A 115343-nucleotide genomic window follows, 5' to 3' on the forward strand; every position below is an offset into this window, starting at 1 on the left:
TCGCCTCCGAGGAGTGGGCCGCTGAGCGCGGGCTTCCCGTGCTGGCCTACCTCACCGCCTACGAGACCGCCGCGGTCGACTACGTCAACGGCAACGAAGGCCTCCTGATGGCGCCGGCGTACGCCGTGCCGCGGATGCTGGAGCGCGAGGGCCTGAAGCTCCAGGACTTCGACTACTACGAGATCCACGAGGCCTTCGCCTCGCAGGTCCTGTCGACGCTGAAGGCGTGGGAGTCGCCCGTCTTCTGCTCCGAGCGACTCGGCCTGGACGCCCCCCTGGGCGAGATCGACCGCGACAAGCTCAACGTCAACGGCTCGTCGTTGGCCGCCGCGCACCCGTTCGCGGCCACTGGTGGACGCATCGTGCCGGTGCTCGCCAAGCTGCTGGACGCCAAGGGTTCCGGCCGTGGCCTGATCTCGATCTGCGCCGCTGGAGGCCAGGGCGTGGTCGCCATCCTGGAGAAGTGACCACGACCGTCCCGGCCACCGTGGAGTGACGCTGGTTGAGGTGGCTCGTTCGTGGGCAGGCTGCCGCCGTGAACATGGACTCCGTCGCCCACACGGTCAAGGGGCAGGCTGAACAGGCCCACCGCAGTCGTTGGATGGACCACCTCGCGCGCGCCGGACTCGTCGCGTACGGGGTGGTCCACCTGCTCGTGGCGTGGCTCGCGGTGCAGCTGGCCTTCGGCAACGGTGGCCGCGAGGCCTCCAGCGGTGGCGCCTTCCACGAGCTCGCGTCCCACCCCTTCGGCCGGTTCGCCCTCTGGGTCCTGGCCGTCGGCCTGGTCCTGCTCGTGGCGTGGCGCCTCCTGGACGCCGTGCTCGGCGACGACGACTCGAACGACGGTTCTGACGACGCCAAGGGGTGGGGCAAGCGCGCCGCAGCTGCGGGCAAGGCCGCCCTCTATGCGGCGCTGGCCTTCTCGGCGTTCAAGACCGCCATCGGGGCGGGTGGCGGCAAGGGCAAGTCCATGACGGCGACCGTCATGAACTGGCCCGGCGGGCAGTGGCTCGTGGTCCTGGCCGGGATGGCGGTGATCGGCTACGGCGCCTACCTCGTCCACCGGGGATGGAGCGACAAGTTCCTGGAGCACCTCGACCAGGAAGGTCGGGTGGGAGACACCGGCAAGGTGTACCGGTGGTTCGGCAAGGTGGGCCACATCGCCAAGGGGGTGTCCACCGGCATCGTCGGCATCCTGGTTGCGCACGCCGGGTGGACCCACCAGGGCAAGAAGGACCAGGGGTTGGGCGACGCCCTGAGCACCGTCCTGGAGCAGCCCTTCGGCCCGTGGCTGCTCTGCGTCATCGCGGCAGGGATCGCCTGCTACGGACTCTTCTGCTTCGCCCGCGCCCGGCACCTCGACCGCTGAGGTCGAGCTCTTGGCGCCCGCGTCCCGGTCGGAGGTGAGCCGGGGCGCGGACCCGCGTGTGGTGCGCTGGTAGTCTCCGGCGAGATCGACATCCTTTAACTAGCCGTCCCGTGAGGCGGAGAAGGAGGTCCGGCAACAGCCATGACTGATGCCCCCACCGCCGGAAGTCCCGAGGCAGCGCCTCGCACCGTGCTCGACGCCCGCGACGTCTCCCGGGCCCTCACCCGCATCTCCCACGAGATCCTCGAGCGCAACCGCGTCACGAGCGACCTCGTCCTGCTGGGGCTGCAGACCCGCGGCGTGCCGTTGGCCCGTCGCATCGCTGAGCGCATCGCCGCCGTCGAAGGCGTGGAGGTGGCCGTCGGAGAGCTCGACGTCACCCTCTACCGCGACGACCTGCGCTCGCAGCCCACGCGGCCCTCGCACCGTACCGAGATCCCGGCCACCGGGATCGACGGCAAGGTCGTGGTGCTCGTCGATGACGTGCTCTTCTCGGGCCGCACGATCCGTGCCGCCCTCGACGCCCTCGCCGACCTCGGACGGCCGGCTGCCGTGCGCCTCGCCGTCCTGGTCGACCGCGGCCACCGCGAGCTCCCCATCCGCGCCGACCACGTCGGCAAGAACCTGCCCAGCGCCCGCAGCGAACGCGTCAGCGTCCGGGTCGAGGAGATCGACGGAGACGACGAGGTGACCATCTCGTGAAGCACCTGCTCTCGATCGACGACCTCTCGGTCGACCAGATCCAGGAGATCTTCGCGACCGCCGGTGACATGCACGACGTCCAGCACCGTTCGGTCAAGAAGCTGCCGGCCCTGCGTGGCCGGACCGTGGTCAACATGTTCTTCGAGGACTCCACCCGCACACGCTCCAGCTTCGAGATCGCCGGGAAGTGGCTCTCCGCCGACGTCATCAACATCTCCGCGAAGGGTTCCTCCACCTCCAAGGGTGAGAGCCTGCGCGACACGGTGCTGACGGTCTGCGCCATGGGTGTCGACGGCCTCGTCGTCCGCCACCCCGCCAGCGGGGCTGCCCAGCAGGTCGCGGGCTGGGTCGACGCGAGCGTCGTCAATGCGGGTGACGGCATGCACGAGCACCCCACCCAAGCACTGCTCGACGCCTACACGCTCCAGCGCCGGCTCGGCTCGCTCGAGGGCAAGCACGTTGCGATCATCGGCGACCTGACGCACAGCCGGGTCTTCCGCTCCAACGTCCAGTGCCTCACCAAGCTCGGGGCCGAGGTCACGGTCGTCGCTCCGCCGACCCTGATGCCGAGTGGGGTCGGGCCGTGGTCCGAGAGCGCGGGCTTCGCGACCTCGTACGACGTCGACGAGGTGCTGCCGCACGCCGACGCGGTGATGATGCTGCGGGTGCAGCGCGAGCGCATGTCGGGCGGCTACTTCCCGACGGCGCGCGAGTACACGGTCGGCTACGGCCTGACGCGTGACCGTCTGGCGACGCTCCACCCTGACGTGCCGATCTGCCACCCCGGCCCCATGAACCGGGGCCTCGAGATCGCCGCCGACGCCGCCGACGCGGCCCAGTCGGCCATCCTCGACCAGGTCTCCGCCGGACTCGCCGTGCGGATGGCCGTGCTCTACCACCTGCTTGCCGGAGAGGAGTCCAGCGCGTGAGCCTGCTGATCAAGGGGGCCGCGCTGTTCGGCACCGAGACCTCTGACCTGCTCGTGGTCGACGGTCGCATCGCTGCCGTCGGCAGCGACGCCGCGTCGCAGGCGCCTGCGGGCGTGGAGACCTTGGACGCTGACGGACTCGTCGCGCTGCCGGGCCTCGTCGACCTGCACACGCACCTGCGCCAGCCCGGTCGGGAGGACGCCGAGACGGTGCTCACCGGGTCGCAGGCCGCTGCCGTGGGTGGCTACACCGCCGTGCTCGCCATGGCGAACACCACCCCGGTCACCGACACCGCCGAGGCGGCCTTGCGGGTCTGGGAGCTCGGCCGCGAGGCCGGGCTGGTCGACGTGCAGCCGGTGGGCGCCGTGACCAAGGGACTGGCCGGCGAGGAGCTCGCCGAGCTCGGTCTGATGGCTCGCTCCGCCGCTCGGGTCCGGGTCTTCTCCGACGACGGCAAGTGCGTGCACGACGCCCGCGTGATGCGCCGGGCACTGGAGTACGTGAAGGCCTTCGGTGGCGTGGTCTCGCAGCACTCGCAGGACCCTGCCCTGGCCGGCCCGGGCGCGTGCTGCCACGAGGGCGAGGTCTCCGGTCGTCTCGGACTGGCCGGCTGGCCGGGCATCGCGGAGGAGGTCATCGTGGCCCGCGACGTGATGCTGGCCAAGCACACCGGCTCGCGCGTCCACGTCGCCCACGTCTCCTCGGCAGGCTCCATCGACGTGATCCGCTGGGCCAAGGCGCAGGGCATCGACGTCACCTGCGAGGTGACGCCGCACCACCTGGTCCTCACCACCGACCTGCTCGTCGGCTACGACCCGGTCTACAAGGTCAACCCGCCGCTGCGCCCCACCGAGGACGTGCTCGCCCTGCGCGAGGCCCTGGCCGACGGCACCATCGACGCGGTCGCCACCGACCACGCGCCGCACGCCCGCCATGACAAGGAGCACGCCTTCGTCGACGCCGCCTTCGGCATGCTCGGCCTGGAGACCGCGCTCGGGGTCGTACGCACCGCGATGGACGACGACTTCGACTGGAACGACATTGCCCGCGTCATGTCGCGCACCCCGGCACGGATCGCCGGCCTCGACGACCATGGCGGTCAGCTGGCTCCCGGTGAGGCCGCCCACGTCACGTTGGTCGACCCGACGGCGCGCGTCACCGTCGACCGGGCCGCCTCGGTCTCGCTGTCGCGCAACAACCCGTGGCACGGCCACGAGCTGACCTCGCGCGTGGTGCACACCGTCTTCGGTGGCAAGGTGACCGTGCGCGACGGCGCCCTGGCCTGAATCCGGCTCGAACCCGGCCTGAACCCCCGGCGTACGCCCGTTCCCGCTGGGGTGGTCCGTGCGCCGCGGGGTGGGCAGGATGGGCCCATGCGCATCGGACAGCAGGTCGCCCGTTTCACCTGGCCGGGGTCGCCGGGCTCCATCGGCCCCACCTTCGCCTCGATGGCACGGTGGTCGGAGGCCGCCGGCGTCGAGAGCCTCTGGGTGATGGACCACTTCTGGCAGATCGCCCAGATCGGTCCGCCGGAGGAGGAGATGCTGGAGGCCTACACGACCCTGGGCTTCGCCGCCGGCGTCACCTCTCGCATCGAGCTCGGCGCCATGGTCACCGCGGCGACGGTGCGCAACCCCGCGCTGTTGGTGAAGACCGTCACGACACTGGACGTCCTCTCCGGCGGGCGCGCCTGGCTGGGCATCGGCGCTGCGTGGTTCGAGGAGGAGAACCGCGGCTACGGCCTCGACTTCCCGCCCACCGCCGAACGCTTCGTCCGGCTCGAGGACACACTGCGCCTGTCGCGTCAGATGTGGTCCGGCGACGACTCTCCCTTCGTGGGTGAGGGGTTCACCGCGCCGCGCCCGCTCAACGTGCCGCAGCCCGTGCGTACGCCGCCGATCCTGATCGGCGGGGTGGGGGAGCGCAAGACGCTCCGCTACGTGGCCAAGTACGCCGACGCGACCAACATCTTCGACGGCGGCCCCGACTTCGTGGCCCAGAAGCTGGGGGTGCTCCGCCAGCACTGCGAGGCGGAGGGACGCGACTACGACGAGATCCGCAAGACCGTGCTCACCCGGATCAGCCTCAGCGAGCGCAGTGGCGAGAAGGTCGCCTCGGGCGAGGAGACGATGTCGCTCGAGCAGGCCGTCGACAAGCTCGGCTCGCTGGCCGAGGTCGGGGTGGACACCGCGATCATCGGGATGGGCAACGACACCGACCAGGGCACGTACGACCTCCTCGCGCAGCTGGTGGAACACGTCGCGTCGCTCTGAGGCCCCGTCGCTCTGCGGGGGAGTCAGGCGAGGCCGAGGTTGCCCGCCTCCTCCCACAGCTCGTCGCGGACGTCGGGGTGCGCGGCCTGGGTGATCAGGTTGGCGGCCTGCTCCTTCTCGCTGCGCCCGGAGAGCTGGGCCAGCCCTTGCTCGGTCACCACCGCGCTGTGCTGGAAGGACGTGACCGGCTCGTCGACGAGCGGCACGATGGTGGAGACGTCGGCGCGCGGGTGCCAGCTGCGCAGCGCCATGAAGGCCTGTCCGCCGGAGGAGTGCGTCGCCCCGACCGTGAAGTCGGTCTGACCACCGAACCCGCTGTAGATCCGGGCCTTGATCCGTGAGGCGTTGGCCTGGTCGAAGAGGTCGACCTGCAGCGCCGTGTTGATCGACGTCATCGCCGGCTGCTGGGCGATCAGCGCCGGAGCGTTGGTCACCTCCGTACGCCGCATCCGCACTCGAGGGTTGCGGTCGAGCCAGGCGTACAGCTCCTCGCTGCCGAAGATGAACGAGGAGACGATCTCCACGTCACGGTCGAGGACGCCGCGGCGTTCGAGCGCGAGCACCCCGTCGGAGAACATCTCGGTCCAGATGCGCAGGTCCTGTCGATCGGTCAACCGGGCCATCGTCGCGTCGGGCACCTCGCCGATCCCGGCCTGAAGGGTCGAGCCGTCCCGCACCTCGCGAGCGACCCGGGCGCCGATCTGGATCGCGTCGTCGCCGGGCGGTGCGGTGGTGTGGGAGGCGAGCGGCTCGTCGACCTCGACACCCAGGTCGACGGCCGCGAGGTCGATCTCGGCGTCCCCGAAGGTCCACGGCATGCGCGGGTTCATCTGCGCCACCACCAGGGCGCCACGAGCGCGGGCCGCCTCGATCGCCGCGGGGAGGATGTTGACCTCCAGGCCCAGGGAGACCTTCCCCTCGCGGGGGAGCGTCGTGTGGACGACCACCACGTCGGGAGGAAGGGCTCGGGAGAAGAGCGTCGGCACGGTCGACAGGCGTGCCGGCACGTAGGAGAGGCGAGGGTGGCGGCGTACGCCCGGCCCCACGAAGCAGGTCTCGGGCACGACACCTTCGTGCAGCTCGAGGCCCGGTTGCTGGTTGAGCGCGTGGAGCCTGACCCGTTCCAGCGCTCCCAGCAGTGGGGCGAGGACGGTGCTGGGCGTGGCGAAGTTGCCACTGGCCACCACCCGTTGTTCCCCGGGCCCGAGAGCCTGGGCGCGATGGACGAGTTCCTCCGTGGTGACGATCTGCACATGTCCACCTTGGCACGTCCTGGCCGGTTGCGCGCCCCGGCACGGTCCAAGGGCGGTGTCGACGTCGGGGGAGCGGCTCCTCGCTGGTAAGGTTCGAGACGCTCACACATCCTTTAACGATCCGTCCTGTGAGGCGGAGAAGGAGGTCAGGCGTGCCTCTGCATGCCCCCAAGTCCGCGCTCCTCGTCCTCGAGGACGGACGCGTCTTCCACGGTGAGTCCTTCGGTGCCGAGGGTGAGACCTTCGGCGAGGCCGTCTTCTCGACCGGCATGACCGGTTACCAGGAGACGTTGACCGACCCGTCGTACCACCGTCAGGTCGTCGTCATGACGGCCCCGCACGTCGGCAACACCGGGATGAACGACGAGGACCCGGAGTCCTCGCGCATCTGGGTCGCCGGCTACGTCGTGCGCGACCCCGCCCGCGTGCCCTCGAACTGGCGCTCGCAGCGCACGCTCGACGACTCGTTGCGCGAGCAGGGCGTCGTCGGCATCTCCGGCATCGACACCCGAGCGCTCACCCGTCACCTGCGCGAGCGGGGGGCGATGCGCGTCGGCATCTCGACCCTCGACACCGACCCGGACGTGCTGCTGGAGAAGGTCAAGGCATCCGCCGAGATGACCGGAGCCAACCTCTCCGAGGCCGTCACCACTGCTCAGGCGTACGTCGTGCCCGCGGTGGGCGAGAAGCGCTTCACCGTCGCCGCCGTGGACCTCGGCCTCAAGGCGAACACGCCGCGGATGATGGCCGAGCGCGGCATCGAGGTGCACGTGCTGCCCGCCGACGCCTCGATCGACGACGTCCTCGCGGTCAGCCCCGACGGCCTCTTCTTCTCCAACGGCCCGGGCGACCCGGCTGCGACGACCGCCCAGGTCGCGCTCCTGCAGGACGCGCTCGCCCGGGAGCTGCCCTACTTCGGCATCTGCTTCGGCAACCAGCTCTTCGGCCGGGCCCTGGGCTTCGGCACCTACAAGCTGAAGTACGGCCACCGCGGCATCAACCAGCCGGTGATGGACCGCACCACCGGCAAGGTCGAGGTCACCGCGCACAACCACGGTTTCGCCGTCGACGCCCCGCTGGACGCCGCCACCGAGACCCCGTACGGCACCGCGACGGTCTCGCACGTCTGCCTCAACGACGACGTGGTCGAGGGGCTGGAGCTCCGCGACGCCGCGGGCCAGCTCAGGTCGTTCTCGGTGCAGTACCACCCCGAGGCGGCGGCCGGTCCGCACGACGCCTCGTACCTGTTCGACCGTTTCTGCGACCTGATGGCCGCCAGCACCACCCAGGAGGCCTGATCCATGCCGAAGCGTGAAGACATCAAGTCCGTCCTCGTCATCGGCTCGGGCCCGATCGTCATCGGTCAGGCCTGCGAGTTCGACTACTCGGGCACCCAGGCTTGCCGCATCCTCAAGGAGGAGGGCCTGCGGGTCATCCTCGTCAACTCCAACCCGGCCACGATCATGACCGACCCGGAGTTCGCCGACGCCACCTACGTCGAGCCGATCACCCCGGAGTTCGTCGAGAAGGTCATCGCCAAGGAGCGGCCCGACGCGATCCTGCCGACCCTCGGTGGGCAGACCGCCCTCAACACGGCCACCGCGCTGCACGAGAACGGCGTCCTGGCCAAGTACGACGTCGAGATGATCGGGGCCTCGTTCGAGGCCATCCACCGCGGCGAGAACCGCGAGCTCTTCAACGACATCGTGCGCAAGGTCGGTGGCGAGGTCTGCCGCTCCTTCGTCTGCCACTCGATGGAAGAGGTCGAGAAGGCCACCGAGGAGCTCGGCTTCCCCGTCGTCATCCGTCCGTCCTTCACCATGGGTGGACTCGGCTCGGGCATCGCCTTCGACGCCGACGACCTGCACCGGATCGCCGGCGCCGGCCTCTCGGCCTCCCCGACGACCGAGGTCCTCATCGAGGAGTCGATCCTCGGGTGGAAGGAGTACGAGCTGGAGGTGATGCGCGACAAGAACGACAACGTCGTCATCATCTGCTCGATCGAGAACTTCGACCCGGTCGGCGTCCACACCGGTGACTCGATCACCGTCGCCCCAGCGATGACGCTCACCGACCGCGAGTACCAGCACCTGCGCGACCTGGCGATCGCCGTCATCCGCGAGGTCGGCGTCGACACCGGTGGCTGCAACATCCAGTACGCGGTCAACCCGGAGAACGGGCGCGTCATCGTCATCGAGATGAACCCGCGCGTCTCGCGCTCCTCGGCCCTGGCGTCGAAGGCGACCGGCTACCCGATCGCGAAGATCGCCGCCAAGGTCGCGATCGGCTACACCCTCGACGAGATCGAGAACGACATCACCTCGGGGCCGCAGGGCTCGACCGCAGCCTCCTTCGAGCCGACGCTCGACTACGTCGTGGTGAAGGTCCCGCGCTTCGCCTTCGAGAAGTTCCCCACCGCCGACTCCACGCTGACCACCCACATGAAGTCGGTCGGTGAGGCGATGGCGATCGGGCGCAACTTCTCCGAGGCCCTCAACAAGGCCCTGCGCTCGATGGAGTCGAAGGGCTCGCAGTTCTCGTGGAGCGGCGAGCCCGGCGACAAGGACGCCATCCTGGAGGACGTCAAGCGTCCCCACGACGGCCGCATCCAGAAGCTGATGCTGGCCATCCGCGCCGGCGCCACGCCCGAGGAGATCTTCGACGCCACCAAGATCGACCCCTGGTACGTCGACCAGCTCTTCCTGGTCAACGAGGTGGCCCAGGCGGTCGCCGGCGCCGAGGAGCTCGACGCAGCCACCTTGCGCCTGGCCAAGCGCCACGGTCTGTCCGACGCCCAGGTCGCCCAGATCCGAGGACTGGGCGAGGCCGAGGTGCGCGCGCTGCGCCACTCGCTCGGCGTACGCCCGGTCTACAAGACGGTCGACACCTGCGCGGCCGAGTTCGAGGCCCGGACGCCGTACTACTACTCCTCGTACGACGAGGAGAGCGAGGTCGCTCCCCGCGAGCGCGAGGCAGTGATCATCCTCGGGTCGGGACCCAACCGGATCGGCCAGGGCATCGAGTTCGACTACTCCTGCGTGCACGCCGCTCAGGAGCTGTCGAAGGCCGGCTACGAGACCATCATGGTCAACTGCAACCCCGAGACCGTCTCGACCGACTACGACACCGCCGACCGGCTCTACTTCGAGCCGCTCACCCTGGAGGACGTGCTCGAGATCGTCGAGGCCGAGCGCGCCGCAGGCCCGATCGCGGGCGTCGTGGCGACGCTGGGCGGACAGACCCCACTGGGTCTGGCCCAGGGCCTGCAGGACGCCGGGGTCACGATCGTGGGCACCAGCCCCGAGGCGATCGACCTGGCCGAGGAGCGCGGCGCCTTCGGCCGCATCCTGGCCGATGCGGGGCTCACCGCACCGAAGCACGGCACGGCGGTCTCGTTCGAGGACGCTCGCGCCATCGCCCACGAGATCGGCTACCCGGTCCTGGTCCGCCCGTCGTACGTCCTGGGCGGTCGCGGCATGCAGATCGTCTACTCCGACGACACGCTGGAGACCTACCTCGAGGCCGCCACCGAGCTGATCAGCGAGGAGCGGCCAGTCCTGATCGACCGGTTCATCGACGACGCCGTGGAGATCGACGTCGACGCCCTGTACGACGGCGAGGAGCTCTTCCTCGGCGGCGTGATGGAGCACATCGAGGAAGCCGGCATCCACTCCGGTGACTCCTCCTGCGCGCTGCCGCCGATCACCCTGGGACGCAGCGAGATCGAGCGCATCCGCACGGCCACCGAGGCGATCGCCTCCGGGGTCGGGGTGCGCGGCCTGATCAACATCCAGTTCGCCATCGGCGCCGACGTCCTCTACGTCATCGAGGCCAACCCGCGCGCCTCGCGCACGGTCCCGTTCGTCTCGAAGGCCACCGGCACCTCGCTGGCCAAGGCGGCCTCCCGGGTCATGCTCGGTGCTTCGATCGCCGAGCTGCGGGCCGAGGGCCTGCTCCCGGCGACCGGCGACGGTGGCCTGCTGCCTGCCGACTCCCCGGTCGCGGTCAAGGAGGCGGTCCTCCCGTTCAACCGCTTCCGCACCCATGACGGCCAGTTCGTCGACACGGTGCTGGGCCCGGAGATGAAGTCGACCGGTGAGGTCATGGGCTTCGACGCCGACTTCGGCACCGCGTTCGCCAAGGCGCAGGCCGGCTCGTTCGGTCCGCTGCCGGTCGAGGGCAAGGTGTTCATCTCGATCGCCAACCGCGACAAGCGCACGATGATCTTCCCGGCCCGCGTCCTGGCCGACTACGGCTTCGAGCTGCTGGCCACCGAAGGCACGGCCGAGGTGCTGCGTCGCAACGGCATCACCTCCACCGTGGTGCGCAAGCACTCCTCGGGCATCGGCCCGGACGGTGAGAAGACCATCGTGGGCATGATCCAGGACGGTGAGATCGACCTGATCGTCAACACCCCGAACGGCTCCGCCACCGGCGCGCGCCACGACGGGTACGAGATCCGCGCTGCCGCCGTACTCACCGGCACCCCCTGCATCACCACGGTCCAGGGCGCCGCAGCCGCGGTCCAGGGCATCGCTGCCCTGCGCAGCGGTGACATCGGGGTCCGCTCCCTCCAGGAGTGGGCCGCGATCACCCGTCCCACGGCCGGATGACCGGCGTGGGGGGCCTCGCAGGCAAGGCGTACGACCAGCTCTTCACCCAGGTCTTCACGCGCACGGATCCCGAGTGGATCCACCACAAGGCGTTCGCCGCTGTCCGCGCCGCCCGCCCGCTCACGCAGCGGATGGTCGGCGCGGGCACCGCGCAGCTGGGCGAGCCGGTCGAGGCCATGGGCATCCGGTTCCCGCACGTCCTGGGCCTGGCCGCCGGTTTCGACAAGAACGCCGTCGGTGTCGACGCACTGGCGGCCCTCGGGTTCGGCCACGTGGAGATCGGCACGGTGACCGGGGAGCCGCAGCCCGGCAACCCGACCCCGCGGCTCTTCCGCCTGCCGGAGGACCGCGCGATCATCAACCGGATGGGCTTCAACAACGACGGCGCCGAGGCGGTCGCCCGTCGGCTCGCCGCGCGTACTGCCTCCGGCAAGGTGTCCGACGTCGTGCTGGGCGTCAACATCGGCAAGACCAAGGTCGTCCCGGAGTCCGACGCCATCGCCGACTACGAGAAGTCGACGGGCCTGCTCGCCCCCCACGCCGACTACCTGGTGGTCAACGTCTCCTCGCCCAACACGCCCGGACTGCGTGACCTCCAGGCCGTCGAGAAGCTCGAGCCGCTGCTGCGGGCCGTACGCCGGCGCGCCGACGAGGTGACGGGGGAGCGCCGCGTCCCGCTGCTGGTCAAGATCGCCCCCGACCTCAGCGACGAGGACGTCGTGGCGGTCGCCGACATGGCCGGCGCAGTCGGCCTCGACGGGATCATCGCGACCAACACCACGATCAGTCGTGACGCCCTGCGCTCCGACCCGGCGAAGGTCGCCGAGGTCGGCGCCGGTGGCCTGTCGGGTCGTCCCCTGACCCAGCGTTCGCTCGCGGTCATGCGTCTGCTGCGCGAACGGGTGGGGCCGGACATGACGCTGGTCGGCGTCGGCGGCATCACCACGGTCGAGGACGCCCGTGCTCGACTCGAGGCCGGTGCCACCCTGCTCCAGGGCTACACCGCCTTCGTCTACGAGGGACCGCTGTGGCCCCGCCGGATCGTGAGCGGTCTGGCGCGCGGGTGACGGGGGCCGCCACCTCCGCCCCGGGACCCCTGCGTGTCCGGGGGGAAGTGCTGGCCGTCGGTCGCGCCGGGGCGTTCCGCGTCCTGAGCCTGGCGGCGCCGGGCGTGCCAGCGGCCTTCCGGCCCGGCACCTTCGTGGTCGCCTCCCCAGGTGACGACCGCCTGGCTGCGCGAGCCTGGTGGATCCACCGGGTCGACCCCGCGAGTGCCTTCGGCCCCACCATCGAGGTCGTCGTCGACCCCGGCAGCCCTTCCGGCGCGTGGTTCGCCGACCTGGCCGTGGGCACCCGGATCGCCCTCACCGGGCCGCTGGGGCGCCCCTTCACCCTGCCCCGGCAGCCCGTCGCGGCGTTGCTGGTGGGGGAGGGGCACGCCGTCGCGCCGCTGCTGGCGCTCGCCGAGCGCCTCCGGGCCCGCGAGTGCCCGGTGACCCTCCTGGTGGGGGCACGCGACGAGAAGCACCTCCTGGCCGTGCGTGAGGCGAGGCGCCTGGTCCGTCAGGTCGTCGTCGTCACCGAGGACGGGTCGGTGGGCCACCGTGGCGTCGTCGCCGACCACGTGGGCTCGTTGCTCGCCTCCTCGTCGGCAGGCGTGCTCTACACCGCAGGGCGCCCGGACGCCGTACGTGCCGTGGCCTCGATCGCCGCCTCGTCCGACGTCCCCAGCCAGGTCGCGCTCGAGGTGCCCATGCCCTGCGGCACCGGCCTGTGCCACGGGTGCGTCGTCGCCGTCGTGGGGGACGACGCCGTCCCGCGCCAGGTACGGGCCTGCACCGAGGGGCCGGTCCTGCCCGGCCACCGGATCGACTGGGAGGCCCTGCCGTGAGCGCGCCCGGCCTCGGCGCGCTCCGCCTCGACCACCCGGTCATGGTCGCGTCGGGGTGCGGCGGCACGGGGCGCGAGCTGGCGCCCTTCGTCGACCTGGACGGCCTCGGGTTCGTCACCCGCACCCTGACCCGCCACCCGCACCCGGGAGGGGCGATGCCGAGGGTGGTGGAGTCGCCCAGCGGGCTGCTGCACGCCGTGGGGCTCCACAACCCGGGCCTGGAGGTCTTCCTCGCCGAGGAGCTGCCCTGGCTGGTGCGCGCCGGGGCCCGCGTCGTCGTCTCCTTCTGCGCGTCGACGCTCGGTGAGTACGCCGAGCTCACCCACCTGCTGGCAAGTGCGCCGGGACTGGTCGGCGTCGAGGTCAACCTGTCCTCACCCGACGCCGACGGCGTCGGTGCCTTCGACGCGCGCGAGCCGTTCCACGCCGCCTCCGCCGTGGCAGCCGTACGCCGCGAGCTCCCCGCCGACCTGGCGCTGCTGGTGAAGGTGCGTCCTGACCCCGTGCGGGTCGTCGAGACCGCCCGCGCCGTGCGCGACGCCGGGGCCGGTGCCGTGGTGGTCGGGGGAGCGCTGGCCGCCGCGATGCCGGACGGCCGCCCGGCCGGGCTGAGCGGTCCCGCCGTGCGCCCCGTGGCGACGGCAGCCGTCCGCACGCTCGTACGCACCGCTCCGGAGATCCCGGTCGTCGCCTGCGGGGGCATCACGACGTCCGAGCACGTGCGGGACTACCTGGCGGCCGGTGCGGTGGCCGTCCAGGTCGGCACCGGCCTGCTGCACGACCCCACCCTGATCACCCGGCTCGTCCACGACCTCGAGGAGACCTCATGACCACCGCCGCGACGCCCCAGCCCCTCGCGCCCTTCGGCGCGCGCCTGCACCGCTCCATCGGTGAACGTGGTCGGCTCTGCGTGGGCATCGACCCCCACCCCTCGCTGCTCCAGGCGTGGGGGCTCGACGACGACGTGGCCGGACTCGAGCGGTTCGCCCTGACGGTGGCCGAGGCGCTGGCACCGGAGGTCTCCGTGCTCAAGCCGCAGAGCGCGTTCTACGAGCGCTTCGGCAGCCGCGGCGTCGCCGTGCTGGAGCGGGTCGTCGAGGTGGCTCGTCAGGGTGGCGCCCTGGTCTGCATGGACGTGAAGCGCGGTGACATCGGATCGACCACCCAGGCCTACGCCGACGCCTACCTCGACCCCCGTTCGCCGCTCTTCTCCGACGCGGTCACCGCCAGCCCCTTCCTGGGCTTCGGCTCGCTGACCCCGATGGTCGAGACCGCCCGGCGCCACGGCGCCGGCCTCTTCGTGCTGGCGCTGACGTCCAACCCGGAGGGGCACGAGGTGCAGCGCGCCACGGCCGCCGACGGGCGTACGGTCGCGGCGACGGTGCTCGACTCCCTGCGTGAGCTCAACGCGGGCGCGGAGCCGCTCGGCAGCTTCGGCCCCGTGGTGGGCGCCACCATCGACGACGCGGGCACCGACCTCGACGTCAACGGACCGATCCTGGTGCCGGGCTACGGCGCCCAGGGCGGGACGGTGGAGGACATGCGGCGCATCTTCGGTGCGACCGCCCGCGCGGTGATCCCCAGCACCAGCCGCGGGGTCCTCGCGGCCGGTCCCGAGGCCGCAGCACTGGTCGCGGCTGCGCGCCGGGCCAACGACGACGTGGCCGCCCTCGACCGCTGATCCGGCGTGGCCCACAATGGGAGCTGACCCCCACGGCCAGCCGCCCCGGACCCGGGCACCTGGTTGCGGCACCCGGATCACGGGTGACTAGATTGACCCAGCCGCTCGGCGCGGCCCCCCACCGACGACGACGAGGAACACCGACGTGGCACTGCCCCAGCTCACCCCCGAACAGCGTCAGGCGGCGCTCGACAAGGCGGCGGCATCTCGCCGGGAGCGGGCCGAGGTGAAGAACCGACTCAAGAATTCCGGAGCCTCGATCATCGACGTGATCCGCGAGGGTCAGGTGAACGAGGTCGTCGGCAAGATGCGCGTGATCGACCTGCTCCAGGCGATGCCGGGTCTGGGCAAGGTGCGGGCCACCGCCCTGATGGAGCGCCTCGCGATCGCCGAGAGCCGTCGGGTGCGCGGGCTGGGCGTCAAGCAGATCGCCGCGCTCGAGCGCGAGTTCTCCGACGGCGCGTGAACGCCGTGAACGCTGCTGACGACACAGCGACCACCGCCCGGGCGAGCGAGACCCCGGCAGCGCCCGAGGCGAAGGCCCCGTCGCGACTCGTCGTGCTGGCCGGCCCGACTGCCGTCGGCAAGGGGACCGTCGCCGCGCGGATGCGCGACGCCAACCCCGACGTCTGGATCTCCGTCAGCGCCACCACGCGCGCCCCGCGCCCCGGCGAGGTGGACGGCGTGCACTACCTGTTCGTCTCCGACGAGGAGTTCGACCGGATGATCGAGCAGGGCGAGCTGCTCGAGTGGGCCGTGGTCCACAAGGCCGCCCGCTACGGCACGCCGCGCCGCCCGGTCGAGGAGGCGCTGAAGGCCGGTCGCCCCGCGATGCTGGAGATTGACCTCCAGGGCGCGCGCCAGGTCCGCCAGACCATGCCCGAGGCTCTCTTCGTCTTCCTGGCGCCTCCGTCGTTCGAGGAGCTGGAGCGCCGCCTGGTCGGCCGCGGCACCGAGACCGAGGCGGAACGGACCCGCCGGCTCGAGACCGCGCGCGAGGAACTGGCCGCCGAGAGTGAGTTCGACGTCACCATCGTCAACCACGAAGTTCCCGCTGCCGTGGATGAATTGGTAGCCTTGATCCGGTCTGGGTCGTGAGACCCGCCAACGAACGTGCACGACTGCCGTACGCCGCACCGCGTACGGCCCACTACGAACATCTGCGAGGCCACGCGTGTCTGCTCCCCTGATCGATGCCGAGGGCGTCACCAACCCCTCGATCGACGACCTGCTCACCAAGACCGACAGCAAGTACAAGCTGGTCCTCTACAGCGCCAAGCGCGCCCGCCAGATCAACGCCTACTACTCGCAGCTCGGCGAAGGCCTGCTCGAGTACGTCGGCCCCCTCGTGGACACCCACGTCCAGGAGAAGCCGCTCAGCATCGCGCTGCGCGAGATCAACGAGGACCTGCTCACCTGCGAGGACGTCGACCCGGCTGAGCTGGCCGCCGAGGCTGCAGCCCAGTCTGCTGCCCAGTCTGAGGCTGCTCACTCCGAGTGACCTCACCGGTGACCACGACCGCGCCGGCCGCACCCCCCACCGGGATGCGGCCGCGTGTCGTCCTCGGGGTCAGTGGCGGCATCGCCGCGTACAAGGCCTGCGAGCTCCTCCGTCGCTTCACGGAGTCGGGCCACGACGTCACCGTCGTCCCGACGGCCGCCGCCCTCGAGTTCGTGGGAGCCCCGACGTGGGCCGCGCTGTCGGGCAAGCCCGTCTCGACCGACGTGTGGGCCAGCGTCCACGAGGTGCCGCACGTACGCATCGGCCAGCAGGCCGACCTCGTCGTCGTCGCCCCCGCCACCGCTGACGTGATGGCCAAGGCGGCCCACGGCCTGGCCGACGACCTGCTGACCAACACGCTGCTCACAGCTCGCTGCCCGGTGGTCTTCGCCCCCGCGATGCACACCGAGATGTGGGAGCACCCGGCCACGCAGGCCAACGTCGCGACCCTGCGCGAGCGTGGCGCGGTCGTCATCGAGCCGGCCGAGGGTCGCCTCACCGGCAAGGACACCGGCAAGGGCCGGTTGCCCGAGCCCGCCGAGATCTTCGAGACGAGCGTCCAGGTGCTCGCCCGCGGCGTCGGTTCCGCCGACCTGGCGGGGCGTCACGTCCTCGTCTCGGCCGGAGGCACCCGCGAGTACCTCGACCCGGTCCGTTTCCTGGGCAACCGCTCCTCGGGCCTTCAGGGGTACGCCCTGGCCCGCGCCGCCGCCGCCCGGGGCGCCCGGGTGACGTTGGTGGCCGCCAACGTGACGCTCCCGGACCCCGCCGGCGTACGGGTCGTGCGCGTCGAGACGACCAACGAGCTGCGCGAGGCCGTGCTCGCCGCCGCACCCGAGGCCGACGCCGTGGTCATGGCCGCGGCCCCGGCCGACTTCCGGCCCACCACGACGAGCGAGGCCAAGATCAAGAAGGCCTCCGACGGCTCCGCCCCCGCGGTGCACCTCGAGCAGAACCCCGACATCCTCGCCGAGATCTCGCACGAGCGTCACCGCGACGACCAGGTCGTCGTCGGGTTCGCCGCCGAGACAGGCGACGACACCGGCAGCGTCCTCGAGCTCGGGCGGGCCAAGCTCGCCCGCAAGGGCTGCGACCTGCTCGTGGTCAACGACGTCAGCGGGGGAGCGGTCTTCGGAGCCGAGGACAACGCGGCGGTGATCCTCAGCGCGTCGGGCGACGCCGTCGAGGTCGAGCGGGCGTCGAAGACCACCGTGGCCCACGCCATCTGGGACCAGGTCGTGCGTCGATTCGTGATGTGAGACGCCTTTCTTGCATGCTGGAACTTCTTTAGGCTTGCAGGTCCACCAATCACCCTGGGGAGAGAGTCAGCTGTGGCAGGACGCCTTTTCACCTCCGAGTCCGTGACCGAAGGTCATCCGGACAAGATCGCCGACCAGATCAGCGACACCATCCTCGACTACCTGCTCGAGCACGACCCGGCCAGCCGCGTGGCGGTCGAGACGTTGCTGACGACGGGTCTGGTCGTCGTCGCGGGCGAGGTGACGACGAAGGCGTACGCGCCCATCGCCCAGCTCGTGCGCGAGAAGATCCTCGAGATCGGCTACGACTCCTCCGAGAAGGGCTTCGACGGCAGCTCGTGCGGCGTCAGCGTCGCCATCGGGGCCCAGTCGCCCGACATCGCCCAGGGCGTCGACGACGCCTACGAGGACCGCGTCGAGACCTCCGAGGACGAGCTCGACAAGCAGGGTGCCGGCGACCAGGGCCTGATGTTCGGCTACGCCTGCGACGACACCCCCGAGCTCATGCCGCTGCCGATCACCATCGCGCAGCGCCTCTCGGAGCGGCTCTCGACGGTCCGTAAGGACGGCACGATGCCGAACCTGCGTCCCGACGGCAAGACCCAGGTCACCATCGAGTACGACGCGGAGAACCGTCCCGTGCGCGTCGACACCGTGGTCCTCTCCACGCAGCACTCCGAGGAGACCGACCTGGAGAAGCTCGAGGTCGAGATCAAGCAGCACGTGGTCGAGCCCGTGCTCGCCAGCTTCGACATCCCCAGCGAGGGCTACCGCCTGCTGGTCAACCCGACCGGTCGCTTCGTCGTCGGCGGCCCGATGGGTGACGCCGGCCTGACCGGTCGCAAGATCATCATCGACACCTACGGCGGCATGGCCCGCCACGGTGGTGGTGCCTTTTCGGGCAAGGACCCCTCGAAGGTCGACCGTTCCGCTGCGTACGCCATGCGCTGGGTCGCGAAGAACGTGGTCGCCGCCGGCCTCGCCCGTCGTTGCGAGGCGCAGGTCGCCTACGCCATCGGCAAGGCCGCCCCGGTGGGCATCTTCATCGAGACCTTCGGCACGGGCGTCGTCCCGGACGAGAAGATCCAGGAGGCGGTGCTGGAGGTCTTCGACCTGCGTCCCGCCGCGATCATCCGTGACCTCGACCTGCTCAAGCCCAAGTACGCGCAGACCGCGGCGTACGGGCACTTCGGTCGTGAGCTCCCCGGCTTCACCTGGGAGGTCACCGACCGTGCCGAGGCCCTGCGGGCCGCTGCCGGCGTGTGAGTCCGGCCCCTCCGGGGGCAGGACCCGTCGACGGCTCGGCTGTCGGCGCGGGCTGGTATCAATGCGCACATGAGTGAGACGCACGAGGCCGGGCAGCTGGACATGCTGCCCGGCCTTCGTGCGTCCGTGGCCGGGGGACGCGCGCGCCGCGGGGAGGCCGAGATGCGCCGCCGCAGCGAGGAGGCGCCGGCCGAGGTCGACCCGGTGGCCCGGGTGCTGGTCGACGTGCCGCTGGCCCACCTGGACCGCCCGTTCGACTACCTCGTGCCTGCCAGCATGGACGCCTCCGCCCGCCCCGGCGTACGGGTCAAGGTCCGCTTCGCCGGGCAGGACGTCGACGGCTTCGTCGTCGAGCGGGCCGCCGGCAGTGACCACGACGGACGACTGAGCCCTCTGCGCCGGGTCGTGAGCCCCGAGCAGGTGCTCACGCCTGAGGTCGAGCGACTCACCGCACTCGTGGCCGCTCGCTACGCGGGGGCCCGTGCCGACGTCCTGCGCCTCGCCGTGCCGCCGCGCCACGCGACGACGGAGAAGGCCGAGCGTGTGCCGCGAACCCCGCCACTGGACTCCACCTCGGTGGCTGCCGCGAGTGCCTGGGCCGGCCACGAGGCGGCCGGCCCGTTCCTGGAGCACCTGGCCGAGGGGGGCGCACCACGCGCGGTGTGGCAGTGCCTGCCGGGCGCCGACTGGGCCCTGCTCGTCGCCCAGGCCGTCGCCCGGGCCCGTGTCTCCGGCCGCGGCGCGCTGGTCTGCGTGCCCGACCACCGCGACGTCGCCCGACTGGGCGCGGCGCTCGACGACGTCGTCGGTCCCGAGCAGTACGCCGTCCTGACCGCCGACCAGGGGCCCGCGAAGCGGTACGCCGCCTTCCTCGCCGCCCTGCGGGGCGACGTGCAGGTGGTCATCGGCACGAGGTCGGCTGCCTTCGCCCCGGTCCGCGACCTGGGGCTGGTGGTGATGTGGGACGACGGTGACGACCTGCACTGCGAGCCCCGCGCTCCCTACCCGCACGCCCGGGAGGTGCTGCTGACCCGCGCGGAGGTGCAGGGGTGCGCCGTCCTGCTGGGCGGGGCCACCCGCACCGTGGAGGCCGAGTACCTCGTCCGCACCGGTTGGGCCCACCCGATCGCGCCGTCGCGCGCCGTCGTGCGCGAACAGGTCCGGGTCGACGTGGTCGCCAACGACGAGCGCAACCGGGGGGCGCGCGTGCCCGGTCCCGCCATGGGCATGGTGCGCCGCGCCCTTGACGAGGGGCCGGTGCTGGTCCAGACGCCGCGCTCGGGCTACGTACCCCACCTGGCCTGCGAGCGGTGCCGGACGCCGGCCCGGTGCGGCGCCTGCCGCGGACCTCTCCAGCTGACCGATCCGGCGTCCCCTCCCTCGTGCGGCTGGTGCGGTGTGGTCGACCACCAGTGGCGGTGCTCCACCTGCGGGGCGCAGGGCCTGCGGGCTCCGGTCCTTGGGCGCGACCGCACGGCCGAGGAGATGGGGCGCATGTTTCCCGGGCACACGGTGCGCAGCTCGGGTGGCGACCGGATCATCGCCGCGGTGGGGGAGGACGCCGACATCGTCGTCGCGACCCCCGGGGCCGAGCCGCCCGCCTCGCGGGGCTACGCCGCCGTGCTGCTCCTCGACACCTGGCTGGGCCTGGGGCGACCCGAGCTGCGCAGCGACGAGGAAGTCGTACGCCGCTGGTTCAACGCCGCGTCCCTGGTACGCCCCCACGGACGCGTCGTGGCGGTGGGAGACCCGGGGTCTGCGATGTTGCAGTCGCTCGTGCGCTGGGACCCGGCGGGGTTCGCCGCGCGCGAGCTCGAGGAGCGGGTCAGCGCCCACCTGCCACCCGCCGTCCGGATGGCGACGGTGACCGGGGAGGCCGACGCTGTCGAGGAGGCCCTCGCCCTGGTGACCCTGCCCGACGTCGCGGAGGTGCTCGGCCCCGTGCCGGTGGAACGGCGGGCCCAGGACCGCGCCGGCGCCCCCGAGGAGCCCGACGAGGTGCGGGTGGTGCTGCGGGTGCCCCGGCACCAGGGCAGCGTCCTCAGCGAGTCGCTGCTCGCCATGCAGCGGCTGCGCTCGGCCCGCAGGCTCGCCGCGGTGCGGGTCCAGGTCGACCCGCACGTGCTCTGAGGCAGCGGGCGGTCCCGGCTCGCGGTCGACGGCTCCGTAGACTGAGCGGTTGCACCGACCTGACGAGGAGCCCCCGCGTGGCAGTCCAGCCCATCCGCCTGTTCGGCGACCCGATCCTGCGCAAGCCAGCGCTCGAGGTCGTCACGTTCGACAAGGAGCTGCGCACCCTCGTGCAGGACCTCACCGACACGATGCTGGAGGCGTCGGGAGCCGGACTCGCTGCGCCGCAGCTCGGCGTGGGCATGCGGGTCTTCACCTGGAACATCGACGGTGAGCTCGGTCATCTCGTCAACCCGGTGCTCGACCTCTCCGACGAGGTCCAGGACGGCCCCGAGGGCTGCCTCTCGCTGCCCCACCTGACCTACGACTGCCAGCGCGCGCTGCGGGTCGTCGCCAAGGGCTTCACCATGCACGGCGAGCCCATCACGGTGGAGGGCTCCGACCTGCTCGCCCGCTGCATCCAGCACGAGACCGACCACCTCGACGGCGTCCTGTTCATCGACCGCCTCGACGCCGAGGCCCGCCGGGCCGCGATGCGCGAGATCCGGGAGTCGGAGTGGTTCGGGCTGGAGCAGCCCGTCGTCAAGGTCTCACCCCACGCCACGAACGGATTCGGATTCTGATGCGCATCGTCTTCGCCGGCACCCCCGAGGTCGCCGTTCCCTCCCTCAACGCCTTCGTCGAGTCCGATCACGAGGTCGTCGCGGTCGTCACCCGACCCGACGCTCCCTCGGGCCGCGGCCGCAAGCTGGTCGCCAGTCCCGTGGCGCAGCGCGCCGAGGAGCTCGGCATCCCGGTGCTGAAGCCCGAGCACCCGCGTGACGAGGAGTTCCAGGCGCAGCTCCGCGAGCTGGCCCCCGACGCCTGCCCGGTGGTCGCCTACGGCGCGCTCCTGCCGCAGTCAGCCCTCGACATCCCCACCCACGGCTGGATCAACCTGCACTTCTCGCTGCTGCCGGCCTGGCGCGGGGCCGCTCCCGTCCAGCACGCCGTGTGGGCCGGCGACGAGTACACCGGGGCAACCACGTTCCGCATCGTCAAGGCGCTGGACGCCGGTCCCACGTTCGGCGTGATGACCGAGCGGATCCGCCCCGACGACACCTCCGGCACCCTGCTCGGACGTCTCGCGGAGGCGGGCGCCCCCCTGCTGGTCCAGACCATCTCGGGCATCGAGTCCGGCGAGATCGAGGCCCGCGAGCAGCCCGAGGACGGGGTCACGATCGCCCCCAAGATCCTCGTCGAGCACGCCCGGGTCGACTGGACCGCCCCGGCGGTCGCCATCGACCGCCAGATCCGTGCCTGCACGCCTGCGCCGGGCGCCTGGAGCACGCACGAGGGCGAGCGGATCAAGATCGGTCCGGTCACCCTCACCGACCACGAGCCGCTCGAGCCGGGCGTCCTGGAGGTCACCAAGAAGGCTGTCCTGGTCGGCACCGGCACCGTCCCGGTGCAGCTCGGGGAGGTCAAGGCGTTCGGCAAGAAGCAGATGGCCGCCGCCGACTGGGCACGGGGCGTACGTCTCGAGTCCGGCGTGCGGTTCGGCGACGAGGGCTGACGCAGGCCGTCGGGGGTGCGTACGCTCGCAGGCATGAGTCGAGCCGCGCGCCCCGAGGACGTGGACGCCATCTGCGCGGCGCTGCCCGCCACCGAGTTCGGCACCACGTGGGGCGACGTCCCCACCTGGAAGGTGCCGGCTGGCGAGAAGGGGCGCGGCTTCGTGCTCTACCGCCACCCGCACTCCAGCGCGATCGACCCGGCGACGGGGGAGATGTACGACGACCTGCTCGTCATCGTGACCGCCGGACCGGGGGAGAAGGCCGCACTGGTGGACGAGGTGGCCACGCCCTTCTTCACGATCGACCACTTCCGACGCACCAACGCCGTCCTGGTGCAGCAGTCCAGGCTGGGCGAGCTCACGCTCGACGAGCTGCGCGAGATCATCACCGATGCCTGGGCCGCCCGGGCCCCCAAGAGACTGGTCAAGGAGTTCTTCGCCGATGGGTGATCACGACCGCCGCCGAGCGGGTCGAGGCCGTCAGAGCCGCCCCGGACCCGCGGGGAGCGCCCCGCCGTCGCGCCCGAAGGTCGACCCGGCGCGCCGCGCTGCGTGGGAGGTGCTCAAGGCGGTGCGCGTCGACGACGCCTACGCCAACCTCGTTCTGCCGCAGATGCTGGAGAAGTACGACCTCTCCGGACGCGACGCCGGCTTCGTCACCGAGCTGGCCTCCGGTGCTCTGCGCGGGCAGGGAACGTACGACGCGATCATCGACGCCTGCCTGACCAAGCCCAAGCTGGAGGGAAAGGTGCGTGACGTGCTCCGGCTCGGCGTCCACCAGCTGCTGGCCATGCGCGTCCCGGACCACGCCGCGATCGCGACCAGCGTCGAGCTCACGCGCGACCGCGTCGGCCAGGGGCCCACAGGTCTGGTCAACGCGGTGCTGCGCAAGGTGGCGTCCCAGGACCTCGACGCCTGGATCGATCAGGTGGCGCCCGGAGAGCCCGGCAGCGCGGCGCAGCTGGCGGTCGCCACGTCACACCCGGCGTGGGTGGTCGACGCGCTCGCCGAGGCACTGGAGGGTCACGGTCGCGACCGTGCCGAGCTGCCGGCGCTGCTGGAGGCCGACAACGCCGCGCCGCAGGTCACCCTCGTCGCCCGGCCCGGCCTCGTGGACGAGGACGAGATGCGCGCGGCAGGTGCGGAACCGACCGGTCGCTCGCCCTACGCCTGGACGTGGGGCGGCGGTGACCTGACCAGCCTCCCGGCCCTGGTGCAGGGCCGCGCCGGGGTGCAGGACGAGGGGTCCCAGCGGGTGGCGCTGGCCCTGGCGGACGCCTCGGTCGAGGGGCGCGACGAGAGGTGGCTGGACCTCTGCGCCGGCCCCGGCGGCAAGAGCGCCCTGCTGGCCGCGCTGGCTGCGCAGCGCGGTGCCAAGGTGCTGGCCAACGAGTCGCAGCACCACCGGGCGCAGCTGGTCCAGCGCGGGGTGCGCTCGGTGCGCGACGGCATCCTCGGAGTCGTCACCGGCGACGGGACCCGTCCGGCGTGGCGCCCTGACACCTTCGACCGCGCGTTGGTCGACGCTCCCTGCTCGGGTCTCGGTGCGCTGCGACGCCGTCCGGAGTCGCGATGGCGCCGTCAGCCCCGCGACGTCGAGGTGCTGGTCAGGCTCCAGCGAGCCCTGCTGGTCTCCGCGCTGGACGCCGTGCGGCCCGGCGGGGTCGTCGTCTACGCCACCTGCTCCCCGGTGGTCGCCGAGACCATCGGCGTGGTCTCAGCGGTGCTGCGGGCCCGCGACGACGCCCACCTGGAGTCGTCGTGGCAGCTGTGGCCCCACACCGACGGCTGCGACGCGATGTACGCCGCCACCCTGCGTCGTACCTGAGCCCTGTGGTCCCGCTCCTGCCTCAGTCGGCGAGGTGGCGCAGGTAGTTCTGCGGGGAGGCGAAGAACGTCTTCCAGTGCCGGACCAGGTCGAGGTCGTCCCAGCTGGCTTCGCGCAGGCCCCAGTCGCCGACCTCGAGCAGCGTCGCTCCGGGGAGCGCGGCGAGGATCGGGGAGTGGGTGGCGCAGAGCACCTGTCCTCCAGCGGCGACGACGTCGGTGAGCGTCACCATGAGTCCCATCGTCCCTTCGAAGGACAACGCCGCCTCCGGTTCGTCCAGGACGTAGAAACCGGGACCGGTGAGGTAGTGGCGCACCACGGCCAGGAACGACTCCCCGTGGCTGAGCTCGTGGAATCGCGGTCCGCCGAGCTGCTCGCTGAAGGTGTACCAGGAGTGCATGGTCTCCGCGCGGAGGAAGAAGCCCCAACGTCTGGTGCCGACGCCGCGCTGGGCGTGCACCAAGGACCCGAGAGGTGACTCGGTGGCCCGGGTCGAGTGCTGGCCGTGGATCGTGCCGCCTTCCGGGGAGAGCCCGTACGCGGCTGCGGCCGCCTCGACGAGGGTCGACTTGCCCGACCCGTTGTCGCCGACGAGGAACGTGACGCCCGGAGCCAGGGGTAGGCCCTTGGCCACGAACTGCGCCACCGCTGGCACCGTCAGCGGCCAGCGGTCCGGGGGGAGTGAGCCCGGCTCCGTGACGTCGAGACGCACCACGGAGGGCTGGTCGAGTCGCATGGCGCGAAGCCTAGGTGCTGGGCGCGGAGCCGTTCCATGTCCTAGCGTGACGGCCATGGCCGCCTCTCCCCACGTCGAGATCGAGGTCGAGGACCGCGTGGTCAAGGTGACCAACCCCGAGCGCGTCTACTTCCCGGAGATCGGGGCGACCAAGCTCGACCTCCTGGAGTACTACCTCAGCGTGGGTGACGGGATCGTCAACGCGTTGTGGGAGCGCCCCTGCATGCTGCACCGCTTCCCGAAGGGGTTGGCGGGGGAGAAGGTGCACCAGAAGCGCATCCCCCAGGGGACGCCCGGCTGGGTGGAGACCGTCGAGCTCTTCTTCCCGCGCTACGGGCGTACGGCGGACGAGCTGTGCGTGACCTCCTTGGCGGCCGTGGCGTGGGCGGTGCAGATGTCGACCGTGGAGTTCCATCCGTGGAACAGTCGCCGCGCCGACACCGAGAAGCCCGACGAGTGGCGCATCGACCTGGACCCCGGGCCCGAGTGCGACTGGGCGCGGGTGCAGCAGGTCGCGGGCGTCGTCCACGAGGTGCTCGACGAGCTGGGAGCGGTGGGGTTCCCCAAGACCAGCGGGGGCAGCGGGCTGCACGTCTACGTGCGCGTGCCTCCCGACCACGGTTTCGCCGACGTACGCCGGGCCGCGCACGCCTTCGCCCGTGAGGTGGAGCGCCGCGCGCCTGATCTCGTGACGACCGCGTGGTGGCGCAAGGACCGTGACCCCGCCCAGCTCTTCGTCGACTACAACCAGAACACTCGCGACCACACGATCGCCTCGGCCTACTCCGTGCGCGGGGTGCCCAACGCCCAGGTCAGCACGCCGGTCGCGTGGGAGGAGGTGGACGACTGCGAGCCGGCCGACTTCACCATCCGCACCGTGCCGCAGCGCTACGCCCGACTGGGCGACCTGCACGCCTCGATCGACGAGCACCCGTTCGACCTGGCGCCCCTGCTGGAGTGGGCCGAGCGGGACGAGGCAGAGGGCGCCTCCGAGGAGCCCGCACCGGGCGAGGTGGAGGGCGACGGCACCACCTAGACTCGCCGCGTGGGTATCCAGATCACGCCGTCCATCCTCAACGCCGACTTCTCCCGCCTGGGCGAGGAGGTCGCCCGGATCTCCAGTGCCGACATGGTGCACGTGGACGTCATGGACAACCACTTCGTGCCCAACCTGACCTTCGGGCCGTCGATGGTCGAGGCCCTGAGCCGGGCCACCGACCTCCCGCTCGACGCGCACCTGATGATTGAGGACGCCGACCGCAACGCCCCGGCGTACGCCGAGGCCGGCGCGAGCAGTGTCACCTTCCACGTCGAGGCCACGAAGGCGCCGATCAGGCTCGCCCGGGAGATCCGCTCCCAGGGCGCGCGGGCGTCGATGGCGCTGAAGCCGGCCACCCCGATCGAGCCCTACGAGGACCTGCTGCCCGAGCTCGACATGCTCCTGATCATGACCGTGGAGCCCGGGTTCGGCGGCCAGAAGTTCCTTGACCTGTGCCTCCCGAAGATCCGCCGCGCCCGCGCCCTGATGGAGAAGCACGGCGTGGAGACCTGGCTGCAGGTCGACGGCGGCGTCAGCCTTGAGACCATCGAGCGCTGCGCGGAGGCCGGCGCCGACGTCTTCGTCGCCGGTTCGGCCGTCTACTCGGCCGCCGACCCCGACGCGATGGTCCAACAGCTGAAGGCGACGGCCGAAGCCGTCAGCCCCCTCACCTGAGGCTGCGGCTCGCCGGGGAGTCTCGCCACCCGGGTCGTCCTTCGGTTGGTCGCCCCGCTGGGTTATCCTGAGCGGACGAGTTGACAAACTCGCGTGCTCTGGGGGCGGTGAAATTCCGCACCGGCGGTGAAAGTCCGCGACCCGGCCACCTCCAGTGGTCGGTTGAGCAGGTGAAATTCCTGCACCGACGGTTAAAGTCCGGATGAGAAGCGCACGCAGGTGAGTCGGTGCATCGCGTCGTCGTGCACCCGACCCATCCAGCCACCCTCCAGGTCCCGCGCGAGCGGACAGGAGAGTGGCCATGACGCACAGCACTGCGACGCGCACGACGGTGGAGCGTGCAGCGATGCAGCGCGCTCTCGCGTTGGCTGCGACGCCGGGCGTGCCCCTCGGTCCCAACCCCCGCGTCGGGTGCGTCCTGCTGAGCCCTGCCGGCGACGTCGTCGCTGAAGGCTTCCACCGCGGCGCCGGTGCCCCGCACGCCGAGGCCGACGCCCTGGCGCGCGCCGGGGCCCACGCCCGGGGGGCGACGGCCGTGGTCACCCTCGAGCCCTGCCACCACACCGGGCGTACCGGGCCCTGCTCCGAGGCCCTGCTCGCTGCGGGCGTGGCCCGCGTCGTCTTCGCCCAGTCCGACCCCAACCCGGTCGCCGCCGGAGGGGCCGAGGCACTGCGTACGGCGGGGGTCGACGTGGAGTCCGGCCTCCTGGCCGACGAGTCCGCTCGCCTCAACCGGGCGTGGACCTTCGGCCTCGTCCACCAGCGGCCCTTCGTCACCTGGAAGTTCGCGGCCACCCTCGACGGACGCAGCGCCGCCGCCGACGGCACGAGTCGCTGGGTCAGCAGCCGACCGTCCCGACTGGACACCCACCGCCTGCGCGGCGAGTGCGACACCGTGCTCGTCGGCACCAGCACCGTGGTCATCGACGACCCCCGGCTGACGGTGCGTGACGAGCACGACCTGCCGGTGGCCCACCAGCCCCTGCGCGCGGTGATGGGGCTGCGCGAACTGCCGGCTGGGCGCCGCGTCCTCGACGACAGCGCCGAGTCGCTCCACCTGGTCACCCGCGACCCCGCGGCAGCGTTGGCCGACCTCTTCTCGCTGGGGCGTCGACACGTCTTCCTCGAGGGCGGTCCGCGGCTGGCTGCGGCCTTCCTGCGCGCCCGCCTGGTCGACGAGGTCGTCACCTACGTCGCGCCGATGCTCCTGGGGGCCGGCCGCTCGGCCGTGGCCGACCTGGGCATCGACACCATCGCCGCCGCCATGCGTCTGGAGCCCACCGACGTCACGGTGCTGGGCAGCGGCGTCGAGACCAACGTACGCCTGACCATGACCCCGCGCCACGACACCGTCGTCGCCGCGCACCCGTCCGGCAGTGCCTCGCGCGCTGCCCTGCGAGAGGACCACTGAGATGTTCACCGGCATCGTCGAGGAGCTGGGCACCGTCCACGCCGTGGAGGACCAGTCCGACGCCATCCGCCTCACCGTCCGGGCCGAGACCGTGCTCGACGACGTCCACCTGGGCGACTCGATCGCGGTCAACGGCTGTTGCCTCACCGTCAGCGCCGTCGACACCACGCACGAGGGGGGAGCGGTGGACCTGTGGACCGCCGACCTCATGCAGGAGACGCTGGACCGGACCAGCCTGGCGGGCGTGAGTCCGGGCGACCGGGTCAACCTGGAGCGCGCCGTGACCGCCGACAAGCGGCTGGGCGGCCACATCGTCCAGGGGCACGTCGACGGCGTCGGTGAGGTCGTCCGGCGTACCCCCAGCGAGCACTGGGAGGTCGTCGAGATCACCCTCCCGCCGGAGCTCGCCCCCTTCCTGGTGGAGAAGGGCTCCATCACCGTCGACGGCGTGAGCCTGACCGTCGTCGACGTCACCGACACGACCTTCACCGTCAGCCTGATCCCCGAGACGCTCGCCCGCACCACGCTGGGATTCCGAGCGGTGGGCGACCGGGTCAACCTGGAGACCGACGTCATCGCCAAGCACGTCGCCAAGCTGGTCAGGGCCTACCTGCCCGCCGGCACGCAGCACGAGGAGAACAACGCATGAATGTCCTGGCCTGGCTCTTCGACGGCACCATCCCCGTCGGCAACAGCTTCCTCAGCGTGCCGGAGGTGCTGGGCAACGTCTTCGGGCTCACCAGCGCCATCCTCGGCATGAAGCGCTGGATGCTCGCCTGGCCGATCGGGCTGGTCGGCAACATCCTGCTCTTCTTCGTCTTCACCACCGGTTCGATCGCCCAGGTCGGTCAGGAGCCCCTGTGGGGCCAGGCCGGACGGCAGATCTTCTTCGCCGCGGTGAGCCTCTACGGCTGGTGGCGCTGGACCCAGGAGAAGCGCAGGGGTGCCGGCAGCGGCTCGGCTGCCATCACTCCGCGGTGGGCCACCTGGTCGGAACGCGCACAGCTGCTCGCGGTCGGTGTCGTGGCGTGGGTGGTGACGTGGGGCGTCTTCACCCAGATCGGTTCCTGGAACCCGCCCACCGAGGCGTGGATCGTGGCCGGCTCGATGCTCGCCACCTGGGGCATGGCGCGCGGGTGGGTGGAGTTCTGGCTGGTCTGGATCCTCGTCGACGTCGTCGGCGTGTGGAGCCTGGCCACCTCCGACTACCCCGCGCACGCCACGATCGGCATGTACCTCTTCTACGCCTTCTTCGTCCTGCTCGGCTTCTTCACCTGGTGGAAGGTCGCGCGCAACGAGGCCGACGGCACTGCCCCGCAGGACCTGGGCACCGGCGAGGCCGCCGAGACCGGACAGGTGACGGCATGAGCATTCGACTCGACTCCGTGGAGCAGGCCATCGCCGACATCGCCGCGGGCAAGGCCGTGGTGGTCGTCGACGACGAGGACCGGGAGAACGAGGGCGACATCATCTTCGCTGCCTCCAAGGCGACCACCGAGCTGATGGCCTTCACCATCCGCCACTCCAGTGGCGTGATCTGCGTGCCGATGCCGGCCGCCGAGCTCGCGGCCCTGGACATCGGCCTGATGACGCCGCACAACCAGGACCCGCTGAAGACCGCCTACACGGTCTCCGTGGACGCCCGCGACGGCGTCTCCACGGGCATCTCCGCGGCCGACCGAGCCCGCACCGCCCGCCTGCTGGCCGACCCGGAGACGCAGCCCTTCGAGCTCACCCGGCCCGGGCACGTGTTCCCGCTGCGCTACCGCGAGGGCGGCGTCCTGGTGCGTCGCGGCCACACCGAGGCGGCCGTCGACCTCGCCCGCCTCGCCGGGCTGGCGCCGGTCGGCGTGCTGGTCGAGGTCGTCAACGACGACGGCACCATGAAGCGGGCGGCGCAGCTGCGCGAGTTCGCCGACGAGCACGGCCTGTCGATGATCTCCATCGAGGAACTGGTGCGCTTCCGCCGACGCCACGAGATCAACGTGGAGCGGGCTGCCGTGACGGCACTGCCCACCCGGTTCGGCGAGTTCACTGCCTACGGCTACCGCAACCCGGTCGAGGACTCCGAGCACGTGGCCCTGGTGATGGGCGACGTCACCAGCGACGAGCCGGTGCTCGCGCGCGTGCACTCCGAGTGCCTCACCGGCGACGTGTTCGGCTCCCTGCGCTGCGACTGCGGTCCGCAGCTGGAGGAGGCGCTGGAGCGGATCGCTGCCGAGGGACGCGGGGTCGTCGTCTACCTCCGTGGTCACGAGGGGCGCGGCATCGGCCTGGTCGCCAAGCTCCAGGCGTACGCGCTGCAGGACCAGGGACGCGACACCGTCGACGCCAACCTCGACCTCGGGCTGCCCGCCGACGCGCGCAACTACGGCGCCGCGACCCAGGTGCTGCGCGACCTGGGCGTGCAGTCGGTGCGGCTGCTCACCAACAACCCGGTGAAGTCGCAGGACCTGGGTGACTTCGGGGTGCCGGTGGCCGAGACGGTCGCCCTGACCACCCGCCCCACCGAGCACAACGTGCACTACCTGCGCACCAAGCGCGACCGCATGGGTCACACGATCGACAACCTGGAGGAGCAGCAGTGAGTGGAGCAGGAGCACCCCGGAGCAGGCTGGTCGACTGCAGCGACCTGCGGGTCGCGGTCGTCGCCGCGAGCTGGCACACCGAGGTGATGGACGGTCTGCTGGCCGGTGCCCGTCGCGCCCTGCGGGCGTACGGGGCACAGGCCCAGGAACTGCGCGTGCCGGGCACCTTCGAGCTGCCGGTCGTCGCGCAGGCGCTGGCCGCCGAGGGCTACGACGCGGTCGTCGCGCTCGGCGTCGTGATCCGCGGCGGCACCCCGCACTTCGAGTACGTCTGCTCCGCGGCGACCGACGGCCTGACCCGGGTCGCGCTCGACCACCGCGTCGCGATCGGCTTCGGCGTGCTCACCTGCGACACCGACGCACAGGCCCTCGACCGCGCCGGGCTGCCCGGCTCGGGGGAGGACAAGGGGTGGGAGGCGACGTCGGCCGCGCTCGAGACCGCCCGCCTCCTGCGCGACATCCGCTCCGACAGGTGAGCGGACCGAGGTCGGGCCGCCAGCGGCGACCGCTTAGGCTGGGCACGTGAAGACGTTCGAAGGTCTGTGGGACGAGCTCAACGAGATCGCCCGGACCCGCCCCGAGGGATCCGGCACGGTGCGCGCACTGGACGCCGGCGTCCATACGATCGGCAAGAAGCTGGTCGAGGAGGCCGCGGAGTCCTGGATGGCCGCTCGCTTCGAGGGCAAGGACGCCGCAGCCGAGGAGATCAGCCAGCTGCTGTACCACGCCCAGGTGCTGATGATCGCCAGCGGCCTGACCCTTGACGACGTCTACGCACACCTCTGAGGACCACTCCATGACGCAGACCACCCACGGCACGCTCCTGCGCGTCGCCGTTCCCAACAAGGGCGCCCTGTCGGTGGCGGCCTCGGAGATCCTCAAGGAGTCCGGCTACCGCCAGCGGCGCGACTCCAAGGAGCTCGCGCTGACCGACGCCGAGAACGGCGTCGAGTTCTTCTACCTCCGCCCGCGTGACATCGCGCTGTACGTCGGCTCAGGCACCCTGGACATCGGCATCACCGGACGCGACCTCCTGCTCGACTCCGGCGCCAGCGCCAAGGAGATCCGCGACCTGGGCTTCGGCCAGTCCCGCTTCCACTTCGCAGGTCCGGCGGGGCGCTACTCGTCCCTCGACGACCTGGCCGGCAAGCGCATCGCCACCTCGTACACCGGCGTGGTGGAGGCCTTCCTCGCGGAGCGCGGGATCGAGGCCGAGGTGATCCGCCTGGACGGTGCGGTCGAGACCAGTATCCAGCTCGGCGTGGCCGACGTGATCGCCGATGTCGTCGAGACCGGCTCCACCCTGCGCGCCGCGGGCCTGGCCACCTTCGGCGAGGAGATCCTTCGCTCCTCCGCCGTGATGGTCACGCGTGACGGCGCCGAGTCGCACCCCGGCTTCGAGGTCTTCCGCCGTCGCGTCGAGGGCGTGCTGGTGGCCCGCAGCTACGTGATGATGGACTACGACATCCGCTCCGAGCAGGTGCAGGCCGCGGTGGCCCTCACGCCCGGCATCGAGAGCCCGACCGTCTCGCCGCTGCACCGCGAGGGGTGGGTGGCGGTGCGGGCGATGGTCCCGCGTGACGGCTCCCAGCGCCTCATGGACGAGCTCTACGACCTGGGTGCTCGCGGCATCCTGCTGACCGAGATCAATGCCTGCCGACTCTGAGGAGCACGACGTGACCGTGGCACTCCCGCACACCTGGCGCCCGCTGGGCGTGCGGCTGGCGGTCATCTTCTTCGGCGTCATGCTGGCCGTGGTCTTCCTGGCTGCCTGGTTCCTCTTCGACCAGGAGGTCCGCGACACCTACACGCCCTTCCAGCTCGGCACCCTGGCCGTCATGGTCCTGGGTGGCGCGGCCGTGGGCTACGGGGTCGCACGCGCCAGGATCGACGCCACGGAGCAGGGACTGGTCGTCGTCAACGGCTTCCGCCGCCACGAGGTCGCGTGGGAGCAGGCCCAGACGATCCGCCTGCCCTCCGGCGCCCCGTGGGCCCGCCTGCGTCTCGTCGACGGCACGGTCTACTCCGTGACTGCCCTGCAGGGATCCGACGGTGCCCGCGCCACGCGCGGCGTGGCCGAGGTCCAGGCCCTGATCGACCAGCACTGGCTCGACCAGGAGTGATCGACCGGCACTGATCGACCGGCACTGAGCTCGACCCGGGTTCGCCCACCGCTGGCGGGGGAGCGCTACTGGCCCACCATGGCGCCGACGCGACTGGGGGTGAAGCCCGGGAACACGCTCGCGGTGCTCGTCGCGAACCGTGCCCTGACCACCTCGGCGAGCACGCTGCGATAGTCGGTCGTCACGAGCAGGTCGCTGTCGGGTCCGGCGCTGAGCCCGGGCCAGCGGCCGTGGTAGCCACCGCGTACGCCCGCTCCGAGCAGCAGCATGACGGTGCCGTAGCCGTGGTCGAGGCCCCAGTTGGCGTTCTCCACCACCCGGCGGCCGAACTCGCTGAGGCAGACCACGGTGACCGTGTCGCCGAGCGGGCCCAGGTCGGTGAAGAAGGCCGCGAGCGCCCCGGCGACCTCGCCGGCGTTGCGCTTCATCGCGCCCCACTCGAGGTTGCCCACGTCGGTGTGCATGTCCCAGTCGCCGTGATCCACGGTGACGACCTCGGTGCCGACGCCGGAGCGTACGACGCGGGCGACCTGCGCCAGGGCGCGCCCGAGGTCGTTGCCGGGGTAGGTGGCGCCGTGAGACGGGGTGGTGCTGCTGGTGCGAGCCGGCTCGAAGGTGTCGACGGCCGTGAACGCCGCCTGCATGGCTGCCCCGAGCCCGTCCTTCTGACTGGCCCAGAGGGTGCGCAGCGAACGGGGACGCCCCTTGCGGGTGTCCCACTGGTCGGCGCCCGCGAGCTTCACGTTCTCGATGCTGCTGGCGCTGAGGAACGGCTGCGGGCCGTAGAGGGCTGCCGGGGGAGTGCCGCCGCCGAGCTGCAGCGCCTGGAGCGGAGAGGGGTTCCGGTCGGCGCCGATCAGGCGGTTGAGCCATCCGCTGCGCGTCGCCGACCCGGGGGCCGCTGCCTCGAGCTCCTCCATGGCGGAGAAGTGCGACCGGTTGCGAGCCGGGAGGCCAGCCGCGTGCACGGCCGCCATCCGTCCGCTGTCCCACATCCCCAGCAGAGGGGCGAGGGAGGGGTGCAGACCGAAGAAGTCGTCCTTGGCCAGCAGGCGCTCGGCGGGGACGGCGATCCGGGGACGAGCCCGGGCATAGACGGGGTCACCGTGCGGGACGACCAGGGAAAGTCCGTCGGCGGCACCACGCAGCGAGAGCACCACCATCACCGCGCGGGCGGGGGCCGGTGCCGCGTCCGCCCCCGGGGCACTGGCGACCTGCACGACGGTGGAGCCGAAGGTGGTGGCCACGCCGGTCGCCATCGCGCCACCGAGGAAGCCGCGACGCGAGAGCCCGACCTGGGCGAACTCCTCGCAGCAGGAGGGCCCTGAGGGTGGGAGGCGGGAGGCGCGAGGCTGGGAGGCAGAAGGCTGGGAGGTCATCGGGGTCACCGCCGGAAGAAGTCGGGAGAGTCGAGGACGCACGTCAGCAACCGGGGCATCTCCCACTTGACCAGTCCGTGGTCGTGGGTGATCCGGTCGGAAGGCCTGAGGCCGGTCGCCTCGCAGCAGGCCTGGAGGAGCCGCGCCGTGGAGGGACGGTGGAGCAGGCTGCGCGACAGGTGGTCGACGAGCTCGTCGAAGCGCATCCCGGACTTCGGCACCCAGGCGCGGGCGGTGCGGAAGGTGGCCCGCTCCTTGGGCCACCAGCCCCCCGACATCGAGTAGTGCATGCTGAGCGAGGCGATGACGCGCGAGGTGGACGACCACGAGGCGTTGTCGATCGGGGTGCCGTCGGGTCGCGGCCAGCCGAAGGGGGTCGCACCCACCGACTGGGTCTGCCACAGCACCGCGTTGGCGGCAGAGTTCGAGGTGGTGGGTCGGGCCACCTTCACACCGAGCGCGCGGTAGGTCGCCACGACGTCCTCGATGGGGTCGCGCACCTTCTTGCCCGCGGCCGCCTTGAACTGCTTGGAGGCGATGAGCGTCTGGAGCACGGGTGCGATCGCGGTGTTGTTCTTGAGGTAGACCTTCGCCAGCTTGTCGACCAGGGCGGGTGCCGGGGCGTCGCCGACGAACTTGGTGACGAGCTTGGTCGCGATCCGCCGTGCGGTGTCGGGGTGACGGGCCAGGTAGCGCAGGTAGAGGCGGGTGACCTCACGTCCGTCGGCCCTGGAGTTGGCGTGGCTGAAGCCCTTGACCTTCACCCGGCCGGTCGCGTGCATGTCGGGACGGTAGGACGGCTTCCACGTCTTCCACATGTCGACGTACCAGCCGGTGAGGATCCGGGCGGAGTCCTTCACGTCCGACTCGGTGAACCGTCCGCGGCCGACGGTGTGCAGCTCGAGGAGCTCACGTCCGAGGTTCTCGTTGGGCTTGGCCGCCGTCGACGTGGCGTTGTCCAGGTAGAGCAGCATCGCCGGGTGCGTGATGGCGCTGTAGAGGAGGTTGTCGAACCGGCCGAGCGCGTGCTTGCGGATGGTCTCTCCGTAGGAGACCCGGTGCACGAACCACTGCTCACCGTTGGTCGGCACGTAGAGGTGGTTCTCCCAGAACTGGGTCATGGTCTCGAGCACCTGCTGCTTCGACTGCCGCCGGCGGGTGATCACCCAGCGCTGGTAGTCGGCCATCACCTCCCAACCACCGCGTACGCCGTCGCTGCTGCGCTTCCACAACGACTCGGGGCTGCGCGCGAGGTCAGGCCACCACGCCTTGGTGGTGCGGTGGGTCGCGTCCGTGATCGCGGCGCCCTTCAGCTGCCAGGTGAACCACTTCGCCGCCCCACGGCGCTGGCGCACCTGGGTGGCGAGCGTGGGCGTCACGCCGTAGGAGAACCGGCTCACGAGGTGGCGCTGGGCCGGGGGCAGCACCTTGACCGCCGCGTACGTACGCGGCTTGTAGGAGGTGGCAGCAGCCGGTTCAGCCATGGCGACGACTGTAGGGAGCCGAGGGGGCGCTGTCAGAGGAACGCAGGATGAACTCAGTAGAAGCGCAGCGGGAGGTCAGAGCTCGGTCGTGATCCGCAGGTCGGCGCTCGCCCGGGTGCGCTCCCGCGAGAAGAGTTGCTCCTCCTGCGCGGCCCAGGAGTCCCAGTGCGGAGCGAAGTCGTCGCCGTCGCGTTCGAGGGCGCGTGCCCGCCGCAGGGGTGCCGACGCCTCGAGCCACACGCTCGCCGACCGGTAGGGCGCCGTCGCCCGCGACCCGGCGCCGACGCCCTCGACCACGAGGAGCGCGCTCGGGGGCACGGGCACCCGGTCGGCGAAGCGCCCGGCGTGCCAGTCGTAACGGCGGTACGACGCAGCCTGCCCCCGCGACAACGGTTCGAGCACGTCCCGCACCAGGGTCGCGGCGACGTCGGCCAGGCCCTGCCACCCGTCCAGGAGCAGGTCGAGGTGGAGCAGGTGGGCATCCGGCGCGGCGGCGACCACGGCGCGCGCCAGCGTGGTCTTGCCCGACCCGGCAGGGCCGTCGAGGCAGAGCAGCCGCCCGGGGCGGTCGGCGGTGCCCAGACGAGCGGGGCCTGCCGCGACCAGGTCGAGCACCCGCCGTACGTCGTCGGTGGGCACGGTCAGAAGGCCTGGCCCTGGCCGCGGTAGCTCGGCACGGAGTCGACGATGCGGTCACCCCGCACCAGGTGCGCCGTGGTGACGTGCTCGAAGAGCTCGCCCGACTTCGCGTGCCGGAACCACACCAGATCACCGATGGCGAGGCTGGACGCAGGGTCGCCGACCAACGGGGTCTGCACCTCGCCCGCCCCTTCGAGCCCGGTCAGGTGGAGGCCCGGGGGAGCCCACGGCAGGGGTGCCCGGTCGAGCCCCGGGGCGCCGGAGCCGACCAGCCCGCCGCCGTGGACCGTGGCCATGGTGGCCGTCGGACGCCGGGTGACCGGGAGGCCGAAGAAGGCGGCCGGTCGAGGCGTGAAGGACTGGTAGTGGTCGAACAGCGTGGGCACCAGGAGCCCTGACCCGGCAGCCAGCTCGGTGACGGCAGGGTCAGCGCCGGTCGTCTCGAGCGAGCCCGACCCCCCGGCGTTCCAGAACTCCAGCGGGGCGATCTCGCGCAGGGCCGAGGCGAGGTGGTGCCGTCGCTCGGCCAGCTGGTGCAGCGACGCCTTCTTGAGCTGACGCACGATCGCCGACCGGGCGCGCTGGCCGGGCACGACGTCAGGAAGGCCGGCGACCTGGCCTTCGTAGGTCATGACCCCGACGAGACGGAAGCCCGGTCGCCCGGCGACGAGGCGGGCGAGGCCGAGGACCTGCTCGGGGGAGTGCAGGGGCGACCGCTTGGGCCCGACGTGCTGGCCGGCCAGGCGCAGGCCCGCGTCGACGTCGAGCGCCACCCGCACCTCCACGTCGCTGCCCCGGACGGCGTCCACGAGGTCCAGGTGGGCCGGGTCGTCGACCATCAGGGTCACGGCGCGAGCCGCGGAGTCCGACGTCGTGAGGCGGGCCAGCGCTCCGCGGTCGACGCTGGGGTAGGCCACGAGCAGGTCGTCGCACACCCCTTCGTCGTGCAACCACAGGGCCTCACGGAGTGAGTAGGAGAGCACGCCGGCGAAGCCGGGGACTTCCAGGGCGCGACGGATGAGCGCGGGGACGCGCAACGACTTCGATGCGACCCGGATCGGTGTGCCCGCGGCGCGGCGCACCAGGTCGTCGGCGTTGGCGTCGAAGGCGTCGAGGTCGACCACGGCCAGGGGCGTGGGGAGTGGCTCGGGGTGCTGGTCGACGGCACGCCGGAGCCGGGTCCAGAGCTGGTTGCGCTCGACCCAGGAGGGATCGGTCACTGGATGCCTCTCCGGCGCAGCAGCTCCTCGATGTCGTCGAACTCGTCGTCGTGCGCCGGCGCCTGCGGCCGGCTGCCCGGCTTCGTGCCGGGGGAGACCTGGCGGGTGCCTCTGCCAGTGACAGCGCCCCTGCCCTCGACGAGCTCACCCCGCCCGGCGCGGCCTGCCCCGGGCCGCCGGTGGTCGACCGCCCGGGCGACCACCAGGAGCAGCCCGGACAGGGCGGCGGAACCGATGCCGACCCACACCTGGGGCGAGAAGGCGAGGGTGGTGGCCCACTGGGAGATTGCGGTGGCGATCCGGGTGAACATGCTCAGGGTCCCGGTCAGCCACGCTGCGGGGACGAGAAGCGTCACCGCCACGCCTCGCAGACCGGGCGCGAGGCCACGGTGCCGGAAGGCCCACCAGGAGTACAGGGAGCCCAGCACGGTGAGGGTCAGCGCGAGTGCTGCCCAGGTCACGTTGTCCACTGCGCCAGCGTCCCACACCGGAGACTAGGCTGGGAGCACCATGGTCGACCCGAACCGCTTCGCCGGAGCCGAGATCCTCCAGTCGTCCTTCCCCAACGACGACGGCAGCATCTCGCCCGCACTTGCCGCTGCCCTCGAGGCGTACGACGCCGATCCCGGCGCCTTCGCCGACGTCATCCACGCCCTGGCGCCCAGCCGTCTGCTCGTGCCAGTGGTGGCAGTGCTCGGCGAGGTGGAGTACGACGAGCAGGGGCTGGCCCACGACAAGTCGAGCGACATGGCGACGGTGCTCATCACGGGTGCGGACGGTCGTCAGGCGCTGCTCGCCTTCACCTCCACCGAGGCGCTGCACCGCTGGAACCCGCAGGCACGCCCCGTCCCGGTCCCCGCGCCCGTGGCAGCGCAGAGCGCCGTGCAGGAGAAGGCAGCCGCCCTGGTCGTCGACATCGCTGGCCCGGTCACCTTCGTGCTCGAGGAGAACGACCTCGACGCCTTCGCGGCGGGATGGACGCTCGCGCGGATCGGCGACCGGACCGGTTGGATCCGCCCCGGGGAGTGACCTCCACGGGTTCTTCCCCCGGGACACCGCCCCGTGAATTGGCGCGGCGGGAATGCTCCGCTATGGTTGGCGCGTTGACCGATCTGTCCGGCACCGTCGGACGGATCACCAAGCGGAGGCAAGCACCACGTCTCCCACCCGCATCGACCGAGACAGGTCGTCGGGTCCGGTCAGGGCATGATCTCGCAAGGATCGTGTCCGGCACACGTCCGGAGGACGTGCGTGACTGGCTTCCGCTATCGACGAGCGGGAGCCATTCGTCATTTGCGGCGAACGACCACGCACACAACCACTGGAGGACACATCAGTACTGAGTTGCGCATCAACGACCGGATCCGAGTTCCCGAGGTCCGGCTCGTGGGTCCCAACGGCGAGACGGTCGGCATCGTTCCGACCGACCAGGCACTGAAGCTTGCCCAGGAAGCCGACCTCGACCTCGTCGAGATCGCTCCTCAGGGCCGGCCCCCCGTCTGCAAGCTCATGGACTACGGGAAGTTCAAGTACGAGAACGCCCAGAAGGCCCGTGACGCACGACGGAACCAGACGAACGTCATCATCAAGGAGATGAAGCTTCGTCCCAAGATCGACCAGCACGACTACGAGACGAAGAAGGGCCACGTGGTCCGCTTCCTCAAGGCTGGCGACAAGGTCAAGATCACGATCATGTTCCGTGGTCGTGAGCAGCACCGCCCCGAGCTCGGCTTCCGCCTGCTGCAGAAGCTGGCCGAGGACGTGGAGGAGCTGGGCTTCGTCGAGTCGTCGCCCAAGCAGGACGGTCGCAACATGATCATGGTCCTGGGCCCGCACAAGAAGAAGGCCGACGCCAAGGTCGACGTGCAGGCCGAGAAGGACGCCAAGGTCGCCGAGCGCGCCGCGGCTGCCGAGGAGGACCGCGCAGGCCGGGCGCCGAAGGAAGGCCAGGCCGTCGCGCAGAAGAAGGAGCGCAAGCGCTCCGAGAACCTGGACCCCGAGATCGAGGCCTGAGCTCCACCCCCATACTTCGGCGGCCTGTGAGGTCGTCGTACGCACCACGAGTAGAGAGAGCATCGAGATGCCGAAGAACAAGAGCCACTCCGGTGCCGGCAAGCGCTTCCGCGTGACCGGCTCGGGCAAGATCCTTCGCGAGAAGGCTGGCAAGCGCCACAACCTCGAGAAGAAGTCTTCGAAGGTCACCCGTCGCATGACTGGCACCGTCGAGCTCGCCGCGGCCGACGTGCCCCGCGCCAAGAAGCTGCTCGGTCGCTGATCCTGCGTCGTATCCCCACCCCCGACTTTCGGTGACTGCCTCGAAGCAGTCCGCCGGTCTTTCAAGCAACAAGGAGTAAGAAATGGCACGCGTCAAGCGGGCAGTCAACGCCCAGAAGAAGCGCCGGGTAATCCTCGAGCGCGCATCGGGCTACCGCGGTCAGCGTTCGCGCCTCTACCGCAAGGCCAAGGAGCAGGTCACCCACTCCCTGGTCTACAACTACAACGACCGCCGCAAGAACAAGGGCAACTTCCGCAAGCTGTGGATCCAGCGCATCAACGCTGCTGCCCGCGCCAACGGCATGACCTACAACCGCTTCATCCAGGGCCTGAACCTGGCTGGCATCGAGGTCGACCGCAAGATCCTGGCCGAGCTGGCCGTCAGCGACGCCCCGGCGTTCGCCACCCTGGTCGAGGCTGCCAAGGCCGCCCTGCCCGAGGACGTCAACGCCCCCAAGGCCTCTTGATCCTCTGACGTGAACACTCCTCTGTCGCACGCGAACAGCCGCGTCAAGGAGGCACGGAAGCTCAGCCGCCGCTCGGTGAGAACCGAGCGGCGGCTTTTCCTTGCCGACGGCCCCAAGGCCGTCGAGGGCGCCCTCACGGTGCCCGGTTGCGTGGTCGAGGTCTTCGCCACCGTCGCCGCCGCCGAGCAGTACGCGGCGCTCCTGGTCGACGTGCCCCAGCTCTGGCTCGTCGAGGACCGGGCGATGGACTCGCTCTCCGACTCCGTCAGCCCCGCGGGCGTCGTCGCCGTCTGCCGCTTCCTCGACGTCGACCTGGCTGACGTCCTCTCGTCGTCCCCCCGTCTCGTCACCGTCTGCGCCGACGTGCGCGACCCCGGCAACGCCGGCACGGTGATCCGTACCAGCGACGCCGCCGGTGCCCAGGCCGTCGTGCTGGCCGGCCACAGCGTCGACCCCTACAACCCCAAGACCGTCCGGGCCAGCGTCGGCAGCCTCTTCCACCTTCCCGTCGTCCTGGTCGACGACCCGGGCCAGGTCGTCCGGGCGCTCCAGGAAGCGGGCCTCACCGTCCTGGCGGCCGACGGAGCCGGTGAGGTCGACCTCTTCGACGCTGACCTCGCGCCGGCCACGGCGTGGCTCTTCGGCAACGAGGCGTGGGGGCTGCCCGACGAGCTCGCGGCCCTGGCCGACCACCGCGTCTCGATCCCGATCCACGGCAGCGCCGAGAGCCTCAACCTCGCCACGGCGGCGGCCGTCTGCCTCTACGCGAGCGCTCGCGCCCAACGGTGATCGTCATCGATCCTCCGGCCGTGCACCGCTACGGCCGCACCTGGTCCCACCTGGCCAGCGACACCTCGTTGACGGAGCTGCACGCCTTCGCCCGCGCCCAGGGGATCCCTGAGCGGGGCTTCGACCGCGACCACTACGACGTACCCGCCGAGTACCACGCGGCGATGGTGGCCGCCGGCGCGGTCGAGGTGACCTCGCGCGAGCTCGTCATCCTCCTGCGCCGGGCCGGCCTGCGTCGTCCGAAGCCGCTGGCCGACTGAGCTGCTGCAGCTCGCGGGCGACGTTGTCGCGTGCCCTGTCCTCCCAGGCAGCGCGGCCGTGGGCGGTGCGGAAGAGCGCGGGGCGCTGGAGGAGCGTACGCAGGACCTCGGCGCGCCCCTGCCGGAAGAGCGCGTCGGGCACGGTGGCGTACTCGTGCCGCACCCCGGCCGCGTACTCGTCGTAGCGCTCGGAGGGAGCAGCGAGGATCGCCAGGTCGGCGTCGCAGAGCGCTTCACCGTCGCGGTCACCCGGAGCGGGGTCGTGGTCCCGGGTGAGCAGGACGAGGCGTACGACCTCGGCGCGCTCGGGATGCTCCGCCAGCTCGCGCTCGGCCCACGCGGCGGAGCGACCCTCGGGGTCGGGTTCGGCGTCGTACACCGCGTCGTGGAACCAGGCGGCGAGCCGTACCGTCGCCAGGTCGTCGACGTGGTCGGCCAGCTCGTCCAGGTGGGCCAGCACCTCGCTCAGGTGAGTCAGGCCGTGGTGACCGCGGCTCGACGAGGCGTAGGCGCGCGTCAGGGCGTCGCGCAGGTCGGTGCGCCCGGGCAGGGGCCACCAGGCAGCGAGCGAGGGCGGTGGGGCAGGGTCGGAGGACACGCCCCCATTCAACTCGCTACATTCGGCGCGTGACTCACGAGTGGCTCGACCAGCTCCCCGACGGGGTGGTCATCGCCGACCGCCATGGCCGGGCGGAGTTCGTCAACGCCCCGGCTCGCGCCATGCTCGGCGAGGGGGCCCGGCCCGGGCAGGCGTTGGAGGACGTCCTCGCGCTGGTCGACCACCGCGGCACCAGCTGGTGGGAGCACAACCAGCCGTACGCGGGTCTCGGCATCCGTTCCGGGGTGCCGGAGCAGTCGTGGCTCCTGCCCGACGGCAGCGAGGTCCTGGTCGTCGCGCGGCTGCACCGCGTCGCTCCCGGCGCTCCGATCGAGCAGGTCGCCCTCACCCTGCGCAGCGGTCGGGGTCGTGCACGCCTGGACCGCGAGCGGTCGGACCTCGTCGCCACGGTCGCCCACGAGCTGCGCTCGCCGCTGACCGGGGTCAAGGGCTTCGTGCAGGCGCTGCTCAACCGGTGGGACGTGCTCAACGACGAGCAGAAGAAGCTCATGCTCGCCACCGTCAACTCCGACGCCGACCGACTGGTGCGGCTGATCGCGGAGCTCCTCGACGTGGCCCGGCTCGACACCGGGCGACTGAGCATCTATCCCCGCGAGGTCGACGCGCAGGTGCTCGTCGGACGCGTCGTCGACTCGGTCTCCTCGGCCACGGCACGCCCCCTGCGGCTGGACGTGGCCGAGTTCGACGAGGGAGCCCTGGAGGCCTTCGCCGATCCCGACAAGTTCACCCAGGTGGTCACCAACCTGGTCGAGAACGCGGTGCGCCACGGCGGCGGCGAGGTCGTCGTACGCGTACGTCACCTCGGGGAGGAGTCCGACTTCCCCGGCGTCAGCGTCGAGGTCAGCGACGAGGGCGAGGGCATCCCCGAGATCCTGCGCAAGCGGGTGCTCACCAAGTTCTGGACCCAGGGGTCGAGCGGCGGCAGCGGGTTGGGCATGTACATCGCCCACGGCTTGACGCGGGCCCACGGCGGGGACCTCGCCATCGGTGACCGGGAGGGCGGGGGAGCCCTCGTCACGGTGCGCTGGCCATCGGTCGACTGGCGCGACCACGTGCGATGAGCGCGCTCGCGACGGACCCGGTCCGGACCCGCACAGAACCTTCACGAGTTGAGCGACCTTCCTGCACGGCCCGGTTCCTAGGGTCAGGGGCATGAAGAGACGCACAGTGCTGCTGGTCGAGGACGAGCGCACCATCAGCGACGCCCTGGCTGACCGGTTCCGGTCCGAGGGCTACGAGGTGGCCCAGGCCTTCGACGGCCCCTCGGCCGTCCAGACCGCCGAGGCGTTCCAGCCGGACGTCGTGGTGCTCGACGTCATGCTGCCGGGCTTCGACGGGCACGAGGTCTGCCGACGCATCCAGGCGACGCGCCCCGTCCCCGTCCTCATGCTGACGGCCCGGGACGAGGAGGCCGACGTGCTCGTCGGACTCGGCGTCGGAGCCGACGACTACCTGACGAAGCCCTTCCGGATCCGCGAGGTCGTCGCCCGGGTGGCGGCCCTGCTGCGCCGCGTCGAACGGGCCTCGGCGCTCTCCTCCCAGGACGCACCGGCCGACGCGGAGGTGCTGCGGGTGGGTGACCTCGAGGTCGACCTGGCCGAGCGTCGGGTGCGCGTCGCCGGGGGAGAGGTCCACCTGACTCGCACCGAGTTCGACCTGCTCGCGGTGCTGGCAGGTGAGCCGGGCCGGGTGCAGAGTCGCGAGCGCCTGCTCGCCGAGGTCTGGGACTGGGCCGACGCCGCCGGCACCCGCACGGTCGACAGCCACGTGAAGGCGGTGCGGCAGAAGATCGGTCCCGAGCGCATCCGCACCGTGCACGGCGTGGGGTACGCCCTGGAAGCGGTGCGATGAGCGCGCTCACCCGGATCAGCTCCATCAAGGTGAAGCTCGGTCTGCTGGTCGTCGCGGCCTCCCTCGTCACGGCGTTGGTCGCCACGGTGGGCAGCGCCGCCGGCGTCTCGCCCTGGCTCACCCTGCCGGTGACCCTGTTCCTCGCCCTGCTCGTGACCCAGCTGCTCGCCTCGGGGATGGTCGCCCCGCTCGTGCAGATGACCGAGGCCGCCCGGGCGATGGCGAGGGGTGCCTACGACGCCCGCGTCCTCACCGCCAACGCCGACGAGGTGGGTGAGCTGGCGCGCTCCTTCAACGTGATGGCCGCTGACCTGCAACGCGTCGACGCCGAGCGCCGTGACCTGATCGCGACCGTGTCGCACGAGCTGCGTACGCCGGTGGCTGCCCTCAGCGCCCAGCTGGAGAACCTGGCCGACGGTGTGGTCGAGCCGACCCCGGAGCGGCTCGGCTCCACCCTGGCCAGTGCCGAGCGTCTGGGTGACCTGCTGGCCGACCTGCTCGCCCTGTCGCGCCTGGAGGCCGGGGTCGTCGACCTCGACCCGGTGGCGGTGGACCTCTCCTCACTCGTCGCGGGCTGCGCCGAGGAGGTGGCTGCCGCGGGGAGGGACGTCGACATCGAGGTCGACGTGCCCGCCGACATGCAGGTCTGGGCCGACCCGGTCAGGTTGCGCCAGCTGCTCATCAACGGACTCGACAACGCCGCCCGGCACGCCCCTGAGGGGACGGCCGTCGAGGTCCACGCCGGGGGTGGCGAGGACGGCTCGTGGTGGCTCGAGGTGCTGGACGCCGGAGCCGGAGTCGCCCCCGCTGACCGCGAGCGCGTCTTCGAGCGCTTCGGCACCGATGCCGAGGGCGGCGGCACCGGTCTGGGCCTCGCGGTCTCGCGCTGGGTCGCTCGCCTGCACGGCGGCTCGTTGGCCTTCGTCGACCCCGAGCCCGGTCGTACGGGCGCGCGGTTGCGCCTGGAGGTGCCCGGACCACGCCTCGTGGCCGCCCGCAGCGGAGCCACCCCGCAGCAGGTCGTTCCCGCTCCGGCGTTCACGGTTCCCGTCGGGTCCGCGCCCGGCACCACCCCGGTCCCGGCGGACGACTCCACGGCGTTCCTCTTCGGGGGGCGTTGGCCCGAACGTCGTCCTGACCGGGCGCCATGGATCGTCGCGGCTGCCGCCCTCGTCGGGGTGCTGGCTGCGGCCACGGTGGTCGGGGTCGGCCCGGGGCTCATGTGGTCGCTCGTGCTGGTGGCGGCCGGAGCGGTGGCCTGGACGGCCTCGCCCCGACGTACGCAGCCGTTCACGGTGCTGTGCACGACGCTGGCCACGGCCGCGGTCCTGAGCATGACGATCCACCTGCAGGGGGGTGTGACCGCGTTGGCCCTCTTCGCGGCCGCGGGCACCTTCCTCGCCGGTGTCACCGGGGCGACGACGCTGCGGGGCATGCTCGTGTCCGGACTGGCCTGGCCGATGTCCGCACTGCGTGGCCTGGCCTGGCTGGGACGCTCGCTCCAGGTCACAGGCCACCGGTCGCGACGGACGGCCGTGGTGCGGACCGTTGCCGCCTCGCTGGTCGGCCTGGCCGTCTTCGGCTTCCTGCTCGTCAGCGCGGACGCCATGCTCACCGACTGGGTCACCCGCCTGGTCCCGGACATCAGCGTGGACACCGCCGTGGCGCGCACGTTCGTCGCCCTGGCCATCGGCGGCATGACCTTGGCCGCGGCCTACCTGGCCCTCAACCCACCTGAGGTCGACCCGCGCCCCGGGCACGGCCTGACGGCTACCAACCGCTGGGAGTGGGTGGTCCCGGTCCTGGCCGTGGTGGCGGTCTTCGCGGTCTTCGTCGTCGTCCAGGTCACCGTGGTGATCGGTGGTGACGCCTACGTGCGTCGCACCACCGGACTGACCTACTCCGAGTACGCCCGCCAAGGCTTCTTCCAGATGGTGCTGGCGACCGCGCTGGCCCTCGTCGTCGTCTGGCTGGCCGCCCGACGCGCGGGGACGACCACGCGCGATCGCCGCTGGCTGATCGGCACCACGGGCGCGCTCTGCCTGTTGGTGCTGGGCGTGGTGGCGACGGCGCTGGGTCGCCTCGCCGTCTACCAGGACGCGTACGGCTACACCGTCGCGCGGGTCCTGGCCTACGCCGTCGAGGGATGGCTCGGACTGGTCGTCCTCGCCGTGATGGTCCTCGGTGCCGTGGGACGCGGTGCGTTCGTCCCGCGGGTGGCGCTCGTCTCCGGGACGGCGATCATCGTCGCCCTGAGCTGGTTCAACACCTCGGCGTGGGTGGCCGAGCGCAACATCGATCGCTACGAGGCCACCGGCAAGCTCGACCTCCACTACCTCAGCGACCTCGGGGACGCAGCCTTCCCGGTCGTGGTGGAGCGGCTGCCCGCCTCGACTGCCGCCTGCGTGTGGGAGTTCGGTCCGCACGGTGACGGCATGCTGCCGATGGAGGCGTCCGAGCCGGTGGGACTACGTGAGTGGACGTGGGACCGGGCGCGGGCGGAGGAGGCCCTCTCCCACCTCCGGGACCAGGAGGTCGAGGACCTGCCTGCGGGGTGCTACGACGAGTACTGAGCGGGCTTGAGCAGTCCACGCGGTTCGGCGCAGCTCGCCGGGGCGTAGTCTGGGCGCGTGAGGTGGACCCAGCGATTTACCTGCCCCGGACCCGTCGCGGTTCGGGGGGTCTGACCGCGCGCCACGTCCTGGGCGTACGACTCACCTCCGTCGCCGGGTCCGGGGAGAAGCCCCGCCCCGTCCGACCCCTAGAATTCGCTGCGTCCGTGCACGCAGCTGGAAAGGGAGCCATGTCCGGCCCCAACAACGACTACGACCCTGTCGAAGTGACCCCGCTCAAGGCGGAGGAGGTCGACGCCCAGCGCGACGCCGCCCTCGCCGCGATCGCCGCAGCAGCCGACCTCGACGAGCTCAAGCAGGCCCGGCTCGACCATGCCGGCGACCGCTCCCCGCTGGCCCTGGCCAACCGGGAGATCGGGGCGCTGCCCCCGCAGGCGCGCAAGGAGGCCGGTCAGCGCATCGGCCAGGCGCGCGGCGCGGTCAACAAGGCGCTGGCCGAGCGCTCCGCGGTGCTCGAGGCCGAGCACGAGGAGCGGATGCTGGCGACCGAGACGGTCGACGTCACGCTGCCCACGACGCGTCGTCGCCGCGGCTCGCGCCACCCGATCACCATGCAGTCCGAGACCATCGCCGACATCTTCGTCGCGATGGGCTGGGAGATCGCCGAGGGGCCGATGGTCGAGGCGGAGTGGCTCAACTTCGACGCCCTCAACCTCGGTCCGGACCACCCGGCACGCACGATGCAGGACACCTTCTGGACCGAGCCGGCCGAGAACCACGTCGTGCTGCGCACCCACACCTCCCCGGTGCAGGCGCGCACGATGCTGACCCGCAAGCCGCCGATCTACGTCGCCTGCCCCGGTCGCGTCTTCCGCACCGACGAGTACGACGCGACCCACAGCCCGATGTTCCACCAGGTCGAGGGCCTGGTCGTCGACGAGGGCATCACGATGGCCCACCTCAAGGGCTCGCTCGACCACCTCGCCGCGCAGCTCTACGGCGAGGGCGTCACGACGCGCTTCCGTCCGTCGTACTTCCCGTTCACCGAGCCCAGCGCCGAGGTCGACCTGCGCTGCTTCGTCTGCCTGGGCGACAACTCCGAGGAGTGCCGCACCTGCCGTGGCGAGGGCTGGATCGAGTGGGGCGGCTGCGGTGTGGTCAACCCGCGCGTGCTCATCGCCTGCGGCATCGACCCTGAGGTCTACTCCGGCTTCGCGTTCGGCTTCGGCATCGACCGCACGTTCATGTTCCGCCACAACCTGACCGACCTGCGCCCGCTCTTCGAGGGCGACGTGCGCTTCGCGTCCGCGTTCGGCACCGAGATCTGAGGATCAGACCATGAAGGCACCCATCTCCTGGATCAAGGAGTACGTCGACGTCCCCGAGGGCGTCACGACCGACGAGATCACCCGTCGCCTCACCATGACCGGCCTCAAGCTCGAGGCGATCGTCAGCCCCGGTGCGGCCATCTCCGGCCCGCTGGTCATCGGCAAGGTGCTCACCAAGGAGCCCGAGCCGCAGAAGAACGGCAAGGTCATCAACTGGTGCACCGTCGACGTCGGCGACGCGAACGGCACCGGTGAGCCCCAGGGCATCGTCTGCGGCGCGCACAACTTCGAGCCCGGCGACCTGGTCGTGGTGATCCTCCCGGGCGGCGTGCTGCCCGGGAACTTCGCGATCTCCGCCCGCAAGACCTACGGCCACGTCTCCGCCGGCATGATCTGCTCCGCCTCGGAGCTGGGCCTCCCCGAGGGCTCGTTCGGCTCGGGCGAGGGCATCATCGTGCTGCCGGCCGACGCCGGCCAGCCGGGCGACGACGTACGTCCGGTGCTCGGTCTCGACGAGGAGGTCATCGAGTTCGAGGTCAACCCCGACCGGGCGTACGGCCTGAGCCTGCGCGGCATCGCCCGCGACGTGCTCGTCTCGGTCGAGGGCGCGAGCAACTTCCGTGACCCCGCGCTGCGCGACACCCCGCCGGCCAACGACGCCGGGCACCCCGTCGTGCTCGAGGACACCGTCGGCTGCCCGGTCTTCGTGGCCCGCAAGGTCACTGGTTTCGACCCGACGGCTCCCACCCCCGCGTTCATCGCCGACCGCCTCGTGGCCGCCGGCATGCGCTCGATCTCGCTGGCCGTGGACGTCACCAACTACGTGATGCTCGAGACCGGTCAGCCGATCCACGGCTACGACGCCGACAAGCTGCGCGGTCCCGTCGTGGTGCGCCGCGCGCAGGCGGGCGAGACCCTGACCACGCTCGACGGCACCGAGCGCCAGCTGCACCCCGAGGACCTGGTCGTCACCGACGACTCCGGCATCATCGGGCTCGGTGGCGTGATGGGCGGTGAGACGACGGAGATGTCCGCGACGACCACCTCGATCCTCGTCGAGTCGGCCCACTGGGAAGCCGTGTCGATGTTCCGCACCGGCAAGCGCCACAAGATCTCCTCGGAGGCCGGCAAGCGCAACGAGCGCGGCGTCGACCCGACGATCTGCGAGGCAGCCGCCGACCGTGTCGTCGAGCTGCTGGTGGCCCACGGCGGTGCCACCGCCGACCCCGGCGTCACCGTCGTCGGCACCCCGCCCGTCATCCCTGCGATCACCGTGGCCGGCGACAAGGCGGCCCGGGTCTCCGGGATGGACATCTCCGAGCAGACGGCGATCGAGGCCCTGCGCGCCGTGGGTTGCGAGGTCTCCGGCACCGGGACTCTCACGGTCGTCCCGCCGCCGTGGCGCCCGGACATCACCGACCCCCAGGACACCACCGAGGAGGTCGTCCGCCTCGTCGGCTACGACAAGGTGCCCTCGGTCCTGCCGATCCCGCCCGCCGGGCGGGGTCTCACCCGCGCCCAGCAGCTGCGTCGCCGTTTCGGTCGCGCGGCCGCGGCCGAGGGGTACGTCGAGGTCCTCACCTTCCCGTTCGTCGGCGAGGCCGACTTCGACGTCCTCGGGATCCCGGCCGACGACACGCGCCGCCACGCCCTGCGACTGGTCAACCCGCTGAGCAGCGAGCAGCCGTACATGACGACGACGGTCCTGCCCGGCCTGCTGCGCACCGCTGCGCGCAACGTCGGACAGGGCGCGGGCTCGTTCGGGATCTTCGAGACCGCGACCGTGACCCTGCCGCGCGACGTCGCGGCGCCGATCCTCCCCGTCGACCGCGGACCGAGTGCCGAGGAGCTCGAGGCGCTCAACGCCGCCGTGCCGGAGCAGCCCCTGCACCTGGCGCTCGTGGCCGTCGGCGAGGCCGACGGCTCCGGCTGGTGGGGCGAGGGACGTCCCGTCACGTGGGCCGACGCGGTGGAGGCCGTGCGTGCCGTGGCCGACTCGGTCGCCCTCGAGGTCACCACGCGTGGGGTCGAGCACGCTCCGTGGCACCCCGGTCGCTGTGCGGAGCTCTCCGTCGACGGCAAGGTCATCGGGCATGCCGGCGAGCTGCACCCGAAGGTGTGCGCGGCCCTCGGGCTCCCGCGTGGATCGGTGGCCGCCGAGGTCGACCTCGACGTGCTGATCGAGCGCTCGGTCCACCTACGTCCGGCGTCCGTCTTCTCCACCCAGCCGTTGGCGAAGGAGGACGTGGCGCTCGCCGTCGACGCCGACGTCCCCGCCGCGGACGTGGAGGCTGCCTTGCGCGAGGGGGCGGGCGACTTGCTCGAGTCGATCCGTCTCTTCGACGTCTACACCGGCGAGCAGGTGGGGGAGGGGCGCAAGTCCCTGGCCTACGCCCTGCGCTTCCGTGCCCCCGACAGGACGCTCACCGAGAAGGAGACGGCTGCCTTCCGGGAGGCTGCGGTCGCTGCGGCGGTCGAGAAGGTCGGCGCCGTCCAGCGCTGAGCACGACCGCAGCGACTCGCTGACGAACGGCCCACCCGGGGGACCCAGGTCCCGACGGGTGGGCCGTTCGCCTGTCGTCACGCTCCGGATCTGCTCCAATGGCGGCCATGGGGGAGACACGGTCACGCGCAGGGCTCGCGCGCCTGTCGGCGCTGGTGGCGACGACACTGGTGGGCGGGCTGACGGTTTCGACGGCGGCCGCGGCACGCCCGACGGGAGACGTACGCGGAGAGGACGAGCGTCGGGCGGCGGCCGCCACCTCGGTGATGGTCGTCGGCGACTCCGTCTCCCAGGCCTCGGTCGGTGACTACTCGTGGCGCTACTTCGCGTCCCGTCACCTCACGGCTGTGGGCGCCGGCGTCGACTTCGTCGGGGCCCGGACCACGCCCCACGTCCCCGCGGGGCAGACGTGGGCAGCTCGCTACAGCGACGACGACTTCGACCGCGACCACACCGCGATGTGGGGCGACTCCTTCTACTACCCCAACCAGGACCACTGGTCCCCGATGGTCGCCGCGCGTCCCGAGGTCGTCGTGCTGGCCCTGGGCACCAACGACTTCGGTGTGTGGAAGCGCAAGGCAGCCGATGTCGTCGCCAGCGCACGTACCTGGGTGACGGTGGCTCGTTCGGTGGTGCATTCCGCGGAGTTCGTCCTGGTGGAGATCCCCTGGGTGACCCACAAGCGGGTGAAGACCTACAACGCCTCCTTGCAGAAGGTGGCCGCGGAGCTCTCGACGGCCGAGTCACGGGTGGTCGTGGCTCGCACGTCCAAGGGTTACGTGATGGGCAAGGATGACGACCGTCCGGGCGACACCTACGACGACGTGCACCCCAACACCCGTGGGCAGGTGAAGATCGCGGCGGCGGTGACGGACGCTCTGGCCAGCCTCGGGATCGGGGTCGCCTACCCCCGACCACTGACGTTCCCCGCGGAGGGACCCCGCACCGCCCCCGTGCTCCGCGCCGCGAACGGCACGGCCAGGGTCAGGCTCGGCTGGCGCGTTCCGCCGGGCGCCACCAGCCACGACGTGTGGCGACGCGCCCCTGGCAGGCGGTGGGTGAGGGTGGCTCGTGCCCGGGCCGGGACGTCGTACGGGGCCAGGCGCCTGGCCTCCTGTCGTCGCTACGAGTTCCGGGTGCGTGCCCGCAAGGGATGGACGCTGGCCGCCCCCGACATGGCCTCCAACGTCGTCAGTGCACGGGTCGGCCCGCGGGTCGGCGCACGGACGACACCCACCGTGCGTCCCGGGTCGCGACACGTCCGGCTCAGCTGGAACCGCGTGGCGGGAGCGTGCTCCTACGGAGTGCGGATCAGTGTCGTCCACCGAGGGGAGGAGACCGTGCTGAAGCGAGGGGGCGTCAGGCCGCGGCTGGTCGTACGCGACCTTCCCCCGGGTGCCACGGTGACGGTCAGGGTGCGTGCAGTGGGTGCGGTGAACTCGGGCAGGTGGTCCGCACCGCGTGCGGCGCGAGTGAGGCGGTAGGGTCAGACCTCAGCGCTACCCCCGCCCCCGCTGGTGTAATGATCATGCGAGGTCATGTATATTCATGCACATGAGTCAGGTCAGAGTCGCCATCGCAGGAGCGAGCGGGTACGCCGGGGGTGAGGTGGCCCGCCTGCTGCTCGGCCACCCCGGGGTCACGATCGGCGCGCTCACCGGTGGCAGCAACGCAGGGGAGTCCTTCGGACGCCTCCAGCCGCACCTGGTCCCGCTGTCAGACCGGGTGCTCGAACCCACCACCGTCGAGGTCCTCTCCGGCCACGACGTCGTCTTCCTCGGCCTGCCCCACGGCCAGTCCGCCGAGATCGCGAAGGCGCTCCCCGAGAGCACCGTCGTCATCGACTGCGGGGCCGACTTCCGGCTCGCCGATGCAGAGGTGTGGGAGAAGTTCTACGGCTCGCCGCACGCCGGGACGTGGCCCTACGGGCTCCCCGAGCTGCCCGGGCAGCGCGATGCGCTCACCGACGCCACCCGGATCGCAGTGCCCGGCTGCTACCCGACCATCTCCAGCCTCACCATCGCCCCGGCGCTCGGCGCCGGTCTGGTGAAGCCCGAGGTCACCGTGGTCGCCGCCTCCGGGACCTCGGGTGCCGGCAAGGCTGCCAAGACCAACCTCCTCGGCTCCGAGGTGATGGGCAACGTCAGCGCCTACGGCGTCGGCGGGGTCCACCGGCACACGCCCGAGATCGCCCAGAACCTGCGCGCCGTCGCGGGCACCGACGTCGTCGTCTCCTTCACGCCCCTGCTCGTGCCGATGCCGCGCGGCATCCTGGCCACCGTCTCCGCGCCCCTGGTCGACGCCGGTACCACCGCAGCCCAGGCCCGCGAGGCGTACGCCGCCGCGTACGCGGACGAGCAGTTCGTCCACCTGCTGCCTGAGGGCATGTGGCCCCAGACGCAGTCCGTGCTCGGCTCCAACGCCGTGCACCTCCAGGTCACCGTCGACCAGGCCGCTCAGCGCCTGGTGGCTGTCGGCGTCGTCGACAACTTGGCGAAGGGCACTGCCGGCGCCGCCGTGCAGTGCATGAACATCGCCCTCGGACTTCCCGAGGCGACCGGACTCACCACCGTGGGGTTGGCACCATGACCGAACAGACCTACACCCTTGAGCAGTTCCCCGAGCAGCTGGCCGTGGTCCGGCTCGGACCGGGGGCACCGATCCCGGCCTGGGCCGAGTCGTCCTCGATCTTCTCGGTGACCGCGACCGCTACCGAGACCTCCGTCGTGTGCGCCGCGCGCAACGTCCCGACCAAGGCTCGCCACGAGCGTTCGTTCACCGCGTTCGCCGTCAAGGGCCCGCTCGACTTCGCCCAGACCGGCGTGCTGATCGCCCTGCTGACGCCGATGGCGGAGGCCGACATCAGCGTCTTCACGCTCTCGACCTTCGACACCGACTGGATCCTGGTGCCCAAGCAGCACGCGGACGCTGCGGCCGAGGCATGGCGACGACGAGGGCACACCGTTGCTCCCGCCGTCCCCGTCTGACCTCGTTCCCCGAAAGGCTCGCCCATGAGCGTCACCACCCCTGCCGGTTTCCTCGCGTCCGGAGTCCCGGCCGGACTCAAGTCGACCGGCGCCAAGGACTTGGCACTGGTCGTCAACACCGGCCCGACCTCCGACTCCGCGACCGTCTTCACCTCCAACCGCTGCAAGGCCAACCCGGTCCTGTGGAGCCAGGAGGTCGTCAAGGACGGCGTCGTGCGTGCCGTCGTCCTGAACTCCGGGGGAGCCAACTGCTACACCGGCGCCGAGGGCTTCCAGACCACCCACGCGGTCGCCGAGAAGGTCGCCGAGAAGGTCGGGATCGGGGCGATCGACGTCGTCGTGTGCTCCACCGGGCTGATCGGCCTGGCCAACCCGCGACAGAACCTGCTCGACGGCGTGGAGGCGGCGCACGCCGCCCTCTCGTCCGACGGCGGTGCCGACGCGGCGACCGCCATCATGACCACCGACACGGTCTCCAAGCAGGCAGTCGTCGAGGGGCCGGGATGGACGATCGGTGGCATGGCCAAGGGCGCCGGCATGCTGGCCCCCGCGCTGGCGACGATGCTCGTGGTCATCACCACCGATGCGGTCGTCCCCGCCGCTGACCTCGACACCGCCCTGCGGACCGCGACCCGGGTCTCCTTCGACCGCCTCGACTCCGACGGCTGCCAGTCCACCAACGACACGGTCACGCTCATGGCGTCGGGCGCCTCGGGCATCACGCCCCCGCTCGCCGACTTCACCGCTGCCCTCACCCAGCTCTGCACCGACCTGGCCATGCAGCTGCTGAAGGACGCCGAGGGTGCCGACCACGAGATCGCCATCACGGTGCTCAACGCGGCCAGCGAGGAGGACGCGGTGGAGGTGGGGCGCTCCATCGCCCGGTCCAACCTCTTCAAGGCCGCCGTCTTCGGCAACGACCCGAACTGGGGCCGGGTCCTGGCCTCCGTCGGCACCACGCAGGCGGCCTTCGACCCGGCCGACCTCGACGTGGCGATGAACGGGGTCTGGGTGTGCCGCAACTCCACGCCGCACGAGGACCCGGCGTCCGTCGACCTCACCGGTCGCGAGGTCAGCGTCACCGTCGACCTGAAGTCGGGTGACGCCCGGGCGACGATCTGGACCAACGACCTCACCCACGCCTACGTCCACGAGAACAGCGCCTACAGCTCATGAGCGAGAAGATGTCGAACCGGCCAGACCCCAAGAAGGCCGCCACCCTGGCCGCAGCCCTGCCTTGGCTGAAGAAGTACCACGGCCAGACCATCGTGGTGAAGTACGGCGGCAACGCCATGACCGACGACTCCCTCAAGGTCGCCTTCGCCGAGGACATCGCCTTCCTGCGCTTCGCCGGCTTCAAGCCGGTCGTCGTGCACGGCGGCGGTCCGCAGATCAACCGGATGCTGAAGAAGCTCGGCATCGAGTCGGAGTTCCGCGGTGGCCTGCGGGTCACCACCCCCGAGGCCATGGACGTCGTCCGCATGGTGCTCGTCGGTCAGGTGCAGCGGGAGCTGGTCGGGTTGATCAACTCCCACGGTCCGCTCGCCGTCGGGTTGTCGGGTGAGGACGCCGGCCTCTTCACGGCCACGCCGGCGGTCACCGTCGTCGACGGCGAGGAGGTCGACCTCGGCCTCGTGGGCGAGGTCTCCCAGGTGCGCCCCGAGGCTGTGCTCGACCTGGTCGAGGCCGGCCGCATCCCGGTGATCTCGTCGGTTGCCCCGGACGTCGAGGGTCAGGTGCACAACGTCAACGCCGACACCGCCGCCGCAGCGCTGGCCGTGGCGCTGGGTGCGGAGAAGCTCCTCGTGCTCACCGACGTGGAGGGGCTCTACCGCGACTACGGCAACTCCGACGACGTGATCCAGGAGATCAACCCGGAGTCGCTGGCCGAGATGCTGCCGACCCTCGACGCGGGCATGGTTCCCAAGATGCGGGCCTGCTACGACGCGGTCACCGGGGGAGTGGCGCGCGCAACCGTCGTCGACGGGCGCGAACCCCACGCCGTGCTCCTCGAGATCTTCACCGACGAGGGCGTGGGCACCCAGGTGCTCCCCGGCGTCGCGACGCGGATCCGCAACTCCTACTCCTCGGAAGGCAGCGACCGGTGACCACGACCTGGCAGGACCGCTACTCGGGCGCGGTGATGAACACCTTCGGCGTGCCCAAGCTCATGCTCGAGCGCGGTGCCGGTGCCCACGTGTGGGACGCCGACGGCAACGAGTACCTCGACATGCTGGCTGGCATCGCGGTCAACTCGCTCGGCCATGCCCACCCGGCCCTCGTCCAGGCGGTTTCCACGCAGCTCGCCACGCTGGGCCACGTCTCCAACCTGTTCGCCACCGAGCCCCAGCTCCGGCTGGCCGAGCGGCTGGTGGAGATGGTTGGCGGCGACGCCCGGGTCTTCTTGTCGAACTCCGGCACCGAGGCCAACGAGGCAGCCCTCAAGGTGACCCGCCGCACGGGGCGCACGAAGATCGTCGCCACCGAGGACGCCTTCCACGGCCGGACGATGGGAGCGCTGGCCTTGACGGCGACCGAGGCCTACCGCGCCCCGTTCGAGCCGCTGCCCGGCGACGTCGTCTGGGTGCCCTTCGGTGACGCGGAGGCGCTGGCCGCGGCCGTCGACGAGCAGACTGCGGCCGTCATCGTCGAGCCGCTCCAGGGTGAGGCCGGCGTCAACGTTCCCCCGCGCGACTACCTGCTCGCCGTCCGTGAGATCACCTCGCGCCACGGTGCCCTGATGTGGATCGACGAGATCCAGACCGGCATCGGCCGGACCGGCACCCTGCTGGCCCACCGCAACCCCGAGCTCTTCGACGGCGAGGTCGTGCCCGACCTGGTCACGCTCGCCAAGGGTCTCGGTGGCGGCGTCCCGATCGGGGCGACCGTGGCCCTCGGCGCGACCGCCTCCCTCCTCGTGCCGGGCAACCACGGCACGACGTTCGGGGGCAACCCGATCGCGACGGCGGCCGCCAACGCCGTGCTCGACACGATCGAGGACGACGACCTCCTCACCCACGTCGAGGGGGTGGGGGAGATCCTGCGCAAGGGTCTCGAGGCCGACCCCCGCGTCACGGAGATCCGTGGCGCCGGCCTGATGCTCGGCCTCACCCTGGCCGACTCCGTCGACACCGCCACGTTGGTCGACGCCGCGCTCGCCGCGGGGCTGATCATCAACGTCCCCCGCGTCGGCCGGGTCCGCCTGGTGCCGCCCCTGGTCCTCACGGTCGACGACGCCGAGCGCTTCCTGACCGCCTTCGCCACCGCCCTCGATGCAGCTGGAGTGTCCCCATGACCCGACACCTGTTGGCCGACGACGACCTCTCTCCCGCCGAGCAGGCCGAGGTCCTCGCCCTTGCCGCCGACCTCAAGGCCGCGCCGTACGACCACAAGCCGCTCGACGGTCCCGTCACCGTCGCGATGATCTTCGACAAGCCCACCCTGCGCACGCAGGCCTCCTTCGCAGCCGGCATCGCCGAGCTCGGTGGTCACCCGATGCTGGTCGACGGAGCGCTCGCCGGCGTCGGGGTGCGCGAGTCGGTGCCCGACGTCGCCCGGGTGCTCGGTCGCCAGGCGGGCCAGATCGTGTGGCGCACCTACGCGCAGAGCGCCCTCGAGGAGATGGCTGCGTTCTCCGGCGTCCCGGTCATCAACGCCCTCACCGACGACTTCCACCCCTGCCAGCTGCTCGCCGACCTCCTCACGATCTCGGAGCACAAGGGCGAGCTCGCAGGGCTGCGCGTGGTCTTCCTGGGCGACGCCGCCTGCAACATGGGGCACTCGTGGGCGCTCGCGGGAGCCACCGCCGGCATGCACGTGGTGCTGAGCGGCCCGAAGGGCTACCAGCCGCGGGAGGACATGGTCGAGCGTGCCCGCGCCATCGCCGCCACCACCGGTGGCTCGGTGACGGTCGAGGTCGACCCGTCGACCGCCGTCGCCGGCGCCGACGTCGTGGTCACCGACACGTGGGTCTCGATGGGCAAGGAGGACGAGGCCGCCACGCGACTCGCCGACCTCGCGCCGTACCGCCTCGACCAGGCGCTTCTCGACCGGGCCGCGCCGGACGCGATCGTCATGCACTGCCTGCCCGCCTACCGGGGCAAGGAGATCACCGCCGAGGTGCTCGAGGGCCCGGCGAGCGTCGTCTGGGACGAGGCGGAGAACCGCCGCCACGCCCAGAAGGCCGTGATGACCTGGCTGCAGGCACGCCGATGACCGCCGTCAGCCCGCTCACGAAGGGTGCGCGACACTCGCGCATCATCGACCTGGTGACCCACCACGAGGTGCGGTCCCAGGCAGAGCTGGCTGCCCTCCTCAGCGCGCAGGGCGTCACGGTCACGCAGGCCACGCTCAGCCGTGACCTCGTCGAGCTCGACGCGGTCAAGGTGCGCAACCCCGACGGCGCCCTCGTGTACGCGGTGCCGGCCGAGGGCGGCGACCGTTCGCCGACCGCGCCGCGCGAGACCGCCGCTGCCCTCGAGCGCGTCGCCAGGCTCTGCAACGAGCTCCTGGTGAGCGCCGAGGCGAGCGCCAACCTCGCGGTGCTGCGTACGCCCCCGGGCGCCGCGCAGTTCCTGGCGAGTGCCTTCGACCGGGCCGAGTTCCATGACGTCCTTGGCACCATTGCAGGTGACGACACCGTCATGGTGATCGCCCGTGACCCGCAGGGCGGGGCCGCACTGGCCGCGCGGTTCCTCGAGCTGGCGGAGTCCTCCGCGACGGCCAGCAGCACCACCCAGCAGAATCCTCCCCACATCCCCGCACGAAGCACAGCAAAGGACGACCAGTGAGCAAGGTCCTCACCTCCCTTCCCGTCGGCGAGCGCGTCGGCATCGCCTTCTCCGGTGGCCTCGACACCTCGGTCGCCGTCGCGTGGATGCGCCACCACGGCGCCATCCCGTGCACCTACACCGCCGACATCGGCCAGCCCGACGAGCCGGACATCTCCGGCGTCCCGGACCGGGCCAAGCTGTACGGCGCCGAGATCGCCCGCGCGGTGGACATCAAGCCCCAGCTGGTCGAGGAGGGCCTGGCCGCCATCGCCTGCGGTGCCTTCCACATCCGCTCGGGTGGCCGCTCGTACTTCAACACCACGCCGCTGGGACGTGCCGTCACGGGCACCCAGCTGGTGCGCGCGATGATGGAGGACGGCGTCAACATCTGGGGCGACGGCTCCACCTACAAGGGCAACGACATCGAGCGGTTCTACCGCTACGGCCTGATGGCCAACCCGGCCCTGCAGATCTACAAGCCGTGGCTGGACGCCGACTTCGTGACCGAGCTCGGTGGTCGTTCGGAGATGAGCCAGTTCCTGCTCGAGCACAACCTCCCGTACCGCGACTCGGTGGAGAAGGCGTACTCGACCGACGCCAACATCTGGGGCGCGACGCACGAGGCCAAGACGCTGGAGCACCTCGACGTCTCGCTGGAGACGGTCGAGCCGATCATGGGCGTGAAGTTCTGGGACCCGTCGGTCGCCATCGAGACCGAGGACGTCACCGTCCGTTTCGAGGCCGGTCGCCCGGTCGCGATCAACGGTCAGCGCTTCGACGACCCGGTCGCGCTGGTCATGGAGGCGAACCGCATCGGCGGACGCCACGGCCTGGGGATGAGCGACCAGATCGAGAACCGCATCATCGAGGCCAAGTCGCGCGGCATCTACGAGGCGCCGGGCATGGCGCTGCTGTGGATCACCTACGAGCGCCTGGTCAACGCGATCCACAACGAGGACACGGTCGCGCAGTACCACAACGAGGGCCGCAAGCTCGGTCGCCTGCTGTACGAGGGCCGCTGGCTCGACCCGCAGGCGCTGATGATCCGTGAGTCGATCCAGCGCTGGATCGCCTCCCTGGTCACCGGCGACGTCACCCTGCGACTGCGCCGCGGGGAGGACTACACGATCCTGAGCACCGAGGGTGACAACTTCTCCTACCACCCGGAGAAGCTCTCGATGGAGCGCACCGAGAACGCCGCCTTCGGGCCGGTCGACCGGATCGGGCAGCTCACCATGCGCAACCTGGACATCGCCGACTCGCGCTTCAAGCTCGAGCAGTACGCCAACCAGCCGCTCGACCAGGGCCAGGTGCTCGTCGAGAACGGCACGCTCTTCGGTGAGCTGCCCGCCGGTGGCGCCGCCGTCATCACGGCGAACGCCGACGTCGAGGACGAGTCCGCCGTGGAGAACGCCAGCGACGCCGCTGCCATGGAGTTCGGCGCCGACTGACCTCGGTCCCCACGCCGATCCCGGAACCACAGCCAGCAAGGAGCAGAAGTGAGCGAGAACGAGGGCACCACCAATCAGGGCAAGCTCTGGGGTGGTCGTTTCGCCGGCGGTCCGTCGCCGGAGCTGGAGGCGCTGTCGCGCTCGACCCACTTCGACTGGCGCCTGACGCCGTACGACCTCGCGGGCTCCCGGGCCCACGCCAACGCGCTCCACCGTGCGGGGTTGCTGTCCGACGCCGACCACGCCGAGCTCCTGCGTGGGCTCGACGTGCTGGGGGAGCGGTACGCCGCGGGCACCCTGGTGCCGGACGTCTCCGACGAGGACGTCCACGGTGCGCTCGAGCGCCTGCTGATCGACGAGGTCGGCGCCGAGGTGGGCGGGCGGCTCCGTGCCGGCCGCAGCCGCAACGACCAGGTGGCGACGCTCTTCAAGATGTTCCTGCGCGACCACGCACGGGTGCTCAGCGGGCAGGTGCTGGACCTCGTCGACGCCCTGACCCAGCAGGCCGCTGCCGCGGGTGACGCCGTGATGCCGGGGCGTACGCACCTGCAGCACGCCCAGCCCGTGCTGCTGGCGCACCACCTGCTCGCCCACGTCTGGCCGTTGCTGCGGGACGTGGACCGCTTGGCCGACTGGGACGCGCGGGTGGCCGCTGACTCCCCGTACGGCTCGGGCGCCCTCGCCGGGCAAACCCTCGGGCTCGACCCCGAGGCGGTCGCCACCGAGCTGGGCTTCACCGGTTCGTCGGCCAACTCGATCGACGGCACCGCCGCTCGTGACTTCGTGGCCGAGTTCGCCTTCGTGACGGCCATGGTGGGTGTCGACATGAGCCGCCTCGCGGAGGAGGTCATCCTCTGGTCGACCCGCGAGTTCGACTTCGTGACGCTCCACGACTCCTGGTCGACGGGGTCGAGCATCATGCCGCAGAAGAAGAACCCCGACATCGCCGAGCTGGCGCGTGGCAAGGCTGGACGTCTGATCGGCAACGTCTCCGGTCTGCTGGCCACGCTCAAGGCACTGCCCCTGGCCTACAACCGCGACCTGCAGGAGGACAAGGAGCCCGTCTTCGACTCGGTGGACACACTCGAGGTGCTCCTTCCGGCCTTCACCGGGATGGTGGCCACGCTGACCTTCCACACCGAGCGCATGGCTGAGCTCGCTCCCCAGGGGTTCTCGTTGGCGACCGACATCGCGGAGTGGCTGGTGCGTGAGGGCACTCCCTTCCGGATCGCCCACGAGGTGGCGGGTGCCTGCGTGCGGGTGTGCGAGGAGAACGGCATCGAGCTCCACGAGCTCACCGACGAGCAGTTCGCCCAGATCAACCCGGCGCTCACGCCGGCCGTGCGTGAGGTCCTGACCGTGGAGGGCTCCGTCGGCGCCCGCACGGGCCGCGGGGGCACCGCCCCGGTGCGGGTGGCCGAGCAGCTCGCGGAGGCACGCGAGCGCGCCAGGGCGCTGCGCAACCGTCTCGTCTGAGGACGGCGCCCCGTCGCACCCGTTCCTCGTACGTCGTCCCCACTGGCCAGGTGCCGGTGGGGACGACGTCATTTCGGGGGAGTGGGGTCCTCAGGGACGCCCATCAGAGCAGGGCGCGAAAGCGTCGTCCGGACGACGCCAGAGCCCTCAGCAGCAGACAAGTGGCCTCTGACCTGCGGTTTTGTGTGGGGGGTACCCCCCGGTTTTGCGTGGTGGTCGGGGCTGGGCTAATGTTCTTCTTGTCGCCGCAAGGGACGCCCTCCCGGGCCAGAAGGTCCGGATCTGAGGGAGCCTGGTGTGGTGGCCGAACGAACGGGTCCGGTCAGTTTGACGGAGTCGGTCAGACCAAGTAAGTTTGGTCGGGTTGTCTCAGCAAGAAGGTCCCGAGGTTTCGGGGGTGGAAGCTGGGTGCGTTTGATCCTTGAGAACTCAACAGTGTGTCATAGTCGACGAATTAGTTTGAATGCCCCGTCGGCACTACTTCTTCGGGAGTGTGTTGATGGTTTCTTTGACAATGAATTCTGACAACGTAAATTGTCGGGGTTTGTTCTGTCATGGATGTGGCTCTCTTTTTCTCCAGTTTGCTGGTGGGGTTTGTTTTTCAATGGAGAGTTTGATCCTGGCTCAGGACGAACGCTGGCGGCGTGCTTAACACATGCAAGTCGAGCGGTAAGGCCCTTCGGGGTACACGAGCGGCGAACGGGTGAGTAACACGTGAGTAATCTGCCCTTCACTTCGGGATAACTACCGGAAACGGTGGCTAATACCGGATATGACTCCCTTCCGCATGGTTGGGGGTGGAAAGTTCCGGCGGTGGAGGATGTGCTCGCGGCCTATCAGCTTGTTGGTGAGGTAATGGCTCACCAAGGCTTCGACGGGTAGCCGGCCTGAGAGGGTGACCGGCCACACTGGGACTGAGACACGGCCCAGACTCCTACGGGAGGCAGCAGTGGGGAATATTGGACAATGGGCGAAAGCCTGATCCAGCAACGCCGCGTGAGGGATGACTGCCTTCGGGTTGTAAACCTCTTTCAGTAGGGACGAAGCGCAAGTGACGGTACCTACAGAAGAAGCACCGGCCAACTACGTGCCAGCAGCCGCGGTAATACGTAGGGTGCGAGCGTTGTCCGGAATTATTGGGCGTAAAGGGCTCGTAGGCGGTTTGTCGCGTCGGGAGTGAAAACTCAGGGCTTAACTCTGAGCTTGCTTCCGATACGGGCAGACTAGAGGTATGCAGGGGAGAACGGAATTCCTGGTGTAGCGGTGAAATGCGCAGATATCAGGAGGAACACCGGTGGCGAAGGCGGTTCTCTGGGCATTACCTGACGCTGAGGAGCGAAAGTGTGGGGAGCGAACAGGATTAGATACCCTGGTAGTCCACACCGTAAACGTTGGGCGCTAGGTGTGGGGCCTATTCCATGGGTTCCGTGCCGCAGCTAACGCATTAAGCGCCCCGCCTGGGGAGTACGGCCGCAAGGCTAAAACTCAAAGGAATTGACGGGGGCCCGCACAAGCGGCGGAGCATGCGGATTAATTCGATGCAACGCGAAGAACCTTACCTGGGTTTGACATACGCCGGAAAGCTCTAGAGATAGAGCCCCTTTTAGTCGGTGTACAGGTGGTGCATGGCTGTCGTCAGCTCGTGTCGTGAGATGTTGGGTTAAGTCCCGCAACGAGCGCAACCCTCGTCCTATGTTGCCAGCACGTAATGGTGGGGACTCATAGGAGACTGCCGGGGTCAACTCGGAGGAAGGTGGGGATGACGTCAAGTCATCATGCCCCTTATGTCCAGGGCTTCACGCATGCTACAATGGCCGGTACAAAGGGCTGCGATCCCGTGAGGGGGAGCGAATCCCAAAAAGCCGGTCTCAGTTCGGATTGGGGTCTGCAACTCGACCCCATGAAGTCGGAGTCGCTAGTAATCGCAGATCAGCAACGCTGCGGTGAATACGTTCCCGGGCCTTGTACACACCGCCCGTCACGTCACGAAAGTCGGCAACACCCGAAGCCGGTGGCCCAACCCTTGTGGAGGGAGCCGTCGAAGGTGGGGCTGGCGATTGGGACGAAGTCGTAACAAGGTAGCCGTACCGGAAGGTGCGGCTGGATCACCTCCTTTCTAAGGAGCACACACCCCGACGCCCATCGAATGTATGGGTGCGCATGGTGGTGTCTCACTAGTGGAATCGTCGATGAATGGCTTGAACCTGGTCGACCAGTTGTTCTCAGTACGGCATGTCTCCTTCGGGGGGTGTGTGTGGAAAGTGAGCAGTTGGTGGGTAGGGGGAGGGTCGTGACACGCTGTTGGGTCCTGAAGGATCGAACGATCGCACCTGAGGGTGTGGTGGTTGGTTCTTCTGGCCTCCTTCGCCTGATGCCGGGTTGTTGCCTGGTGGATGGGGTTGGTGGGGTTGTTGTTTGAGATCTGGATAGTGGACGCGAGCATCCCATGCTCACGATTGGTTCGCCTGGTTCCTCGTTGGAGGGGTTGGGTGTGGCTGGTGGTGGAGCATGGATGTGCAATAAGCAAATGAGCCATCGCACCTGATTGTGGTGTGGTGGTTGGTCTTTGTAGCAGTAAATGTATGTGTTGACGCGTTGAGTTGTTCTGACGTTGTTGAGACAAGCTACTAAGGGCACACGGTGGATGCCTTGGCACCAAGAGCCGATGAAGGACGTAGGAGCCTGCGATAAGCCCCGGGGAGTTGGCAACCGAGCTGTGATCCGGGGGTGTCCGAATGGGGAAACCCAGCTGGAGTCATGTCCAGTTACCCTCACCTGAACACATAGGGTGAGTGGAGGGAACGTGGGGAAGTGAAACATCTCAGTACCCACAGGAAGAGAAAACAACAGTGATTCCGAGAGTAGTGGCGAGCGAAATCGGAAGAGGCCAAACCATGGCTGTGTGATACCCGGCAGGGGTTGCAGTCATGGGGTTGTGGGGCCGCTCGATCACGTCTGCCGGCGTGGTACAGAGTAAGAAAACACACGCGAAGCCGAAGCAGGTTGGAAAGCCTGGCCGTAGAGGGTGATAGCCCCGTACGTGTAAGTGTGTGTCTCTGGAGCGTCACCCCAAGTAACACGGAACCCCTGAAATTCCGTGTGAATCTGGCGGGACCACCCGTTAAGCCTAAATACTCCTTGGTGACCGATAGCGGACAAGTACCGTGAGGGAAAGGTGAAAAGTACCCCTGGCGGGGAGTGAAATAGTACCTGAAACCGTGTGCCTACAATCCGTCGGAGCGAGAACTTGTTCTTGTGACGGCGTGCCTTTTGAAGAATGAGCCTGCGAGTTAGCGGTGTGTAGCGAGGTTAACCCGTGTGGGGAAGCCGTAGCGAAAGCGAGTCCGAATAGGGCGATTCAGTTGCACGCTCTAGACCCGAAGCGAAGTGATCTATCCATGGGCAGGTTGAAGCGCGGGTAAGACCGCGTGGAGGACCGAACCCACTTAGGTTGAAAACTGAGGGGATGACCTGTGGATAGGGGTGAAAGGCCAATCAAACTTCGTGATAGCTGGTTCTCCCCGAAATGCATTTAGGTGCAGCGTCACGTGTTTCTTGCCGGAGGTAGAGCACTGGATAGCCGATGGGCCCTACAAGGTTACTGACGTTAGCCAAACTCCGAATGCCGGTAAGTGAGAGCGTGGCAGTGAGACTGCGGGGGATAAGCTCCGTAGTCGAGAGGGAAACAGCCCAGACCATCAGCTAAGGCCCCTAAGCGGTGACTAAGTGGAAAAGGATGTGGAGTCGCATTGACAACCAGGAGGTTGGCTTGGAAGCAGCCACCCTTGAAAGAGTGCGTAATAGCTCACTGGTCAAGTGATTCCGCGCCGACAATGTAGCGGGGCTCAAGTCATCCGCCGAAGCTATGGCATTCACATATTAAGCTAGGCCTTCGTGGTCCAGGTGTGTGGATGGGTAGGGGAGCGTCGTGTGGGCAGTGAAGCGGCAGAGTGATCTAGCCGTGGAGGCCACACGAGTGAGAATGCAGGCATGAGTAGCGAATGAAATGCGAGAAACATTTCCGCCGAATGATCAAGGGTTCCAGGGTCAAGCTAATCTGCCCTGGGTAAGTCGGGACCTAAGGCGAGGCCGACAGGCGTAGTCGATGGACAACGGGTTGATATTCCCGTACCGGCGAAGTAGCGCCCATGACGAGGCTGGTGATGCTAACCGTCCGAAGCGCCGTGATCTGATCCCTTCGGGGTGAGGACGTGTGTGTGGAGCGCGGGAACCGATCCAGTAGTAGTCAAGCGATGGGGTGACGCAGGAAGGTAGTCCAACCGTGGCGATGGTAGACCACGGCTAAGGGTGTAGGACTGACGGTAGGCAAATCCGCCGTCTGTATGTCTGAGACCTGATGGGGAGCCATTAGTGGTGAAGTGGATGATCCTATGCTGTCGAGAAAAACCTCTAGCGAGCTATGAGCCGCCCGTACCCCAAACCGACTCAGGTGATCAGGTAGAGAATACTAAGGCGATCGAGTGAACCATGGTTAAGGAACTCGGCAAAATGCCCCCGTAACTTCGGGAGAAGGGGGGCCGGATCCGTCAAACTCTTTTCGAGTGGCAGCGGTGATGGCCGCAGAGACCAGGCCCAAGCGACTGTTTACTAAAAACACAGGTCCGTGCGAAGTTGTAAGACGATGTATACGGACTGACTCCTGCCCGGTGCTGGAAGGTTAAGGGGACCGGTTAGACGCAAGTCGAAGCTGAGAACTTAAGCCCCAGTAAACGGCGGTGGTAACTATAACCATCCTAAGGTAGCGAAATTCCTTGTCGGGTAAGTTCCGACCTGCACGAATGGAGTAACGACTTGGGCGCTGTCTCAACCATGGACTCGGCGAAATTGCACTACGAGTAAAGATGCTCGTTACGCGCGGCAGGACGGAAAGACCCCGGGACCTTTACTATAGTTTGGTATTGGTGTTTGGTTCGGCTTGTGTAGGATAGGTGGGAGACTGTGAAGCATTCACGCCAGTGTTTGTGGAGTCAACGTTGAAATACCACTCTGGTCGTACTAGATGTCTAACCTAGGTCCGTAATCCGGATCAGGGACAGTGCCTGATGGGTAGTTTAACTGGGGCGGTTGCCTCCTAAAATGTAACGGAGGCGCTCAAAGGTTCCCTCAGCCTGGTTGGCAATCAGGTGGCGAGTGTAAGTGCACAAGGGAGCTTGACTGTGAGACAGACATGTCGAGCAGGGACGAAAGTCGGAACTAGTGATCCGGCGTCGGCATGTGGAAGCGGCGTCGCTCAACGGATAAAAGGTACCCCGGGGATAACAGGCTGATCTTCCCCAAGAGTCCATATCGACGGGATGGTTTGGCACCTCGATGTCGGCTCGTCGCATCCTGGGGCTGGAGTAGGTCCCAAGGGTTGGGCTGTTCGCCCATTAAAGCGGCACGCGAGCTGGGTTTAGAACGTCGTGAGACAGTTCGGTCCCTATCCGCCGCGCGCGTTGGAAACTTGAGAAAGGCTGCCCCTAGTACGAGAGGACCGGGGTGGACGAACCTCTGGTGTGCCAGTTGTCCCGCCAGGGGCACGGCTGGTTGGCTACGTTCGGAAGTGATAACCGCTGAATGCATCTAAGCGGGAAGCATGTTTCAAGATGAGGTTTCCCACCACCTTGAGTGGTTAAGGCCCCCAGCAGAACACTGGGTTGATAGGCCGGAGGTGTACAGCAGTAATGCCTAGCCGACCGGTACTAATAGGCCGAGGGCTTGTCCCAACACCGTACAAAACCACTCAACGCAACACATGTTGCGAAGACCGCACGCGTCCACTAACCAGTTCCCAGACAACACACCCGTGTTGGCCTGGACAAGTTCCACAACTGGATACACATATGGCTTGGTACACCACAGGCCCCGTTTGATCGGGGTGGGTGTATCGCAAGAGTTACGGCGGCCATAGCGAAAGGGAAACACCCGGTCCCATCCCGAACCCGGAAGTTAAGCCTTTCAGCGCCGATGGTACTGCGACCGAGAGGTCGTGGGAGAGTAGGACGCCGCCGGACATTCCTTCACAGAAGAGGGAGCACCCCACGTGAGAGTGCTCCCTCTTCTGCATTTCCCCGCAACACGGTGACGTGAGTCCCCTGCGTGGATCAGTCGCAGTGTTGATGACGAGAGCCCCACCGGTTGTCCGGTGGGGCTCTCGTCATTTCCGGTGGCCCAGAGACGGTCGCACGAGGCCGGCTCAGCAGCTGTGGACGAGGTGGTGGCCCACCTCGCGGGCTACATCTACGACATCGACGCGAAGCCAGCCAGCTATCGCACTTCGCAGTTCTCGCCCTCAGCGCACGTCCGCAGTGTGTGGTCCTCGATCACGTGGCCGTCGGCGCCGTAGGTCACCACCTTCGTCGGAGCCGCCGTGGTGACCGCGAAGAAGATCGCCCCGGTGGGCAGTCCGACTGCGCGGGTGAGGATCGCGGGCTGTCGCGTCCCGTCGTCCAGCACGATGTCGGCGCTCTGCGCCGAGGCCGGACTCCCTGCGATGACGAGAGTGCGTGTGCCCTCGGGGGAGTACTGGGGGATCGTGAAGACTTCCATCTCCGAACCCTGCGCCTGGAAGGCGTCGGATCCGAGCCCGAAGTCGTAGATGAAGGTGTCATCTTCCAGGTGTCCGACCGACACCGTGCAGCCAGATTGTCCCGGCCACCTCGTGCAGGCCAAGTAGGCCTGCCCGCGGTCTGCGACCATCAGCCCTGCGACTTCGCCCTTCGCGCGTTCGGAAGATTCGTCGTCCCAGGCCTTGAGCGTCTCGTAGGAGTTCGCTGGCAGCTTCACCAGGGGACCGACCTGCCCGACCGGGAAGGGCGTCCCTTCAGTCGCGCCGGCCTCGGAAGCCGGTAGAACAAGGACGTCGTCGTCCCCGGCCAGCCGTGCTCCAGGCACGGTGGCGACCTTTGCGGTGGCGAACTCCTCCAAGCTGGCATCAGGGGCAGGTACCGCGTCGGATCCTGGGGTGTCATCGCCGGGTCCCAGGAAGGCGTACGCGGCCAGTGCCGCCGCGGCGACGCCGGCGGCCACGGCGGTCGCCGCGATGACGTTCCCCTTGGCACGAGGCGGAGGGAGATCACTCATGTCAGTCCTCGTGGCCATGTCAGACCTCGTGCTTTCTGGGCGTCATCGGCAACTCGCTCCTGGTGGGCATTTCCCGTTCCTGATCTTGTACTCGATCAAGGAGGGGGCTGCCACCCGCCGCGCCCGTGGAAAGTGCCTGTGTTGGTGCGCAGGTCTCCCCGGTCCATGCAGGGAACGCCTAGTTGCTGGGCGGTGCCATCAGTTCCGAGTCCACGGAACGCATGAGGACGCCCAGGCTCGGCTTGGGCTGGAACGACGTGGCCTTCTCGGGGAGCAGGTGGCCCCGCTCCATGGCGCGGTCGAGCAGCGAGTAGTCGGGAGCGGGCAGCAGGACGCTGACGTACGACGCCGTCGCCGCGGTGATCGCCTCCTCGACGGAGTGGTGGTAGACGACGTCGTCGGAGCCGGCGGTGGGCAGCAGGCGCTGGTGCAGGAACTCCACGGCGCTCGTGCGAGGACCCTCGGGAAGGTCGATGACCATCCAACGACGTCCGTCGGTGGCCACGAGCGTCTTCGGCCCCAGGGCACGCAGTGCCTCGGTCTCCGTCACCTCTCGGGTGGTAGCCGAGACAGAGGCCGCGGCAGTCTTGAGCGCCAGGAGGCTGCGTCGCTTGAAGGTCCGGTGGATCGGGCCGAGGAAGAACGGGGTGTCCTCCTGGTCGACGACCATGGTGAGTCCGCGGTCCCAAGGAGTGCCCGGGTGCATCTCCTGGAGGCGGAGGTACGCCGCGTAGCGGTGATGTCCGTCAGCGATCATGAACCGGGAGTCGGACAGTCCCTCGGCGATGGTCTGCAGCTGGGCCTCGTCAGTGATCCGCCAGAGGCGATGCTCCTGGCCGCTGCGGTCGGTGTAGGCGTGGTCGGGCTGCCGTTCCATGACCCGGCGCTGCAGGGCGCGGACGGTGGCAGGGCCGCGGTGCACCAGGAGGATCGGCCCGGGGTTCATGCCCATCTCGTACATGCGGGCGGCCAGCTCGTCGGCCTGCTCCGGGTGGATGGCCTCGTGGGCGAAGACGGAACGTTCGTCGTGGTGCGTGGCGCGCGTCGAGAGCTGCAGCCCTCCCACCAGCCCGCGGATGGTCATGCCGTGCACGGAGTACTCGTGCAGGTAGAGGGCCGGTTCGAGGTCGAGCTCCACCAGGCCCTCGTCCTGCCAGCGCGACAGGCGGGTCGCCACGTCGCGGTAAGGTCGGGCGAAAGCACGGGCAGTGGACGGGTTGGCCACCTTCTGCGGCGACAGTCGTACGCCCCGGAACGGTCGCAGCTCGACCGGGTGCGCTGGTGACGCGGGGATCTCGACGTCCGGCGTGGGAGTGTCACCGTTCTCGTGCATCGAAGCATCGTAGGGCCCGTCGTGCAGGCGCGGCCAAGGAGGATCAGTTGTTGCAGGAGTCCACGACGGCGTTGGCCCACAGTCACGACCTGGTGATGCTGGACCTGGACGGAGTCGTCTACATCAGTGGCACGGCAGTCCCGGGCGTCCCCGAGGCGCTTCATCGCCTGCGTGAACAGGGCGTCCACGTGGCGTTCGTGACCAACAACGCCTCGCGCACGGCCGAGACCGTGGCCGAGCACCTCACCGACCTGGGGGTACCAGCCGAGGCGCACGACGTGGTGACCTCGGCGCAGGCCGCGGCCGGCGTGCTCGCCGAGCGGCACGGGGCCGGGGCTCGCATCCTGGTGCTCGGTGCCGCTGGCCTGGTCCGCGCCCTCGAGGAGGTCGGGCTGGTCGCTGTTCTCGACCCGGCCGATCCCGATGTCGTGGGAGTCGTGACCGGATTCGGTCCGGACGTGGTCTGGAAGGACCTGATGCGGGTGGCGGTACGCATCCAGGAGGGCCTGCCCTGGGTCGCGAGCAACACCGACCTCAGCTTCCCGACGGGGTTCGGGCTGGCTCCCGGGCACGGAGTCCAGGTGGAAATGCTGGAGCGCTTCTCGGGGCGTACGCCCACGGTGGCTGGGAAGCCTGCGCGGCCGCTGCTCGACGAGACCGTGAAGCGCGTCGGAGGCCAGCGGCCGCTGATGGTGGGGGACCGGCTGGACACCGACATCGAGGGCGGAGCCAACGCCGGTGTCGACACCCTGCTCGTGCTCACCGGGGTCAGTGGTCTCGCCGAGGTCGTGGCCGCCGAGCCGCACGAGCGTCCGACCTACATCGCCAGCACGCTGGACGGTCTCTTCGTGCCGCATCCCGCCCCTGTCCTCCTGGAGGGCGGGGACCTGCCGCGCGGGTTCTCCGGCGGTGCCCGGTGTGCAGGGTGGTCGGCGCTGGTCGGCCCCGACGACCAGCTCGTCGTGGAGGGCGGGGGAGACCCCGACGACTGGTGGCGAGCCGTGGCCGGGGCGGCCTGGAGCCACAGGGACGTCACAGGACGACCGGTGCTCGTCAACAGCCTCGTGCCGCCGAGCTGATTCGTCCGTGCTGCCCGGTAACCTCGTCGCATGAGCGAAGAGAGGCCACCTGCGGCTCCGGTGGAGCACCACGAGGGTGAGGAGACGGCGACTGCGGCCGCCTCGGAGCGTACGGGCGTGCCGTCGGTGGACCGGGCGCTCGCGGAGGTCGAGTCCGTCGGCACCCTCCCGATCGCGGAGCGTGTCCGGGTCTTCGAACGCGTGCACGACGAGCTGCGGCGCGCCCTCGACGCCGACCCCACCCGCGACGTCGCGGGGCGGTGACCGGGCTGTGCCTCCGCGCCGTCTGCGCCTCGACCAGGAACTCGTCCGGCGGGGACTGGCCCGCTCCCGCGAGCACGCCAGCACGCTGGTGGCCCAACGACGGGTGAAGGTCTCCGGGGCAGTGGCCACCAAGCCCGCCACCGGGGTGACCACCGACGTGGCGATCGTCGTGGCCGACGACCCCGACCGTCCGGACTACGCCTCGAGGGGTGCCCACAAGCTCCTGGGTGCGCTGGAGGCCTTTGCCGGCGAGGGCCTCACCGTCGAGGGCAAGAGGTGCCTCGACGCCGGCGCGTCGACCGGAGGGTTCACCGACGTGCTGCTGCGCGCGGGAGCACGCGAGGTCGTCGCCGTCGACGTCGGCTACGGACAGCTGATCTGGCGCCTCCAGAACGATGACCGGGTGCTCGTGCTCGACCGCACCAACATCCGCGACCTCAGTCTCGACCAGGTGGGCGAGCCCGTCGACCTCGTGGTGGGAGACCTCTCGTTCATCTCCCTCAGGCTGGTGCTCGACGCGCTCCTCTCCGTCATGGCCCCTGACGGCGCCCTGGCGCTGATGGTCAAGCCGCAGTTCGAGGTCGGCAAGGACCGGGTGGGCAAGGGCGGGGTGGTGCGTGACCTCGACCTGCGGGCCGAGGCCGTCGCGGAGGTCGCCCGGGCCGCCGCCGAACGGGGCTGGGGAGCCGTGGCCGTGACGACCAGTCCACTGCCGGGGCCCTCGGGCAACGTCGAGTTCTTCCTGCTGCTGCGCCGCGGCGAGGCCGCCGTGGGCGCCGAGGAGATCCGCGCCGAGGTGGAACGCTCCGCCACCTGGGGCGACTCGGGTGAGAAGGTGGGACCGTGACCCACGACAGCGTGCCGCGGCGAGTCCTGCTGCTGGCCCACACCGGACGCGAGGCCGCCCGTGAGGTGGCGCTCGAGTTCATCGTCGCCCTGACCGGCCATGGCATGGTCGTCCGGCTGATCGACACCCAGGCGCACGAGCTCGGTGTCGTCCCCACCGACCACGACCCCGTGCTCGAGGTCGTCCCCGAGGGCGAGGACGTGGGCCATGACTGCGAGGTCGCCCTCGTGGTCGGGGGTGACGGGACGATCCTGCGGGCCGCGGAGTACACCCACCACAGCGGCACCCCACTCCTGGGCGTCAACCTCGGCCACGTCGGCTTCCTCGCGGAGGCCGAGGTCGACGACGTCGAGACCACCATCGAGGCCATCGCCCACCGCCGCTACACGATCGAGGACAGGCTGACCCTCGACGTCGACGTCTACCAGGGCAAGGAGCTGGTCACGAGCACCTTCGCCCTCAACGAGGCGAGCGTCGAGAAGGCGGCGCGCGAGCGCATGCTCGAGGTCGTCGTCGGCATCGACGGGCGTCCGCTGTCGCGGTGGGGCTGCGACGGCGTCGTGTGCGCCACCCCCACGGGGTCGACCGCCTACAACTTCAGCGCCGGCGGCCCGGTCGTGTGGCCGGGCGTCGAGGCGTTGCTCATGGTCCCGATCAGCGCCCACGCGCTCTTCGCGCGACCCATGGTCGTCGCCCCCACCTCGGTGATGGTCGTCGAGGTCCTGGCAGGCAACGAGAGCTCCGGAGTGCTGTGGTGCGACGGACGACGTGCCGTCGACCTGCCTCCGGGAGCCCGCATCGAGGTGAGGCGCGGCGCCAGCCCGGTGCGCCTCGTACGCCTGCACGAGGCCCCGTTCACCGACCGGTTGGTCGCCAAGTTCGGACTCTCGATCGAGGGGTGGCGCGGTTCGGCCGAGCGCCGGCGTCGCGCCGCCGAGGACGTCCAGTCCGCCACGAAGCCGACGGAGGACACCGTTGTTTGAAGAGATCCGCATCAGTCAGCTCGGAGTGATCGACTCCTCGACACTCGAGCTCGGCCCCGGGTTCACGGTCATCACGGGTGAGACCGGTGCCGGCAAGACGATGGTCGTCACCGCGCTGGGGCTGCTCCTGGGCGGTCGTGCCGACAGCGGGGCCGTGCGTCGTGGCGCCGCCAACGCGCGGGTCGAGGGCGTGGTCGTCACCGACGGCCTGGGCGACTTCGTGACCCAGGTCGAGGAGCACGGAGGCGAGGTCGAGGACGGCCGCGTCGTGCTCGCCCGCAACATCTCCGCCGAGGGGCGCTCACGGGCATGGGTGGGAGGGGCCGGGGTCCCGGCCGCCAAGCTCGCCCAGGTGGCCGAGCCGCTCGTCGCAGTCCATGGCCAGTCCGACCAGCACCGCCTGCTCAGGGCGACGGCCCAGCGCGAGGCCCTCGACCGGTTCGGGGGCGACGAGGTCGCCAGCGTGGCGGGCGAGTTCGCCGACGCCTGGCGCCACCTCGCTGGCGTGGAGCGCGAGCTGCGTGACGTCGTCAGCAGCGCCCGCGAGCGCGCCCGCGAGGCGGACCAGCTGCGCTTCGCCCTCGAGGAGATCGAGAAGGTGTCGCCAGAGCCTGGCGAGGACGTCGCGCTGGCGGCGGAGGAGACCCGTCTGGGCTTCGCCGACACGCTGCGTGTGGCCGCCGAGACCGCACGTGAGGCCCTCTCGTCGGACCAGGGGAGTTCCGACGCCCTGGGCGCCGCAGCAGCGGCGCGGGGCGCCCTCGAGGGCGTACGCGAGCACGACCCGGAGGCGGCAGACCTGGCGGACCGTCTCGCCGAGCTGACCTACCTCCTCTCCGACCTCGGGGCGGACGTCGCCTCCTACGCCTCCAAGCTGGACACCGATCCCCTGAGGCTGGCCGCGGTGAGTGAACGTCGCGCTGCCCTCATCGCGCTCACCCGCAAGTACGGCGAGACCATCGACGAGGTCCTGGAATGGAGCTCCGAGGCGGTCCAGCGGCTCACCCAGCTCGACGACACCGACGGTCGGATCGAGGAGCTGCGCGTCGCGCGTACCGAGGCCCGGGCGCGGGTGGCGCGTCTGGGCGCCGAACTCACCCGGCTGCGCACCGCTGCCGCTGCCCGACTCGGTGCAGCCGTCAGCGATGAGCTGACGCTGCTGGCGATGCCGCACGCCACGCTCCAGATCTCCGTCACGCAGCAGGAGGTCACTCCCGCGCCCGGGGAGGAGTCCGGTCCCGTGGTCGACGTCGACGGGCGCCACCTCCGCGGCACGGTGCACGGCTTCGACGAGGTCGAGTTCCTGCTGGCGGCCAACGCCGGGATGAACCCGCGCCCCCTCGACAAGGGGGCCTCCGGCGGTGAGCTGTCGCGGGTGATGCTGGCCGTCGAGGTCGTCCTCGCCGCCACCACCACCGTGCCCACCTTCGTCTTCGACGAGGTCGACGCCGGCGTCGGCGGCAAGGCCGCCATCGAGATCGGCCGGCGCCTCGCGACCCTGGCCCGCAACGCCCAGGTGCTGGTCGTCACCCACCTGCCGCAGGTCGCCGCCTTCGCGGACCGTCACATCGTGGTCGCGAAGTCGAGCGACGGCAGCGTGACGACGTCCGGCCTGGTGACCTTGGCCGAGGACGAGCGTGAGCGTGAGCTCAGTCGCATGCTGGCCGGTCTTGAGGACTCCGACACGGCCCTGGCGCACGCCCGGGAGCTGATCGAGGCAGCCCGCGCGACTCGCTGAACGCGGGAGGGTGCGCGGTCAGCGCCCCGCAGTTTGGAACCATGGACGGGTCATGAAGTTTGCCTCCAGAACCCGCCCTGCCCCCGACCTGCCCGGTACCCGCGGTACCGCCCGGGTCGACCGTCGCGCCCGGGCCCTCCTGAGCCGGCTGGTTCCGGGAGACGTCGCCGTCATCGACCTCCTGGACCTGGACCGTGCCACGGCCCAGGCCCTGGTCGACTCCGGTGTCGTGGCCGTGCTCAACGCCTCCGCGATGATCTCCGGTCGCTACCCCAACCTGGGGCCACAGGTCCTGGCCGACGCCGGGGTGCTGATGGTCGACCAGCTCGGCGACACGCTGTTCGCCAGCGTGAAGGACGGCGACACGGTGCGCGTGGACGGGGAGACCGTCCACGTCGGCGAGGGACGCGCGTTCTCCGGTCGCCTGCTCGGCCCCGACGTCGTACGCCAGCTCGTCGAGGAGGCCCGTGCCGGCCTCAGTCACCAGCTCGAGAGCTTCACGCACAACAGCACCGAGTTCCTCCGACGCGAGCAGGACGTCCTGCTGCACGGGCAGGGCGTGCCCGTCCCGCGCACCGTCATCGCCGACCGCCCGGTCGTCGTGGTCGTTCCCGGCCGCGACTACGTCAACGAGCTCGCTGCCGTACGCCGCTTCGTGGCCGACCACCGTCCCGTGCTCGTGGGCGTCGACCGGGGCGCCGACGCGATCCGCCAGGCAGGGCTGCGCCCCGATGTCGTGGTCGTCTCGGCGGACGCGGGGGACGACGAGCTGCCCGACCCGAAGACCCTCAAGGCCGCCCGTGACGTCGTCCTGCGCGTCGACCGCGGCGCCAACCGGCACGTGGGGGAGCGGTTCACCCAGCTCGGGGTGACGCCGCTGCTCTTCGAGTCGACCGCCACCACCGAGGACGCGGCGCTGATCCTCGCCGACTCCCAGCACGCCCGCGTCATCATCGGGGTCGGGATGCACGCCACCCTCGACGAGTTCCTCGACAGGCAGCGGGCCGGACTCGCCTCGACCTACCTCACCCGACTCAAGGTCGGTCCGAGGCTCGTCGACGCCACCGCCGTGCCCACGCTCTACTCCGGTCGGGTCCGCCCGCGCCACCTGCTGGCCGTCACGGTCGCGGGCCTCGTCGCCCTTGCCGCCGCCGTCGGCACCACGCCGGTGGGCCAGGAGTGGGCCGAGGCCCTCACCAGTCAGCTCTCCTCACTCTTCGACCAGCTCCAGGGGATGTTCCAGTGATCTCGTTCCGTACCCATGTCGTCACCCTCGTGGCCGTCTTCCTCGCACTCGCCGTCGGCGTCGTGCTCGGAGGCGGACCGCTCAGCGAGGTGGGACGCGGCACCGAGGACGCCGAGGCGTTGCGCGCCGACGCCTCCCAGGCCCGCAGCGAGGCGGAGTTCGGCCAGTCCTTCGCCGACGACGTCTCCGCCACGCTGCTGGGCAGCCGCCTGTCCGACCGTGAGGTGGCCGTCGTGACGCTGCCCGGAGCGGACGCGAAGGTCGTCGAAGGACTCACCGAGCGCATCGCTGCTGCCGGCGGCAAGGTGACCGTCACCCAGTCCATCGGTTCGAGTCTCGTCAACGAGGGCGAGAAGTCGCTCGTGGACACCCTGGGGAGCCAGCTCATGGCGCAGCTCCCCGATGGCGCCGTCACCGACGGCGCCAGCACCTACGAGCGGGCCGGCGAGCTGATCGGCTTCAGCCTGGCCAACTCGGGTGAGAAGTCGGTGGCTTCGACGCCCCAGAGCACGGCGGTGGCCGAGGGCCTGCGCGGCGCCAACCTCCTCGACGCCGCGGACGACCCGAGCGGGCGTGCGCCGCTGGTTCTCGTCGTGCTCGGCGACGAGGTCACCGGCGACGGGGCCGACGCCATCCTCGGTGGTCTCCTCACCGGCATGGCCAGCCAGGCCCGGGGCCTGGTGGTCGCAGCCCCCACCGCCGACGAGGGGCAGCAGCTCGACCGCCTGCGCGAGGACGACGGCCTGGGTGACGCCACGAGCGTCGACGGAGCCGAGACCGCAGCCGGTCAGGTGGCCGCCGTGGTGGCCCTGGCGAGGTCGTACGACACGCAGGGCGGAAGCTTCGGCGCCGGAGGTGCGGACGGAACGGTCCCTCTCGGGTAGCATTGAAGCCCGTGAAGAGTCGTAACGCCACCAAGCACGTATTCGTCACCGGAGGCGTCGTCTCCTCCCTCGGAAAGGGGCTCACGGCATCGAGTCTGGGCAGCCTGCTGAAGGCGCGCGGGATGTCGGTGACCATGCAGAAGCTGGATCCCTACCTCAACGTGGATCCCGGCACCATGAACCCGTTCGAGCACGGTGAGGTCTTCGTCACCAACGACGGAGCCGAGACCGACCTGGACGTGGGTCACTACGAGCGCTTCCTCGACACCGACCTCAACGCCATCGCCAACGTGACGACCGGTCAGGTCTACTCGTCGGTGATCGCCAAGGAGCGTCGCGGTGACTACCTGGGCGACACCGTGCAGGTCATCCCGCACATCACCAACGAGATCAAGGACCGCATCCTCGCCATGGGTGGCGAGGGCATCGACCTGGTCATCACCGAGATCGGTGGCACCGTCGGCGACATCGAGTCGCTGCCGTTCCTCGAGGCGGCCCGCCAGGTCCGCCACCAGATCGGCCGCGAGAACTGCTTCTTCATCCACGTCTCCCTGGTGCCCTACATCGGTCCCTCGGGCGAGCTGAAGACCAAGCCGACCCAGCACTCCGTCGCCGCGTTGCGCAACATCGGCATCCAGCCCGACGCCATCGTGTGCCGGGCCGACCGCGAGCTCCCGACCGGCATCAAGCGCAAGATCGCGCTCATGTGCGACGTCGACGACGAGGCCGTCGTGACCTGTGCCGACGCGCCGTCGATCTACGACATTCCCAAGGTGCTGCACTCCGAGGGCCTGGACGCCTACGTCGTGCGCCGCCTCGACCTTCCCTTCCGTGACGTCGACTGGACGCGCTGGGACGACCTGCTCCGCCGGGTGCACCACCCGAAGGAAGAGGTCACGATCGCCATCGTCGGCAAGTACATCGACCTCCCCGACGCCTACCTCTCGGTGGCCGAGGCGCTGCGTGCCGGCGGCTTCGCGCATGAGGCCAAGGTCAAGCTCCGCTGGGTGGCCAGCGACGAGTGCCAGACCCCCGAAGGGGCGCGCAAGAACCTCGGTGACGTCGACGGCATCTGCGTCCCGGGTGGCTTCGGCATCCGCGGCCTCGAGGGCAAGCTCGGTGCGCTCACCTTCGCCCGCACCCAGGGCGTACCGGTCCTGGGTCTGTGCCTGGGCCTGCAGAGCATGGTCATCGAGTACGCCCGCAACGTCCTGGGCCTGGAAGGTGCGGACTCCACCGAGTTCGACCCCGACAGCCCGGTCCCGGTGATCGTGACGATGGAGGAGCAGAAGTCCATCGTCCACGGCGGCGGCGACCTCGGCGGCACGATGCGCCTGGGCGCCTACCCGGCCAAGCTGGGTGCCGGCACGCTGGCTCGTGACCTCTACGGCAGCGAGATGGTCGAGGAGCGTCACCGCCACCGCTACGAGGTCAACAACGCCTACCGCGACCAGCTCGCGGAGGCTGGTCTCGTGATCTCCGGCGTCAACCCCGACCTCGACCTGGTCGAGTTCGTCGAGCTGCCGCGCGAGGTGCACCCCTTCTACATCGGCACCCAGGCGCACCCGGAGCTCAAGTCGCGCCCGACCCGCCCGCACCCGCTCTTCGCCGGTCTGGTCGGTGCCGCCCTTGCCCGCCAGAAGGAAATGCGCATCCCCGTCGACCAGGACGCCTGAGCGTGACCGAGGAACTGGCGGACCGGCCCGCGTCCTGGCCGGTGCACAGTTCCCGGGTCCTGCACGCCGACGCGTGGGTGGTCACGGTCACCGAGGACCAGGTCAGCCGACCGGGCCACCCCGAGCAGCAGTTCAGCCGGATCGCGGTGCGCCACCCGGGTGCGGTGATGGTGCTCGCGGTGGACGAGGACGAGCGGGTCTTCCTGCTCCGGCAGTACCGACACACCTCTCAGCACGTCTTCGTCGAGGTCCCGGCGGGTGTGCGCGACAGCGAGGGTGAGCCCCCGCTGGAGACGGCACGGCGCGAGCTGCGCGAGGAGGCCGAGCTCGCCGCCAGCGAGTGGCGCCTGCTGCTCAGCACCTACCCCTCGGCCGGGATCCTCAGCGAGACCCACGACATCTTCCTGGCGCGCGGTCTCAGCCACGTGTCACGCGGTGACTTCGAGCTGGCCCACGAGGAGGCGGAGATGGAGACCCTGTGGGCTCCCTTCGACGACCTCCTCGAGGCGGTGCTGCGCGGCGACGTACGTGAGGGCCCACTGGTCCAGGCCGTGCTGGCGTACGAAGTGCTGCGCCGCCGGGGCGAGCTGTGACGGCGGACGTCACGCGCGCAGTCCGGACCTACCTCGACCACCTCAGCGTCGAGCGGGGGCTCGCCGACAACACGCTGTCGTCGTACCGCCGCGACCTGAGGCGCTACCTCGACTTCCTCGACGGGCAGGGGATCTCCCGGCTCGACGAGGTCAGCGAGCAGGTGGTCACCGCCTTCCTGTCGCACCTGCGCGAGGGCGACTCCGAGCACCCGCCGCTGGGCGCGAGCTCGGCCGCCCGCACGGTGGTGGCCGTGCGCGGGTTCCACAAGTTCGCCCTGCGCGACGGTCTGACGGCCGTCGACCCTGCTGCGGCGGTACGACCGCCCAGCCAGGCCAAGCGGCTGCCCAAGGCGCTGCCGCTCTCGGACGTCGAGGCGATCCTCGACGCCGCCGGCGCGCCCGGCACGGTCCTGGCACTGCGCGACCGTGCCCTGCTGGAGGTTCTCTACGGCACCGGCGCCCGCATCTCGGAGGCCGTCGGGCTCGACGTGGACGACGTCGACCTCGTCGACCGCACCGTGCTGCTGCGCGGCAAGGGCAGCAAGGAGCGCATCGTGCCGGTGGGGTCGTACGCCTGCGAGGCGGTGGAGGCGTACCTCACCCGCGGCCGGCCCGAGCTGGTCAGCCAGGGCAAGGGCACCCCGGGCCTCTTCCTCAACGCCCGTGGCGGGCGCCTCTCGCGCCAGAGCGCGTGGTCGGTCCTGGTGAAGACCGCTGATCGCGCAGGCGTCACCCAGGACGTCTCGCCGCACACCCTGCGCCACTCGTTCGCCACGCACCTCCTCGACGGCGGCGCCGACGTACGCGTGGTGCAGGAGCTCCTGGGCCACGCCTCGGTGACGACGACGCAGGTCTACACCCTCGTCACCGTCGACAGCCTGCGCGAGGTCTTCGCCACGGCGCACCCCAGGGCGCGTGGCTGATGGGGACCAACGCCTGGTGGGAGGGTGCGAGTGACGCCGACGGGCTCTACGACGCCTTCACCACCTGGACCGACGAGCAGGGGCTGACGCTCTACCCGCACCAGGAGGAGGCGGTGATGGAGCTCCTCTCGGGGAGCAACGTCGTCCTGGCCACCCCCACCGGGTCGGGGAAGTCGCTCGTCGCCGAGGCCGCGCACGGTGTGGCCCTGGCCAGTGACCGGGTCTCCTTCTACACGGCGCCGATCAAGGCGTTGGTGAGCGAGAAGTTCTTCGCCCTCTGCGAGACGTTCGGGGCCGACAACGTCGGCATGCTCACCGGTGACGCCTCGGTCAACCCTGACGCCCCCGTGATCTGCTGCACCGCCGAGGTGCTCGCCAACATCGCGCTGCGCGAGGGGGAGCGGGCCGACGTCGGACTCGTGGTGATGGACGAGTTCCACTACTACGGCGAGCCCGACCGCGGCTGGGCCTGGCAGGTGCCGCTCCTCGAGCTGCCCCAGGCCCAGTTCCTGCTGATGTCGGCGACGCTGGGCGACACCACCGAGCTGCGCGAGGACCTGACGCGTCGCAACGGCCGCGAGACTGCCCTGGTCGACGACGCCGAGCGGCCGGTGCCCCTGCACTTCAGCTGGTCGGTGGAGCACCTCGACGACACCCTCCAGGAGCTGGTGCAGACCAACCAGTCACCGATCTACGTCGTGCACTTCACCCAGGCCGCCGCGGTGGAGCACGCCACCTCGCTGCTCAAGCCCTTGGGCAAGTCGCCCCAGGCGGCGGAGATCAACGAGCGGCTGCACGACTTCCGTTTCGGGGCGGGCTTCGGCAAGACCCTCTCCAAGCTCCTCAAGGCCGGCATCGGCGTGCACCACGCCGGCATGCTGCCCAAGTACCGCCGCATCGTGGAGCAGCTCGCCCAGGCAGGACTCCTGCGAGTCATCTGCGGCACCGACACCCTCGGCGTCGGCATCAACGTGCCGATCCGCACCGTGCTCTTCACCGGGCTGGCCAAGTTCGACGGCAACCGCCAGCGCATCCTGCGCAGCCGCGAGTTCCTCCAGATCGCCGGGCGTGCCGGCCGCGCCGGCTACGACACCGCCGGCTACGTCGTCGTCCAGGCGCCCGAGCACGTCATCGACAACGAGAAGGCCAAGGCGAAGTCCGAGGCCAAGAACGCCGCCAACCCCAAGAAGAAGTCGAAGGCCCAGCTCAAGAAGCCCCCCGAGGGCACGGTCGTGTGGACCGAGCAGACCTTCACCAAGCTCGTGGAGGGGCGTCCCGAGCCGCTCCAGAGCCGGATGAAGGTCGACAACTCGATGATCCTCAACGTGGTCGCGCGCGAGGAGGATGCCTTCGCGGTCCTGAGGCGTCTCCTCAACGACAACCACGAGGACCGCAAGAGCCAGCTGAGGTTGTCGCGGCGGGCGCTGCGCCTGGCGCGCAGCCTCGTGCGTACAGGCGTGCTCACCCGCCTCGACGAGGTGGACGAGTTCGGTCGCCGCTACGTGCTGACCACGACGCTGCCGTCCGACTTCGCGCTCAACCAGCCGCTGAGCCACTTCGCCCTCGCCGCGCTCGAGGTGCTCGACGAGGAGTCGGAGAGCTACGTCCTGGACCTCGTCTCGGTGATGGAGGCCGTGCTCGAGGCGCCGCGCCAGATCCTCTTCGCCCAGCAGTACTCCGCTCGCGGCGAGGCGGTCGCGGAGATGAAGGCCGACGGGATCGAGTACGAGGAGCGGATGGCGCTCCTCGACCAGATCACCTGGCCGCAACCGCTCGCCCCGTTGCTCGGCGCCCTCTACGAGACCTACCGCCAGACGCACCCCTGGCTGCCCGAGGACGGGCTCTCGCCCAAGTCGATCGTGCGCGAGATGTACGAGCAGGGCATGGGCTTCACCGACTTCATCGGTCGCTACCAGCTGGCGCGCTCCGAGGGGCTGCTGCTGCGCTACCTCACCGACGCCTACCGGGCGCTGCGCCACTCCGTGCCGGAGTCGCACCACACCGAGGAGTTCGAGGGCCTGGTCGAGTGGCTGGGCGAGGTCGTGCGTCAGACCGACTCCTCGCTGATCGACGAGTGGGAGGCGCTCTCCGACCCCGCCCACGTGCCGGGGAACGTCGCCCACCACGAACCTCCGACCAGTCCGCGGCCCCTGAGCCTGCGCGAGCGGGCCTTCGGGGTGATGATCCGCAACGCGATGTGGGCGCGGGTCCAGGGCGTCGCCCGCGACGACCTCGACGCGCTGATGCGCCTGGAGCGCGATGCAGCTGACCGGTTCGAGCCGCCGCGTGCGGTGGAGATGACTCGTTCCGCCTGGGACGAGGCCATCGGGGCCTACTACGACGAGCACGAGCGCGTCGGGACCGATGCCGAGGCGAGGGGACCCTCCTACCTGCAGGTGGGGCCAGAGGAGACCGGCGAGCCGGTGGGGGCCGAGGAGGGGACGCGTGCGCGTGTCCGCCGGGTCGTGCAGACCCTGGCCGACCCCGAGGGGCACCGCGACTGGGTGATCGAGGGTGTCGTCGACTGCGACGCCACCGACGAGGCGGGAGAGCTCGTGCTCGCGATCAGCGCGATGCGCCGGTTCGACTGATTTCTCACACCGATTCCGCCTGCACAGGGTTCTCCACAGCTGGACAGAGCCTGTGGACGCCGCGGGGGAGCCGTGCACAGATCCGGCCACGGGGTTGGGGGTTTCGGTGGTCGGGTTGTGACGCCGGATTCGGGGGGCCTAGAGTCGCGCAGCAGGGCGAGAAGTCGTCGTGTCGACAAACCGTGTCGACAACGAGTGCGGTGAGGTGACGAGTGGACGGATCGATTCCGGAGTTTCCCGGCAGCAACGCCACCGAGATGCCTCCCTTGACCACCCCGCCGACGGCGGCTGCTTCGCCGACCACGAGAACCCATCCCGGAGACGAGACCCGCGTGAGTGACCCCATCGCCTTCCCCATCCCCGTGACCCGGGAGATGGAGATCGGCCCGACCGGACGTCCGCTCCCGGACTTCCCGGAGCCGCAGCCGGTCGCCGAGCACGGACGCGCCCGCGTGGTTGCCATGTGCAACCAGAAGGGTGGCGTCGGCAAGACGACGACCACCATCAACCTGGGCGCCTCGCTGGCGGAGTACGGCCGCAAGGTCCTGCTGGTGGACTTCGACCCGCAGGGCTCGCTCTCGGTGGGCCTCGGCCTCAACCCGCACGAGATGGACTACACGATCTACAACCTGCTCATGCAGCGGGACGTCGACTTCGACGAGGTCGTGGTGCCCTCTGGCGTGCCGGGCATGGACCTGCTGCCCTCCAACATCGACCTCTCGGCCGCCGAGGTGCAGCTGGTCCACGAGGTCGCCCGTGAGCAGACGCTGCAGCGCGTGCTGGCTCCGGCCCTCGACCGCTACGACGTCATCCTCATCGACTGCCAGCCCTCGCTCGGCCTGCTCACCGTCAACGCCCTCACGGCGGCTGACGGCGTGCTGATTCCGCTGGAGTGCGAGTACTTCGCCCTGCGCGGCGTCGCGCTGCTCAAGACGACCATCGACAAGGTCCAGGAGCGTCTCAACCCCAAGCTGGAGGTCGACGGCGTCCTGGGCACCATGTTCGACGGCCGGACCCTGCACAGCCGCGAGGTCATGGAGCGGCTCGTCCAGGCGTGGGGCGACAAGGTCTTCCACACCGTCATCCGCCGCACCGTGAAGTTCTCGGACTCCACCGTCGCCGGTGAGCCGATCACGACGTACGCCTCCTCGTCGGCGGGCGCCGACTCCTACCGCCAGCTCGCGAGGGAGGTGCTCGCCCGGTGGCTCGACGGGTGAGTGTCCCCTCGGCGGACGAGCTCTTCCGGCCGACGGCCGACGCTCCCGAGGAGCCAGTCGTACGCGCCGTCCCGGACGTCGACAGGGCTCCCCGGACGGCGAAGGCGCCCGCGAAGAAGGCTGCGGCCAAGAAGGCGGCGTCGCGCCGGACCAGCGGTCGTGTGCGCCACGACGAGAAGATGACCGTCTACGTCACCTCTGACGAGCTGCTCGAGCTCGAGCACGCGCGCCTGACCCTGCGCAGCGCGCACGGGCTCGCCGTGGACCGGGGCCGGATCGTGCGGGAGGCCGTGGCCATGGTGCTGGCGGACCTCGAGGCGCACGGCGAGGACAGCGCCCTGGTCCGTCGCCTCACCGAGGAGTGACGCTCCCCGTGGCGCCGGTCGTCGGCGAGGTGGACGTGGAGCCGAGCCCGGCGGAGACGCAGGGCTTCGCCGTGCGCCTCGACAACTTCGAGGGCCCGTTCGACCTGCTTCTCCAGCTGATCGCCAAGCACAAGATGGACGTGACCGAGGTTGCGCTGTCGAAGGTCACGGACGAGTTCATCGCCCACGTGAAGGCCGCCGGTCCGGTGTGGGACCTCGAGGAGACGACCTCGTTCCTCCTGGTCGCCTCCACGCTCCTGGACCTCAAGGCCGCTCGGCTGCTGCCGCAGGGTGACGTCGAGGACGAGGAGGACCTGGCGCTCCTGGAGGCGCGCGACCTGCTCTTCGCCCGCCTGCTCCAGTACAAGGCGTTCAAGCAGGTCGCTGCCGTGCTGGAGAAGCGCCTGGCGGGCGAGTCGCTGCGCCATCCCCGTTCGGTGACCATGGAGGAGCGGTTCGCCTCGCTCCTGCCCGAGGTCCTGATCGGTGTCGGACTCGAGCAGTTCGCCCAGCTGGCCGCCAAGGCGATGACCCCGAGGCCGGTGCAGGAGGTGTCGCTCCAGCACATCCACTCGGCGAAGGTCAGCGTGCGGGAGCAGGCCCAGATCGTGGTCGACCGGCTGCGTCGCCAGGGCACGCTCACGTTCCGCGCACTCTGCGGCGACTCACCCGACAAGCTGACCACCGTCGCCCGCTTCCTCGCCCTCCTGGAACTCTTCCGGGAGTCGTTGATCTCGTTCGAGCAGGTGACCCCGCTGGGGGAGCTGACGGTGCGGTGGACGGGCAGTGACGACGCCGACGTGGAGATCACCGACGAGTTCGACGGCTCTGCGCCGGACGACGACGTACCACCTGAGCAGGAGGAGCAGCATGAGCCAGGAGATGGCTGAGTCGTCCGCTGACGTCGCGGGGGAGTCCGGGGCCGACGACGCCCAGGCGTCGTTCCCGTTGCGTCCCGCGCTGGAGGCGGTACTGATGGTCGCCGACGAGCCCCAGGACGCGTCAGCCCTGGCCTCCGCGGTCGGCCACCCGGTGGCCGAGGTCGAGGCAGCGTTGGCCGACCTGTCGCAGGAGTACACCGCGCAGGAGCGGGGCTTCGACCTCCGCAACGTCGGAGGCGGGTGGCGCTTCTACACCCGGGAGGCCTACGCCGGGGCGGTCGAGGCCTTCGTGCTCGACGGGCAGCAGGCCAGGTTGACCCAGGCGGCGCTCGAGACGCTGGCGGTGGTCGCCTACAAGCAACCGGTCTCCCGCGCCCGCGTCTCGGCGATCCGCGGCGTGAACGTCGACGGCGTCATGCGTACGCTCGTCTCGCGCGGCCTCGTCGCGGCGTCGGGCACCGACGACACCTCGGGCGCCCACCTCTACCGGACCACCAGCTACTTCCTCGAGCGGATCGGCGTGACCAGCCTCGACGACCTGCCGGAGCTGGCGCCCTACCTCCCGGACATGGAGGACCTCGAGGACGAGCTCAGTGCCCTGGTCGGTCCCGGTGTGGAGCAGGGTGGCGCCGCCGCGGAGAATGGAACCCCCATCCCGGACCACCACGACAGCGAGTCGACGCACTGATGAACACTCCCGAGGAACGCCGCCACATCGGCACCGACGAGGACGGCATGATCCGTCTGCAGAAGCTGTTGGCGCAGTCGGGCGTGGCCTCGCGACGCAAGTGCGAGGAGCTGATGCTCGAGGGGCACGTCGAGGTCGACGGCGAGATCGTCACCCGGCTCGGCACGAAGGTCGACCCGGCCACCGCGGTGATCCGCGTCGACGGCCAGCGCCTGCCTCCGATCACCGCCCACGTCTACCTGGTGCTCAACAAGCCGCGTGGCGTGGTCTCGACGATGTCGGACCCCGAGGGGCGGCGCTGCCTCGGTGACCTCGTCGCCGACCGTCCCGAGCGGCTCTTCCACGTCGGGCGCCTCGACACCGACACCTCCGGGCTCATCCTGCTGACGAACGACGGCGACTTCGCCCACCGGATGGCGCACCCCTCGTTCGAGGTCGAGAAGACCTACGTCGCCGAGGTCGAGGGTGCGGTCTACCCCTCCACCCTCAAGGCGCTGAAGGCCGGCATCGTGCTCGACGACGGTCCCGTCGCGGTCACCCGGATCAAGGTGGTGGAGGCCGGGCGCGGCAACGCGCAGGGCCGCACCATCGTCCAGCTGGTGATCCACGAGGGCCGCAACCGCATCGTCCGTCGGATGCTTGACCACGTCGGCCACCCGGTGCTGCGCCTCACCCGCACCAAGTTCGGACCGGTCGACCTGGGGCGTCTGCCGTCGGGGCAGATGCGCGAACTGACCACGAAGGAGCTGGGCGTGCTTCTGGACAGCGTGAAGCTGTGAGCGACGCGAGCCCTGAGACCCCCGAGACACCGACGCCGCGCCTCGTCGGTCCCGTCGAGGTCATCGGCACGGGCCTGCTCGGCACGTCCGTCGGACTGGCGTGCCGCCGCGCGGGCCTCGAGGTGCTGCTGAGCGACGTGCTGCCCGAGCACGTGCGTACGGCCTCGGGCCTGGGCGCCGGGCGCGCCCGCCAGGCGGGGGACCAGCCGCAGGTCGTGGTCGTGGCCGTACCGCCCGACCACCTGGGCCAGGTCATCAGCGACGTCCTCACGGCCACGGCGGGCACGGACACCGTCGTCACTGACGTCGGCTCGGTGAAGTCCGGGCCCCTCGCCGCGGTCTCCTCGCACCCCGAGGTCGCCCGCTACGTCGGTGGCCACCCCATGGCCGGCAGCGAGCGGTCGGGACCGCTGGCGGGCCACGAGGCGCTCTTCGAAGGTCGCCCCTGGGCGATCACCCCCCACCTCGACGCCGACGTGGAGGCGGTGGAGACGGTGGAGGAGCTGGTGAAGGCCACCGGTGCCGTGCCGGTCTGGCTCACGCCGCACGAGCACGACCGCGCGGTGGCGCGCACGTCCCACGTCCCGCACCTGATGGCCGCGCTCACGGCAGGTCGTCTGGCGACCGCGCCTCCCAACCACCTCGCCCTCTCGGGCCAGGGTGTCCGTGACGTCACCCGGGTGGCCGAGGGCGAGCCGACGCTCTACGGGCAGATCGTCTCCGCCAACTCCGAAGCCGTCCTCGACCTGCTGGGCGAGGTGCGTCACCAGCTCGACCAGGTGATCAGCGCCATCCGGACCGGTGACCGGGCCACCCTGGAGGGCGTCCTCGCCCTGGGGGCCGCCGGCACGCGGGCGATCCCCGGCAAGCACGGCCGCCCGGCACGCCCCATGCGTTCGGTGTGGGTGTCGGTGCCCGACACGGCCGGCCAGCTGGCCAAGCTGCTCGCCCACGCCGTGGAGAGCGAGGTCAACGTCGAGGACATCCGCATCGACCATGACCCGGCCCGCCCCGTCGGACTGGTGGAGCTGGTCGTGGACGAGGCGCACGCCGAGCACCTCCTCGACTCTCTCGAATCCCGCGGGTGGACCACCCACCGGTAGGCTCAGCGCCCGTGACCACCGCGCAGACCTCGCCCCGCCCAGGAATCGTCATCGCCCTCGACGGACCGTCGGGCTCCGGCAAGTCCAGCACCTCCCGCGGCGTGGCCACGCGACTCGGGCTGCGCTACCTCGACACCGGTGCCATGTTCCGCGCGATGACCTGGGCGATGCTCCAGGCGGGCGTCGACGTGCACGACGCGGCCGCGGTGGCCGCGTACGCCGCCACCCCGCAGATCGTGTCGGGCACCGATCCGCTGGCCCCGACGATCCACGTCGACGGGGTCGACGTCGGCGAGGCCATCCGCGGTGAGGCCGTGACCGGTGCGGTCAGTCCGGTCAGCACGGTGCCCGAGGTGCGGGCGCGGCTCCTGGAGCTGCAGCGCGAGATCATCGGCGACGGCGACATCGTCGTCGAGGGCCGCGACATCGGCTCCGTGGTCGCCCCCGACGCGCAGGTCAAGCTCTACCTCACCGCCGACGCCGGAGCTCGCGCTGCCCGCCGGGCCCTGGAGGAGGGCGGCTCGGACGTCGCCGCGACCGAGGCGTCGCTCCTGGCCCGCGACGCGATCGACTCCTCGCGCACCACGGCTCCGCTCACCATGCCGGAGGGCGCGACCCACATCGACACGACCCCGTACACGCTCGACCAGGTCATCGACCAGGTCATCGCGCTCGTGCAGGCGGTCCGGGACTCCGAGTGACCCCGGGCCAGCTGCCACGCAGCAGCGCGGGGCCGCTGGAGGCCACCTGGCTCGCCCGTCAGGCGCCCCGTGCGGCTGCTGCCGCCCGTCGCTGGTGGGACGTGCGCGTCGCCGGGCTGGAGGGCGTGCCCGAGACCGGTCCGGTCATCCTTGCCGCCAACCACATCGGCGTGCTCGACGGTCCCTTGCTGGTGGCGTTCGGGCCGCGTCCTGTCCACGCCCTGACCAAGGTCGAGATGTTCCAGGGCCGGGCAGGACGTCTCCTCACCCGGGCGGCCCAGATCCCGCTCGACCGCCACGCGGTCGACATGGGCGCGGTGCGCAGGAGCCTGCAGGTGCTGCGCGGCGGGGGAGTGCTCGGCGTCTTCCCCGAGGGGCACCGCGGCCCCGGCACGTACGACGTCGTCCGTGGCGGCGCTGCCTACCTCGCGATGGTGACCGGAGCGGCTGTCGTCCCGGTCACGTTCTTCGGCACTCGTGAGCCGGGCGGGGCCAAGAACTCGATCCCGAGGCGCGGTGCTCGCATCGACATCGTCTACGGTGAGGCGTGGCGCACGCCTCAGCAGGAATGGCCCCGGACCCGGGAACAAGTGCGCACCACCACGACGTTGCTCAGGAAGCACCTGCTCGGTGAGCTTGAGCGTGCCCGTGCCCTGACCGGGCGGGAACTGCCGGGACCTCTCCCGACACCCCAGTCCGACAACATGCCCCGAGCGGGTTCGAAGCGAGGAACACCATGACCGACTTCCCTGACGACGTCAACGCTGACGACGTCACCGGCCCGACGCCGATCCTGGCCGTGGTCGGCCGGCCCAACGTGGGCAAGTCGACCCTCGTCAACCGCATCATCGGCCGTCGCGAGGCCGTCGTCGAGGACCGCCCCGGCGTGACCCGCGACCGCGTCTCGTACGACGCCAACTGGAACGGCCGCGCGTTCACCGTCGTCGACACCGGCGGCTGGGACCCTGACGCCGAGGGCCTCGCTGCGATGATCTCCGGGCAGGCCGAGATCGCCGTCAGCCTGGCCGACGCCGTCCTCTTCGTGGTCGACGCCACCGTCGGCATCACCGACGCGGACGCCGAGGTCGTCAAGGTGCTCCGCAAGTCGGGCAAGCCGGTCGTCCTGGCCGCCAACAAGGTCGACGACCTGAAGACCGAGACCGAGGCGTACGGCCTGTGGAACCTCGGCCTGGGGGAGCCCTTCCCGATCTCGGCGCTGCACGGCCGTGGCTCGGGCGATCTGCTCGACGCCTGTCTCGAGGCCCTGCCCGAGCTGCCCGAGGAGCGCTTCGACGAGATCGGTGGCCCGCGTCGCATCGCCATCGTCGGCAAGCCCAACGTCGGCAAGTCCTCCCTGCTCAACCGGCTCGCCGGTGAGGAGCGGGTCGTCGTCGACAACGCTGCCGGCACGACCGTCGACCCCGTCGACGAGCTGATCGAGCTGGGCGGCAAGACCTGGCGCTTCATCGACACCGCCGGCATCCGCAAGCGCGTCAAGACGGCGTCCGGCCACGAGTACTACGCCTCGCTGCGCACCTCGACCGCGATCGACCGCGCCGAGGTCGCCGTGCTGGTGCTCGACGGTGGTCAGTCGATCTCCGAGCAGGACATGCGCATCATCCAGACCATCCGTGACGCCGGCCGCGCCATGGTCATCGCCTTCAACAAGTGGGACCTCGTCGACGAGGAGCGCCGCTACTACCTGGAGCGCGAGATCGAGCGCGACCTGGTGCAGGTGCGCTGGGCGCCGCGGATCAACATCACCGCGCGCACCGGCTGGCACGTGGACCGCATCGTCCCCGCGCTGGAGAAGGCGCTGGAGGGCTGGGAGACCCGCATCGGCACGGGTGCCCTCAACACCTTCCTGGGCCGCCTCGTGGCTGAGCACCCGCACCCCGTACGCGGCGGCAAGCAGGCCAAGATCCTCTTCGGCACGCAGGCGTCCACGGCGCCGCCCACCTTCATCCTCTTCACCTCCGGCAAGCTGGACGCGTCGTACGAGCGCTTCATCGAGCGTCGTCTGCGCGAGGAGTTCGGCTTCGTCGGGACCCCGATCGTGCTGCAGCAGCGGGTGCGCGAGAAGCGCAAGCGCTGACTGACATCAACCGAATGGCCGCCGAGGGGCGCAGGACACTGTCCTGCGCCCCTCGGCGCAACTGTGTGTCAACCTGACGAACTGGGCCCCGGTGCTCATGACGGTGACCGTCAGGGCGCGGAGAGTGGGGCCATGTTCACGGACGTGAGACCGCTCTTCATGGCGCTGCAACTGACTTCCCTCTCCCTGGGCTGCGCCGGCGTCCTGCTCGGCTGGAGCTTGGCTGCGGCGGACGGGGGGATGGACACCGTGGGGGCAGTGATCCTCGGTCTCTACGGCGCTGGCTGGAGTGCCCTGGGAATGCTGTGGACCGTCTCTGCTGCCTCGGCTCGCGGTCGTGGCGGGACCGGGTGGGGCACGGCGTGGGTCGGATTCGTCTGGCAGGGGGCAGCAGTGCTGTTCCTGCTCTGGGTGGAATGAGGCTGAAGGTGGACCCGCCGAGACGCATCGCCCGTGGATCGACCCCGAAATGTGCATCAGGATCCCTCTGGGGTAAGTTATTCCCCGTTGCCCGCAAGGGGAACTTCGGGCTGTAGCGCAGCTTGGTAGCGCACCTGACTGGGGGTCAGGGGGTCGCAGGTTCAAATCCTGTCAGCCCGACCGAACAAATCCGGCTCTGACCAGTAAACATGCTGGTCAGAGGCGGGTTTTCGGTCTCGGAGAGTCGCGGGTTTCCGTTCAGGAAAGACTCGAAGATTTGAACCGCCCTCCAGAAACTCTCCATAAACTCCTGCCGCGAGCCCGTCGAACGGGCGCATGGGGTGCCGAGTTCGGACCTCTCACGGACCTCCCCGGTCGTCTCGGACGTCCCTGCGCACCTGTGGGGTATGACCACCGACATCCCTCCCGGACGCGGCCTGGAGCCGCTGATGAACATCGAAGAGCTCGCCGAATACCTCGGCGTTCCCGTCACCACGATCTACGACTGGCGAGTCGCGGGCAGAGGTCCCTGCGCCATCCGCGTGGGCCGTTCGCTGAAGTTCGCCGCCTGCGACGTACGCGACTGGCTGGCGCACCATCGCGAGGAGTCTCCGGGCCACCGACCAGCGGATCGGTCGTGACCCGTGGCTAGGCCGCGTACGCCGATCGGCACCTTCGGGGAGATCGACTTCCGCACCAATGCCAACGGCAGCGTGCGGGCTCGGACCCCCGGAACCACGTCCTACTCCTGGACCCCTGACGGACAACTCAGTACCGGCGGCCGCACCTACAACGCGCTAGGCCAACTGAAAACCGCCACAGGCCCCGCAGGCGCAGCCAGTTACACCTACACCGCCACCGGGCAACGCGCCACCATCACCACCGCCGCTGGCACAACCAACTGGTCGTGGGACATCAACAACGCCCTGCCAATCCTGGCCACATCCACCGCCGCAGGTGACACCACAGCCCACCGCTACCGCCCCACGGGCGAACCCCTCGCCAGCACCACCATCGACGCCCCCGGAGGCGACACCCAAACCTTTTACCTCACCGACGCCACCGGATCAGTCAACGAAACCTATGACCAGACCGGCACCGCCCAACGCGCCATCGAGCACGACCCCTGGGGCGTCCCACTGACCGACACACCCATCGCACCCGGCGCGCCCCCCACCGCCTTCGGGTACACCGGCGCCATCACCGAACCAGGCACCGGCGAGCTCCACCTGCGGGCCCGCGACTACAACCCCAACTGGGGCCGGTTCACCGCCCCCGACCCCCTCACCCCACCGCCGACACTGGCCAGCATCACCACCTACCAGTACGCCTTCAACAACCCCGGCTCCTACACAGACCCCACCGGCGAATGGCCGAAATGGCTCGACGAAGGAATCGAATGGGGAGCTGACAAGGTCAACGACCTCGTCAGCAACCCCCAACAAGCCAAGACGGACTTCTCAGCCGGCGTCGTGGGAGGAGCGGCCGGACTCGGAGACCTCGCAGCCAACTGCCACGCAGCCTTCAGGAACAACTGCGAGGACTACCTAGCCGGCGGCGGAGTCACCTACGGCAAGAACGCAGCCGACTGGATCAACGAGACCACCGGCGCCGACTCCACCAGCCTCGCGTACCTTTGCGGCGAAATCTTCGGAATCCCCGGCGCCGGGGCAGCCGGGGGGGCCGGAAAACTCAGCAAGCTTGCTAGGCTCAAGACGCCCGCGGCGACCGCCGCAAACAGCGCACGGTCAGTGGTCCAAGGCTCAAGGGTCGTATCGGGCCGGTTCCCCCGCTACGCCGCACCGGACGACATCCTGGTCCGACGCGGCAGTGACGGTGGGGTCACGCACTACCAAACATATGGTCCCGATGGGCTGCCGATGAAACGAGTCGACGTGACGGGACGTGCTCACGGGGGTGTCGAGACGCCCCACGTCGTGGAGTTCGAAAGGCACGTCAATCCGGCGACCGGCGAGGTGTTCGTGCGCCCCGGATCAACGGTCCGGCCAGCCACACCAGAGGAGCTGATGGGTCTTGAATGAATTCGATTCGGAATCTCTTCCCGCATTCCACGCGTGGCGCTCCGGCTTCGAGCCTCCACCTGATGCCTACGCCTACATGGCCGAACATCTGGGCGTGGCGAGCGCCTTCTTCTTCGCCAGGTTGCTCGCTCCGGATCTCGTTCTCGAGCGGGGATGCGTGCTCCTGAAGGACCGCTACAGCCCAGAGAACTTCGAGCAGTGGTGGTCGAGCGAGGCGGGCAGTTCCGTGTCCATCGAGCGCGCGGTGAACCATCTCCACCTTTGGGACCTGTTCGAACCAGAAGGTGAAGTTGAAGAGCGTGCCCTTGAGATCTTGGCTGCGCGTATCGCTCGAAGCTGGGAGCTTCACGCTGCGCAATCGTTCCCGGACCGCGACTTCCAAGTAGACGTCACCGACGACTACGGACCCACGATCGTCATGAGCAGTAGGCCCCGGAGTTCACCGTGATCAACCGGTTGGCCGGCATCTTCGCAGGCGCTCTTTCTTGCGGTCCTGGGTGCGCCCGGCCGGGTCCGCCCGAGGGGCTGACAATGTGTGGCAGCTTTGTCGCGGTATTCATTGCGCTGTTCCCACCAACCCCGGCGACGGCAATTGAACCGCCCCGGGAAGTCCGGAGGCCCTGGGGTGCCCCGGGAACAGTGGAGACCGGAGGATGGATTCTCAGGCCACGGTTGATGGTGCCTGTGCTTCGAACTGTACTGGTGAGAGCATTCCGAGTGCGGAGTGTCGTCGCTGTCGGTTGTGCCAGATTTCTAGGTAGTCGAAGATCGCGTTGGCCAGCTCGATCCTGGTCCGCCAGCGCTGGCGATCGAGGAGCTCGACCTGCATGCGGGACCAGAATGACTCCATCATGGAGTTGTCGTAGCAGTCGCCGATCGAGCCCATCGAGGCCACCAGCCCGGACTCCTTGGCGCGGCGGGTGAATGCCCAGGAGGCGAATTGAACTCCCTGGTCGGAGTGGATCACAGTGCCGGTGGGCTGTGAGGGGTCGAGACGGCTGTCGATGGCCATCCCGAGGGCGTTGGTGACCAGCGCGGCGGTGGGTGAGGAGTCGATGGACCAGCCGACGACGCGTCGGGAGTAGGTGTCGAGCACGACGGCCCAGTAGACCTTGCCCTCGCGGGTGTGGTGCTCGGTGATGTCGGTGACCCACAGCTGGATGGGCCCGGGGCGGTCGAACTGGCGATTCACCAGGTCGCTGGCGATCGTGTCGGGCTTGGTCCGGCGCCACTTGGGTCGGCCGCCGACGCCGCGGATGCCCGCACGTCGCATGACGAGCTCGATCTGGCCGTGGCTGACGGCGATGTGGTGGCCGAGCACCAGCTCGGCATGGATGCGCCGCGATCCGTAGATCCCGCGTGAGGCGAGATGAACCTCCCGGATGACGTCTGTGAGCCAGGCGTGTCTGATCGCCCGCTGCGAGGGTGGGCGAGCTCGCCAGGCGTAGTAGCCCGAGACTGACACGTCCAGGACTCGGCAGGCGACCTCGACCGGCAGCCCCTCGTCAGCCATCACTGCGATGGCTTCGAACCGCCTTTTGGGGGCACCACCTCTCGGACCAGCTCCATCGCGCGTCGCGTGGCCTTCAGCTCGGTCTCGAGATCCGTGATGCGTTTGCGGGCGGCGATGAGCTCGGCCTTCTCAGCACTTGTCAGACCGGGGACCAGGCCCCGGTCGATCCGGTCTTGACGCCGCCAGCTGTAGATCGACTGGTCGCTGATCTGTAGATCACGGGCGACCTCGGCCACGCTGCGCCCTGCCTCCAGCAGATCGAGAACCTATCTCCTGAACTCCGGCGGGTACCCGCGTCGTCCCATGCCACCCCTCCTGAAGGGTTCGTGTGGCACGAGAATCCACTAATCCAACTCCGCAGGACCCGGGACACACCATACCTGGCCATCGTTCCCATCCTGACTGATCAAGCGGAACCAAACCCAGTGCGATTCAACGTACTGGCTCACCGGTTCGGCAAGGCAACGCTGCTCGACGAGGCGGGACTCATCGACCCAGGGTTCGACACCCGGGTCCTCGGACAGATGGTGTCCACGCTCGGCCGGTTCCGCGACGATGAGATTCCAGTCGATGCCGAGGAGGCTGATGAACTGCGGCGCTTCTTCGCCGCGTGGGCCACCGAACTCGTTCTGGACCAACCTTGATCGCCGCCGGCCGCGCTGACGACGGGCCGGGACTGGAAGGTCTCCATAAACTCTCCACAAACCATCGGCAAAACACCCTGAATGATCCGATATGCTGGGGTCCAGCACGTCGCTCAAACCCTTGAAATCACGAGGGAATCCGTCAATTTTCCGGAATCTGGGGCCTTCACAAAGTAGGCCCGATCCCTCCAGGGGGTCGCAGGTTCAAATCCTGTCAGCCCGACCGAAAACCGCCTCTGGCCAGCGGAAACGCTGGTCAGAGGCGGTTCGTCATTTGACACTAAAGGGCCTCTTCCCCACTTAGTCCCCTTTTATTCGGTCGTCGGCGCCCTCTTGAGGGGGGCTTTCGTCGTCCGTCCCAGGTGCTCCGGGAGCCTTGCCGAGGCGCTCCAGGAGGGCCGAGGCGTCCGCTGCCAGGGTCGGCTTGGAGATGTAGAACCGGCGCGTGATCTCGGATGAGGTGTGCCCCAGTTGCTGGGCGGCGACCTCGGGGTTCAGCTCCTGGGCGATCAGGGTTGCCACCGTCTTGCGGAACGTGTGGGGAGTGACCCAGTCCAGACCGAAGTCGGAACGGATGGCACGCCAGCGCCGCTGGACCTTGGAGACCTGTTGCCACGTGTCGTTGCGGGTCGGGAACACGGCGTCGATCGCCGACGGTGCCGCTTGGGTGCGGCGTCGACGTAGCGCCTGGGCTGCGAACTCGGGCAATGCCACGGTGCGGACGCTGGCGTCGGTCTTCGGGGTGGCCTTACGGTAGGTCCCCTTGGCCTTCTCGTTCTTGATGGTGCCGTTGAGGACCACCACCGGGGGTGAGGAATCCAGGTCGAGGTCGCTCCAGCGCAGGGCCAGCACCTCTCCGATGCGCGCGCCGGATCCCAGCATGACGTCGATGATGGTGGCCATGTCGCTCGTGGCCCGAGGGCCAGGACGATGCTCCTCCTCCCATGCCCTGAGCGCACGGCGCACCATCTCCAGGTCCTCCACCGTCAGGGTGCGCACCTCCTGGCGTTCGCGATGGACCTTGGACGTCTGGTGGACGGGGTTGACCACGAGCGCGTCGTGGCGCACCGCCAGGCCGAACATCGCTCCCAGGACAACCTTGGTCTTGCGTTGGCGGTTCACGCTGACCTGCCGCAAGCGCAGGATGAAGGAATCCAGACGGCCAGTGGTGACCTCGCTGAGCTTCAGTCCTCCGATCTCGGGGATGACGATGTTGTCGAGGACTCGCTGGTACTCGTTAATCGTCGTGTTCTCGAGGCGGCCTTCGTCGCGCAGATGCTGGATCCACGTCTGCGCCAGCTTGGAGACGGTCGTACTGGAGGTGATCGCACTCTCGCGAGGGGTGGACCGGTCGGCCAGCTTGACGCGCAGAGCTCTGTCCGCCGCTGCGCGGGTGGTTCCTGTGGCCGTGACCTCCCGCACCACGCCGTCGAGGTCACGGATGCGTGTACGTGCACGCCATGCGGTCTTGCGGGGCTGGGTGAAGGTGAAGTCGCCCCACGTGCCCACCGGCAGGCTCGGCCGGCCGACTGACATGGCTTCCTCCTCAGCGAGGGTGACTGCGGCGGGAGAGTGAGGTCCCGTCCCGGGGCGCGGGAACCGTAGGGCTTCCCTCGTCGTCGGTGAAGCTCTCGGCGTGGTCTTCGATCCAGGCGTCGAGGTCGGCGAGACGGTACCTCAGGTTCCCTGCCATCTTGACCGCCCGCGGTCCGTAGCCGACCCGTTGGGTCCGCCACGTGTACAGGGTGGCCTTGGGGATGGACAGGTAGGTCGCTGCTTGGTCGATCGTCAGGATCGTGCACACCGGCGAGGTGTCAGGTGTCGTACTCATGGTGCTCTCCTTCGTGGTCGTGGGGACAGGTTTGTCCCTGCGCTACTCAGGTGCACGTCGGTCGCCGAACCTGTGGATGAGGCCTCCGCCGGCGGGCCGGAGGCTTTGGCATGGCCGTGCGCTTGGCTCCCGGGTGGCCCGCGTGGTGGGTAGGTCTAGCGGGTGCCGAGGGACGTTTCTGGAGGAAGTGTCAGGCGTCGGGCTCGATAACGACCTGGACGTCCGGGCAGACGTCGACACCAGTCTGTGTCTCGTCGTGTGGCGCCGAGGTCCCGGAGGCTAGAACGATCAGTCGCTCAACCGTGCTTCGTGGCGTGTAGGGGCGGCGGTATCCGTTGCGCATGGCGGTCCTCAGAACGTCGGCGGTTGCTGGGCAGGCCGAATCGTGGGTCGTGCGGTCGGTTGGTCAGGACCACGGGTTCGGACCGTGGCGATCTCCGCCCTGATGGAGTCCCATGCGTTGGGGTGCAGGCCGTTTTGTACGAGTGTGGTCGCCGAAGGCGGTATCCCCAGCAAAGGCCGCTGTTGCGACCTGGCCGAACGCCGAGGCCCGCCGCTGCGAATGGCACCTCACCCGGAACCTCCTCAAGAACCTCCCGAGCAGGGCCCGCGAGAGCCCGGATGACCCGCTCAGGGCGCTGCTGAGCCGTGCCAAGGGGAGCGTGGAGGGCTGGAAGGCGTACCTCGACGGCACAACGTCCGCGCCGCGGCAGAACGCGGGTGGGCGGCAGCGCTGAAGGCTGCGAGCCTGAACGACCACTTCAAGCGCCACCAGACGACCACCCGGCCGCCGGTGGCGCCGCACTCCACCGGGTCGCTCGAGGAGCACTTCCGTCGCCTGAAGTCGGCGATCGGGGACCGCTGAGCGCGGAGACGAACAGGCGCCGCGCTGATGCCTTCCTGCTGCTCCTGCCGATGCCGAAACGACTGGGCGAACGAGCTTCGCTGGGCCGAGGTCATCCGCGCCTACCTGGACGAGCGTCGTGGCTTCGCACCGCATCAGCGTCGTCACCCCGACCGGGGCGGCAGCCCGCGTCTCCGGTTAGCTGCGCGCCCGCGCTCGGGAGTTCCTACTCCAGGTTGAGCACGGAGAACAGCACCAGGATCGCAGCCAGCGCCAGGGGCAGTACAGCGAGCGCTCCGAGCGCCAGGCCTGCCCCGAACCGCCGCAGCGCGGGTCGGGCAACCGCCAGGGCGCCAGCGGCGAGCGCGATGAGCGTCAACGCGGGCACAACGGTCGTTTCCCAGGAGTACAGGTCGACCGTGGTCGCCTGCAAGAAGAACAGGGCCCATATCAAGGCTCCCGCGGCAAGGCCCCACAGCACGCCAGCCCGGAGGGTACGCGGCTCGGTCTCGTTCTTCAGCTGATCGCTCATGGGCTGCATGGTGCACGACCAACGCCCTCGAGCATTCAGGTTTCGCCGACTGCGTGACACCGCTGTTGTCCACGATCTTGAGCCTGACGTGTCGCCGCTAGACGACATACGTACCGCGTTCGACCGGGGAAACCGTTCTTCGTCGATCCCAGAGGTATCTGGTCACCGCTCTGACCAAGCGGAAGAATGCGGCGGCAAGATCCCGGCAGGTTTTACCCCAGGACGACGCCTGTCGTGGCAAGCACCAGTTGAGCTTTGTACCGCCAGTCTCCGGCGTAACCGTCGCTGCAGGTGTCGCCGCATTGGAAGACGGCGAGAAAGACGGCAATGACCAGCAGGTACGCGAGCCCTGCGGTTGCCCCGAGTGACACGGCTGCGCGGGCCAGTCGTCGTCCGTTGCGGTGTCGACGTTCCATGGCTGCCTGGTTCATGCTGTGAAGGATTGGCAGGCGTCTGGGGGCGACGCAGAGGAACGGTCCTTGTCCGGCGAGCCGGTCGGCGGCTAGGCCGAGCGATTCCTGCCTGTCAGCCCGACCGAGAAACCGCAGGTCAGAGGTCGCTTTCACTGGGAAGTGAAGGCGGCCTCTTCCTCATTTTCGGCGTGTTCGACTACACCTGCTGACAACGCCCGCACTCTCCTCGGTGGCAAAGCCGTACGTAGTTCAGGGACTCTCACAGGAGGCAAAGGACATGGCGGCACGCAGGACCAAGCGCGTGGATGCGCGCTAGTCGACACGTTGCGCCTGACACATGTCCCTGTCATCGATGGCGTCTCCACAGAGGATGGTCTGCCAGCGGTACTCCAACGTGTACTTCCGGCCGCCAGCCTCGTAGTCGACATGGGTGACCTCCACTCGGGTCCCTGCACGCCCCACCTTGATCTCGGTCAGCATCTCGACCCAGCCGTTGTCGGGGGCCGGGTGGTCCGAGCACGGGACGTCGATCGTCACGGGGAGATCGCGCGAGGCGTGGCCGCCGTTCGTGCCGACATCCGTCCTTCCGTCGAAGTCCGGGTACACGCCGTAGGCGTCACCGAACTGGCCTCCCCACCCGGAGGGGCGCTGGTCCAGCGGCGGAGTGAAGGTGAACAGTGCACGGATCTGGAGCGGTGGGGGCGACGCCTCGTGGCGCACCGCAGTGATGGTGGCGTCCTCGACGCCGTCGACACAGGGGTGAGCCCATCCCGAGGTCGCCCACCAGGGCGTGTGGCCAGGTGCTGTGGTCGACTTCCCGCCCCCGCCCACCAACATGGAGAGTGGTCAATCGCCCTCCTCGTGCACGGCCCGTGGAGCCCGGGAGTCACCTGTGTGCAGAGCGATGGCCCCCGCTGCAGCCGTCATGAGGACGAGGGAGGTGGCTGCTCCCCAGCGGACCAGCCGCCTCCGAGGGTGCGACATGCGGCTTCCCCGATCGCAGGTAGTGGTGCCTGGCGCTGTTGCCTCGGCTCTGGAGCGTCCAAGATGCCACGAGCTCGACGCCGACGTACGCCGATCGGAACCTTCGGTGGATCACCTCCCTCCCTGCGTCCGGCGAAAGAGCTCATGGCCGGGAGCCGGTCTAGACGAGGTCAGGCCCTGGCGGTTCTTGCCCGACCCGTCAGTTCAGGCTCGCAACGGGGTCGACGCGGGCATCGGACGCCGGTAGCGTCCAGCCATGGGTGGACGCAACGTCACGACCAGCACTGTGGGTGGAAAGCCTCTGGGCAGGACGGAGCTGCGCCGCATCGACGCGTGGTGGCGCGCGGCGAACTACCTGTCGGTGGGTCAGATCTACCTGATGGGCAACCCGCTGCTGCGCGAGCCCCTGCGGCCCGAGCACGTCAAGCCGCGCCTGTTGGGTCACTGGGGGACCACCCCCGGCCTCAACTTCGTCTACGCCCACCTCAACCGCGCCATCGTGGCGCGCGACCTCGACATGATCTACGTGATGGGTCCGGGCCACGGCGGGCCAGGCCCGGTGGCCTCGGGGTGGTTGGAAGGGACCTACAGCGAGGTCTACCCGGACGTCAGCCAGGACCTGGCCGGGATGCGTCGCCTCTTCCGACAGTTCTCCTTCCCCGGAGGGATCCCCAGCCATGTGGCTCCCGAGACTCCCGGCTCCATCCATGAGGGAGGAGAGCTGGGCTACTCGCTCTCGCACGCCTACGGGGCATCGTTCGACAACCCCGACCTCGTGGTCGCTGCCGTCGTGGGGGACGGGGAGGCCGAGACCGGACCCCTGGCCGCGAGCTGGCACTCCAACAAGTTCGTCGATCCTCGTCGCGACGGTGCCGTCCTCCCGATCCTCCACCTGAACGGCTACAAGATCGCCAACCCCACCGTGCTGGCGCGCATCTCGCCGGACGAGCTCGACGCGCTGATGCGGGGGTACGGACACGCGCCGTACGTCGTGGAGGGGTCCGACCCGGACGAGATGCACCAAGCCTTCGCCGCCACCTTGGACCACTGCCTGGACGAGATCGGCGACATCCAGCACGAGGCCCGCACCGCGCGTCGTCAGCCCGTCGCCAGACGCCCGTGGCCGATGATCGTGCTGCGTTCCCCGAAGGGATGGACCGGTCCGGAGGAGATCGACGGCCACCGCGTCGAAGGCTCCTGGCGGTCGCACCAGGTGCCGTTCGCCAACGCCCGGGAGGACGACGCGCACCGCGCCGTCCTCGAGGAGTGGATGCGCAGCTACAAGCCCGAGGAGCTGTTCACCGACGACGGGGCACCGGTCCCCGACATCGCCGCGCTGCACCCGGTGGGCGAACGACGGATGAGCGCCAACCCCCACGCGAACGGAGGCCGGCTGCTGCACGGTCTGGACATGCCCAACTTCCGTGACCATGCGGTGGAGGTGGAGTCGCCCGGGACCGGAGCGGTGGAGGCCACCCGGGTGCTGGGCGGGTTCCTGCGAGACGTGATGGCGGCCAACATGGACCGCTTCCGACTCTTCTCACCCGACGAGAACAACTCCAACCGGCTCCAGGACGTCCTCGACGTCACCGAGCGCACCTGGAACGCCGAGACCCTGCCGGACGACGACCACCTGGCCGTCGACGGGCGGGTGATGGAGATCCTCTCCGAGCACACCTGCGAGGGCTGGTTGGAGGGCTACCTGCTGACTGGCCGGCACGGGCTCTTCTCCTGCTACGAGGCCTTCATCCACGTCGTCGACTCGATGTTCAACCAGCACGCGAAGTGGCTGAAGGCCACGAACGAGATCGGGTGGAGGCGGCCGATCGCGTCGCTGAACTACCTGCTCACCTCGCACGTGTGGCGCCAGGACCACAACGGTTTCTCGCACCAGGACCCGGGCTTCGTCGACCACGTCGTCAACAAGACGGCTGACGTCATCCGCATCTACCTCCCGCCGGACGCCAACACGCTGCTCTCGGTGGCCGACCACTGCCTGCGCAGCCGCCAGTACGTGAACGTGGTGGTGGCTGGCAAGCAGCCCGCGTTGCAGTACCTCACGATGGACGAGGCGGTCGTCCACTGCGCCAAGGGCATCGGAATCTGGGAGTGGGCCAGTACCCACCCGGACCGGGAGCCCGACGTGGTGATCGGCTGTGCGGGAGACGTCCCGACGATGGAGGCCCTGGCAGCGGTGGACCTGCTGCGCGAGTTCTTCCCCGACCTCGCCATCCGCTTCGTCAACGTGGTCGACCTGATGCGGCTCCAGGACGAGAGGGAGCACCCCCACGGCCTTTCCCACGCCGATTTCGACGCGCTCTTCACCCGCGACAAGCCGGTCGTCTTCGCCTACCACGGCTACCCGGTGCTCATCCATCGGCTGACCTACCGGCGGCACAACCACGCCAACATCCACGTCCGCGGCTACAAGGAGGAGGGCACCACCACCACGCCGTTCGACATGACGGTGCTCAACCAGCTGGACCGCTTCGACCTGGCGATGGACGTGATCGAACGTGTTCCCCATCTGGAGACGGTCGGTGGGGCCGTCAGGGGACTGTTGCAGGACAAGCTCGTCGAGCACCGAATGTACGTCCGTGCCCACGGGGAGGACATGCCGGAGGTCAGGGACTGGCAGTGGCAACGGGGTGGGGGACCGGAAGTGGTGACGGCGGACCCTGAGCAGAACGCGCCGGAGGGCTGAGGGCATGCGGGTCCTGGTCGTCAACGCAGGCTCGAGCACGTTGAAGCTCTCCCTGCGAGAGGGTGACACCGAGGTCGCCGACACCACCATCGAGCGGTGGGAGGGGGACGGTCACGACGACCCGATTCGTGACTTCGTGGAGCAGCATCCGGCGCCCGAGGTCACGGGCCACCGAGTCGTGCACGGCGGCCCGCGCTTCACCGAGCCGGTGCTGGTCGACGACGAGGTGCTCGACTACCTCGACTCGATCACCAACCTGGCGCCCTTGCACAACCCTCGGGCCACCGCCGCGATCCGCGAGGTCGCGAAGCTGCTGCCGGGCACCCCTGCGGTCGCCTGCTTCGACACCGCCTTCCACGCGACCCTGCCCCCGTCCGCGAGCACGTACGCGCTGCCCAAGGAGTGGAACGAACGCTGGCAGCTCCGGCGCTACGGGTTCCACGGCCTCAGCCACGCGTACGCCGTCCGCCGAGCAGCACAGATGCTCGGGCGAGACCTTCGCGAGATGCGTGTCGTCTCCTGCCACCTCGGCGCCGGTGCCTCCTTGGCCGCGGTCCGCGGGGGACGATCGGTGGACACCACCATGGGCTTCACCCCGCTGGCGGGTCTGGTGATGGTCACGCGTTCCGGGTCCGTGGATCCGGGAATGGTGCTGTGGCTCATCCAGAACGGCGGGCTGGCGCCCGAGCACCTGCGCGACGTCCTGGAGCACCACTCCGGGATGCGCGGACTCTCCGGGACCAGCGGTGACCTCCGAGACGTTCTCGCGGCCCGCGGCGAGGGCGACCCGGACGCAGCGCTGGCGTACGACGTCTTCGTCCACCATGTCCGCCGCGAGGTCGGCGCGATGGCAGCCAGCACCCAGGGGCTCGACCTCCTGGTGGTGACTGGGGGGATCGGGGAGCACTCCAGCCAGCTGCGGCGTGACATGGCCAGCGGGCTGGGCTACTTGGGGATCTCCATCGACGAGGCGGCCAACGAGGCCGCTCGGGGCGACACCGACATCAGTGCCCCCGGCGCAGTGGTGCGCACCGTGGTGGTGGAGGCGTCCGAGGGAACCGAGATCGCGCGTCAGGCGGTCCAGGTGTTCGAGAAGCGGCGCTCGAGCGCGTGATGAAGACGCTCGTCGGTGACCAACTTCGCCAGGACGCGCGTCGCCTGGGCGATCTCACCGGCATCGACGTCGGCGCTGAGTGACTGGACGTACGCTGCCTCGACCCGGCGGACCTCGGCTGCGAGGAGTCTTCCAGCAGGTGTGAGCGAGAGGAGCGTCTCGCGGCGGTCCTCCGGATTCACCTCACGCCGGACGATCCCGCCGGACACGAGCGCAGCGACCAGTCGACTCGGGCTACCGGACTCACACACCAGTACCTCGCCGACCTCCTTCACCGACATCGGCCCGAAGGTCTCGATGACGCGCAGCACCTCTGCCTGCGACGCTGTCAGCTCGAGCTCGTTCAGCATGCTGTTCAGCTGGCGCGAGCCCTGACGCTCGAGTGCGAGGACCACGTAGCGCAGGAGCTCCAGCTCAGATCCGGCAGGCATGTTCGCATGATAGGACACGTATTCCGACGCTCCCTGTCGGTCGCAGGATGACAAGATGGCGCTCCGGGAGCACCGGGTGGCCTGCGGTGCCCGTGGCCCTCGCTCACTGGGTCGCGGGATCGCGAAGGCGGTCGCGCAGGCGCCCCAGGCGCAGCGCCGGCACCCGGGGGGCTTCCCCCGCGAGATGTCTCGCCAGTCGCCCACGCTGGAGGATGCGGTGCTCGACCAGTGTTCCGCCGTCGACCGACGACAGGCTCCACGCCCCGTCCTCACTCAGGCCGGGAACCGTGATGTGCATGCGGACGAGCTCCGGGGACACGATCACGTACTCCAAAGTGCCTCGCAGGACTCGGAGCATCGTGACGTCGAACGAGTCGCCTGCGTCGGCGATGACGCCAGGGCTGCCCGAGGTCCGGGTGAGCGCGGGATTCCAGGCGGCCAAGTCGCCCGGGCTCGCCAACAGCTGGACCACGCGGGCAGCTGGCGCCGGGATGAGGAGAGTGCTGACGTGGCTCGTCATCTGGCGGCCCCGCGCTCATGGCAATGACCTCGCTGGCGGGATATGTATGTCATGCCATTGAGTGTATGCGCTTGTTTCGAAGTGGCAACCCCAGCAGCCAGTCCGCCGGTACACCAGCCTCGTTTCAGGGTGGTTTCGTCTCAGAAATGAATCGAACCCTTGTTAGATGTCATGACACGGGTTCACAGTGGTCAAGCGGTTACATGTCACGACATATCAATTATGGCGGCTCGCGTCAGCTGATCCGCTTCGACATCTTGGGGGATTTCATGACCACTGACCTGAAGACACCCGAGCGGGTTCGCGCCGAGAGCGAGCTCGCCCCGATCGAGGACGTCATCCGGGAGATTGGCGCTGGCCGGATGGTCGTCCTCGTCGACGACGAGGACCGCGAGAACGAGGGGGACCTCGTGATGGCGGCGGAGTGCGTGACTCCCGAAGCCGTGAACTTCATGATCACGCACGGCAAGGGCTTGCTCTGCCTGCCGATGACGGCGGAGAGGGCACGGGAGCTCGACCTCCCGCCGATGGTCACCAAGAACGAGGACGACTTCGGCACGGCTTTCACGGTCAGCATCGATGCCACCTGCGACCACGGGGTCACCACGGGCATCTCGGCACGCGACCGCGCGACCACCATCGTGCTGGCGGCGACCACTGCCACCAGCTCGGACCTGAACCGGCCAGGTCACGTCTTCCCCCCTGATCGCGCACCCTGCCGGCACGCTGGGCCGGACCGGACACACCGAGGCAGCGGTTGACCTCGCTGTCCTCGCCGGTCTCGCTCCCATGGGCGCGATCGTCGAGATCGTGGGTGACGACGGGGAGATGCTGCGTCTTCCGCAGCTCCTCCCGTGGGCTGCCCGACACGGCTTCCTGGTCTCGACGATTGAGCGGCTCCGTGCGCACCGGCTCAACATGGCGGTCTCGGCATGAGCGCGCAGCACGCGACGGTGCGGTCCCTGAGCCGGCCGATGATCCACCGGGCCGTCCTGAACCATCTCGACTTCGTCACGGGGCTGGAGAACCTGCCCAGCTCAGGTCCCGTGGTCATCGTCGCCAACCACGCCAGCTACGCGGACCACTTCGTCACGCTCACTCTGGTGAACGCCCTGCGGCAGGGCCGTATCTGGTACCCCACGAAGGCCGAGTCCTTCGAGGGGGCCGTGAGTCGTCTGTGGCACAACTCCTGGCACTGCTACCCGGTCAACCGGGAGGCGCCGAGCGAGGAGATCTTCGCCAGGGCGAAGGAGATCCTGGACCGTGATGAGGTCCTCGGGCTGTACCCGGAAGGGACGCGAGGGCCGGGGGACGAGCTCCTTCCCTTCAAGACAGGCCCCTTCCGAATGGCCCTCGCCTCGGGTGCGCCCGTCATCCCCATCGGGCTCCACAACCTGGCGAACGTCCTCCCCAAGGGCAGCAGGCGCCTCACGGACGAGATGGGCGCAGTAGCCATCGGGCCGGCGCTGCAGGTGCCTCCGGGCCTGGATGGTTGGGAGGCCGTGCAGCACATGCGCGACGTGGCGAGGGAGGCGGTCGGGCGGCTGGTCATGAAGGCCTCGGCGCCCGACGAGGAAGCCCGCGAGCACAGCGCCCGCACCATCGTCGGGCTCATCGAGCGCTCCATCGCCGCCAACCTGACCGACCAGGGCACTCTGGACGTGCAGACCACGAGGGCCATGCGTCTCCTCTCCGGCCTCGGACTGCGCACCCTGCCCGACGACGCGGAGCTCCGCGTGCAAGCCGTGCGCGTGGAGGGGCTGGCAGCACTGAACCGAGGCAGGGCGCTGAGGCCCCTCAGGATCGCGAAGGTCAACCGCAAGGCGACCCGACTCGCCGACGCCCATCCCGACAATCCGTTGGCGGCCTACGTCGCCGGTCGCACGAATGCCGCGCTGCCGGCTGCGCTCGGCGGATCGACGGTGCGCGCGCGGGCTCTCTACCGGCGTTCTGCCCAGCTCGACGGGGCGTACGCGTCGAAGGCGCACGTGGGGCTTGCCGAGACACACATGAGGGACGGTCGGAGTGAGCAGGCGCTCGCCGCACTGGATCTCGCCGCAGCCAGCGTGCATGCCGATGACCCCAGGGCCCCCCTTCGCCTGGCGAAGATCGAACGCCTGCGCGACCTCAACTCGACCCGCTGACCAGAAGGGCTCACACACGATGATCACCCGCCTGTCGGTCGAACGGCCGAGAACCACCATCGCCGTGTGGCTGCTCCTTGCCGCCGTGGCTGCCCTCCTTGCGCTGCAGCTCGGCCCTCACCTCAAGGCCGGCGGTTTCAAGGACCCGGAGGGCAACGCGTTCCGCGGGCAGGCGGTCGCCCAGGAGGCGTTCGGCGACGCGGCGAACAGCCTCCAGGTGGTGCTCGCCTCACCCGAGCCCATCACCGACGAGACCCTCGACCGGGTGGCGGAGGCTGCGGCGACAGGGGCCGGGGTCTCGGGCACCAGTGACTACCGGGACAACCCCAGCCTCATCTCTTCCGGTCGTCGTACAGCCGTGGTCAACGTCGACTACGACACCACTGACACGGCCACACAGAACGAGGTGGCGAAGCTGCGTGCCACCGTCCGTGAGGCTGTTGAGGAGACCCAGGTCCGCTCCTCCGTGACCGGAGCCCCTGCGCTCGACTACGACCTGAACGCACAGTCCAAGGCCGATGCGCTCGCCGCCGAGATGATCGCCTTCCCGCTGCTCATCCTTGTCCTGCTGTTCGTGTATCGAGCGGTGGTTCCCACACTGATCACCCTCGCGATGGCAGGAATTTCGATCGTCGGAGCGCACGGCGTGGGATACCTGTTCGCACGCGAGGTCGACATGTCCAACCTCTTCACCACCGGCGTCTCACTGATCGGCCTTGCAGTCTCCATCGACTACTCCCTCTTCGTGGTGAAGCGCTACGAGGAGTACCTGGGCGCCGGCATCGACCCCAAGGCAGCGATCCTCAACGCCGTCGCGACGGCCGGCCACGCTGTGAGGTTCGGCGGCCTGGCCGTGATCGCGGCGCTGGCGGCGCTGTACATCCCCGGCAACATGGTCTTCTCCAGCATTGCCACGGCAGGCATCGTGGTGACGGCGATCGCGATCGCCATCACCACGACCATGCTTCCGGCGGTGCTGTCGGTGCTCGGCCGCCGGGCCTTCAAGGGCAGGCTTCCCGGGTATGGCAAGGCGTCTGTCCCGCGGGCGCGCACTCGCCTGGCCCACGCGCGCCCGGGTCTCACGGCAGGCGTGCTCGCCGGAGCACTGGTACTGGCAGCAGTGCCGATGGTGCTCATCAAGCTCCAGGTGCCCGTGGCCAGCGCGGAGATCCTGCCGGCCACCGCGGACTCCCGGAAAGGCCTCGAGATGATGGGCCGGGACCTCGATCCTGCCTCGATGTTCCCGATCCAGGTGGTTCTGCAAGGAGAGCCGGGGGGCACCCCTGAGGCGTTGCTCAGCGCCGGACGAGAGATCGAGACCTCGGCCCAGCGTTCTCCGCTGGTGCAGTCGGTCCTGGGCCTGGCCTCGGCCAGCGTGCCGCAGGGCCGCGCGGCCGATGCGCTCGGCGCAGGGAGTGAGGTGGCTGTACGCGGGACAACCCTGGCTGTGGAGCGTGGAGGTGCGCACTTCGTGAGGATGATGGTCATCTCCAGGACGCCGCCGGACACCGAGCAGTCGCACGCCCTGGTGGAGGATCTCCGTGAAGCGGCTGCCGCGTCGGGATTCACCTCGTACGTCACCGGGGCCACCTCGCAGGGTGACGACTTCGACGCCCTGGTGGAGTCGTCGATCCCGGTCATCCTGGTGGCGGTCCTTCTCCTGAGCCTGGTGCTGCTCGGGTTCGCGTTCAGGTCCGCACTCCTGCCGGTCGTGGCGCTGGGGCTCAACGCCCTGGTTGTCCTCGCCGCACTCGGTCTCCTGACCCTGGTGTGGCAGGAAGTGGTCGGTGAACCCATCAACAGCGTGACGCCCATCCTGATGTTCGCGATCATCTTCGGGCTCAGCATGGATTACATGGTGCTCATGGCTTCCCGGATGAAGGAGGAGTACGTCCTGGGCGCCAGCCATCCTCTGGCGATCGCTCGGGGTTCCGAGCGCACGTCACGGCTGGTGAGCGCGGCGGCTCTCATCATGATCGCGGTGTTCATGTCGTTCATGGTGGCCGAGGTCAGCATCGTCAGGCAGTTGGGGCTGGGGCTCGCCATGGCCGTCGTGCTCGACGCCGGCGTCGTGAGGCCATTCCTGATGCCGTCGACCCTGTTCCTCCTCGGTCCTGCCGTGTGGGGCGCGCGGCGGACGTCGGGCAGGCACGCACCGAAGAACGAGCCGGGCGAGGTCCCCGACGCCAGTGGGAGCACGAAGGCCCAGCAGGGGGTCGGCCATCCCGAGGTGGCATCCGTGGGTGGTGACTAGCAGGCGGTTCCCTGCGGAGCTCGCGCATTCACCCCGGCGAGTTGTCGTCCACATCGTCTGGAGCAGGAAAAGGGCGCCAGCGTCCACCTCGGCATGAGGTGGACGCTGGCACCCGTGCTGTCACTTGAAGGCGCAGCCCTCAGCGACGCCGGCCCGCCGCAGCAGGACAGCTGCCGGACAGAACCCGGTGATGCTGGACTGCGTCAGGTTGAGGCCCACGAAGGTGGTGAGCAGCAGCCACCACGTCGAGATGGTCACGGCCAGCAGGACGCTGACCAGCACGATCGTCCCGGCGAGCAGGAGGACGGCGCGGTCGATGTTCACAGTGCTCTCCCTGCTCAACGGCCGAGCAGCCGCGACAGGAAGGAGCGACGCTCGCCGCGGGGGTGCCCGCCGCACCACTGGGCGGCGGGGACTGCGGCCTTGACCTGGGCGACGTGCTGGCCGCAGCCAGCCCAGGTGGTCTTCTTGCAGGTGCGGCAGGTGGTGGGGCGACACATGGTGCTTCTCCGATTCGTGGGGGAGGGGATCTGGAAGGTGGACGGGAGAGGTGCTGCTCAGTCGTGGGCGAAGGTGATGTTCGGCAGCACCTTCTTGAGCCACGCCGGGGTGTACCAGGCGGCGTCGCCGGTGAGGCGCAGCATCACCGGCAGCAGGACCAGGCGGACCAGGAACGCGTCGAGGAGCACGGCGACGCCGAGGACGACACCCATCTCCTTGGGCGGGATCGGGCCCGAGAGCGCGAAGGTGAAGAACACCGCCACCATCACCGCGCCAGCAGCGAAGATGACCCGGCCGGAGTGGGCCAACGAGCCGACCATGGCCTCCTTGGCGTCGCCGGAGCGCTCGTAGTGCTCCTTCGCGGAAGCGAGGAGGAAGACCGTGTAATCCATCGCGATCGCGAAGATCATCGCGAAGAAGAACACCGGTGCCCAGGCGTCGAGGAAGCCCTGCGACTCGAAGCCGAGGAAGTCGGCGCCGAACCCCTCCTGGAAGATCAGGCGGGCCACGCCGAAGGCGGCAGCCGTCGACAACAGGCTGGCCAGGGTGCCCAGCAAGGAGATCAGTGGCGCCTGGAGAGGCACCAGCAGCAGGAGGAAACCGAGCGCCAGGACCACACCGATCACCAGGGGCGTCGACTCGTCGAGCTGGCTCTTGAGGTCGAGGTTCTCCACCGGAGCGCCACCCACCAGCGCCGAGGAGGGCAGGTCGGCACGGAGCTGGTCGACGATCGCGTCCAGCTCCGGGTCCGAGGGGTCGACGGTGGGCACGGCCTGGATCAGGGCGAGTCCCGAGTCGTCGGCCGCGGGCATGGCGGGCATGACGTTGGCGATGCCCGGCTGCCCGGCCAGGACCCGGGCAGCGACGGGGGCCTCGTCAGTGTCGACGACGATCTGCAGGGTGCCGGGGGCACCCTCGCCGAAGGCGTCCTGGACCAGGTCGTAACCGACCCGTGCCGAGGCGTCCTCGGGCAGGACCTTGATCGACGGCATGGCGGTCTTGAGGCCCAGGATCGGGGCCGCGAGAGCCAGCAGGATGATCAGCGAGGCGAGTCCCCAGACCGCGGGACGCTTCCACAGACGCTCACCCCAGGCGGCGAACCTCGGCGAGCGGTGCTCCGCCGTGCGCGCCCACGGGAGGGCGAGCTTGTTGATCCGGTCGTCGAGCTTGAAGAGCACCAACGGCAGCAGGGTCAGGGTGGCGGCGAGCACGAAGACGACCGCGATCATGATGCCGCCGGCCATGGACCGGAAGGAGGGGGACGGGACCAGCATGACGGCCGACAGCGAGATGAGAACCGTCATCCCCGAGAGCAGGACCGCCTTTCCAGCGGTGTCCATGGTCTGGGCCACGGCCCACTGTCGATCGTCGCGCTGGAGTGCTGGGTCGGCGGACCGGCGCGCAGCCCGGGCAGCGCGGTAGCGCACGACGAGGAAGAGTGCGTAGTCGATGCCCAGCGCGAGCGCGAACATCATCGCGAAGTTCATTGCCCAGATCGAGACCGGGATGAGTTCGTTGATCAGCACCAAGGAGCCTGCAGAGGCAACCAGGCCGGCCAGGGTCAGGATCAGCGGCAGTCCGGCGGCGACCAGCGCGCCGAACGCGAGCACCAGGATCGCCAGGGTCACCGGCCATGACATGAACTCAGACTTCAGCATCGCCTCGAGGTTGGCCTCGTTGAAGTCGCTCCACAGCAGGGAGGACCCGGTCGGGTTCACCTGGACGTCGTCCGTGGAGAGCGCCTCGAGGTCAGCCTTGATGTCCGTGGCGACCTTCACCATCTCGTTGGTGTCGACGCCCGCGCCGGCGAGCACGATCGCGGTCGAGCCGTCTGCAGAGAGCGTGGCGCCCGGCAACGGGGCGACCACGTCGGCGATGCGCGGCTCGGCCTCGAGCTTCGACGTGACGGCGGCGAGGACCTGGCGGCCCTGACCCTCGGTCACGGGACCGTCCGTGGAGTGCACGACGACCTGGATGGCGGAGGACGCGTTGCCCCCGAAGTGCTCACGCGCGAGCTCTCGGGCTGCCACGGACTCCGATCCGTCGGCCTGCCAGCCGGCGCCGGACAGGTTCTTCTCCACCTGCGGGGCGAAGATGCCGAGGCCGATCACGGCGACCAACCAGGAGATGGTCACGAGCTTGGCGTGGTCGGTGACCCAGATGCCGAGGCGACCCAGCGGGCCGGGCCAGCGGCCGGGAGGGGTGGTGTTCATGGGGGTGTGGCTTCCGTTCTGTGAACAGCGGGCGACTGTGAGTTCCGTGGGGGATCCCGTCCCCGAGGAGGGCGCTCGTATCCCCCCGGGGGGATATCTCTTCGAAAGTAGCATAACCCCCCGGGGGGATCAGATTCGGCCATGTGTCCGGGCTGGATGGACACGGCCCGACGGGGTACCGACATGGCGACCGGACGCCGACGGAGGGGAGACGGGGATGAGGGGTCCAGGGGAGGGCGGCGCCCAGCGAGTACGCCGCGGAGACCGTGACGCGAACACGTACGGGCGCGGACGATGACGCGCCTCGCTGCCTCCTCGGTGGCCCGCGCCCACGGCGCCTTCAACGTCGTGAGTGGGGTGTGGCCGCTGCTGGGCATCCGTAGCTTCGAGGCTGTGTACGGCCCCAAGACGGATCGCTGGTTGGTGTACACCGTCGCTGGACTCCTGACGACGGTCGGCGTCGCCCAGATCGAGGGGCGTGGCGGTGAGCAGGCCCACCTGCTCGGCGTGGGAACGGCGACGACGCTGCTGGCGATCGACCTCGTGTACGTGCCCCGCGGCCGGATCCGTTGGACCTACCTGCTGGACGCCGCGTGCGAGGTCGGCTGGCTCGCGGCCTGGGTGAGCGCCAGCGAGTGAGCTGAGCCCGGGAGGCCGCGACAGCTCTTGGCGACTGGCGCTCACGCGGGTGAGGTCGCTGCGGGGCCGTCTGCACGAGCACGAAAGGGGTACATCGGACGCCATGGAGATCCTCTCAGTCGTCGGCGCCCTTCCTCCGCACCGTCACCAGCAGGGCGACATCACCGATGCGCTCGTCGACGTGGTGACGGGCGGGTCTCTGGACGAGCGGAAGATGCGCGCCCTGCACGCCAACGCGGGGGTGGAGGAGAGGCACCTGGTCCTGCCGCTTGAGGACTACGCGGGGCTGGCCTCGTTCGACCAGGCCAACGACCTCTTCCTCGAGCACGCGGTGACGCTCGGCGCCCGCGCGCTCGAGGACGCACTCAAGGCGGCCGACCTGGTGCCGAGCGACGTCGACATGATCGTCTCGGCCACCGTCACAGGGCTCGCAGTTCCTTCCTTGGAGGCCAGGATCGCCGCGGTGGTCGGACTGCGGCCCGACGTGAAGCGGGTGCCTCTGGTCGGCCTTGGGTGCGTCGCCGGCGCCGCGGGAACAGCCCGCCTCCACGACTACCTGGTCGGCCACCCCGACGACGTCGCCGTCCTGGTCGCCGTCGAGCTCTGTTCCCTCACGGTGCAGCGTGACGACGTCTCGACCGCCAACCTCGTCGCCAGCGGCCTCTTCGGTGACGGTGCCGCTGCGCTGGTGGGCGCTGGGGCCTCGCGCGCCGGCACCCCTCGCGCGGGCGCCCTCCGCGTCCTCGACAGCCGGAGTCGTCTCTACCCCGGGTCCGAGCGGACGATGGGTTTCGACGTGGGGAGCACCGGCCTGCGGATCGTCCTGGACGCCCAGGTGCCCGCCATCGTGGGGCAGTACATCCGCGACGACGTGGACACGTTCCTGGCCGGCCACGGACTCACCCGTGCGGACATCAGCTTCTGGATCTGCCACCCGGGTGGACCCAAGGTGATCGACGCTCTGCGTCAGGCCCTCGACCTGACCGAGCACGAGGTCGCGCTGACCCGGGACTCGCTGCGCCGGATCGGCAACCTCTCGTCGGCCTCCGTGCTGCACGTCTTCGCCGACACCCTGAGGGAGCGCCCCCCGGGGCCCGGCTCCTTCGGCATGCTGATGGCCATGGGCCCGGGCTTCTGCTCCGAGCTGGTGCTGCTCCGTGCGCCCGAAGGCGCCCGACCATGACGACGCTGACCGCGTTCGTGGTCGTCGTGGCGCTGGTCGGAGTGGAGCGGATCGCCGAGATGGTGGTCTCCACCCGCAACGCCGCGTGGAGCTTCTCGCGCGGCGGCGTCGAGAGCGGTCGGGGCCACTATCCGGTGATGGTGGTCCTGCACACCGGGTTCCTCGTGGCGATGCTGGTCGAGGCCTTCGTGGTCCGCCCGCACGTGCCCGCTGCCCTGGCCTGGTCGATGCTGGCACTCGTGGTCGCCGCCCAGGCGCTGCGCTGGTGGTGCATCGCCACCTTGGGCCGGCGCTGGAACACCCGCGTGATCGTGGTGCCCGGCCTGGCGCCGGTGCGCTCAGGGCCCTACCGCTGGTTCTCGCACCCCAACTACGTGGCGGTCGTGGTCGAAGGGCTGGCCCTGCCGCTGGTCCACGGTGCGTGGATCACCGCCCTCGTCTTCACCCTCGCCAACGCGGCCCTGCTCACGGTGCGGATCCGGGCGGAGGAGCAGGCACTGGCCACGTTGCCGACTCCGGGCGCCGAGGGGGACCGGGTCGATGCGTGACCTGATCGTCGCCGGCGGGGGGCCGGTCGGTCTGTTCACCGCCCTGTACGCCGCTCGCTCCGGACTCGACGTGGTCGTGCACGAGCCCCGAACCGGGGTGGTGGACAAGGCCTGCGGGGAGGGACTGATGCCCGGAGCAGTGGCGCGCCTGGGGGACCTGGGCGTGCAGGTGCCCGGAGTGCCGCTGGCGGGGATCCGTTACCTCGACGGGAGCGGACACGTCGCCGAGGCGCCCTTCCGGCACGGCCCAGGGCTTGGCGCTCGGCGTACGCGGCTCCACGCTGCCCTGCTGGAACGGGTCGCGGAGGCCGGGGTGGAGGTGCAGCCGACACGCGTCCGTCAGCTGGTCGACCGTGACGACCACCTGCTCGTGGACGGGACCCCGACCCGCTTCCTCGTGGCTGCCGACGGGTTGCACTCGCCGGTGCGCCGCATGGTGGGCCTCGACGCAGCGGCCCGTCGCCGCCCCGGGCCGCGCCGCGCCGCACGGCGACGCCACGGGCTGCGGCGTCACTTCCTGGTCGCTCCGTGGACGGCGTTCGTCGAGGTGCACTGGTCGCGTCGGGCAGAGGCTTACGTGACCCCGGTGGGTCCCGACGAGGTCGGCGTGGCCGTGCTGAGTGCCGAGCGGGCGCACTTCGACGAGCATCTTGCCCAGTTTCCCGCGCTTCTCACCCGACTGGAGGGCAGCCCCCGCAGCGTCGTACGCGGCGCCGGGCCGCTGCGTCAGGACGTCGTGGGGCGTGTGCGGGGCCGGGTGCTGCTGGTGGGCGACGCCGCCGGCTACGTCGATGCCCTCACCGGGGAGGGCATCGCCCTCGGCGCGGGCCAGGCCGAGGCGGCGGTCCGCGCCATCGTGGCGGGTGACCCCGAGGCGTACGAGGGCAGCGCCCGTCGTCTGGGGCGTCGGCACGACCTGCTCACCCGGGGGCTGCTCCTGGGGACCCGCAGCGACGTGGCACGCCGGATGGTGGTCCCCGCGGCCCAGAGGCTGCCGGGCGTCTTCAGCGCCGCGGTGGACCAGCTCGCGAGGCCGGTGTGAGCGCCCTCGCGCTCGTCCGGGCCTCGCACCCCGGCCCGGTGGTGGCGGTGACCGCCCTCGCGCTCGCGCTCGCGGTGTCCGAAGGCCTCGGCCCCGTCCGGGTCGTGCTCGTGGGCGCAGCTGTGTTCTTCGGGCAGCTCACGGTGGGCTGGTCCAACGACCTCGTCGACCGGGCCCGTGACTCCGTCGTCGGTCGGACCGACAAGCCGCTGGCCACCGGCGAGCTGGACGTGCGCCTGACCCGTCTCGCCTGCGGGGCGGCCGTGGTGGCGACGGTGGTGCTCTCCCTGGCCTGCGGGTGGATGGCCGGACTCGTGCACCTCGGCTGCGTCGCCGTCGCGTGGGCCTACAACCTCGGCCTGAAGTCGACCGTGCTGTCGTGGCTGCCCTACGCCGCGGCGTTCGGCGGCCTCACGGTCTTCGTCGCCCTGGCTGGTCAGCCCCCCGCCCTCCCTGCCGCCTGGGTGCCGCTCGCGGCGGCGATGCTCGGTGTTGGTGCCCACCTGGTGAACGCCCTGCCGGACCTGGCCGACGACGCCGCCACCGGGGTGCGGGGACTGCCCCACCGGCTCGGCGCAGGAGGAGCCACCGTCGCCGCCGCCGTGGTGCTGGTCGCTGGATCCGTGGTCGCGGCCACCGGGACCTCCTCAGCACCGCGGACGCTCGTGCTGGCGGGACTCGTCGTCGTGGTGGCCCTGGGGGTGGTGGCGGTGCTGGCGCGGGGTCGGACCCCGTTCCGGGCCGCGGTGGCGATCGCCCTGGTGGATGCGGTGCTCGTGGTGGCGGCGCGGTGAGCGGCGTGCAGGGCAGGGCGGACTGGGACCTCGTCGTCGTCGGCGCCGGGCCGGCCGGCGCGACGGCGGC

The 115343-nt window shown here is 69.8% G+C and carries 109 protein-coding genes, 1 tRNA gene, 3 rRNA genes, 1 pseudogene and 1 riboswitch (2 of these 115 only partly in view); of the genes and pseudogenes, 94 read left to right on the plus strand and 20 right to left on the minus strand.

Annotated features, from left to right (window positions below):
• The 6 genes from FCL41_RS06920 to FCL41_RS06945 form a co-directional block, all read left to right on the plus strand.
• A protein-coding gene (locus FCL41_RS06920) for an acetyl-CoA C-acetyltransferase (RefSeq protein ID WP_137066779.1) crosses the window boundary here: on the plus strand, positions 1–467 show its 3' end. 814 nt of this gene lie to the left of the window's left edge; only the last 467 of its 1281 coding nucleotides appear in the window; its start codon lies beyond the left edge, outside the window; its stop codon occupies positions 465–467.
• 74 nt (positions 468–541) lie between these two features.
• Positions 542–1369, plus strand: coding sequence for a DUF1206 domain-containing protein (locus FCL41_RS06925; protein ID WP_239021858.1), 828 nt, complete (start codon positions 542–544; stop codon positions 1367–1369).
• 141 nt (positions 1370–1510) lie between these two features.
• Positions 1511–2071: a bifunctional pyr operon transcriptional regulator/uracil phosphoribosyltransferase PyrR gene (gene pyrR, locus FCL41_RS06930; RefSeq protein WP_137066781.1), complete on the plus strand. Its 561-nt coding sequence runs from the start codon at positions 1511–1513 to the stop codon at positions 2069–2071.
• Entirely contained in the window at positions 2068–3000 is a 933-nt protein-coding gene (locus FCL41_RS06935; protein ID WP_137066782.1) for an aspartate carbamoyltransferase catalytic subunit, read from the plus strand. The genes pyrR and FCL41_RS06935 overlap by 4 nt, the downstream gene beginning before the upstream one ends.
• Positions 2997–4286: a dihydroorotase gene (locus tag FCL41_RS06940; RefSeq protein ID WP_137066783.1), complete on the plus strand. Its 1290-nt coding sequence runs from the start codon at positions 2997–2999 to the stop codon at positions 4284–4286. The genes FCL41_RS06935 and FCL41_RS06940 overlap by 4 nt, the downstream gene beginning before the upstream one ends.
• Before the next feature lie 87 nt (positions 4287–4373).
• Complete coding sequence (locus FCL41_RS06945) at positions 4374–5273, plus strand: LLM class F420-dependent oxidoreductase (protein WP_137066784.1); 900 nt, start codon at positions 4374–4376, stop codon at positions 5271–5273.
• Between the two features lie 23 nt (positions 5274–5296).
• Here the strand turns inward: FCL41_RS06945 and FCL41_RS06950 are convergent, their stop codons facing one another.
• Positions 5297–6526: an acetyl-CoA hydrolase/transferase family protein gene (locus tag FCL41_RS06950; protein WP_137066785.1), complete on the minus strand. Its 1230-nt coding sequence runs from the start codon at positions 6524–6526 to the stop codon at positions 5297–5299.
• A 152-nt stretch (positions 6527–6678) separates the two neighbouring features.
• Here FCL41_RS06950 and carA point away from each other — a divergent pair, with 152 nt between their 5' ends.
• The 16 genes from carA (at position 6679) to FCL41_RS07030 (ending at position 24250) form a co-directional block, all read left to right on the plus strand.
• Entirely contained in the window at positions 6679–7824 is a 1146-nt protein-coding gene (gene carA, locus FCL41_RS06955; protein WP_137066786.1) for a glutamine-hydrolyzing carbamoyl-phosphate synthase small subunit, read from the plus strand.
• A 3-nt stretch (positions 7825–7827) separates the two neighbouring features.
• Positions 7828–11139: a carbamoyl-phosphate synthase large subunit gene (carB, locus tag FCL41_RS06960; protein ID WP_137066787.1), complete on the plus strand. Its 3312-nt coding sequence runs from the start codon at positions 7828–7830 to the stop codon at positions 11137–11139.
• The gene (locus FCL41_RS06965) at positions 11136–12206 is read left to right on the plus strand and encodes a quinone-dependent dihydroorotate dehydrogenase (RefSeq protein WP_137066788.1); all 1071 of its coding nucleotides are present in this window, start codon (positions 11136–11138) and stop codon (positions 12204–12206) included. The genes carB and FCL41_RS06965 overlap by 4 nt, the downstream gene beginning before the upstream one ends.
• Positions 12207–12253: 47 nt before the next feature.
• Positions 12254–13030, plus strand: coding sequence for an iron-sulfur cluster-binding protein (locus tag FCL41_RS06970; protein WP_137066789.1), 777 nt, complete (start codon positions 12254–12256; stop codon positions 13028–13030).
• Positions 13027–13860, plus strand: coding sequence for a nitronate monooxygenase (locus FCL41_RS06975; protein WP_137066790.1), 834 nt, complete (start codon positions 13027–13029; stop codon positions 13858–13860). Before FCL41_RS06970 ends, FCL41_RS06975 begins: the two co-directional genes overlap by 4 nt.
• Positions 13857–14711, plus strand: coding sequence for an orotidine-5'-phosphate decarboxylase (gene pyrF / locus FCL41_RS06980; RefSeq protein WP_137066791.1), 855 nt, complete (start codon positions 13857–13859; stop codon positions 14709–14711). The genes FCL41_RS06975 and pyrF overlap by 4 nt, the downstream gene beginning before the upstream one ends.
• A gap of 145 nt (positions 14712–14856) precedes the next feature.
• The gene (mihF, locus tag FCL41_RS06985) at positions 14857–15177 is read left to right on the plus strand and encodes an integration host factor, actinobacterial type (protein WP_137066792.1); all 321 of its coding nucleotides are present in this window, start codon (positions 14857–14859) and stop codon (positions 15175–15177) included.
• 92 nt (positions 15178–15269) lie between these two features.
• Positions 15270–15809 carry a guanylate kinase gene (gmk, locus tag FCL41_RS06990; RefSeq protein ID WP_137066911.1) on the plus strand — a complete coding sequence of 180 codons (540 nt, stop codon included), beginning with the start codon at positions 15270–15272 and terminating at the stop codon, positions 15807–15809.
• Positions 15810–15885: 76 nt separating this feature from the next.
• Positions 15886–16212 (plus strand): DNA-directed RNA polymerase subunit omega, encoded by a 327-nt coding sequence (gene rpoZ / locus FCL41_RS06995; protein WP_137066793.1) that lies wholly within the window; start codon positions 15886–15888, stop codon positions 16210–16212.
• 44 nt (positions 16213–16256) lie between these two features.
• Positions 16257–17471: a bifunctional phosphopantothenoylcysteine decarboxylase/phosphopantothenate--cysteine ligase CoaBC gene (gene coaBC, locus FCL41_RS07000; protein WP_137066912.1), complete on the plus strand. Its 1215-nt coding sequence runs from the start codon at positions 16257–16259 to the stop codon at positions 17469–17471.
• Positions 17472–17543: 72 nt separating this feature from the next.
• On the plus strand, positions 17544–18737 hold the full coding sequence (gene metK, locus FCL41_RS07005; RefSeq protein ID WP_137066794.1) for a methionine adenosyltransferase: 1194 nt from the start codon (positions 17544–17546) through the stop codon (positions 18735–18737).
• Between the two features lie 69 nt (positions 18738–18806).
• A complete protein-coding gene (locus tag FCL41_RS07010) occupies positions 18807–20867 on the plus strand; it encodes a primosomal protein N' (RefSeq protein ID WP_170970309.1) in 2061 nt (686 codons plus the stop codon).
• Between the two features lie 77 nt (positions 20868–20944).
• The gene (gene def / locus FCL41_RS07015) at positions 20945–21490 is read left to right on the plus strand and encodes a peptide deformylase (protein ID WP_137066795.1); all 546 of its coding nucleotides are present in this window, start codon (positions 20945–20947) and stop codon (positions 21488–21490) included.
• Positions 21490–22422 carry a methionyl-tRNA formyltransferase gene (gene fmt / locus FCL41_RS07020; RefSeq protein WP_137066796.1) on the plus strand — a complete coding sequence of 311 codons (933 nt, stop codon included), beginning with the start codon at positions 21490–21492 and terminating at the stop codon, positions 22420–22422. The genes def and fmt overlap by 1 nt, the downstream gene beginning before the upstream one ends.
• Positions 22423–22455: 33 nt before the next feature.
• Positions 22456–22872, plus strand: a complete 417-nt coding sequence (locus FCL41_RS07025; RefSeq protein ID WP_137066797.1) for an MmcQ/YjbR family DNA-binding protein — start codon at positions 22456–22458, stop codon at positions 22870–22872.
• Positions 22865–24250: an RsmB/NOP family class I SAM-dependent RNA methyltransferase gene (locus FCL41_RS07030; RefSeq protein ID WP_137066798.1), complete on the plus strand. Its 1386-nt coding sequence runs from the start codon at positions 22865–22867 to the stop codon at positions 24248–24250. Before FCL41_RS07025 ends, FCL41_RS07030 begins: the two co-directional genes overlap by 8 nt.
• Before the next feature lie 22 nt (positions 24251–24272).
• Here FCL41_RS07030 and FCL41_RS07035 read toward each other — a convergent pair whose 3' ends face one another.
• Positions 24273–24986 carry an AAA family ATPase gene (locus FCL41_RS07035; RefSeq protein ID WP_137066799.1) on the minus strand — a complete coding sequence of 238 codons (714 nt, stop codon included), beginning with the start codon at positions 24984–24986 and terminating at the stop codon, positions 24273–24275.
• A 55-nt stretch (positions 24987–25041) separates the two neighbouring features.
• Between FCL41_RS07035 and ligD the strand changes: the two genes are divergently transcribed.
• The 10 genes from ligD to FCL41_RS07085 all read left to right on the plus strand — a co-directional run bounded on the left by ligD (position 25042) and on the right by FCL41_RS07085 (position 32822).
• Positions 25042–26022: a non-homologous end-joining DNA ligase gene (ligD, locus tag FCL41_RS07040; RefSeq protein ID WP_137066800.1), complete on the plus strand. Its 981-nt coding sequence runs from the start codon at positions 25042–25044 to the stop codon at positions 26020–26022.
• A gap of 9 nt (positions 26023–26031) precedes the next feature.
• The gene (gene rpe / locus FCL41_RS07045) at positions 26032–26700 is read left to right on the plus strand and encodes a ribulose-phosphate 3-epimerase (protein WP_137066801.1); all 669 of its coding nucleotides are present in this window, start codon (positions 26032–26034) and stop codon (positions 26698–26700) included.
• A gap of 89 nt (positions 26701–26789) precedes the next feature.
• Positions 26790–26919, plus strand: a riboswitch (FMN riboswitch).
• Between the two features lie 82 nt (positions 26920–27001).
• Positions 27002–28111: a bifunctional diaminohydroxyphosphoribosylaminopyrimidine deaminase/5-amino-6-(5-phosphoribosylamino)uracil reductase RibD gene (gene ribD, locus FCL41_RS07050; RefSeq protein ID WP_239021824.1), complete on the plus strand. Its 1110-nt coding sequence runs from the start codon at positions 27002–27004 to the stop codon at positions 28109–28111.
• A 1-nt stretch (position 28112) separates the two neighbouring features.
• Complete coding sequence (locus FCL41_RS07055; RefSeq protein ID WP_137066802.1) at positions 28113–28760, plus strand: riboflavin synthase; 648 nt, start codon at positions 28113–28115, stop codon at positions 28758–28760.
• Positions 28757–29479: a nicotinamide riboside transporter PnuC gene (gene pnuC, locus FCL41_RS07060; protein ID WP_137066803.1), complete on the plus strand. Its 723-nt coding sequence runs from the start codon at positions 28757–28759 to the stop codon at positions 29477–29479. The genes FCL41_RS07055 and pnuC overlap by 4 nt, the downstream gene beginning before the upstream one ends.
• Positions 29476–30699: a bifunctional 3,4-dihydroxy-2-butanone-4-phosphate synthase/GTP cyclohydrolase II gene (locus FCL41_RS07065; RefSeq protein ID WP_137066804.1), complete on the plus strand. Its 1224-nt coding sequence runs from the start codon at positions 29476–29478 to the stop codon at positions 30697–30699. Before pnuC ends, FCL41_RS07065 begins: the two co-directional genes overlap by 4 nt.
• Positions 30696–31175 (plus strand): 6,7-dimethyl-8-ribityllumazine synthase, encoded by a 480-nt coding sequence (gene ribH, locus FCL41_RS07070; protein WP_137066805.1) that lies wholly within the window; start codon positions 30696–30698, stop codon positions 31173–31175. Before FCL41_RS07065 ends, ribH begins: the two co-directional genes overlap by 4 nt.
• 46 nt (positions 31176–31221) lie before the next feature.
• Positions 31222–31485, plus strand: a complete 264-nt coding sequence (locus FCL41_RS07075; protein WP_135832187.1) for a phosphoribosyl-ATP diphosphatase — start codon at positions 31222–31224, stop codon at positions 31483–31485.
• A gap of 10 nt (positions 31486–31495) precedes the next feature.
• Entirely contained in the window at positions 31496–32365 is an 870-nt protein-coding gene (gene hisG / locus FCL41_RS07080) for an ATP phosphoribosyltransferase (protein WP_137066806.1), read from the plus strand.
• Between the two features lie 10 nt (positions 32366–32375).
• Positions 32376–32822, plus strand: coding sequence for a PH domain-containing protein (locus tag FCL41_RS07085; protein ID WP_239021825.1), 447 nt, complete (start codon positions 32376–32378; stop codon positions 32820–32822).
• A 65-nt stretch (positions 32823–32887) separates the two neighbouring features.
• On the opposite strand, the gene FCL41_RS07090 is transcribed toward FCL41_RS07085, so the two are convergent.
• From FCL41_RS07090 to FCL41_RS07110, 5 genes are all read right to left on the minus strand, one after another.
• The gene (locus tag FCL41_RS07090; protein ID WP_137066808.1) at positions 32888–34201 is read right to left on the minus strand and encodes a DUF1501 domain-containing protein; all 1314 of its coding nucleotides are present in this window, start codon (positions 34199–34201) and stop codon (positions 32888–32890) included.
• Positions 34202–34206: 5 nt separating this feature from the next.
• On the minus strand, positions 34207–35685 hold the full coding sequence (locus FCL41_RS07095) for a DUF1800 domain-containing protein (RefSeq protein WP_137066809.1): 1479 nt from the start codon (positions 35683–35685) through the stop codon (positions 34207–34209).
• Positions 35686–35760: 75 nt separating this feature from the next.
• The gene (locus FCL41_RS07100; protein WP_239021826.1) at positions 35761–36324 is read right to left on the minus strand and encodes a 4-amino-4-deoxy-L-arabinose transferase; all 564 of its coding nucleotides are present in this window, start codon (positions 36322–36324) and stop codon (positions 35761–35763) included.
• A gap of 2 nt (positions 36325–36326) precedes the next feature.
• A complete protein-coding gene (locus tag FCL41_RS07105) occupies positions 36327–37544 on the minus strand; it encodes an amino acid deaminase/aldolase (RefSeq protein WP_137066810.1) in 1218 nt (405 codons plus the stop codon).
• Positions 37541–38014: a cellulose synthase gene (locus FCL41_RS07110; RefSeq protein ID WP_137066811.1), complete on the minus strand. Its 474-nt coding sequence runs from the start codon at positions 38012–38014 to the stop codon at positions 37541–37543. The genes FCL41_RS07105 and FCL41_RS07110 overlap by 4 nt, the downstream gene beginning before the upstream one ends.
• Before the next feature lie 40 nt (positions 38015–38054).
• On the opposite strand from FCL41_RS07110, the gene FCL41_RS07115 reads away from it, so the two are divergent.
• The 6 genes from FCL41_RS07115 (at position 38055) to FCL41_RS07140 (ending at position 41334) form a co-directional block, all read left to right on the plus strand.
• The gene (locus tag FCL41_RS07115) at positions 38055–38573 is read left to right on the plus strand and encodes an SseB family protein (protein ID WP_137066812.1); all 519 of its coding nucleotides are present in this window, start codon (positions 38055–38057) and stop codon (positions 38571–38573) included.
• 264 nt (positions 38574–38837) lie between these two features.
• Positions 38838–39557 (plus strand): translation initiation factor IF-3, encoded by a 720-nt coding sequence (gene infC, locus FCL41_RS07120; RefSeq protein ID WP_239021860.1) that lies wholly within the window; start codon positions 38838–38840, stop codon positions 39555–39557.
• Positions 39558–39624: 67 nt separating this feature from the next.
• A complete protein-coding gene (rpmI, locus tag FCL41_RS07125; RefSeq protein ID WP_137066814.1) occupies positions 39625–39819 on the plus strand; it encodes a 50S ribosomal protein L35 in 195 nt (64 codons plus the stop codon).
• Between the two features lie 82 nt (positions 39820–39901).
• Positions 39902–40285 carry a 50S ribosomal protein L20 gene (gene rplT, locus FCL41_RS07130; protein WP_137066815.1) on the plus strand — a complete coding sequence of 128 codons (384 nt, stop codon included), beginning with the start codon at positions 39902–39904 and terminating at the stop codon, positions 40283–40285.
• A 9-nt stretch (positions 40286–40294) separates the two neighbouring features.
• Positions 40295–41074, plus strand: coding sequence for a TrmH family RNA methyltransferase (locus FCL41_RS07135; protein WP_137066816.1), 780 nt, complete (start codon positions 40295–40297; stop codon positions 41072–41074).
• Between the two features lie 20 nt (positions 41075–41094).
• Positions 41095–41334 (plus strand): DUF4031 domain-containing protein, encoded by a 240-nt coding sequence (locus tag FCL41_RS07140; protein WP_239021827.1) that lies wholly within the window; start codon positions 41095–41097, stop codon positions 41332–41334.
• On the opposite strand, the gene FCL41_RS07145 is transcribed toward FCL41_RS07140, so the two are convergent.
• Positions 41282–41932, minus strand: coding sequence for an HD domain-containing protein (locus tag FCL41_RS07145; protein ID WP_239021828.1), 651 nt, complete (start codon positions 41930–41932; stop codon positions 41282–41284). The two genes, FCL41_RS07140 and FCL41_RS07145, sit on opposite strands and share 53 nt — an antisense overlap.
• 29 nt (positions 41933–41961) lie before the next feature.
• Between FCL41_RS07145 and FCL41_RS07150 the strand changes: the two genes are divergently transcribed.
• The 18 genes from FCL41_RS07150 to rrf all read left to right on the plus strand — a co-directional run bounded on the left by FCL41_RS07150 (position 41962) and on the right by rrf (position 66908).
• A complete protein-coding gene (locus FCL41_RS07150; RefSeq protein WP_239021829.1) occupies positions 41962–43014 on the plus strand; it encodes a sensor histidine kinase in 1053 nt (350 codons plus the stop codon).
• A gap of 91 nt (positions 43015–43105) precedes the next feature.
• Positions 43106–43804: a response regulator transcription factor gene (locus tag FCL41_RS07155; RefSeq protein WP_137066819.1), complete on the plus strand. Its 699-nt coding sequence runs from the start codon at positions 43106–43108 to the stop codon at positions 43802–43804.
• Positions 43801–46377, plus strand: coding sequence for a DUF4153 domain-containing protein (locus tag FCL41_RS07160; protein ID WP_137066820.1), 2577 nt, complete (start codon positions 43801–43803; stop codon positions 46375–46377). The genes FCL41_RS07155 and FCL41_RS07160 overlap by 4 nt, the downstream gene beginning before the upstream one ends.
• 230 nt (positions 46378–46607) lie before the next feature.
• Positions 46608–47705: a phenylalanine--tRNA ligase subunit alpha gene (gene pheS, locus FCL41_RS07165; RefSeq protein WP_137066821.1), complete on the plus strand. Its 1098-nt coding sequence runs from the start codon at positions 46608–46610 to the stop codon at positions 47703–47705.
• A gap of 10 nt (positions 47706–47715) precedes the next feature.
• Positions 47716–50208, plus strand: a complete 2493-nt coding sequence (gene pheT, locus FCL41_RS07170) for a phenylalanine--tRNA ligase subunit beta (protein WP_137066822.1) — start codon at positions 47716–47718, stop codon at positions 50206–50208.
• 107 nt (positions 50209–50315) lie between these two features.
• A complete protein-coding gene (locus FCL41_RS07175; protein ID WP_137066823.1) occupies positions 50316–51692 on the plus strand; it encodes an SGNH/GDSL hydrolase family protein in 1377 nt (458 codons plus the stop codon).
• 64 nt (positions 51693–51756) lie between these two features.
• Complete coding sequence (argC, locus tag FCL41_RS07180; RefSeq protein WP_137066824.1) at positions 51757–52797, plus strand: N-acetyl-gamma-glutamyl-phosphate reductase; 1041 nt, start codon at positions 51757–51759, stop codon at positions 52795–52797.
• Positions 52794–53195, plus strand: coding sequence for an ACT domain-containing protein (locus tag FCL41_RS07185; protein WP_137066825.1), 402 nt, complete (start codon positions 52794–52796; stop codon positions 53193–53195). The genes argC and FCL41_RS07185 overlap by 4 nt, the downstream gene beginning before the upstream one ends.
• Before the next feature lie 24 nt (positions 53196–53219).
• Positions 53220–54371, plus strand: coding sequence for a bifunctional glutamate N-acetyltransferase/amino-acid acetyltransferase ArgJ (gene argJ, locus FCL41_RS07190; protein ID WP_137066826.1), 1152 nt, complete (start codon positions 53220–53222; stop codon positions 54369–54371).
• Positions 54368–55303, plus strand: a complete 936-nt coding sequence (argB, locus tag FCL41_RS07195) for an acetylglutamate kinase (protein WP_212723179.1) — start codon at positions 54368–54370, stop codon at positions 55301–55303. The genes argJ and argB overlap by 4 nt, the downstream gene beginning before the upstream one ends.
• On the plus strand, positions 55300–56490 hold the full coding sequence (locus tag FCL41_RS07200) for an acetylornithine transaminase (RefSeq protein ID WP_137066827.1): 1191 nt from the start codon (positions 55300–55302) through the stop codon (positions 56488–56490). Before argB ends, FCL41_RS07200 begins: the two co-directional genes overlap by 4 nt.
• Positions 56487–57410 (plus strand): ornithine carbamoyltransferase, encoded by a 924-nt coding sequence (gene argF, locus FCL41_RS07205; protein WP_137066828.1) that lies wholly within the window; start codon positions 56487–56489, stop codon positions 57408–57410. Before FCL41_RS07200 ends, argF begins: the two co-directional genes overlap by 4 nt.
• Positions 57407–57985, plus strand: a complete 579-nt coding sequence (locus FCL41_RS07210) for an arginine repressor (protein ID WP_137066829.1) — start codon at positions 57407–57409, stop codon at positions 57983–57985. Before argF ends, FCL41_RS07210 begins: the two co-directional genes overlap by 4 nt.
• Positions 57982–59418, plus strand: coding sequence for an argininosuccinate synthase (argG, locus tag FCL41_RS07215; protein WP_137066830.1), 1437 nt, complete (start codon positions 57982–57984; stop codon positions 59416–59418). The genes FCL41_RS07210 and argG overlap by 4 nt, the downstream gene beginning before the upstream one ends.
• A 48-nt stretch (positions 59419–59466) precedes the next feature.
• On the plus strand, positions 59467–60894 hold the full coding sequence (gene argH, locus FCL41_RS07220; protein ID WP_137066831.1) for an argininosuccinate lyase: 1428 nt from the start codon (positions 59467–59469) through the stop codon (positions 60892–60894).
• Between the two features lie 601 nt (positions 60895–61495).
• A 16S ribosomal RNA gene (locus tag FCL41_RS07225) occupies positions 61496–63010 on the plus strand.
• 501 nt (positions 63011–63511) lie between these two features.
• A 23S ribosomal RNA gene (locus FCL41_RS07230) occupies positions 63512–66620 on the plus strand.
• Positions 66621–66791: 171 nt separating this feature from the next.
• Positions 66792–66908 (plus strand): 5S ribosomal RNA (rrf, locus tag FCL41_RS07235).
• Together the 16S, 23S and 5S rRNA genes form the textbook arrangement of a ribosomal RNA operon.
• A 253-nt stretch (positions 66909–67161) precedes the next feature.
• Here rrf and FCL41_RS07240 read toward each other — a convergent pair.
• The gene (locus FCL41_RS07240) at positions 67162–67977 is read right to left on the minus strand and encodes a hypothetical protein (RefSeq protein ID WP_137065414.1); all 816 of its coding nucleotides are present in this window, start codon (positions 67975–67977) and stop codon (positions 67162–67164) included.
• A gap of 178 nt (positions 67978–68155) precedes the next feature.
• The gene (locus FCL41_RS07245; protein WP_137065415.1) at positions 68156–69310 is read right to left on the minus strand and encodes a DUF1015 family protein; all 1155 of its coding nucleotides are present in this window, start codon (positions 69308–69310) and stop codon (positions 68156–68158) included.
• Here FCL41_RS07245 and FCL41_RS07250 point away from each other — a divergent pair.
• The 25 genes from FCL41_RS07250 to FCL41_RS07370 all read left to right on the plus strand — a co-directional run bounded on the left by FCL41_RS07250 (position 69259) and on the right by FCL41_RS07370 (position 92873).
• The gene (locus tag FCL41_RS07250; RefSeq protein WP_338088675.1) at positions 69259–70389 is read left to right on the plus strand and encodes an HAD-IIA family hydrolase; all 1131 of its coding nucleotides are present in this window, start codon (positions 69259–69261) and stop codon (positions 70387–70389) included. The genes FCL41_RS07245 and FCL41_RS07250 overlap by 52 nt on opposite strands.
• A gap of 30 nt (positions 70390–70419) precedes the next feature.
• Positions 70420–70653 (plus strand): hypothetical protein, encoded by a 234-nt coding sequence (locus tag FCL41_RS07255; protein WP_137065416.1) that lies wholly within the window; start codon positions 70420–70422, stop codon positions 70651–70653.
• Between the two features lie 7 nt (positions 70654–70660).
• The gene (locus FCL41_RS07260; RefSeq protein ID WP_137065417.1) at positions 70661–71500 is read left to right on the plus strand and encodes a TlyA family RNA methyltransferase; all 840 of its coding nucleotides are present in this window, start codon (positions 70661–70663) and stop codon (positions 71498–71500) included.
• A complete protein-coding gene (locus FCL41_RS07265; RefSeq protein WP_137065418.1) occupies positions 71497–72483 on the plus strand; it encodes an NAD kinase in 987 nt (328 codons plus the stop codon). The genes FCL41_RS07260 and FCL41_RS07265 overlap by 4 nt, the downstream gene beginning before the upstream one ends.
• On the plus strand, positions 72476–74221 hold the full coding sequence (recN, locus tag FCL41_RS07270) for a DNA repair protein RecN (protein WP_137065419.1): 1746 nt from the start codon (positions 72476–72478) through the stop codon (positions 74219–74221). The genes FCL41_RS07265 and recN overlap by 8 nt, the downstream gene beginning before the upstream one ends.
• Positions 74222–74273: 52 nt before the next feature.
• Positions 74274–75467, plus strand: coding sequence for a putative cytokinetic ring protein SteA (gene steA, locus FCL41_RS07275; RefSeq protein WP_137065420.1), 1194 nt, complete (start codon positions 74274–74276; stop codon positions 75465–75467).
• Positions 75464–76351, plus strand: a complete 888-nt coding sequence (locus tag FCL41_RS07280; protein ID WP_170970214.1) for a copper transporter — start codon at positions 75464–75466, stop codon at positions 76349–76351. Before steA ends, FCL41_RS07280 begins: the two co-directional genes overlap by 4 nt.
• Positions 76352–76362: 11 nt before the next feature.
• A complete protein-coding gene (locus FCL41_RS07285; RefSeq protein ID WP_137065422.1) occupies positions 76363–78027 on the plus strand; it encodes a CTP synthase in 1665 nt (554 codons plus the stop codon).
• A gap of 2 nt (positions 78028–78029) precedes the next feature.
• Entirely contained in the window at positions 78030–78620 is a 591-nt protein-coding gene (locus FCL41_RS07290) for an NUDIX domain-containing protein (RefSeq protein ID WP_137065423.1), read from the plus strand.
• The gene (gene xerD, locus FCL41_RS07295) at positions 78617–79543 is read left to right on the plus strand and encodes a site-specific tyrosine recombinase XerD (RefSeq protein WP_137065424.1); all 927 of its coding nucleotides are present in this window, start codon (positions 78617–78619) and stop codon (positions 79541–79543) included. Before FCL41_RS07290 ends, xerD begins: the two co-directional genes overlap by 4 nt.
• Positions 79543–82134 (plus strand): DEAD/DEAH box helicase, encoded by a 2592-nt coding sequence (locus tag FCL41_RS07300; RefSeq protein WP_137065425.1) that lies wholly within the window; start codon positions 79543–79545, stop codon positions 82132–82134. Before xerD ends, FCL41_RS07300 begins: the two co-directional genes overlap by 1 nt.
• A 374-nt stretch (positions 82135–82508) precedes the next feature.
• Positions 82509–83351, plus strand: a complete 843-nt coding sequence (locus FCL41_RS07305; protein ID WP_239021861.1) for a ParA family protein — start codon at positions 82509–82511, stop codon at positions 83349–83351.
• Positions 83336–83716 carry a hypothetical protein gene (locus FCL41_RS17005; RefSeq protein ID WP_170970215.1) on the plus strand — a complete coding sequence of 127 codons (381 nt, stop codon included), beginning with the start codon at positions 83336–83338 and terminating at the stop codon, positions 83714–83716. Before FCL41_RS07305 ends, FCL41_RS17005 begins: the two co-directional genes overlap by 16 nt.
• Before the next feature lie 8 nt (positions 83717–83724).
• Positions 83725–84606, plus strand: a complete 882-nt coding sequence (locus FCL41_RS07315; protein WP_239021831.1) for a segregation and condensation protein A — start codon at positions 83725–83727, stop codon at positions 84604–84606.
• Positions 84587–85285: an SMC-Scp complex subunit ScpB gene (gene scpB / locus FCL41_RS07320; RefSeq protein ID WP_137065427.1), complete on the plus strand. Its 699-nt coding sequence runs from the start codon at positions 84587–84589 to the stop codon at positions 85283–85285. Before FCL41_RS07315 ends, scpB begins: the two co-directional genes overlap by 20 nt.
• Entirely contained in the window at positions 85285–86064 is a 780-nt protein-coding gene (locus FCL41_RS07325; RefSeq protein ID WP_137065428.1) for a pseudouridine synthase, read from the plus strand. The genes scpB and FCL41_RS07325 overlap by 1 nt, the downstream gene beginning before the upstream one ends.
• Complete coding sequence (locus FCL41_RS07330) at positions 86061–87167, plus strand: prephenate dehydrogenase (protein ID WP_137065429.1); 1107 nt, start codon at positions 86061–86063, stop codon at positions 87165–87167. Before FCL41_RS07325 ends, FCL41_RS07330 begins: the two co-directional genes overlap by 4 nt.
• A gap of 11 nt (positions 87168–87178) precedes the next feature.
• Positions 87179–87868: a (d)CMP kinase gene (cmk, locus tag FCL41_RS07335; RefSeq protein ID WP_137065430.1), complete on the plus strand. Its 690-nt coding sequence runs from the start codon at positions 87179–87181 to the stop codon at positions 87866–87868.
• Positions 87865–88608, plus strand: coding sequence for a lysophospholipid acyltransferase family protein (locus FCL41_RS07340; protein ID WP_137065431.1), 744 nt, complete (start codon positions 87865–87867; stop codon positions 88606–88608). The genes cmk and FCL41_RS07340 overlap by 4 nt, the downstream gene beginning before the upstream one ends.
• Complete coding sequence (gene der, locus FCL41_RS07345; protein WP_137065432.1) at positions 88605–89963, plus strand: ribosome biogenesis GTPase Der; 1359 nt, start codon at positions 88605–88607, stop codon at positions 89961–89963. Before FCL41_RS07340 ends, der begins: the two co-directional genes overlap by 4 nt.
• A gap of 132 nt (positions 89964–90095) precedes the next feature.
• Positions 90096–90383, plus strand: a complete 288-nt coding sequence (locus FCL41_RS07350; protein ID WP_137065433.1) for a hypothetical protein — start codon at positions 90096–90098, stop codon at positions 90381–90383.
• 106 nt (positions 90384–90489) lie between these two features.
• Positions 90490–90563 (plus strand) — tRNA-Pro (locus FCL41_RS07355).
• Positions 90564–90790: 227 nt separating this feature from the next.
• Positions 90791–91024, plus strand: coding sequence for a helix-turn-helix transcriptional regulator (locus FCL41_RS07360; protein ID WP_239021832.1), 234 nt, complete (start codon positions 90791–90793; stop codon positions 91022–91024).
• Between the two features lie 3 nt (positions 91025–91027).
• Entirely contained in the window at positions 91028–92425 is a 1398-nt protein-coding gene (locus FCL41_RS07365) for an RHS repeat-associated core domain-containing protein (protein WP_137065434.1), read from the plus strand.
• Positions 92418–92873 carry a hypothetical protein gene (locus FCL41_RS07370; protein ID WP_137065435.1) on the plus strand — a complete coding sequence of 152 codons (456 nt, stop codon included), beginning with the start codon at positions 92418–92420 and terminating at the stop codon, positions 92871–92873. Before FCL41_RS07365 ends, FCL41_RS07370 begins: the two co-directional genes overlap by 8 nt.
• Positions 92874–93086: 213 nt before the next feature.
• On the opposite strand, the pseudogene FCL41_RS07375 reads toward FCL41_RS07370, so the two are convergent.
• Positions 93087–94195 (minus strand): annotated as a pseudogene (locus tag FCL41_RS07375) (IS3 family transposase).
• Between the two features lie 168 nt (positions 94196–94363).
• Between FCL41_RS07375 and FCL41_RS07380 the strand changes: the two are divergent.
• The gene (locus tag FCL41_RS07380) at positions 94364–94582 is read left to right on the plus strand and encodes a hypothetical protein (protein WP_137065436.1); all 219 of its coding nucleotides are present in this window, start codon (positions 94364–94366) and stop codon (positions 94580–94582) included.
• Positions 94583–94882: 300 nt separating this feature from the next.
• On the opposite strand, the gene FCL41_RS07385 is transcribed toward FCL41_RS07380, so the two are convergent.
• The 4 genes from FCL41_RS07385 to FCL41_RS07400 all read right to left on the minus strand — a co-directional run bounded on the left by FCL41_RS07385 (position 94883) and on the right by FCL41_RS07400 (position 98922).
• On the minus strand, positions 94883–96118 hold the full coding sequence (locus tag FCL41_RS07385) for a tyrosine-type recombinase/integrase (RefSeq protein ID WP_137065437.1): 1236 nt from the start codon (positions 96116–96118) through the stop codon (positions 94883–94885).
• Positions 96119–96128: 10 nt separating this feature from the next.
• Positions 96129–96413, minus strand: a complete 285-nt coding sequence (locus FCL41_RS07390) for a helix-turn-helix transcriptional regulator (RefSeq protein ID WP_137065438.1) — start codon at positions 96411–96413, stop codon at positions 96129–96131.
• A gap of 1070 nt (positions 96414–97483) precedes the next feature.
• Positions 97484–97789 (minus strand): hypothetical protein, encoded by a 306-nt coding sequence (locus tag FCL41_RS07395; RefSeq protein WP_137065439.1) that lies wholly within the window; start codon positions 97787–97789, stop codon positions 97484–97486.
• Between the two features lie 725 nt (positions 97790–98514).
• Entirely contained in the window at positions 98515–98922 is a 408-nt protein-coding gene (locus FCL41_RS07400; protein ID WP_137065440.1) for a hypothetical protein, read from the minus strand.
• 520 nt (positions 98923–99442) lie between these two features.
• On the opposite strand from FCL41_RS07400, the gene FCL41_RS07405 reads away from it, so the two are divergent.
• Positions 99443–101890, plus strand: coding sequence for a phosphoketolase family protein (locus tag FCL41_RS07405; RefSeq protein ID WP_137065441.1), 2448 nt, complete (start codon positions 99443–99445; stop codon positions 101888–101890).
• A 4-nt stretch (positions 101891–101894) separates the two neighbouring features.
• On the plus strand, positions 101895–103004 hold the full coding sequence (locus tag FCL41_RS07410; protein ID WP_137065442.1) for an acetate/propionate family kinase: 1110 nt from the start codon (positions 101895–101897) through the stop codon (positions 103002–103004).
• On the opposite strand, the gene FCL41_RS07415 is transcribed toward FCL41_RS07410, so the two are convergent.
• Both FCL41_RS07415 and FCL41_RS07420 read right to left on the minus strand, forming a co-directional pair.
• Positions 102962–103435: a MarR family winged helix-turn-helix transcriptional regulator gene (locus FCL41_RS07415; protein WP_137065443.1), complete on the minus strand. Its 474-nt coding sequence runs from the start codon at positions 103433–103435 to the stop codon at positions 102962–102964. The genes FCL41_RS07410 and FCL41_RS07415 overlap by 43 nt on opposite strands.
• 103 nt (positions 103436–103538) lie before the next feature.
• Positions 103539–103955: an SRPBCC family protein gene (locus FCL41_RS07420; protein ID WP_137065444.1), complete on the minus strand. Its 417-nt coding sequence runs from the start codon at positions 103953–103955 to the stop codon at positions 103539–103541.
• Positions 103956–104158: 203 nt separating this feature from the next.
• Here FCL41_RS07420 and FCL41_RS17620 point away from each other — a divergent pair, with 203 nt between their 5' ends.
• The 4 genes from FCL41_RS17620 to FCL41_RS07435 are packed head-to-tail and all read left to right on the plus strand — an operon-like array spanning position 104159 to position 108353.
• Complete coding sequence (locus FCL41_RS17620; RefSeq protein WP_217496790.1) at positions 104159–104716, plus strand: 3,4-dihydroxy-2-butanone-4-phosphate synthase; 558 nt, start codon at positions 104159–104161, stop codon at positions 104714–104716.
• Complete coding sequence (locus FCL41_RS17625; protein ID WP_275403782.1) at positions 104682–104891, plus strand: 3,4-dihydroxy-2-butanone-4-phosphate synthase; 210 nt, start codon at positions 104682–104684, stop codon at positions 104889–104891. The genes FCL41_RS17620 and FCL41_RS17625 overlap by 35 nt, the downstream gene beginning before the upstream one ends.
• Positions 104888–106099 (plus strand): lysophospholipid acyltransferase family protein, encoded by a 1212-nt coding sequence (locus tag FCL41_RS07430; RefSeq protein ID WP_137065446.1) that lies wholly within the window; start codon positions 104888–104890, stop codon positions 106097–106099. Before FCL41_RS17625 ends, FCL41_RS07430 begins: the two co-directional genes overlap by 4 nt.
• Before the next feature lie 19 nt (positions 106100–106118).
• Positions 106119–108353 (plus strand): MMPL family transporter, encoded by a 2235-nt coding sequence (locus tag FCL41_RS07435; RefSeq protein ID WP_137065447.1) that lies wholly within the window; start codon positions 106119–106121, stop codon positions 108351–108353.
• Positions 108354–108473: 120 nt separating this feature from the next.
• On the opposite strand, the gene FCL41_RS07440 is transcribed toward FCL41_RS07435, so the two are convergent.
• Genes FCL41_RS07440 through FCL41_RS07445 form a run of 3 tightly spaced genes read right to left on the minus strand, consistent with a single transcriptional unit; the run spans position 108474 to position 111067 of the window.
• A complete protein-coding gene (locus FCL41_RS07440; RefSeq protein WP_137065448.1) occupies positions 108474–108677 on the minus strand; it encodes a YgaP family membrane protein in 204 nt (67 codons plus the stop codon).
• Positions 108678–108691: 14 nt separating this feature from the next.
• The gene (locus FCL41_RS17010) at positions 108692–108853 is read right to left on the minus strand and encodes a hypothetical protein (protein WP_170970216.1); all 162 of its coding nucleotides are present in this window, start codon (positions 108851–108853) and stop codon (positions 108692–108694) included.
• A gap of 57 nt (positions 108854–108910) precedes the next feature.
• On the minus strand, positions 108911–111067 hold the full coding sequence (locus FCL41_RS07445; RefSeq protein ID WP_137065449.1) for an MMPL family transporter: 2157 nt from the start codon (positions 111065–111067) through the stop codon (positions 108911–108913).
• A 294-nt stretch (positions 111068–111361) separates the two neighbouring features.
• Here FCL41_RS07445 and FCL41_RS07450 point away from each other — a divergent pair, with 294 nt between their 5' ends.
• From FCL41_RS07450 to FCL41_RS07475, 6 genes are all read left to right on the plus strand, one after another.
• Positions 111362–111706 carry a hypothetical protein gene (locus FCL41_RS07450; protein WP_137065450.1) on the plus strand — a complete coding sequence of 115 codons (345 nt, stop codon included), beginning with the start codon at positions 111362–111364 and terminating at the stop codon, positions 111704–111706.
• 103 nt (positions 111707–111809) lie between these two features.
• Positions 111810–112889, plus strand: a complete 1080-nt coding sequence (locus FCL41_RS07455) for a type III polyketide synthase (RefSeq protein ID WP_137065451.1) — start codon at positions 111810–111812, stop codon at positions 112887–112889.
• Positions 112886–113437, plus strand: a complete 552-nt coding sequence (locus FCL41_RS07460; RefSeq protein ID WP_137065452.1) for an isoprenylcysteine carboxyl methyltransferase family protein — start codon at positions 112886–112888, stop codon at positions 113435–113437. Before FCL41_RS07455 ends, FCL41_RS07460 begins: the two co-directional genes overlap by 4 nt.
• Entirely contained in the window at positions 113430–114479 is a 1050-nt protein-coding gene (locus FCL41_RS07465) for an NAD(P)/FAD-dependent oxidoreductase (protein WP_137065453.1), read from the plus strand. The genes FCL41_RS07460 and FCL41_RS07465 overlap by 8 nt, the downstream gene beginning before the upstream one ends.
• Complete coding sequence (locus FCL41_RS07470; RefSeq protein ID WP_137065454.1) at positions 114476–115273, plus strand: UbiA family prenyltransferase; 798 nt, start codon at positions 114476–114478, stop codon at positions 115271–115273. Before FCL41_RS07465 ends, FCL41_RS07470 begins: the two co-directional genes overlap by 4 nt.
• Positions 115270–115343, plus strand: partial view of an NAD(P)/FAD-dependent oxidoreductase gene (locus FCL41_RS07475; RefSeq protein ID WP_239021833.1) — the 5' end (the start) only. 1120 nt of this gene lie beyond the right edge of the window; the window shows 74 of its 1194 coding nt (coding positions 1–74); the start codon lies at positions 115270–115272; its stop codon lies off the right edge, out of view. Before FCL41_RS07470 ends, FCL41_RS07475 begins: the two co-directional genes overlap by 4 nt.

Source organism: Nocardioides jishulii, from assembly GCF_006007965.1.
In the GTDB taxonomy this organism is placed as follows: Bacteria; Actinomycetota; Actinomycetes; order Propionibacteriales; family Nocardioidaceae; genus Nocardioides; species Nocardioides jishulii.

Excerpts from the sequence above, each read along its gene's own strand:
- FCL41_RS06925 (WP_239021858.1), top strand. The coding sequence starts at position 542 with ATGGACTCCGTCGCCCACACGGTCAAGGGGCAGGCTGAACAGGCCCAC.
- pyrR (WP_137066781.1), top strand. The coding sequence starts at position 1,511 with ATGACTGATGCCCCCACCGCCGGAAGTCCCGAGGCAGCGCCTCGCACC.
- FCL41_RS06945 (WP_137066784.1), top strand. The coding sequence starts at position 4,374 with ATGCGCATCGGACAGCAGGTCGCCCGTTTCACCTGGCCGGGGTCGCCG.
- carB (WP_137066787.1), top strand. The coding sequence starts at position 7,828 with ATGCCGAAGCGTGAAGACATCAAGTCCGTCCTCGTCATCGGCTCGGGC.
- FCL41_RS06965 (WP_137066788.1), top strand. The coding sequence starts at position 11,136 with ATGACCGGCGTGGGGGGCCTCGCAGGCAAGGCGTACGACCAGCTCTTC.
- pyrF (WP_137066791.1), top strand. The coding sequence starts at position 13,857 with ATGACCACCGCCGCGACGCCCCAGCCCCTCGCGCCCTTCGGCGCGCGC.
- coaBC (WP_137066912.1), top strand. The coding sequence starts at position 16,257 with ATGCGGCCGCGTGTCGTCCTCGGGGTCAGTGGCGGCATCGCCGCGTAC.
- FCL41_RS07010 (WP_170970309.1), top strand. The coding sequence starts at position 18,807 with ATGAGTGAGACGCACGAGGCCGGGCAGCTGGACATGCTGCCCGGCCTT.
- fmt (WP_137066796.1), top strand. The coding sequence starts at position 21,490 with ATGCGCATCGTCTTCGCCGGCACCCCCGAGGTCGCCGTTCCCTCCCTC.
- FCL41_RS07025 (WP_137066797.1), top strand. The coding sequence starts at position 22,456 with ATGAGTCGAGCCGCGCGCCCCGAGGACGTGGACGCCATCTGCGCGGCG.
- FCL41_RS07030 (WP_137066798.1), top strand. The coding sequence starts at position 22,865 with ATGGGTGATCACGACCGCCGCCGAGCGGGTCGAGGCCGTCAGAGCCGC.
- FCL41_RS07035 (WP_137066799.1), bottom strand. The coding sequence starts at position 24,986 with ATGCGACTCGACCAGCCCTCCGTGGTGCGTCTCGACGTCACGGAGCCG.
- ligD (WP_137066800.1), top strand. The coding sequence starts at position 25,042 with ATGGCCGCCTCTCCCCACGTCGAGATCGAGGTCGAGGACCGCGTGGTC.
- ribD (WP_239021824.1), top strand. The coding sequence starts at position 27,002 with ATGACGCACAGCACTGCGACGCGCACGACGGTGGAGCGTGCAGCGATG.
- FCL41_RS07055 (WP_137066802.1), top strand. The coding sequence starts at position 28,113 with ATGTTCACCGGCATCGTCGAGGAGCTGGGCACCGTCCACGCCGTGGAG.
- pnuC (WP_137066803.1), top strand. The coding sequence starts at position 28,757 with ATGAATGTCCTGGCCTGGCTCTTCGACGGCACCATCCCCGTCGGCAAC.
- FCL41_RS07065 (WP_137066804.1), top strand. The coding sequence starts at position 29,476 with ATGAGCATTCGACTCGACTCCGTGGAGCAGGCCATCGCCGACATCGCC.
- hisG (WP_137066806.1), top strand. The coding sequence starts at position 31,496 with ATGACGCAGACCACCCACGGCACGCTCCTGCGCGTCGCCGTTCCCAAC.
- FCL41_RS07090 (WP_137066808.1), bottom strand. The coding sequence starts at position 34,201 with ATGACCTCCCAGCCTTCTGCCTCCCAGCCTCGCGCCTCCCGCCTCCCA.
- FCL41_RS07095 (WP_137066809.1), bottom strand. The coding sequence starts at position 35,685 with ATGGCTGAACCGGCTGCTGCCACCTCCTACAAGCCGCGTACGTACGCG.
- FCL41_RS07115 (WP_137066812.1), top strand. The coding sequence starts at position 38,055 with ATGGTCGACCCGAACCGCTTCGCCGGAGCCGAGATCCTCCAGTCGTCC.
- rpmI (WP_137066814.1), top strand. The coding sequence starts at position 39,625 with ATGCCGAAGAACAAGAGCCACTCCGGTGCCGGCAAGCGCTTCCGCGTG.
- rplT (WP_137066815.1), top strand. The coding sequence starts at position 39,902 with ATGGCACGCGTCAAGCGGGCAGTCAACGCCCAGAAGAAGCGCCGGGTA.
- FCL41_RS07155 (WP_137066819.1), top strand. The coding sequence starts at position 43,106 with ATGAAGAGACGCACAGTGCTGCTGGTCGAGGACGAGCGCACCATCAGC.
- FCL41_RS07160 (WP_137066820.1), top strand. The coding sequence starts at position 43,801 with ATGAGCGCGCTCACCCGGATCAGCTCCATCAAGGTGAAGCTCGGTCTG.
- pheS (WP_137066821.1), top strand. The coding sequence starts at position 46,608 with ATGTCCGGCCCCAACAACGACTACGACCCTGTCGAAGTGACCCCGCTC.
- pheT (WP_137066822.1), top strand. The coding sequence starts at position 47,716 with ATGAAGGCACCCATCTCCTGGATCAAGGAGTACGTCGACGTCCCCGAG.
- FCL41_RS07175 (WP_137066823.1), top strand. The coding sequence starts at position 50,316 with ATGGGGGAGACACGGTCACGCGCAGGGCTCGCGCGCCTGTCGGCGCTG.
- argC (WP_137066824.1), top strand. The coding sequence starts at position 51,757 with ATGCACATGAGTCAGGTCAGAGTCGCCATCGCAGGAGCGAGCGGGTAC.
- FCL41_RS07185 (WP_137066825.1), top strand. The coding sequence starts at position 52,794 with ATGACCGAACAGACCTACACCCTTGAGCAGTTCCCCGAGCAGCTGGCC.
- argJ (WP_137066826.1), top strand. The coding sequence starts at position 53,220 with ATGAGCGTCACCACCCCTGCCGGTTTCCTCGCGTCCGGAGTCCCGGCC.
- argB (WP_212723179.1), top strand. The coding sequence starts at position 54,368 with ATGAGCGAGAAGATGTCGAACCGGCCAGACCCCAAGAAGGCCGCCACC.
- argF (WP_137066828.1), top strand. The coding sequence starts at position 56,487 with ATGACCCGACACCTGTTGGCCGACGACGACCTCTCTCCCGCCGAGCAG.
- FCL41_RS07210 (WP_137066829.1), top strand. The coding sequence starts at position 57,407 with ATGACCGCCGTCAGCCCGCTCACGAAGGGTGCGCGACACTCGCGCATC.
- FCL41_RS07240 (WP_137065414.1), bottom strand. The coding sequence starts at position 67,977 with ATGAGTGATCTCCCTCCGCCTCGTGCCAAGGGGAACGTCATCGCGGCG.
- FCL41_RS07245 (WP_137065415.1), bottom strand. The coding sequence starts at position 69,310 with ATGCACGAGAACGGTGACACTCCCACGCCGGACGTCGAGATCCCCGCG.
- FCL41_RS07255 (WP_137065416.1), top strand. The coding sequence starts at position 70,420 with ATGAGCGAAGAGAGGCCACCTGCGGCTCCGGTGGAGCACCACGAGGGT.
- steA (WP_137065420.1), top strand. The coding sequence starts at position 74,274 with ATGAAGTTTGCCTCCAGAACCCGCCCTGCCCCCGACCTGCCCGGTACC.
- FCL41_RS07300 (WP_137065425.1), top strand. The coding sequence starts at position 79,543 with ATGGGGACCAACGCCTGGTGGGAGGGTGCGAGTGACGCCGACGGGCTC.
- FCL41_RS07305 (WP_239021861.1), top strand. The coding sequence starts at position 82,509 with ATGGAGATCGGCCCGACCGGACGTCCGCTCCCGGACTTCCCGGAGCCG.
- scpB (WP_137065427.1), top strand. The coding sequence starts at position 84,587 with ATGAGCCAGGAGATGGCTGAGTCGTCCGCTGACGTCGCGGGGGAGTCC.
- FCL41_RS07325 (WP_137065428.1), top strand. The coding sequence starts at position 85,285 with ATGAACACTCCCGAGGAACGCCGCCACATCGGCACCGACGAGGACGGC.
- der (WP_137065432.1), top strand. The coding sequence starts at position 88,605 with ATGACCGACTTCCCTGACGACGTCAACGCTGACGACGTCACCGGCCCG.
- FCL41_RS07350 (WP_137065433.1), top strand. The coding sequence starts at position 90,096 with ATGTTCACGGACGTGAGACCGCTCTTCATGGCGCTGCAACTGACTTCC.
- FCL41_RS07360 (WP_239021832.1), top strand. The coding sequence starts at position 90,791 with ATGACCACCGACATCCCTCCCGGACGCGGCCTGGAGCCGCTGATGAAC.
- FCL41_RS07385 (WP_137065437.1), bottom strand. The coding sequence starts at position 96,118 with ATGTCAGTCGGCCGGCCGAGCCTGCCGGTGGGCACGTGGGGCGACTTC.
- FCL41_RS07390 (WP_137065438.1), bottom strand. The coding sequence starts at position 96,413 with ATGAGTACGACACCTGACACCTCGCCGGTGTGCACGATCCTGACGATC.
- FCL41_RS07395 (WP_137065439.1), bottom strand. The coding sequence starts at position 97,789 with ATGAGCGATCAGCTGAAGAACGAGACCGAGCCGCGTACCCTCCGGGCT.
- FCL41_RS07405 (WP_137065441.1), top strand. The coding sequence starts at position 99,443 with ATGGGTGGACGCAACGTCACGACCAGCACTGTGGGTGGAAAGCCTCTG.
- FCL41_RS07410 (WP_137065442.1), top strand. The coding sequence starts at position 101,895 with ATGCGGGTCCTGGTCGTCAACGCAGGCTCGAGCACGTTGAAGCTCTCC.
- FCL41_RS07415 (WP_137065443.1), bottom strand. The coding sequence starts at position 103,435 with ATGCCTGCCGGATCTGAGCTGGAGCTCCTGCGCTACGTGGTCCTCGCA.
- FCL41_RS07420 (WP_137065444.1), bottom strand. The coding sequence starts at position 103,955 with ATGACGAGCCACGTCAGCACTCTCCTCATCCCGGCGCCAGCTGCCCGC.
- FCL41_RS17620 (WP_217496790.1), top strand. The coding sequence starts at position 104,159 with ATGTCACGACATATCAATTATGGCGGCTCGCGTCAGCTGATCCGCTTC.
- FCL41_RS07430 (WP_137065446.1), top strand. The coding sequence starts at position 104,888 with ATGAGCGCGCAGCACGCGACGGTGCGGTCCCTGAGCCGGCCGATGATC.
- FCL41_RS07435 (WP_137065447.1), top strand. The coding sequence starts at position 106,119 with ATGATCACCCGCCTGTCGGTCGAACGGCCGAGAACCACCATCGCCGTG.
- FCL41_RS17010 (WP_170970216.1), bottom strand. The coding sequence starts at position 108,853 with ATGTGTCGCCCCACCACCTGCCGCACCTGCAAGAAGACCACCTGGGCT.
- FCL41_RS07445 (WP_137065449.1), bottom strand. The coding sequence starts at position 111,067 with ATGAACACCACCCCTCCCGGCCGCTGGCCCGGCCCGCTGGGTCGCCTC.
- FCL41_RS07450 (WP_137065450.1), top strand. The coding sequence starts at position 111,362 with ATGACGCGCCTCGCTGCCTCCTCGGTGGCCCGCGCCCACGGCGCCTTC.
- FCL41_RS07455 (WP_137065451.1), top strand. The coding sequence starts at position 111,810 with ATGGAGATCCTCTCAGTCGTCGGCGCCCTTCCTCCGCACCGTCACCAG.
- FCL41_RS07460 (WP_137065452.1), top strand. The coding sequence starts at position 112,886 with ATGACGACGCTGACCGCGTTCGTGGTCGTCGTGGCGCTGGTCGGAGTG.
- FCL41_RS07465 (WP_137065453.1), top strand. The coding sequence starts at position 113,430 with ATGCGTGACCTGATCGTCGCCGGCGGGGGGCCGGTCGGTCTGTTCACC.